The sequence below is a fragment of the Enterococcus sp. AZ050 genome, assembly GCF_051715085.1.
Classification (GTDB): domain Bacteria; phylum Bacillota; class Bacilli; order Lactobacillales; family Enterococcaceae; genus Enterococcus; species Enterococcus faecalis.
Genome location: NZ_JBIOTC010000001.1, coordinates 1,370,001 through 1,485,343, shown reverse-complemented (window position 1 = coordinate 1,485,343; position 115,343 = coordinate 1,370,001). Strand labels below are relative to the sequence as shown.

Annotated in this window: 117 protein-coding genes, 1 rRNA gene, 1 pseudogene and 1 other annotated feature (2 of these 120 cut by a window edge); of the genes and pseudogenes, 102 read left to right on the top strand and 17 right to left on the bottom strand. The window is 37.6% G+C overall.

Features of this window, described 5'->3' with window-relative positions:
- A protein-coding gene (locus tag IGJ04_RS07260) for a helix-turn-helix domain-containing protein (RefSeq protein ID WP_010713754.1) crosses the window boundary here: on the bottom strand, nucleotides 1–587 show its 5' portion. 166 nt of this gene lie to the left of the window's left edge; the window shows 587 of its 753 coding nt (coding positions 1–587); the start codon lies at nucleotides 585–587; its stop codon lies off the left edge, out of view.
- 111 nt (nucleotides 588–698) lie between these two features.
- On the opposite strand from IGJ04_RS07260, the gene IGJ04_RS07255 reads away from it, so the two are divergent.
- Both IGJ04_RS07255 and IGJ04_RS07250 read left to right on the top strand, forming a co-directional pair.
- Nucleotides 699–2,000, top strand: a complete 1,302-nt coding sequence (locus IGJ04_RS07255) for a PTS sugar transporter subunit IIC (protein ID WP_002397595.1) — start codon at nucleotides 699–701, stop codon at nucleotides 1,998–2,000.
- A complete protein-coding gene (locus IGJ04_RS07250; protein WP_010713756.1) occupies nucleotides 1,993–3,405 on the top strand; it encodes a glycoside hydrolase family 1 protein in 1,413 nt (470 codons plus the stop codon). The genes IGJ04_RS07255 and IGJ04_RS07250 overlap by 8 nt, the downstream gene beginning before the upstream one ends.
- A 103-nt stretch (nucleotides 3,406–3,508) precedes the next feature.
- Here the strand turns inward: IGJ04_RS07250 and IGJ04_RS07245 are convergent, their stop codons facing one another.
- Complete coding sequence (locus IGJ04_RS07245; RefSeq protein ID WP_002367364.1) at nucleotides 3,509–4,576, bottom strand: choloylglycine hydrolase family protein; 1,068 nt, start codon at nucleotides 4,574–4,576, stop codon at nucleotides 3,509–3,511.
- Between the two features lie 176 nt (nucleotides 4,577–4,752).
- On the opposite strand from IGJ04_RS07245, the gene IGJ04_RS07240 reads away from it, so the two are divergent.
- Nucleotides 4,753–6,414: a SulP family inorganic anion transporter gene (locus IGJ04_RS07240; protein WP_002396652.1), complete on the top strand. Its 1,662-nt coding sequence runs from the start codon at nucleotides 4,753–4,755 to the stop codon at nucleotides 6,412–6,414.
- Nucleotides 6,415–6,581: 167 nt separating this feature from the next.
- On the opposite strand, the gene IGJ04_RS07235 is transcribed toward IGJ04_RS07240, so the two are convergent.
- Nucleotides 6,582–7,274 (bottom strand): hypothetical protein, encoded by a 693-nt coding sequence (locus IGJ04_RS07235; protein WP_438840083.1) that lies wholly within the window; start codon nucleotides 7,272–7,274, stop codon nucleotides 6,582–6,584.
- A gap of 192 nt (nucleotides 7,275–7,466) precedes the next feature.
- On the opposite strand from IGJ04_RS07235, the gene sylA reads away from it, so the two are divergent.
- From sylA to allE, 13 genes are all read left to right on the top strand, one after another.
- Nucleotides 7,467–7,919: a transcriptional regulator SylA gene (sylA, locus tag IGJ04_RS07230; protein WP_002383314.1), complete on the top strand. Its 453-nt coding sequence runs from the start codon at nucleotides 7,467–7,469 to the stop codon at nucleotides 7,917–7,919.
- Nucleotides 7,920–7,937: 18 nt separating this feature from the next.
- Nucleotides 7,938–8,450, top strand: coding sequence for a GNAT family N-acetyltransferase (locus tag IGJ04_RS07225; RefSeq protein WP_071646813.1), 513 nt, complete (start codon nucleotides 7,938–7,940; stop codon nucleotides 8,448–8,450).
- A gap of 288 nt (nucleotides 8,451–8,738) precedes the next feature.
- Nucleotides 8,739–8,993 (top strand): hypothetical protein, encoded by a 255-nt coding sequence (locus IGJ04_RS07220; protein WP_071646812.1) that lies wholly within the window; start codon nucleotides 8,739–8,741, stop codon nucleotides 8,991–8,993.
- A 9-nt stretch (nucleotides 8,994–9,002) separates the two neighbouring features.
- The gene (locus IGJ04_RS07215) at nucleotides 9,003–9,365 is read left to right on the top strand and encodes a hypothetical protein (RefSeq protein WP_010707060.1); all 363 of its coding nucleotides are present in this window, start codon (nucleotides 9,003–9,005) and stop codon (nucleotides 9,363–9,365) included.
- Nucleotides 9,356–10,711 (top strand): T7SS effector LXG polymorphic toxin, encoded by a 1,356-nt coding sequence (locus tag IGJ04_RS07210; RefSeq protein WP_240214240.1) that lies wholly within the window; start codon nucleotides 9,356–9,358, stop codon nucleotides 10,709–10,711. The genes IGJ04_RS07215 and IGJ04_RS07210 overlap by 10 nt, the downstream gene beginning before the upstream one ends.
- A 13-nt stretch (nucleotides 10,712–10,724) precedes the next feature.
- The gene (locus tag IGJ04_RS07205; protein WP_010707062.1) at nucleotides 10,725–11,087 is read left to right on the top strand and encodes a hypothetical protein; all 363 of its coding nucleotides are present in this window, start codon (nucleotides 10,725–10,727) and stop codon (nucleotides 11,085–11,087) included.
- A gap of 254 nt (nucleotides 11,088–11,341) precedes the next feature.
- Nucleotides 11,342–12,118 carry a hypothetical protein gene (locus IGJ04_RS07200; RefSeq protein ID WP_010829091.1) on the top strand — a complete coding sequence of 259 codons (777 nt, stop codon included), beginning with the start codon at nucleotides 11,342–11,344 and terminating at the stop codon, nucleotides 12,116–12,118.
- A gap of 1 nt (nucleotide 12,119) precedes the next feature.
- The gene (locus IGJ04_RS07195) at nucleotides 12,120–12,719 is read left to right on the top strand and encodes a hypothetical protein (RefSeq protein ID WP_010829090.1); all 600 of its coding nucleotides are present in this window, start codon (nucleotides 12,120–12,122) and stop codon (nucleotides 12,717–12,719) included.
- 94 nt (nucleotides 12,720–12,813) lie between these two features.
- Nucleotides 12,814–13,107 (top strand): hypothetical protein, encoded by a 294-nt coding sequence (locus IGJ04_RS07190; RefSeq protein WP_224785157.1) that lies wholly within the window; start codon nucleotides 12,814–12,816, stop codon nucleotides 13,105–13,107.
- A gap of 580 nt (nucleotides 13,108–13,687) precedes the next feature.
- On the top strand, nucleotides 13,688–15,184 hold the full coding sequence (allW, locus tag IGJ04_RS07185; protein ID WP_049095617.1) for an allantoin permease: 1,497 nt from the start codon (nucleotides 13,688–13,690) through the stop codon (nucleotides 15,182–15,184).
- Nucleotides 15,185–16,549, top strand: a complete 1,365-nt coding sequence (gene allB / locus IGJ04_RS07180; protein ID WP_010776143.1) for an allantoinase AllB — start codon at nucleotides 15,185–15,187, stop codon at nucleotides 16,547–16,549.
- 181 nt (nucleotides 16,550–16,730) lie between these two features.
- Entirely contained in the window at nucleotides 16,731–17,954 is a 1,224-nt protein-coding gene (allC, locus tag IGJ04_RS07175) for an allantoate deiminase (protein ID WP_438840082.1), read from the top strand.
- Nucleotides 17,955–17,975: 21 nt separating this feature from the next.
- Nucleotides 17,976–18,761: a (S)-ureidoglycine aminohydrolase gene (gene allE, locus IGJ04_RS07170; RefSeq protein WP_438840081.1), complete on the top strand. Its 786-nt coding sequence runs from the start codon at nucleotides 17,976–17,978 to the stop codon at nucleotides 18,759–18,761.
- A gap of 117 nt (nucleotides 18,762–18,878) precedes the next feature.
- Here the strand turns inward: allE and IGJ04_RS07165 are convergent, their stop codons facing one another.
- On the bottom strand, nucleotides 18,879–20,504 hold the full coding sequence (locus IGJ04_RS07165; protein WP_071646811.1) for a PucR family transcriptional regulator: 1,626 nt from the start codon (nucleotides 20,502–20,504) through the stop codon (nucleotides 18,879–18,881).
- 171 nt (nucleotides 20,505–20,675) lie between these two features.
- Here IGJ04_RS07165 and IGJ04_RS07160 point away from each other — a divergent pair.
- A pseudogene (locus IGJ04_RS07160) lies at nucleotides 20,676–21,884 on the top strand (pyridoxal-phosphate-dependent aminotransferase family protein).
- Between the two features lie 97 nt (nucleotides 21,885–21,981).
- A complete protein-coding gene (locus IGJ04_RS07155) occupies nucleotides 21,982–23,241 on the top strand; it encodes an MFS transporter (RefSeq protein WP_002368361.1) in 1,260 nt (419 codons plus the stop codon).
- Nucleotides 23,242–23,289: 48 nt separating this feature from the next.
- Here IGJ04_RS07155 and IGJ04_RS07150 read toward each other — a convergent pair whose 3' ends face one another.
- Nucleotides 23,290–23,550, bottom strand: coding sequence for a metal-sensitive transcriptional regulator (locus IGJ04_RS07150; protein ID WP_002355063.1), 261 nt, complete (start codon nucleotides 23,548–23,550; stop codon nucleotides 23,290–23,292).
- Between the two features lie 168 nt (nucleotides 23,551–23,718).
- On the opposite strand from IGJ04_RS07150, the gene IGJ04_RS07145 reads away from it, so the two are divergent.
- From IGJ04_RS07145 to IGJ04_RS07020, 26 genes are all read left to right on the top strand, one after another.
- Complete coding sequence (locus IGJ04_RS07145) at nucleotides 23,719–24,033, top strand: rhodanese-like domain-containing protein (protein ID WP_010776140.1); 315 nt, start codon at nucleotides 23,719–23,721, stop codon at nucleotides 24,031–24,033.
- Nucleotides 24,034–25,683: an FAD-dependent oxidoreductase gene (locus tag IGJ04_RS07140; protein ID WP_016616573.1), complete on the top strand. Its 1,650-nt coding sequence runs from the start codon at nucleotides 24,034–24,036 to the stop codon at nucleotides 25,681–25,683. It abuts the gene before it with no gap.
- Nucleotides 25,676–25,975 carry a rhodanese-like domain-containing protein gene (locus tag IGJ04_RS07135; RefSeq protein WP_002355066.1) on the top strand — a complete coding sequence of 100 codons (300 nt, stop codon included), beginning with the start codon at nucleotides 25,676–25,678 and terminating at the stop codon, nucleotides 25,973–25,975. Before IGJ04_RS07140 ends, IGJ04_RS07135 begins: the two co-directional genes overlap by 8 nt.
- A gap of 171 nt (nucleotides 25,976–26,146) precedes the next feature.
- Nucleotides 26,147–27,313 carry an efflux RND transporter periplasmic adaptor subunit gene (locus tag IGJ04_RS07130; RefSeq protein ID WP_002361088.1) on the top strand — a complete coding sequence of 389 codons (1,167 nt, stop codon included), beginning with the start codon at nucleotides 26,147–26,149 and terminating at the stop codon, nucleotides 27,311–27,313.
- A complete protein-coding gene (locus IGJ04_RS07125) occupies nucleotides 27,306–27,980 on the top strand; it encodes an ABC transporter ATP-binding protein (RefSeq protein ID WP_438840080.1) in 675 nt (224 codons plus the stop codon). Before IGJ04_RS07130 ends, IGJ04_RS07125 begins: the two co-directional genes overlap by 8 nt.
- Nucleotides 27,977–29,185: an ABC transporter permease gene (locus IGJ04_RS07120; RefSeq protein ID WP_010820273.1), complete on the top strand. Its 1,209-nt coding sequence runs from the start codon at nucleotides 27,977–27,979 to the stop codon at nucleotides 29,183–29,185. The genes IGJ04_RS07125 and IGJ04_RS07120 overlap by 4 nt, the downstream gene beginning before the upstream one ends.
- A gap of 380 nt (nucleotides 29,186–29,565) precedes the next feature.
- On the top strand, nucleotides 29,566–30,231 hold the full coding sequence (locus IGJ04_RS07115; protein ID WP_010713768.1) for a helix-turn-helix domain-containing protein: 666 nt from the start codon (nucleotides 29,566–29,568) through the stop codon (nucleotides 30,229–30,231).
- Nucleotides 30,232–30,327: 96 nt separating this feature from the next.
- Nucleotides 30,328–31,776, top strand: a complete 1,449-nt coding sequence (locus IGJ04_RS07110; protein WP_085443308.1) for an amidase — start codon at nucleotides 30,328–30,330, stop codon at nucleotides 31,774–31,776.
- Between the two features lie 65 nt (nucleotides 31,777–31,841).
- Nucleotides 31,842–32,369: a histidine phosphatase family protein gene (locus IGJ04_RS07105; RefSeq protein ID WP_002359138.1), complete on the top strand. Its 528-nt coding sequence runs from the start codon at nucleotides 31,842–31,844 to the stop codon at nucleotides 32,367–32,369.
- A 120-nt stretch (nucleotides 32,370–32,489) separates the two neighbouring features.
- Nucleotides 32,490–35,303: a sigma 54-interacting transcriptional regulator gene (locus tag IGJ04_RS07100; protein ID WP_438840079.1), complete on the top strand. Its 2,814-nt coding sequence runs from the start codon at nucleotides 32,490–32,492 to the stop codon at nucleotides 35,301–35,303.
- A gap of 71 nt (nucleotides 35,304–35,374) precedes the next feature.
- Nucleotides 35,375–35,776 carry a PTS sugar transporter subunit IIA gene (locus IGJ04_RS07095; protein ID WP_002370041.1) on the top strand — a complete coding sequence of 134 codons (402 nt, stop codon included), beginning with the start codon at nucleotides 35,375–35,377 and terminating at the stop codon, nucleotides 35,774–35,776.
- 19 nt (nucleotides 35,777–35,795) lie between these two features.
- On the top strand, nucleotides 35,796–36,290 hold the full coding sequence (locus IGJ04_RS07090; RefSeq protein WP_002355078.1) for a PTS system mannose/fructose/N-acetylgalactosamine-transporter subunit IIB: 495 nt from the start codon (nucleotides 35,796–35,798) through the stop codon (nucleotides 36,288–36,290).
- A gap of 23 nt (nucleotides 36,291–36,313) precedes the next feature.
- Nucleotides 36,314–37,063: a PTS mannose/fructose/sorbose/N-acetylgalactosamine transporter subunit IIC gene (locus IGJ04_RS07085; protein WP_002355079.1), complete on the top strand. Its 750-nt coding sequence runs from the start codon at nucleotides 36,314–36,316 to the stop codon at nucleotides 37,061–37,063.
- Complete coding sequence (locus tag IGJ04_RS07080; protein ID WP_002359140.1) at nucleotides 37,063–37,914, top strand: PTS system mannose/fructose/sorbose family transporter subunit IID; 852 nt, start codon at nucleotides 37,063–37,065, stop codon at nucleotides 37,912–37,914. The genes IGJ04_RS07085 and IGJ04_RS07080 overlap by 1 nt, the downstream gene beginning before the upstream one ends.
- Before the next feature lie 11 nt (nucleotides 37,915–37,925).
- Nucleotides 37,926–39,029: a DgaE family pyridoxal phosphate-dependent ammonia lyase gene (locus IGJ04_RS07075; protein WP_438840078.1), complete on the top strand. Its 1,104-nt coding sequence runs from the start codon at nucleotides 37,926–37,928 to the stop codon at nucleotides 39,027–39,029.
- A gap of 3 nt (nucleotides 39,030–39,032) precedes the next feature.
- Nucleotides 39,033–39,776 (top strand): 2-dehydro-3-deoxy-phosphogluconate aldolase, encoded by a 744-nt coding sequence (gene dagF / locus IGJ04_RS07070; protein ID WP_002361094.1) that lies wholly within the window; start codon nucleotides 39,033–39,035, stop codon nucleotides 39,774–39,776.
- 346 nt (nucleotides 39,777–40,122) lie between these two features.
- Nucleotides 40,123–42,036: an endonuclease MutS2 gene (locus IGJ04_RS07065; protein WP_407080526.1), complete on the top strand. Its 1,914-nt coding sequence runs from the start codon at nucleotides 40,123–40,125 to the stop codon at nucleotides 42,034–42,036.
- An 87-nt stretch (nucleotides 42,037–42,123) separates the two neighbouring features.
- Nucleotides 42,124–43,569, top strand: coding sequence for an alkaline phosphatase (locus tag IGJ04_RS07060; protein ID WP_025188776.1), 1,446 nt, complete (start codon nucleotides 42,124–42,126; stop codon nucleotides 43,567–43,569).
- A gap of 111 nt (nucleotides 43,570–43,680) precedes the next feature.
- On the top strand, nucleotides 43,681–44,652 hold the full coding sequence (locus tag IGJ04_RS07055; protein ID WP_010707081.1) for a dimethylarginine dimethylaminohydrolase family protein: 972 nt from the start codon (nucleotides 43,681–43,683) through the stop codon (nucleotides 44,650–44,652).
- A 426-nt stretch (nucleotides 44,653–45,078) separates the two neighbouring features.
- Nucleotides 45,079–45,768, top strand: coding sequence for a WxL domain-containing protein (locus IGJ04_RS07050; RefSeq protein ID WP_438840077.1), 690 nt, complete (start codon nucleotides 45,079–45,081; stop codon nucleotides 45,766–45,768).
- Nucleotides 45,769–45,855: 87 nt separating this feature from the next.
- Nucleotides 45,856–46,989, top strand: a complete 1,134-nt coding sequence (locus tag IGJ04_RS07045) for a DUF916 and DUF3324 domain-containing protein (protein WP_010707083.1) — start codon at nucleotides 45,856–45,858, stop codon at nucleotides 46,987–46,989.
- A complete protein-coding gene (locus IGJ04_RS07040; protein WP_016616802.1) occupies nucleotides 46,970–47,371 on the top strand; it encodes an LPXTG cell wall anchor domain-containing protein in 402 nt (133 codons plus the stop codon). Before IGJ04_RS07045 ends, IGJ04_RS07040 begins: the two co-directional genes overlap by 20 nt.
- 46 nt (nucleotides 47,372–47,417) lie before the next feature.
- A complete protein-coding gene (locus IGJ04_RS07035; protein ID WP_010827787.1) occupies nucleotides 47,418–47,642 on the top strand; it encodes a hypothetical protein in 225 nt (74 codons plus the stop codon).
- A gap of 165 nt (nucleotides 47,643–47,807) precedes the next feature.
- On the top strand, nucleotides 47,808–49,817 hold the full coding sequence (locus IGJ04_RS07030; protein ID WP_438840076.1) for a BglG family transcription antiterminator: 2,010 nt from the start codon (nucleotides 47,808–47,810) through the stop codon (nucleotides 49,815–49,817).
- Nucleotide 49,818: 1 nt separating this feature from the next.
- Nucleotides 49,819–50,118 carry a PTS sugar transporter subunit IIB gene (locus IGJ04_RS07025; protein ID WP_002367331.1) on the top strand — a complete coding sequence of 100 codons (300 nt, stop codon included), beginning with the start codon at nucleotides 49,819–49,821 and terminating at the stop codon, nucleotides 50,116–50,118.
- Between the two features lie 14 nt (nucleotides 50,119–50,132).
- A complete protein-coding gene (locus IGJ04_RS07020) occupies nucleotides 50,133–51,500 on the top strand; it encodes a PTS ascorbate transporter subunit IIC (RefSeq protein ID WP_438840075.1) in 1,368 nt (455 codons plus the stop codon).
- Between the two features lie 62 nt (nucleotides 51,501–51,562).
- On the opposite strand, the gene IGJ04_RS07015 is transcribed toward IGJ04_RS07020, so the two are convergent.
- A complete protein-coding gene (locus IGJ04_RS07015; RefSeq protein WP_438840074.1) occupies nucleotides 51,563–52,537 on the bottom strand; it encodes an alpha/beta hydrolase in 975 nt (324 codons plus the stop codon).
- Nucleotides 52,538–52,748: 211 nt separating this feature from the next.
- Here IGJ04_RS07015 and rbsR point away from each other — a divergent pair, with 211 nt between their 5' ends.
- The 4 genes from rbsR to rbsU all read left to right on the top strand — a co-directional run bounded on the left by rbsR (nucleotide 52,749) and on the right by rbsU (nucleotide 56,072).
- The gene (gene rbsR, locus IGJ04_RS07010; protein WP_002359151.1) at nucleotides 52,749–53,744 is read left to right on the top strand and encodes a ribose utilization transcriptional repressor RbsR; all 996 of its coding nucleotides are present in this window, start codon (nucleotides 52,749–52,751) and stop codon (nucleotides 53,742–53,744) included.
- A gap of 91 nt (nucleotides 53,745–53,835) precedes the next feature.
- Nucleotides 53,836–54,753: a ribokinase gene (rbsK, locus tag IGJ04_RS07005; protein WP_438840073.1), complete on the top strand. Its 918-nt coding sequence runs from the start codon at nucleotides 53,836–53,838 to the stop codon at nucleotides 54,751–54,753.
- A 15-nt stretch (nucleotides 54,754–54,768) separates the two neighbouring features.
- Nucleotides 54,769–55,164: a D-ribose pyranase gene (gene rbsD / locus IGJ04_RS07000; RefSeq protein WP_002355102.1), complete on the top strand. Its 396-nt coding sequence runs from the start codon at nucleotides 54,769–54,771 to the stop codon at nucleotides 55,162–55,164.
- Between the two features lie 20 nt (nucleotides 55,165–55,184).
- The gene (rbsU, locus tag IGJ04_RS06995) at nucleotides 55,185–56,072 is read left to right on the top strand and encodes a ribose/proton symporter RbsU (protein ID WP_025194038.1); all 888 of its coding nucleotides are present in this window, start codon (nucleotides 55,185–55,187) and stop codon (nucleotides 56,070–56,072) included.
- A gap of 19 nt (nucleotides 56,073–56,091) precedes the next feature.
- Here the strand turns inward: rbsU and IGJ04_RS06990 are convergent, their stop codons facing one another.
- Nucleotides 56,092–56,976 carry a LysR family transcriptional regulator gene (locus IGJ04_RS06990; protein ID WP_002365269.1) on the bottom strand — a complete coding sequence of 295 codons (885 nt, stop codon included), beginning with the start codon at nucleotides 56,974–56,976 and terminating at the stop codon, nucleotides 56,092–56,094.
- A 107-nt stretch (nucleotides 56,977–57,083) separates the two neighbouring features.
- Here IGJ04_RS06990 and IGJ04_RS06985 point away from each other — a divergent pair, with 107 nt between their 5' ends.
- Both IGJ04_RS06985 and IGJ04_RS06980 read left to right on the top strand, forming a co-directional pair.
- Complete coding sequence (locus tag IGJ04_RS06985; RefSeq protein ID WP_002355105.1) at nucleotides 57,084–57,665, top strand: DapH/DapD/GlmU-related protein; 582 nt, start codon at nucleotides 57,084–57,086, stop codon at nucleotides 57,663–57,665.
- Nucleotides 57,665–58,402: an SDR family oxidoreductase gene (locus IGJ04_RS06980; RefSeq protein WP_002359155.1), complete on the top strand. Its 738-nt coding sequence runs from the start codon at nucleotides 57,665–57,667 to the stop codon at nucleotides 58,400–58,402. Before IGJ04_RS06985 ends, IGJ04_RS06980 begins: the two co-directional genes overlap by 1 nt.
- A gap of 224 nt (nucleotides 58,403–58,626) precedes the next feature.
- Here the strand turns inward: IGJ04_RS06980 and IGJ04_RS06975 are convergent, their stop codons facing one another.
- Nucleotides 58,627–59,772: a tyrosine-type recombinase/integrase gene (locus IGJ04_RS06975; protein WP_438840072.1), complete on the bottom strand. Its 1,146-nt coding sequence runs from the start codon at nucleotides 59,770–59,772 to the stop codon at nucleotides 58,627–58,629.
- Between the two features lie 58 nt (nucleotides 59,773–59,830).
- Complete coding sequence (locus IGJ04_RS06970; RefSeq protein WP_115354576.1) at nucleotides 59,831–60,406, bottom strand: helix-turn-helix domain-containing protein; 576 nt, start codon at nucleotides 60,404–60,406, stop codon at nucleotides 59,831–59,833.
- Nucleotides 60,407–60,561: 155 nt separating this feature from the next.
- Between IGJ04_RS06970 and IGJ04_RS06965 the strand changes: the two genes are divergently transcribed.
- From IGJ04_RS06965 to IGJ04_RS06855, 23 genes are all read left to right on the top strand, one after another.
- Nucleotides 60,562–60,771 carry a helix-turn-helix domain-containing protein gene (locus IGJ04_RS06965; protein WP_101731979.1) on the top strand — a complete coding sequence of 70 codons (210 nt, stop codon included), beginning with the start codon at nucleotides 60,562–60,564 and terminating at the stop codon, nucleotides 60,769–60,771.
- Between the two features lie 3 nt (nucleotides 60,772–60,774).
- Nucleotides 60,775–61,086, top strand: a complete 312-nt coding sequence (locus IGJ04_RS06960; RefSeq protein ID WP_438840071.1) for a hypothetical protein — start codon at nucleotides 60,775–60,777, stop codon at nucleotides 61,084–61,086.
- A gap of 100 nt (nucleotides 61,087–61,186) precedes the next feature.
- A complete protein-coding gene (locus IGJ04_RS06955) occupies nucleotides 61,187–61,465 on the top strand; it encodes a hypothetical protein (protein WP_438840070.1) in 279 nt (92 codons plus the stop codon).
- A 3-nt stretch (nucleotides 61,466–61,468) separates the two neighbouring features.
- Nucleotides 61,469–62,140 carry a Rha family transcriptional regulator gene (locus tag IGJ04_RS06950; protein ID WP_438840069.1) on the top strand — a complete coding sequence of 224 codons (672 nt, stop codon included), beginning with the start codon at nucleotides 61,469–61,471 and terminating at the stop codon, nucleotides 62,138–62,140.
- Nucleotides 62,141–62,280: 140 nt separating this feature from the next.
- A complete protein-coding gene (locus IGJ04_RS06945; protein ID WP_438840068.1) occupies nucleotides 62,281–62,547 on the top strand; it encodes a hypothetical protein in 267 nt (88 codons plus the stop codon).
- Complete coding sequence (locus IGJ04_RS06940; protein WP_438840067.1) at nucleotides 62,537–62,704, top strand: hypothetical protein; 168 nt, start codon at nucleotides 62,537–62,539, stop codon at nucleotides 62,702–62,704. Before IGJ04_RS06945 ends, IGJ04_RS06940 begins: the two co-directional genes overlap by 11 nt.
- The gene (locus IGJ04_RS06935) at nucleotides 62,704–62,931 is read left to right on the top strand and encodes a hypothetical protein (RefSeq protein ID WP_438840066.1); all 228 of its coding nucleotides are present in this window, start codon (nucleotides 62,704–62,706) and stop codon (nucleotides 62,929–62,931) included. Before IGJ04_RS06940 ends, IGJ04_RS06935 begins: the two co-directional genes overlap by 1 nt.
- A gap of 22 nt (nucleotides 62,932–62,953) precedes the next feature.
- Entirely contained in the window at nucleotides 62,954–65,338 is a 2,385-nt protein-coding gene (locus tag IGJ04_RS06930) for a phage/plasmid primase, P4 family (RefSeq protein WP_438840065.1), read from the top strand.
- A gap of 221 nt (nucleotides 65,339–65,559) precedes the next feature.
- On the top strand, nucleotides 65,560–66,087 hold the full coding sequence (locus IGJ04_RS06925; RefSeq protein ID WP_438840064.1) for a DUF3206 domain-containing protein: 528 nt from the start codon (nucleotides 65,560–65,562) through the stop codon (nucleotides 66,085–66,087).
- A 52-nt stretch (nucleotides 66,088–66,139) separates the two neighbouring features.
- Complete coding sequence (locus IGJ04_RS06920) at nucleotides 66,140–66,319, top strand: hypothetical protein (protein WP_192411269.1); 180 nt, start codon at nucleotides 66,140–66,142, stop codon at nucleotides 66,317–66,319.
- A 5-nt stretch (nucleotides 66,320–66,324) separates the two neighbouring features.
- Nucleotides 66,325–66,468 (top strand): hypothetical protein, encoded by a 144-nt coding sequence (locus IGJ04_RS06915; RefSeq protein WP_372372922.1) that lies wholly within the window; start codon nucleotides 66,325–66,327, stop codon nucleotides 66,466–66,468.
- A gap of 205 nt (nucleotides 66,469–66,673) precedes the next feature.
- Entirely contained in the window at nucleotides 66,674–66,814 is a 141-nt protein-coding gene (locus IGJ04_RS06910) for a hypothetical protein (protein WP_192411271.1), read from the top strand.
- Between the two features lie 224 nt (nucleotides 66,815–67,038).
- Nucleotides 67,039–67,524, top strand: a complete 486-nt coding sequence (locus tag IGJ04_RS06905; RefSeq protein WP_438840063.1) for a hypothetical protein — start codon at nucleotides 67,039–67,041, stop codon at nucleotides 67,522–67,524.
- Complete coding sequence (locus IGJ04_RS06900) at nucleotides 67,505–68,038, top strand: hypothetical protein (protein WP_438840062.1); 534 nt, start codon at nucleotides 67,505–67,507, stop codon at nucleotides 68,036–68,038. Before IGJ04_RS06905 ends, IGJ04_RS06900 begins: the two co-directional genes overlap by 20 nt.
- Nucleotides 68,039–68,060: 22 nt before the next feature.
- Nucleotides 68,061–68,963, top strand: coding sequence for a hypothetical protein (locus IGJ04_RS06895; protein ID WP_372372915.1), 903 nt, complete (start codon nucleotides 68,061–68,063; stop codon nucleotides 68,961–68,963).
- A 22-nt stretch (nucleotides 68,964–68,985) separates the two neighbouring features.
- Nucleotides 68,986–69,189: a cold-shock protein gene (locus tag IGJ04_RS06890; RefSeq protein WP_192411274.1), complete on the top strand. Its 204-nt coding sequence runs from the start codon at nucleotides 68,986–68,988 to the stop codon at nucleotides 69,187–69,189.
- Nucleotides 69,190–69,497: 308 nt separating this feature from the next.
- The gene (locus IGJ04_RS06885) at nucleotides 69,498–69,554 is read left to right on the top strand and encodes a hypothetical protein (protein ID WP_229065712.1); all 57 of its coding nucleotides are present in this window, start codon (nucleotides 69,498–69,500) and stop codon (nucleotides 69,552–69,554) included.
- A 398-nt stretch (nucleotides 69,555–69,952) separates the two neighbouring features.
- Entirely contained in the window at nucleotides 69,953–70,648 is a 696-nt protein-coding gene (locus IGJ04_RS06880) for a DUF3800 domain-containing protein (protein ID WP_438840061.1), read from the top strand.
- A gap of 396 nt (nucleotides 70,649–71,044) precedes the next feature.
- On the top strand, nucleotides 71,045–72,358 hold the full coding sequence (locus tag IGJ04_RS06875; RefSeq protein WP_002355107.1) for an NCS2 family permease: 1,314 nt from the start codon (nucleotides 71,045–71,047) through the stop codon (nucleotides 72,356–72,358).
- Between the two features lie 158 nt (nucleotides 72,359–72,516).
- Nucleotides 72,517–73,731, top strand: coding sequence for a tRNA uracil 4-sulfurtransferase ThiI (thiI, locus tag IGJ04_RS06870; protein WP_010707108.1), 1,215 nt, complete (start codon nucleotides 72,517–72,519; stop codon nucleotides 73,729–73,731).
- A gap of 129 nt (nucleotides 73,732–73,860) precedes the next feature.
- Nucleotides 73,861–74,508 carry a redox-sensing transcriptional repressor Rex gene (locus tag IGJ04_RS06865; RefSeq protein ID WP_002365189.1) on the top strand — a complete coding sequence of 216 codons (648 nt, stop codon included), beginning with the start codon at nucleotides 73,861–73,863 and terminating at the stop codon, nucleotides 74,506–74,508.
- Nucleotides 74,509–74,571: 63 nt separating this feature from the next.
- A complete protein-coding gene (gene tpx / locus IGJ04_RS06860) occupies nucleotides 74,572–75,060 on the top strand; it encodes a thiol peroxidase (protein ID WP_438840060.1) in 489 nt (162 codons plus the stop codon).
- 49 nt (nucleotides 75,061–75,109) lie between these two features.
- Nucleotides 75,110–75,349, top strand: a binding site (T-box leader).
- A 102-nt stretch (nucleotides 75,350–75,451) separates the two neighbouring features.
- The gene (locus IGJ04_RS06855; RefSeq protein ID WP_078122470.1) at nucleotides 75,452–78,094 is read left to right on the top strand and encodes a valine--tRNA ligase; all 2,643 of its coding nucleotides are present in this window, start codon (nucleotides 75,452–75,454) and stop codon (nucleotides 78,092–78,094) included.
- 46 nt (nucleotides 78,095–78,140) lie between these two features.
- On the opposite strand, the gene IGJ04_RS06850 is transcribed toward IGJ04_RS06855, so the two are convergent.
- Together IGJ04_RS06850 and IGJ04_RS06845 are read right to left on the bottom strand one after the other, a co-directional pair.
- Nucleotides 78,141–78,740, bottom strand: coding sequence for a TVP38/TMEM64 family protein (locus IGJ04_RS06850; RefSeq protein ID WP_430598468.1), 600 nt, complete (start codon nucleotides 78,738–78,740; stop codon nucleotides 78,141–78,143).
- Entirely contained in the window at nucleotides 78,733–81,297 is a 2,565-nt protein-coding gene (locus IGJ04_RS06845) for a YfhO family protein (protein WP_016618038.1), read from the bottom strand. Before IGJ04_RS06845 ends, IGJ04_RS06850 begins: the two co-directional genes overlap by 8 nt.
- 248 nt (nucleotides 81,298–81,545) lie before the next feature.
- On the opposite strand from IGJ04_RS06845, the gene IGJ04_RS06840 reads away from it, so the two are divergent.
- From IGJ04_RS06840 to IGJ04_RS06825, 4 genes are all read left to right on the top strand, one after another.
- On the top strand, nucleotides 81,546–82,868 hold the full coding sequence (locus tag IGJ04_RS06840; RefSeq protein ID WP_002355117.1) for a bifunctional folylpolyglutamate synthase/dihydrofolate synthase: 1,323 nt from the start codon (nucleotides 81,546–81,548) through the stop codon (nucleotides 82,866–82,868).
- Complete coding sequence (locus IGJ04_RS06835; RefSeq protein ID WP_016626772.1) at nucleotides 82,852–83,511, top strand: HAD family hydrolase; 660 nt, start codon at nucleotides 82,852–82,854, stop codon at nucleotides 83,509–83,511. Before IGJ04_RS06840 ends, IGJ04_RS06835 begins: the two co-directional genes overlap by 17 nt.
- Nucleotides 83,512–83,565: 54 nt before the next feature.
- Nucleotides 83,566–84,264 carry a RadC family protein gene (radC, locus tag IGJ04_RS06830; protein ID WP_010713780.1) on the top strand — a complete coding sequence of 233 codons (699 nt, stop codon included), beginning with the start codon at nucleotides 83,566–83,568 and terminating at the stop codon, nucleotides 84,262–84,264.
- Nucleotides 84,265–84,417: 153 nt separating this feature from the next.
- Nucleotides 84,418–84,618, top strand: coding sequence for a cold-shock protein (locus tag IGJ04_RS06825; RefSeq protein WP_002355121.1), 201 nt, complete (start codon nucleotides 84,418–84,420; stop codon nucleotides 84,616–84,618).
- A gap of 105 nt (nucleotides 84,619–84,723) precedes the next feature.
- Here the strand turns inward: IGJ04_RS06825 and rnjA are convergent, their stop codons facing one another.
- From rnjA to IGJ04_RS06810, 3 genes are all read right to left on the bottom strand, one after another.
- Complete coding sequence (gene rnjA, locus IGJ04_RS06820) at nucleotides 84,724–86,409, bottom strand: ribonuclease J1 (RefSeq protein WP_002355122.1); 1,686 nt, start codon at nucleotides 86,407–86,409, stop codon at nucleotides 84,724–84,726.
- Between the two features lies 1 nt (nucleotide 86,410).
- Nucleotides 86,411–86,623, bottom strand: coding sequence for a DNA-directed RNA polymerase subunit epsilon (locus IGJ04_RS06815; RefSeq protein ID WP_002355123.1), 213 nt, complete (start codon nucleotides 86,621–86,623; stop codon nucleotides 86,411–86,413).
- Nucleotides 86,624–86,927: 304 nt separating this feature from the next.
- Nucleotides 86,928–87,314, bottom strand: coding sequence for a YbaN family protein (locus IGJ04_RS06810; RefSeq protein WP_002355126.1), 387 nt, complete (start codon nucleotides 87,312–87,314; stop codon nucleotides 86,928–86,930).
- A 228-nt stretch (nucleotides 87,315–87,542) separates the two neighbouring features.
- On the opposite strand from IGJ04_RS06810, the gene efrA reads away from it, so the two are divergent.
- From efrA to IGJ04_RS06715, 19 genes are all read left to right on the top strand, one after another.
- Entirely contained in the window at nucleotides 87,543–89,270 is a 1,728-nt protein-coding gene (gene efrA / locus IGJ04_RS06805) for a multidrug efflux ABC transporter subunit EfrA (protein WP_010707113.1), read from the top strand.
- Nucleotides 89,267–91,036 carry a multidrug efflux ABC transporter subunit EfrB gene (gene efrB / locus IGJ04_RS06800; protein WP_002373098.1) on the top strand — a complete coding sequence of 590 codons (1,770 nt, stop codon included), beginning with the start codon at nucleotides 89,267–89,269 and terminating at the stop codon, nucleotides 91,034–91,036. The genes efrA and efrB overlap by 4 nt, the downstream gene beginning before the upstream one ends.
- Nucleotides 91,037–91,279: 243 nt before the next feature.
- Nucleotides 91,280–91,771 carry a gamma carbonic anhydrase family protein gene (locus tag IGJ04_RS06795; RefSeq protein ID WP_002355129.1) on the top strand — a complete coding sequence of 164 codons (492 nt, stop codon included), beginning with the start codon at nucleotides 91,280–91,282 and terminating at the stop codon, nucleotides 91,769–91,771.
- A gap of 13 nt (nucleotides 91,772–91,784) precedes the next feature.
- Complete coding sequence (wecB, locus tag IGJ04_RS06790) at nucleotides 91,785–92,936, top strand: non-hydrolyzing UDP-N-acetylglucosamine 2-epimerase (RefSeq protein WP_025188780.1); 1,152 nt, start codon at nucleotides 91,785–91,787, stop codon at nucleotides 92,934–92,936.
- Nucleotides 92,937–93,008: 72 nt separating this feature from the next.
- Nucleotides 93,009–93,686: an HAD family hydrolase gene (locus IGJ04_RS06785; protein ID WP_025188781.1), complete on the top strand. Its 678-nt coding sequence runs from the start codon at nucleotides 93,009–93,011 to the stop codon at nucleotides 93,684–93,686.
- A gap of 207 nt (nucleotides 93,687–93,893) precedes the next feature.
- Nucleotides 93,894–95,279, top strand: a complete 1,386-nt coding sequence (gene mltG / locus IGJ04_RS06780; RefSeq protein WP_438840059.1) for an endolytic transglycosylase MltG — start codon at nucleotides 93,894–93,896, stop codon at nucleotides 95,277–95,279.
- A 260-nt stretch (nucleotides 95,280–95,539) separates the two neighbouring features.
- A complete protein-coding gene (greA, locus tag IGJ04_RS06775) occupies nucleotides 95,540–96,019 on the top strand; it encodes a transcription elongation factor GreA (RefSeq protein WP_002355133.1) in 480 nt (159 codons plus the stop codon).
- Nucleotides 96,020–96,169: 150 nt separating this feature from the next.
- Entirely contained in the window at nucleotides 96,170–96,901 is a 732-nt protein-coding gene (liaF, locus tag IGJ04_RS06770) for a cell wall-active antibiotics response protein LiaF (protein ID WP_002381168.1), read from the top strand.
- On the top strand, nucleotides 96,898–98,001 hold the full coding sequence (locus IGJ04_RS06765; protein WP_002365182.1) for a sensor histidine kinase: 1,104 nt from the start codon (nucleotides 96,898–96,900) through the stop codon (nucleotides 97,999–98,001). Before liaF ends, IGJ04_RS06765 begins: the two co-directional genes overlap by 4 nt.
- Nucleotides 97,976–98,608, top strand: a complete 633-nt coding sequence (locus IGJ04_RS06760; RefSeq protein ID WP_002355137.1) for a response regulator — start codon at nucleotides 97,976–97,978, stop codon at nucleotides 98,606–98,608. The genes IGJ04_RS06765 and IGJ04_RS06760 overlap by 26 nt, the downstream gene beginning before the upstream one ends.
- 103 nt (nucleotides 98,609–98,711) lie before the next feature.
- Nucleotides 98,712–99,377, top strand: a complete 666-nt coding sequence (locus tag IGJ04_RS06755) for a potassium channel family protein (protein ID WP_002355139.1) — start codon at nucleotides 98,712–98,714, stop codon at nucleotides 99,375–99,377.
- A 54-nt stretch (nucleotides 99,378–99,431) separates the two neighbouring features.
- Entirely contained in the window at nucleotides 99,432–99,761 is a 330-nt protein-coding gene (locus IGJ04_RS06750; protein WP_016616794.1) for a HesB/YadR/YfhF family protein, read from the top strand.
- Nucleotides 99,762–99,968: 207 nt separating this feature from the next.
- Nucleotides 99,969–100,907: a glycosyltransferase family 2 protein gene (locus tag IGJ04_RS06745; RefSeq protein WP_010707118.1), complete on the top strand. Its 939-nt coding sequence runs from the start codon at nucleotides 99,969–99,971 to the stop codon at nucleotides 100,905–100,907.
- Nucleotides 100,908–101,053: 146 nt separating this feature from the next.
- Entirely contained in the window at nucleotides 101,054–102,187 is a 1,134-nt protein-coding gene (locus tag IGJ04_RS06740; RefSeq protein ID WP_002385276.1) for an ABC transporter ATP-binding protein, read from the top strand.
- Complete coding sequence (locus IGJ04_RS06735; protein ID WP_002355143.1) at nucleotides 102,187–103,062, top strand: carbohydrate ABC transporter permease; 876 nt, start codon at nucleotides 102,187–102,189, stop codon at nucleotides 103,060–103,062. Before IGJ04_RS06740 ends, IGJ04_RS06735 begins: the two co-directional genes overlap by 1 nt.
- Before the next feature lie 4 nt (nucleotides 103,063–103,066).
- Nucleotides 103,067–103,885 (top strand): carbohydrate ABC transporter permease, encoded by an 819-nt coding sequence (locus IGJ04_RS06730; protein ID WP_002355144.1) that lies wholly within the window; start codon nucleotides 103,067–103,069, stop codon nucleotides 103,883–103,885.
- Nucleotides 103,869–105,158 carry an MBL fold metallo-hydrolase gene (locus IGJ04_RS06725; protein WP_002359171.1) on the top strand — a complete coding sequence of 430 codons (1,290 nt, stop codon included), beginning with the start codon at nucleotides 103,869–103,871 and terminating at the stop codon, nucleotides 105,156–105,158. The genes IGJ04_RS06730 and IGJ04_RS06725 overlap by 17 nt, the downstream gene beginning before the upstream one ends.
- Nucleotides 105,159–105,181: 23 nt before the next feature.
- Nucleotides 105,182–106,462, top strand: coding sequence for an extracellular solute-binding protein (locus IGJ04_RS06720; protein WP_002359172.1), 1,281 nt, complete (start codon nucleotides 105,182–105,184; stop codon nucleotides 106,460–106,462).
- Nucleotides 106,463–106,559: 97 nt separating this feature from the next.
- The gene (locus tag IGJ04_RS06715) at nucleotides 106,560–108,113 is read left to right on the top strand and encodes a bifunctional metallophosphatase/5'-nucleotidase (protein WP_085443184.1); all 1,554 of its coding nucleotides are present in this window, start codon (nucleotides 106,560–106,562) and stop codon (nucleotides 108,111–108,113) included.
- A gap of 64 nt (nucleotides 108,114–108,177) precedes the next feature.
- Here IGJ04_RS06715 and IGJ04_RS06710 read toward each other — a convergent pair whose 3' ends face one another.
- Both IGJ04_RS06710 and IGJ04_RS06705 read right to left on the bottom strand, forming a co-directional pair.
- Nucleotides 108,178–109,140, bottom strand: a complete 963-nt coding sequence (locus IGJ04_RS06710; RefSeq protein WP_438840058.1) for a phosphoglycerate dehydrogenase — start codon at nucleotides 109,138–109,140, stop codon at nucleotides 108,178–108,180.
- A gap of 148 nt (nucleotides 109,141–109,288) precedes the next feature.
- Nucleotides 109,289–110,299 carry an NAD(P)/FAD-dependent oxidoreductase gene (locus IGJ04_RS06705; RefSeq protein ID WP_002368301.1) on the bottom strand — a complete coding sequence of 337 codons (1,011 nt, stop codon included), beginning with the start codon at nucleotides 110,297–110,299 and terminating at the stop codon, nucleotides 109,289–109,291.
- A gap of 204 nt (nucleotides 110,300–110,503) precedes the next feature.
- Between IGJ04_RS06705 and IGJ04_RS06700 the strand changes: the two genes are divergently transcribed.
- A complete protein-coding gene (locus IGJ04_RS06700) occupies nucleotides 110,504–111,094 on the top strand; it encodes a peptidylprolyl isomerase (protein WP_002361120.1) in 591 nt (196 codons plus the stop codon).
- Nucleotides 111,095–111,258: 164 nt separating this feature from the next.
- Nucleotides 111,259–111,465: a DUF3955 domain-containing protein gene (locus IGJ04_RS06695; protein ID WP_002361121.1), complete on the top strand. Its 207-nt coding sequence runs from the start codon at nucleotides 111,259–111,261 to the stop codon at nucleotides 111,463–111,465.
- Nucleotides 111,466–111,498: 33 nt separating this feature from the next.
- Here the strand turns inward: IGJ04_RS06695 and IGJ04_RS06690 are convergent, their stop codons facing one another.
- On the bottom strand, nucleotides 111,499–112,665 hold the full coding sequence (locus IGJ04_RS06690; RefSeq protein WP_002355155.1) for a MalY/PatB family protein: 1,167 nt from the start codon (nucleotides 112,663–112,665) through the stop codon (nucleotides 111,499–111,501).
- Nucleotides 112,666–112,848: 183 nt separating this feature from the next.
- On the opposite strand from IGJ04_RS06690, the gene IGJ04_RS06685 reads away from it, so the two are divergent.
- The 4 genes from IGJ04_RS06685 to IGJ04_RS06670 form a co-directional block, all read left to right on the top strand.
- Nucleotides 112,849–113,217, top strand: coding sequence for a CvfD/Ygs/GSP13 family RNA-binding post-transcriptional regulator (locus IGJ04_RS06685; RefSeq protein WP_002365178.1), 369 nt, complete (start codon nucleotides 112,849–112,851; stop codon nucleotides 113,215–113,217).
- 64 nt (nucleotides 113,218–113,281) lie between these two features.
- Nucleotides 113,282–113,653: a hypothetical protein gene (locus IGJ04_RS06680; protein WP_002385270.1), complete on the top strand. Its 372-nt coding sequence runs from the start codon at nucleotides 113,282–113,284 to the stop codon at nucleotides 113,651–113,653.
- Complete coding sequence (locus tag IGJ04_RS06675) at nucleotides 113,637–113,885, top strand: hypothetical protein (RefSeq protein ID WP_002392518.1); 249 nt, start codon at nucleotides 113,637–113,639, stop codon at nucleotides 113,883–113,885. Before IGJ04_RS06680 ends, IGJ04_RS06675 begins: the two co-directional genes overlap by 17 nt.
- Before the next feature lie 434 nt (nucleotides 113,886–114,319).
- Nucleotides 114,320–115,343: ribosomal RNA gene (locus IGJ04_RS06670) — 16S ribosomal RNA — on the top strand; it runs 537 nt beyond the window's last position.

Sequence of the window (115,343 nt, the reverse complement as noted above, 5' to 3'; positions counted from 1 at the left end):
AGTTGACTATAGTAGCTTTTAGAAGCATCGAATTCCCAGTGTAAGACTAAAGGGAAAGCGGCGCTGTCTTTATTAGTCGTTGAAAAATGTTCAATAGTTTGTTCATCTGGTGATAAAACAAAGCCTAAAATACTTGGATCATTTAAGTAAAGCAAAAGATTTTCTGCTTTAGCAGGGTGGAAATAGTAAAGAGTTTTAAACGGCGGTATTTCTTCTTTCAAGACTTCCTCTTGTAGTTGGCTGACTTCTTCATATTTTTGTTGATAAGTGATTAAGTTTCTGTGGATTTGCTTTAACTGTGTAATGCGTTCTTCTAAATCTTGACGTGCATTTTCTAGTAATTTCTGGGTATCTGATAATGGGTTGGTATATAAGTTTTTAATTTCTTTAATGGAAAAATTTAAGTCGCGATAAAACTTGATTTCACAGATAGCAATCAGCTGTTCTGTTGTGTATTGTCGATAATCATTTGTATCGCCTCGAACAGAATGAATCAACCGTTCTTTTTCCCAATAGCGCAATGTGGACTTAGGAATTTTCAACAAGGAAGCAATCGTTTCTAGCGAGTAAAGATGGTCTTGGTTCATCAGCATTCACCTCAATTTTAGTATAACACAAAATTAGTTTATAAAACCGCTTTACCTTGAAGTAACTTTAAGGTGTATACTCAACGTAAATTAGAAAGAGGAGAGAATTGTATGTTTGATAAGTTTCAACGTTTTTTAGAAAAGTTTATTGGTCCAATCGCTGAAAGAATGCAAAAAAGTAAGGTCATTCAAGCACTAACTAATGGGATGATGGCTGTTTTACCCGTTTCTTTAGGGGTTGCTTTTATCGCAATTGTAGGGAATTTTCCTATTCCAATTTGGCAAGAATTTTTAACATCCATTGGGTTAGCTCCAATCATTCAAGAAGTCATTGCTATGACCAGCGGCTTGTACGCTGTTTACATTGTTTGTACCATTGCGTATGAAACTGCGAAGATGGAAAAACAAAATCCCATCACTAGTGTTATATTATCTTTGGCATTTTTCTTGATCTTGGTACCACAGTTTGCCGTTAAATTAGGTGGAGAAGAAACAATTGTCATTAAAACAGCATCAATTGGGACTGACGGGATTTTTGTAGCTATTCTAGTCGGTTTAGGTGTAACTATGTTATATAGTTATTTAATGAAAAAAGAATTTTTACGAATTAAATTACCTGATTCCGTTCCTACGATGGTGACAGATTCGTTAAGTCCAACCTTTGTAGCCATGATAATTTTTGTGGTAGCTTTATTAGTCAAAGCTATTTTCACATATACTGGTTCGGGGGATGCGATGAGCTTTTTAACCGAGCTAGTGAGTAAACCAATTGCATCATTAGGTCAATCACCAATGACGGTTATTGTAGTCTTTACACTAGCAAATCTATTATGGTTTTTTGGTATTCATCCAAGTCCAATTATTAATATTTTCTTTGCTGTGATGGCGCCAGTCTTTTTAGCTAATATTAATGCATTTATTGCTGGTCAAGCGTTGCCTTATCCAGAAATTATGTTTTTCTCTAGTATTATTATGGTTGGCGGAACTGGGAATACGATTGGTTTAGCCTTTTGTATGTTAAGAGCAAAATCAGAACGATACAAATCCCTTGGTAAATTAGGTGTTGTACCAAGTATTTTCAATATTAATGAGCCATTGATTTTCGGTGTTCCGATTATGCTGAACCCTATTTTCTTTATTCCGTTGGTAAGTTCAACAGCTGTCGGTGGTTTGGTGTTACATTTATTCTATAAAGTTGGTTTCTTAAATTACTATAATCCAACGGTTGAATTACCTTGGGTGACACCACCAGTTGTTGCAGAAACTTTCTATGGCGGCATTCGCTTTGGGTTGGCAATGATTGCTGTGGTAATTGCTCTGACGTTGTTATATTATCCGTTTTTCCGTATGGCTGATGAACGAGCAGTGAAAGAAGAGCAGACCTTAGCGACAGGAGAACAAGAAAATGAGTAGCAGTGAAAAAAAACAATTGAGCAGTATGCCAAATGATTTTTTGTGGGGTGGTGCAATTTCTGCTACTCAAGTAGAAGGTGCCTATAACCGTGACGGAAAAGGCTTGAGTAATTTAGATTTAGCTTTGCGTTGTAAAAAAGGGGAGAAACGTCAAATAACTCAACAAGTGGATGTAAATCAATACTATCCTTCTCATCGAGCGATTGGCTTTTATGAAAGTTATCAAAAAGATATCCAACTGTTCGCTGATATGGGATTTAAAAGTCTTCGATTTTCAATCCAATGGTCACGCATTTTTCCAACTGGAGAAGAGGAACGGCCTAATGAAGCAGGTTTATTATTTTATGAAAAAATTTTGGACGAGCTAGAGCGTCATCGAATCGAACCAATTATAACGATTTCACATTTTGATTTACCAGAAAATTTAGTGACAAAATATGGTTCGTGGAAAAATCGCCAAGTCATTACGTTCTATTTACGCTTTTGTGAAGCGCTATTTCAACGATTCAGTGATCGTGTCCGCTATTGGATTCCGTTTAATGAGATTAATGTTATTACGTATATGCCTTATTTTTCTACTGGGATTCATACGGAAAATTATCAAGAAATTTTCCAAATGGCGCATCATCAGTTAGTAGCAAGTGCAAAAGCGGTTCAATTAGGTCGGAAATATTCAAGTAACTATCGTTTTGCAACAATGCTTATGTATGGCCCGACTTATCCGCACAATTGTCACCCTGAATCTGTTTTTCAAGCAATGATGGATGATGAGGAAACCTATTATTTTGGTGATATTCAGATTCGAGGATATTATTCTCCGTGGGCTAAAAAAATGTTGGAGCAACTGGGTGTCCAACTAGTTATTACAGAAGAAGATGAACAAGACTTACGAGAAGGTGTGGTGGACTTTGTTAGTATAAGTTATTATATGAGTTGGACTACTGCACCAGAAACAGCAGCAGGAAATATGGCAACAGGAGGGAAAAATCCATTTTTAGAGCAATCTGAATGGGGCTGGCAAGTGGATCCACTGGGACTGCGGATTAGTTTAAATCGTTTGTATCAACGATATGAGAAAGAAATTATGATTGTTGAAAATGGCTTAGGAGCAGTTGATCATTGTTCAGAAAATGGTGAAATTTATGATGATTATCGCATTGATTATTTACAACAACATTTGCTGGCAGTGAAACAAGCGATTGTCTTAGATGGTGTGCCAGTAATTGGTTTTACCGTCTGGAGTGCCATCGACTCAATTAGTGCTTCAACTGGAGAAATTGGTAAAAGGTATGGTTTGATTTATGTAGATTTAGATGATGAAGGTCAGGGGACGCTGGCTCGAAAAAAGAAAGCCTCTTTTTATTGGTATCAAAAGATCATTGAGTCCAATGGTGCAGAGTTGTAAGCTCTATTTTCCGGAGTGGTATGATAAAATAACTGAACAACTAAACGCATGAACGAAACAACGTCTCTGACCAATTACCTGGTCAGAGACGTTGTTTGTGTTTTTATTGATTTAAATCTGTTAGTAGTAGCTCGTTAGAAACAGCAAAAGTAGTAACTTCTGTTAAAGCTGGATCCAAAGTGTATTTTGTAAATGAGGTAGTACTTTCTGGTTGGACATACATGGTTAAATTAGTCACATCATATCCTGACCAATAATGTGTGAAATCAGACAGAGAATTACTTTGACCTAAATGGCCAATCCCCCGAGGAATCATCACTGTTTGGAAGGCGCGATAGAGTTGCATAATCCCTTCAGAGCTATCAAATTCTTGGAGATTGTCAGAATAGTATAACGCACGAATGAAGCGTGACGGCGAAGTGAAGTCTCCTGGGATTCCTAATAGTCCGTAAGAAGTCCCACCTTCAATTGGGTCAAGTGTTGCGCCTGATTTTAAAGTGTAAGGTTCCTTAATAGCATAGTTGCGCATCCCAATATAGTTTCGTGCATTGGTTAAATGATAATTGTATTCTGGGCTGTTTGTGACTACGCCAATCGAATCATAAATGACGAACGCTCCGTTATCTGTTGGTTGCAAAACGATACTATTATTATTTTTATCATTAATGGTCCAGTGTAAGGTGAAATGAACTTCCCCCAATGAATCAAGTTGGAATTTTTGATCTAACAGGCCGATTTTTTCAAAAGCTACTTTTACTTCGTCAACGCTTTCAAAATTACTCAAAATATAAGCAAGTACTTCTTCTGCAATATGAGGTGTTAAACCACGATCTGCTAAACTTTCAGCAGGTGCTGTTGAAGATTCCATTAAATATTGAATATCACCAGATAAGCCGGCTTCGTTGATACCATCTGTGATAGCAAGGCTGACGGTTTTACCATCGTTCGCTGGTTGATCTGTGCCTGACATTGCTAGTCCCATAAAGGCATATTTTGCCGTCCAAGGATTTAGTTGGCTGTTTAGAACTGTACCTTTTGGAAATTGAGCAATTAGAGTAGGGATTTTTGGTGCAATTGGATCTTCGTTGCCGAAAAAGTCAAACGTAAAATCCATCGTACGTCCATAAAAAATATCATTTGTTTTGGAAATAATCTTGATGCCTGTACACATAATAGTTTCCCCCAATTAATGTAAGTTTGTGAAGCCTGTTTACTAGTTAAGCATATCATACTCTAGGAAACAGCGGTGGCTAAATTCCTAAAATATTAGACAATTTTGTCTAAATGAGGTGAAAAAAATTTTTTAGCGATTTCCTTCACAAAACACCTTATTATCTTTCCGAAAATATGATATCTTTAGAATGGAAATTTCATGAAAAGAGGATGCGAATGTTTAAAAAGTACACACAAATGATAAGGGATGAATTTAAAGGGTATAATCAAAAAAAATTGAAAAAAGATTTCTTGGCAGGTTTGACTGTCGCAGCCGTCGCGTTGCCATTAGCGTTAGCGTTTGGGGTCTCTAGCGGCGCCACTGCAGCAGCTGGCATGATCACGGCGATTATCGCTGGAATTGTGATTGGGAGCCTTTCAGGTGGGTTTTATCAAATTTCAGGACCAACAGGTGCGATGGCAGCTATTTTAATGTCAATTGCGGCAGTGCATGGCATGCAAGGGATTTTGTTGGCCACCTTTTTGGCGGGAATTTTCTTGCTTTTGGCAGGGATTTTGCGTTTAGGGAGCTTGACTTCTTTTATTCCGTCACCGGTCATTACCGGGTTTACTTCAGGAATTGCTATTATTATTGCGTTGGGGCAGCTTGATAATTTCTTTGGGGTTCGTTCAGAAGGACACAATTTAATTGAGAAAATCAGCAGTTATCGTTCATTGGGCTTTGATTTAAGTATACCAACGACGGTTATGTCGATTTTAGTGGTGCTTGGATTAGTATTCTTTCCGAAAAAGTGGAATGCGATGATACCAGCTTCATTGGTGATGATTATTTTAGCTACGTTAGCAACAGTGGTTTTTCAACTGCCAGTGGCCACTGTAGGGAAAATTCCGACAAGTATTTTTAGTGATACACGTTTGGAACTTGGTTCACTTCAATTAAGTGCGTTTCAGGATATTTTGGTGCCTTCGATTAGCATTGCTATGTTAGGTATGATTGAAAGTTTGCTTTGTGGCGCTTCGGCTGGTCGCATGACAGGGAAACCATTAGACAGTAATCAGGAACTAGTGGCACAAGGAATTGGCAACTTAATTTTGCCATTTTTCGGTGGCGTACCTGCAACGGCAGCGATTGCCCGCACGAGCGTAGTGATTAAATCTGGTGCGCAAACACGTTTAGCGGGTATTTTTCATGCAGTCTTTTTATTGTTATCGATGTTGCTTTTATCGCCAGTCATGTCTAAAATTCCCATGCCTGCGTTAGCTGGTGTTTTAGTGGTGACAGCGTGGCGAATGAATGAATGGTCGGTGATTAAAGAATTCTTCCAGAAACGTTTCCACACAGCCTTATGTTTATTCTTTTTAACGATGGTAGCGACCGTTATTTTTGACTTGAGTTTAGCGATTGTTTTAGGGGTCTTAGCGGGTTGCCTGTTTTTCATTGCGAAAAGTGCCGTGATTACGATTAATGTCGAGGAAGTTGATTGGTCAAGAATGGGGCTAGTACCGACCGATTGTACGGAAAATTGGGTGGTAGTTTATTTGAGTGGCCCGTTATTTTTCATGTCTTCTGAACGATTGAAACAAACGTTACTGCAATTGGAAACAAAAAGTGGTGTAGTATTTTCAATGCGAGGAGTTCCTAGCATTGATAGTACGGCGCTAGATATTTTAGAAGAATTTTGTCTCGCAGCAGAAGGTCGTGGACAACAAGTTCAATTTGCCGCTCTGCAACCAGAAGTTGAAAAAATGATTCGAACCATTCAAGGAAATCAAGAGAAAGAATACCATTTCTCAGTCGCAGAATTTTTACAAACGGTGCATGTTGCAGAACAATAATTCATTTTCAAATGAAATGTTCTATTTTCTATTGCGTGCTTAATGGGTGAAGAAATAAGAAAAATAAGTGGGGACTAAAACGAGTTTCTAGAGGAGTTCCTAAAAAATAATAAAGAGAAAACTTCTCAGTATGAAGTTTTCTCTTTATTATTTTTTTGGTTATTTATTTATTGAATTACTTCTAGCATAACGTCTTTTTGATCATCCGTAACATTGCCAGCGTAGTTAGGAGTGATTAAAGATATCGAACCATTTTTATTGTTGAATAAGTATAAAGTACCCGATCTATTTTGTTCATCGTTTGGAGAAATATTAGTTCCTAAAATTAACTCTGTATTTACTTTAACGGTGCGAATACTGTTATCGGCCGCTGAAAATATTCTAATCTCTTTTGTAGGAATTGTATTTATAGATAGCTCATATTTATTAATGGCTTCTTTCACTTGACCATTTTCAGCCCCAAACAATTTAGTTCGGAAGGTAGCAGTTGGTGTTGAATTTAAGTTCTCTAACGTAATTGAAGTTGGCACATTCATTCCTTTAAAATTAAATACGAGTGGATTGTTTAAACTACTAAGATCGACAGCATAAGGTGTTGCTTCTAAAGAATTTGTTTCTTCGACATTTGTGGATACTTTATTTTTAGACTTTGACGAAGCCTGAGTGGTACTGGCACTTTCTGAAGCTTCTTTTAGTTTATTACTAGAGCTTGTTTCTGTGCTAGAACTGTAATGATTAGTACTGCTTTTTATTGATGTTGTATGATTGGTAGAATTTTCTTGTTTTTTAGGTTCATTCGCTTTTTGAGAACTACAACCTGTTAAAAAAATAACTAAAATAACACAAAATAATTTTTTCATACTATTCCTCCTATAGACGCTATAACTAATTTTATCTTACTTGTTAATATAACAAAAGAAATAATTATTTTATTTTCACGAATGCTCAATTTGTTTAAATCTATAGTTTTTATACTTATTTTTGTTGCATTTGCAACAAAAATAAGTTAAAGTAATGACAATCATAAAATATTAGCGAAAGGAAGTGTCCTAGTGACAGATATTTTAAGAGAAATTGGCATGATTGCGCGGGCCTTAGATTCAATCAGTAATATTGAATTTAAGGAATTATCTTTAACACGAGGACAATATCTTTATTTGGTCAGGGTCTGTGAAAATCCTGGAATTATCCAAGAAAAGATCGCCGAACTGATTAAAGTTGATCGAACCACAGCGGCGCGGGCGATTAAGCGTTTGGAAGAACAAGGCTTTATTTATCGTCAAGAAGATGCAAGCAACAAAAAAATTAAGCGGATTTATGCCACAGAAAAAGGGAAAAACGTTTATCCAATCATTGTGCGCGAAAATCAACACTCGAATCAAGTTGCTTTGCAAGGCTTGTCAGAAGTGGAAATTTCACAATTGGCAGAGTACTTAGTCCGGATGCGTAAAAATGTCAGCGAAGATTGGGAATTTGTCAAAAAAGGGAACACTCGAAATTATTAAGGAAAGGACGACTGATTGATGGGAGAAATAAAACAATTAACAATAGAAGATGCACCAGCGTTACAAGAAATCAGCATTGAAACTTATACAGATACTTTCGGACCATATAATACCCCAGAAAATATGCAAGCCTATTTAGTAGAAGCCTACAATTTAGAAAAATTACAAAAGGAATTGGCTAATCCCCACTCTGACTTTTATTTTATCTTTGTCGATAATCAATTAGCTGGCTACATGAAATTAAATCGTGAGACGGCACAAACGGAACCGATGGGGCCAGAAAAGCTCGAGGTTGAGCGATTGTATATTTTACCTGCGTTTAAAGGAAAGAAGCTGGGAACACAATTGTTAGAACTGGCGGAAGAGAAAGCTCATGAATTTGGTAAAAACGCACTGTGGTTAGGTGTCTGGGAACACAATGATGCGGCGCGGGCATTTTATAAAACGATTGGCTACCGCTATTACAGTCAACATTCGTTTTTTATGGGAGACGATGAACAGACGGATTTTATTTTGTTAAAGGAATTGTAGTAGAGAAAAGTTAAAAAAGTGAAAATAATCAAAAGGTGATTATTTTCACTTTTTTTATTTTTATATAAAAAATTATATTATTTTTTTGTTTTTTAGGTTTCGTTTATCTTTAAAAGGCTCTTTAGTTAAGTTTTTTGTTTATATAACATTTATTTGTTTTTTAAAACATAATTTTAAAACTTATTAAATTCATTGTTAGTGAAAAACATTTTGATTTTAGTTATCATTTTATTTATAATTGATTTAGTTTGATGTGGGTAAAAAAATGAAAAGGAGTGATGAGGAAATATGGTAAAAATCGCATCCAATCAAGGCACTGCCCAAAAGGCAATTGCCGGGATCAAGAGTGTATCTGTGAATAAAAATCAAACATGTCATTTAGGAGAAAGCAATATTTCAAGCATGAAAAAAGGGGTTAAAGTCAGTAATCAACTGCTCAATCAATTAGCAAAAGTAGTCAATGGTGTCAACGCACAAGCCAATAAATTCCCCAAATTAGCGGCAACGATGGCGGCTAGAGATAGCCAAACAACGTTTAAATAAGGAGAAACGATGGAAAAGGATACGAATGAAAAATTAAGAAGGAACTATGCGGAACAGATTGTCGAAAAAGAACGAGCGATGGATCAATTGTCGAAGGAAAAGAAGCAAATCCAAACCATTTTTGGTACACTAGAGTATGAACTAACCAGAAATTTCCGCGAACTTGAGCAACTCAATGCAGAAGTGATTCATAAAGGCGGTAAGTCGACGCGTTGGGAGCAAGAGGAGCTCTCTGGAAAACAACGCTATTTAAGGGGCTTTTTACAACAACAGACACATGAATTAAGTCAAAGATACACAAAAGCAACCGCACAATCGAATGAAGAACGACTACAGCTCCAAAGAGAAAGGAGTCGGTTGTCATGGGATTAATCTACTCCAGTAGCGATTCTTCAGCAATGATGCGTGCGCTGTCCAGCAACCTAGCAGTTGCCCGAACAACCACCAGTGAGCTAACAGCTGGTTGTCAGCAACTAATCGCAGCTATCGACGGTCATACATTGTCTGGCGCTGCCTATAATGCGGGAAAAGGGCTATTTTCAGAATTAGTGATTCCGACGATTCATCGAATGACTGCCGTCGTTGATAATGTCCAAAGTGATTTGGCCAAATACAGCGCTGCGGATGCGTTTATTGCCAGTGAAGGTTTTTTAGATGAAGACAAACTCAAATTGAAAATAAAAATCATGAAAGCCAACCAACAATTATTGCACGATTCTGCTAGGGCAGTCGCCACGCTAGCCCATAGTCAGCCGATTCCAGGAATTTATGAACTCTTACAAAATGCCCAACGGACCTTTATTAAGATGGCTGATAGTATGCAACAAGACATTGATAAGCTCCACAAGCAAATACAAAAGCTCAATGAGTTTGATCGACAAACTAAAAACCTGTTCGCCACTAGCTTAGAGGAAATGCAGTTGGCGATGCAAGGCATCTTAGTCCTGAATGAAACAGCTGTCAAAAGCAACGGTCTCTACACCTTGCCAAGTGGTGTGGATAAAAGTTACTTTACGGAAATTAAAAAAGAAGCTTCTACGGTTCTTGAAACAGCCAAACCAAAAATAGAGCTAATCAAGAAAACCGACAGTCTAGAAGAAATCAGCAGAAAAACCATTGCTTGTGCAAATATAGGCATTAATCCTTATACAGGAAAGAAAATTAGTCAAAAAGAAGCAAATAAATTCAAGTATGCGGCGTGGGCAGGCACACTAACAGAAGTTGGTAATGTGGTGCTAGGTGCACGTGCTGGGAAAAAAGCTGCTTCAAGATTGGATGGACTGGATGATGTTGGTAGTATAAAGAAAGGAAGCAGTTATACTAAGAATATCTTAAAAGGAAACAAAGTTGGAAAGAATTATACGTTAGATAAAAATAAAAATGTTGGGAATGTGACGTATAAGAAAGCCAGTGGTTTTGAATTTGGTAACGTAAAAAAATTAGAAATTCATTTTTCAAAACATGGTTCAGAAATGAGGCAAGCTTTAAACAAAAAAGACTATTCAGTAGCTGATTATCTAAGAGATGCAAATCACGTTATTAAAAAAGGTCAATTTGTTCCAGAAATGAATGGATATATAAAACTTGTTGGTGGTGAAGGTAGCGCTAAGTATGCATTTGTAGGGATAGATAGAGCAACAGGTAATATAACAACTTTACATTTGAAGTCTGTAAAAGAACTTGCTAAAAAGGCGCCTAGTTTAGGCGTAAAACCATAGGAGAGTATATAAGATGATTATTGTAAAAAAAGTGAATTGGATAGATGAAAATTATGGAGAAGCAGACATTTTACTTTCAGATGGTACTTATTCTGTAAATTGTTTTTGTAGTGACTGTAATTTTTCAGAAGGTGATACATTTTCAGGTATTCTTTATGGATTTGATGTTAAAAATATTGTGAAAAGTTTCAACGAAGGATATGCAATAGATGAAAAAAAAGATAACTACTATATTCAAGGTAAGGTTGTAGATAGGAAAAGTGAGATTTTACAAATTGGGGAGTTCTTAATAGATTTATCTGATGGTAATATCCCTAAAGACATTAAACAAAGTGACTATGTAGAAGCTAATATTTCAAGAATAGATATCTATTGAATGATAATAAATTGGTACTTTATCGTAAGATTGGGGATTAATAGAAAAACATAACCTAGCGTAGACAAGTTAGTTGTAATTTCAGCATAAGCACTTTAGTTAGAAAATATAAAATTTATAAAAAGGGATTCTAAAAGTGGTTCTGACTTTATCAATAAACAGTTAGAACCACAATGTCTTAAAAATACATGTATTTATCATAAGAAATTGATAAAACTTACTCTACGGAAATTAAAAAAGATACTAAAAATGAAGTGACTGACAAACAATTATTAGAAGGCTGTACGATTATTCGTGTCCATGATAAATCACGCGACTTTGAGTATTGCATGTTAGAAAAAGACGGCTATTCCTACCGAATAGACGAGAAAAAACTATCAGGAAACTTAGCTTCTCTAGTAAAAAAATATGACTTAGATGTAGTAGAACTGACGTCAAAGGAACTGACTACCCGAGTCAATAATCAGCAGAAAAAAGGCTATAATTACTTTGAAAAAGATGACAGAGTTTTTGGATTAGGTCTCCTGTCAAAAGGCCAAGGAGTTATGGATGAAATCCAAGAATCAGGTGTGTGGGATTCCTTGTGGATGTTAGGAATGGGCGTTGCTTCGGCAAGAAATGCGCAGACTTTTTCTAAGAAAGTCAGTGTGGCTAGTGTTCCAAAGAACTCAAGAAATAGTACCCAATATCAACAATATAAAAATGAATTAATGAAAGGTGATATAATCGAAAACTCAAAACCTATTATATCTAGTTCTGATTTAAAAGACACTAAGGTAATTTCTGAACTTACTAAGAACGGGAGTTCCATGTCAGACTGGGCAAAAATGGAATCAACATATAGTTATGAAACGTCAATGGGGAAAGGAAAGGTTCACTATTATCAGAATTTAAAAACTAGTGAAACTAGTTTTTATGATGTGAAAATGAAAGTACCAATTCCTAAAGACCTTAAAATTAGGAATGGACTTATTGATGATTTTTGGATCATAGACTTGGATAATAATTTTATACCGAAGGGGGTTAGATAATATGATTGTAAAAGTAATTTCTAACAAAGAAAATAGGGATATTACTCTTAATAAACTCTATCCAGTTCTTATAAAAAAAGAAAATGAAATTAGAATAGTGGATGATTTTGGAGGGTTATCAATATATGGACTTACAGACTTTCAAGTTTACAAAGAAAATGTTGGTTCGTATATTAAAGATATGAATTTATTAGTTTATGAGCTAGTCGATTATCCCACTTTTTTAGAAAATTATTATAATGATGACAAAAAAGCTAGAGATAATGTAAATAAGAGTCGATTAAACATCTTTGAAGAGGATTTAAATGAAGATGAGCTTGTTGAACTAATTACATCAGAAGCTTATTCAAGTGATGAAAAAATTATATTTATTGAAGCGATGGAAAATAAAATAAATGATACATCAGCCAAAGTATTAGCTAAATATTTTCAAAATAATCACAATATAGAACCAGAAATGTTGTTGCCTATTTGTAAACTTTTATATAAGTATCAGAACCAAGAAGTTTATGATTTATTTTTAAATTTTATTAGCGATGATACAATTAATAATGATTCTATGCAAAATATAATTATTGAGTATTTCAACAATTATAATTAAAAAAGGCGCTTTACTATTAAGCAATAACTCACTAATCAAGTTTCAAATAACTACCAAAAGCTAACTGTATATTCATTAAAAATAACTAGAGTGGTTGTGGTTTGAATTAACTGTAATCACTCTATTTAAAGTAAATATAAAATCTAAAATCATGAAAGCCAACCAACAATTATTGCACGATTCTGCTAGGGCAGTCGCCACATTAGCCCATAGTCAGCCAATTCCAGGAATTTATGAACTCTTACAAAATGCCCAACGGACCTTTATTAAGATGGCTGATAGTATGCAAAAAGACATTGACAAGCTCCACAAGCAAATACAAAAGCTCAATGAGTTTGACCGACAAACCAAAAACCTGTTCGCCACTAGCTTAGAGGAAATGCATTAGAAACAAAGATTTCTGATAAAATCAGAAATCTTTGTTTATTTTTTTGATTAAAATTAAGCGATTTTTTATTTTCAAAATGTTATTTTTTAAAACGTGAAAATTGAAAAAGAAGATTTTGAATCTGTGAAAAGTTGTCGATCTTGTGAGAAAACTCTTTTGTCAGTGTCTTTTTTCAGGATGGGTCTCTTCCTGAAAATCCACTTCAGTTTATCTGTTTTGTGTGTTTTTGATTAAAAAACGTTGTGTTGGATTTCATTTAACTGTATAATTTATTTATGTCATTTTTAATAATAAGCGTATTTTAGCATTTGAAAAGAGAAGTTGTACATAATATGTGAATAAAAAGATTTGTTTCTTACTTTCTAGAGTGAGAAGACGATATAAAAAAGGTTGCTATTTTTTCGTTCAAAGTGAACAAAGAATCATTTGTTATTTAGTTGGGGTAACTAATGATTGTTGTTATAAAAAGCGCTTACAATTCGTGTGATGAGAGTAGTACGCATGTTTGTGCAAAAGTGACAAAAAAGAGAAGGCAGGGTGTTTTAATAGAAAAAAATTTTAATAAAAAGGAGAGTTTGTCGTGGAGAAAAATGTGTCTCAAGTAACAGCTCAAGAAGAAACAGCGCTGAAAGCACGTGGCTACAATGAGGATTTGTTGCCAAGTAGCCCGAAACAACGGACAATGGGCGCGCGCAATTTTTTTACATTATGGATGGGTTCGATTCATAATATCCCGAATTATGCAGCAGTGGGCGGCTTTATTTTCTTAGGTTTATCGCCGCTGCAAGTTATGCTGGCAGTTGTGCTAAGCTCATTCATTGTAGCAGCCTTCATGAATTTGAATGGCGTGGCTGGCTCTAAATATGGCATTCCTTTTGCGATGCACTTACAGTCTACTTACGGCAGTCTCGGGGCAAAACTGCCAGGGTTCTTAAGAGGTTGTGTGGCCGCAATTGCTTGGTTTGGTCTGCAAACATTTACAGGATCACTCGCTTTATTAATTATTCTCGGGAAATTTTGGCCGAACTTTTTAGAAATTGGTGGGTCATTCCAGTTTTTTGGTCTCAGGCTACCTGAATTAATGGCGTTTACTCTTTTCTGGCTCTTAAATGTGGCAATAGGTTTCGGTGGTAGCAAAATTTTGAACCGGTTTACCGCCATTTTAAGTCCGTTGATTTATGTCGTTATTATTGGATTAACGATTTGGGCCATTCGAGCTGGGGGCGGTTTAACACCGATTTTGTCCTATCAAGTTTCTGGTGCGATTCGTTCAGTCAATCCACTGGTGGCGTATCTGATTATTTTTAACTCGGTTGTGGCCGTTTGGTCAGCGCCTGGTGCGAGTGTAGCGGATTTTACTAAGAATGCGCGCTCGACACGTGCTCAGGTTGTGGGGCAAACAGCAGGTTTAGTTGTTGGTTATGGGATTTTCGCTTTTTCCAGTGTGGTTATTCTGTTAGGTGGTTCGCTGTATTTTGGGATTCAAGAATGGAATATTTTAAACATTATTGATCGTTTAGATAATGTGGCAGTGGTGGTCTTAGCCATGTCGGTTTTCTTATTAACGACTATTTCAACGAATGCAACAGGGAACATCATTCCGGCAGGTTATCAATTGGCGGCGCTGTTTCCTAAAAAAATGACGTATAAAAAAGGCGTCATGATTGCCAGTGTTATTAGCTTTCTTATTATGCCTTGGAAACTGATGGAAAACGCCGATAGTATTTTTATTTTTCTGAACGCAATTGGGGCTGTTTTAGGACCAGTCGCTGGTGTGATGATTGCGAATTATTATTTTGTTCAAAAGCAACAAATTGATTTAAATGCTTTATACGTAGATAAACACAAAAAAGAGGAAGCCAATCCCTTTTACGGATTAAACAAGCCAGCGTATGTCGCTACTATTCTGGCGTTGGTTCTTTCCTTAAGTGGTCAATTTATTCCACAGGTTAAAATCATTGCTGATATTTCGTGGTTTGTGGGCTTTGCCACAGGTTTTGTGCTGTACTTAGTGTTAAAAAAATGGACTTGGGATTCAAAAAAAGTGAAAGAAACAGCTTATCAGGAGGGAAAATAAATGCAAGCAGAGTTAGTGATTAAAAACGGGTTAGTTATTTTAGAAACTGGAGAAGTCATTACGGATGTCGCCGTTCAAGAAGGAAAAATCGTAGCGATTGGGCAAGACTTGTCAGGAGAACGTGTGATTGATGCGACGGGTTTAGTCGTTAGTCCTGGGATGGTGGATGCTCATGTTCATATTACCGATCCTGGTGGTGGTTACCGCGATGAATGGGAAGGGTATGTCACAGGAACGGCCGCTTGTGCCAAAGGGGGCGTGACGACTTTTATGGAAATGCCTTTAAATCAGATTCCAGCAACTGTGGATAAGACCTCTCTTGAGATCAAATACAAGGCAGGAGAAAATAAACTAAAAGTAGATGTAGGGTCATTTGGCGGCGTGGTCCCGACCAATTTGGCTGGTGGGATTCAGGAACTTGATGAAGGAGGCGTTTCCGGCTATAAATGCTTTTTAGGAACGTGCGGCGATCGTTCAATTGAAGGAGATTTTCAAAATGTCGACGATTATTCACTATATGAAGGAATGAAACAAGTTGCTAAGACTGGCAAAGTGCTAGCAATCCATGCAGAAAATGCGCCAATTACGGATAAATTAGGCGCGTTAGCTTATCAAAATGGCGAAACGACTTTAGCGGCATATGTAGCTACACGTCCTGTGTTTACCGAAGTTGAAGCGATTCAAAAAGCCATTTTATTTGCCAAAGAAACAGGTTGTCGGATTCATATTTGCCATGTGGCTTGTCAAGAAGGCGTGGAAGAAGTTTTGAAAGCCCAAGCAGAAGGGGTAGATGTGACTTGTGAAACATGTACGCATTATTTATATTTTACCACGGATGAACTTGATGCCATTGGTCCAGTTGTCAAATGTTCGCCGCCGATTCGTGACGCGGACCAACAAGCCGCCTTATGGAACCACGTGCAAACAGGCGGCATCGCGTTTGTAACCTCTGACCATTCTCCTTGTACGCCAGACTTAAAAGATACAACCAATGCTTTTGAAGCTTGGGGCGGCATTTCTGGTGTTCAAAATAACGTCGATGTGTTATTCGATGAAGCCGTCCAAAAACGTGGTTTATCCTTGAAACAATTCGCGGATATGATTGCAGCAAACCCAGCTGACCGTTATCACTTAGCGCAAAAAGGCCGCATCAGCATTGGTAAGGATGCCGATTTTGTACTAATTAAACCTAATGCGCCGTATATCTTAAAAGCAGAAGATTTAGAATACCGAAATAAAATTAGTCCTTACATTGGTCGTGAAATTGGGGCCCAAGTGATTCAAACAATTTTAAGAGGCGAAACAATTTACGCACAAGAAACTGGAGTAACTGAGGCATTTAACGGCGTATTTATCAAAAATTAAACACCTATTTTAGAAATGGAAAGGGACAGAAGCGTGATTGAATTAGCGCCTCTGTCCACGAGTTAGAGGATGTTCGTTGGCTGTTTTGCACAAAAAAAGGCTTAATTTTGTTTGATAAGTACAATGAAGATAGCTAGGGAAACGTTTACAATCAGAGTGTAATCAGTCAGGAGGTTTTGTGATGGACTTGGAAAAAGTTTTAAAACAAAGAATCGAAGAGTTGTCAGCAATTGGGAGTGATCCTGCAGGAGGGATGACACGCTTACTTTATACAGATTCGTGGTTGGCAGCACAAAAGTATGTGCAAAGCCAAACTGAGGCGTTTGGACTGGAAACGCAATTTGACGAAGTCGGGAATCTGTTTTGTCGAGTGGCAGGAACGGAATTTCCTCAGGAAACGATTTTAACTGGGTCACATATCGACACAGTAGTTAATGGTGGGACCTTAGATGGTCAATATGGTGTTATTGCTTTCATGACGGCTGTTCAATATTTATTAGACAAATATGGGAAACCACGGCGTTCTCTAGAAGTGCTTTCCATGGCTGAAGAAGAAGGGAGTCGTTTTCCAACGGTTTTCTGGGGAAGCAAAAATGTCGTTGGTGAAGCCAAACGTGAAGAAGTAGTCGACATCTCTGACAACGAAGGCAAAAAGTTTGTTGATGAGATGCATCGCCAAGGCTTTGATTTTCGGCAGGAGCAAACAAGACGTGAGGACATTGAAGCATTTGTCGAAATTCATATTGAACAAGGCAATATTTTAGAGAACGAAAAGCTCCAAGTCGGTGTTGTTCATAGTATTGTAGGGCAACGTCGCTACACGGTTACCTTAAAAGGGCAAGCCAATCATGCAGGCACTACGCCAATGAGTTACCGTCATGATGCGGTATATGGCTTTGCTAAAATTTGTGCAGAAGCCATTGATCATGCAAACGAAATTGGGGATCCGTTAGTTTTAACATTCGGCAAAGTCATTCCGAAACCCAATACAGTCAACGTGGTGCCTGGAGAAGTGGAATTTACAATTGACTGCCGTCATACCGACGCTGCTTTTTTACGACATTTTACAGGTGAATTAGAAGAACGGATGAAGACAATTGCTCAAGAATTAGGCTTGACGATTGCAATTGACCGCTGGATGGATGAAGCCCCTGTACCGATGAATCAAGCAATTGTAGAAGTTATTGAACAAAAAGCCAAAGAAGGCAAGTATCAGTATCGTATGATGCATAGTGGTGCTGGGCATGATTCGCAAATTATTGCGCCCCATTACCCGACAGCGATGATATTTGTGCCAAGTATTGGTGGGATTAGTCATAATCCAGCAGAAGCAACGGCATTTCCAGATTTGGTTGAAGGCGTCAAGCTTTTAGCAGATACCTTATATGAATTAGTGTATAAATAAGATAGAAAAGGAAGAATTGTGATGGGTTATAAAAATAATCGAGTTGGTTACCAAAAAGAATTGTTAACATCAAGAGCTGTGATAAAAAAAGACAATTACGCCATTATTCCCCATGATGGTTTGGTGCAAAATGCAGTACCTGGTTTTGAAAATGTCGATATTTCCATTTTGGGATCACCTAAATTAGGTGCGACATTTGTGGATTACATTGCTACGTTTCATAAAAATGGTCAACAAACAACTGGTTTTGGTGGCGACGGGATTCAAACGTTGGTTTATGTCATTGACGGTCGTTTGCGCGTTTCAGATGGTCAAGAAACCCATGAGCTTGAAGCCGGGGGCTACGCCTACTTTACGCCTGAAATGAAAATGTATTTAGCGAACGCACAGGAAGCGGACACAGAAGTTTTCTTATATAAAAAACGCTATCAGCCGTTGGCGGGCCATCAACCTTATAAAGTGGTTGGGTCAATTCATGACCAACACCCCGAAGAATATGAAGGAATGACAGACGTTTTACTTTGGAGTTTATTGCCGAAAGAGTTTGACTTTGATATGAATATGCATATCTTATCTTTTGAACCAGGCGCTAGTCATGCCTATATTGAAACGCATGTCCAAGAGCATGGTGCGTATTTAATTAGTGGCCAAGGGATGTACAATTTGGACAATGAATGGTATCCAGTGGAAAAAGGGGACTATATTTTCATGAGTGCCTATGTGCCACAAGCAGTCTATGCGGTTGGCCGTAAAGAACCGCTAATGTACGTTTATTCCAAAGATGCCAATCGTGAACCAGAATTATAACGAAAAGCCGAATGTAAAGTAATGACCTCGGAACAATAGGATTTGAACACGCAGTGGTGAACGGTAGAGTCCTTTTTCTTGGTAGACGTTACTTTTATTCGGCTATTTTCCTGTTAATTATTTTTCTGAAAGCTCTAGCGCTACCCGTAAGAGTAAACTCGTCTCAGGCTCTTGAATAGAGGTGTCTAATAATTTTTCACATTGATTCATGCGATATTTAATGGTGTTTCTGTGAAGGTAAAGAGCGTTGGCCGTTTTAGTAATTTCGCAATTGAAATCTAAAAAAACTTTCAAGGTTTTTCGTAATTCTTGTAACGTCGGTTCCGTCGGATAGGCCAACTCTTTCAATTGTTGCTGGCAAAAGTATTCAACATCTTCAGTGCCAATCTTTTCAAAAAGTCCAGCTAGGCCTTTGGGATGGAACAATTGCACAGTCGCTGGTTTTTGAGCGTGTAAAGAAGCCTCTAATGTCGAGGAAGCTTCAATATAAGAATTAGGCAAATCTTCTAGGTTTTCATAAGCATTGCCTAAAGCAAAGCGAATGGTAATAGGCAAAGCCTGTTGCAAACGTTCAGCGAGGTTTTGCAAAATCATCAAATGGTCATTTTTCTTAGATTGAAAAATCAAGATACTTTTATTTTGATTTTTTAATTTAAACAAGGCGACATCTGGCAGGATTTCCGGCAATTGTTCTTTGAGCCATTGGAAAATTAGTTGCCCTTCCGCTTGCTGATAACGAATATGGGTTTCATTTTCTGGTTTAGTCACGCCGTAGACAATCGCTAATTGATAATAATCACTGTTGATTAAACGATAATTTTTCCAAAGTTCCAACCAATTTTGATGTTTACTCAGCGCTTTTTGATGTGTATCAAGCAAGCGGTCCAAAAAGTCTGTTTTGAGATGTTCAAAAGATTCAGCAATTTTCTGGTTTTTAAATAACATAAAAGTCAAAACTAAAATGGCCTGATCAATGGCAAATTCAGAAATAGGATAAGGAATCTGTTCAGGAGATAAGACCAATAAATAATAGGGAAAATAATCGTTCACACGAATTGGAAAGCCAGCTACTTGAATGTTTTCTTGTCGCTCATCCTGTAAACGAAAGATTTTCTTTTCTTGTGCCAATTGTTGAAAGTGGTCTTTTGATAATTGTTCGATGAAAAACTCCGCCGATTTTTGATTGCCATAAAAATAATTTGAGTGGGCAATCACCTGTTGCCAAGGACTTAATAAAATAATTGGCGCATTTAAAATTTTCGCAAATTCAGCGATGAAGCGCGTAGCATCAACATCTTGCATTAATAATGTTGAAAAACGCTTTTGTATGTCAAATGCTACAGACATCTGTTCGGTTTTGCTATCACGAAGATAGCCTACAATTTCATGCAACAACCCGCCTAGTGGCTGTGTGCTAGGAATTTTAATCAGGGGCAAATCAACGGCACTGGCATAGGCAACAATTTCGGGTGAAATTTCGTCAAGGAACCGCCCAACTTTGATTCCTAAAGCCGTACATTCTGCTTGTTTTAACGAGTCAATAAAAGGTTTCAATTTTTCTTGATCATCTTTATAAATCATTGCCGTTGTTAAAATCATGACATTTTTAGGGATAAAATCAGCCACATCAGGTGTTTCCGTGATTTCTACACTTTCCAAGGGCTGTGTTAAGTTTGAGTGAGACGATAATAATTGTAAGTCAGAAAATCTTGGTAAAGCCAAGACCTCAGCTAATATTTTCATCACAACAACCTCCTTTTTTTATAGTATAGCGAAGAATAAAAAGGAGTACAAAAGATAGTTATTGAATATGTCTAAAAAACAAAGTCAAAATAGTGCAAATTGAACAATGAATTTCTGGGTTTTTCCAAAGATAATAAAAGAGAAGAATTAAAAATGAAGTGAGGGATTACTATGTATCAACAACCAAATTTTGTACGGCGAACAATCATGACGCCGGGACCAGTCGAAGCCCATCCATCGGTACTTCGTCAAATGGGTCAACCAATTTTAGGGCAATTCGATCCAGAATTTCTACAAATTATGGATGAAGTTCGGGAAATGATTAAAGTACCTTTTGCCACAAAGAATCAACAAGCCTTTGCCATTGATGGCACGTCACGTTCAGGCTTGGAAGCGGGGTTATTTGCATTGATTGAGCCAGGTGACAAAGTGCTTGTGCCTGCGTATGGCCGGTTTGCTTATTTATTAGGTGAAATTTGCGAACGCGCCCGGGCCGAAGTCATTTATTTAGAAAAGGACTGGCTCGCACCGTTTGAACAAACAATGGTGATTGAAGCGATTAAAGAACATCAACCAAAAATTGTTGCGATGGTCCACGGCGAAACGGCGAATGCACAAATGCAACCGCTGGATCAAATTGGCGCCTTTTGTCGGGAAAATTAAATTTTCTTCGTAGTAGATATGGTGGCGACTTACGGCGGTGTCGAAACAAAGGTCGATGATTGGAAGATTGATATTGCGGTAGCAGGCACTCAAAAATGTGTCAGCGTACCTTCAGGTCTTTCTTTGATTACTTACAACCAACGTGTGGCCGACTATCTGGCGGGCCGTTACCAAAAAGAGTTAGGGCTTGGCGCGGATGCGCGGAATGAACGGTTCATTCAAAGTAACTACTTGGATTTATCGCAATTAGAAAAATATTGGGGGCCAGAGCGCTTAAATCACCATACAGAAGCGACTACAATGATTTATGGTCTACATGAAGGGTTGCGCTTGTTACTTCAAGAAGGCATGGAAAATGTCTACGCACGTCATCGGAAAAACGATCGTATTTTAGTTGAAAGTCTGCAAAAAATGGGCTTAGAAATTTTCGGGAAGTTAGACACAAAAACACCAACAGTCATTCCTGTGGTCATTCCAGAAGGAATTGATGGTGAAAAAGTGCGGAGCTTATTACTGGATCATTTTAAAGTTGAAATTGCATCTTCCTTCGGTGATTTAAAAGGAAAAATTTGGCGGGTCGGTAATATGGGTTACAGCAGTCGCGAAGACAATGTGTTGCATTTTTTAAGTGCCTTTGAGACTGTATTGAAACACCAAGGCTATCAATTTGAAGGCGGTAGCGGTAGTACTCATGCATTGGCTGAGTATTTAAACTAAAAAAGAAGGTAGGACAAAGGTCACTACGTAAAAAAGCGTAGTGCTTTTGTTCCTTGTGAAACGTTAACCAAAAAAATGATTGGTGGAGGAAAAGAAAATGACAGACAAGACAAAAAGTTCGTTGGCTTATTGGAAAAAAATCGTTATTTTACTATGTATGGGCTGGGTAACAATCTGGATTTATCGTTCCGCGCTTTCTCCCGTTTATCCACAAATTCGTGCGTCTCTAAATGGTAACGCTTCCGATACGGCCCTAGGGTCCATTTCTAGCTTTTATTTTCTCGGTTACGTAGTCATGCAGATTCCTGCAGGCTTCTTGGTAGACAAGATTGGGAAAAAACGTGTATTAATTCCAGGCTTTATCTTGTTTGCGCTGGCAGCATTACTGATTGCCCAAGCCCAAACGATTGGAACAATTTACTTAGGTAGCTTATTGGCAGGCTTAGGATGTGGTTCTTTCTATGGCTCGGCTTACTCGTTGACGTCGCAAAACATTCCTCAAGCAAAAAAAAGTTTTGCAACAGCTATTGTCAACAGTGGTTCAGCCGTTGGTTCAGGTTTAGGGATGATTTTATCTAGTTATTTAGTTGCCCAAAAAGGATTGCCTTGGCAAGTGATGATGTACATTTCCGCCTTTATGATTATTTGTATGTTAGTGGCTTTTCAAGTGATTATTCGCAATCATAAAGAAGACATGGCCTTGATTCAGCCAACCGTTGTTGATGAAAAAGATAACGGAGCGGTAAAAGAAAAAGTGCCCTTTAAAAAACTGTTTGCGCCACATATGCTATTTGCGTATATTTTATATTTTGGCACTTGTTATGCATATTATATGATTGTGACTTGGTTACCTAATTTTTTAAGTACCGAACGTGGTTTCCAAGGAGCGGCAATTGGATTGTCCTCTTCGCTGGTCGCATTTGCCTCTATTCCAGGAGCGTTATTTTTTAGTCGGTTGGCGGATAAGTACATGCATAAAAAAGTTCAATTCATCGTTGTTTTAGAATTTTTAGCAACAGCCATGCTTTTGTTAACTGTACAAGTAAGTAATGCGACGTTGTTATTAATTGCTTTAATTATGTATGGGTTCTTAGGAAAATTAGCTGTAGAACCGATTATTATTTCTTGGCTAGGTGAAAATGCACCAAAAATTGGAATTGGCACTACTTTGGGCGTGTTTAACTTTTTCGGCATGATGTCATCTGTGATCGCCCCAGCTTTGACTGGGAAAATTTCTGACACAACTGGTTCGAAAGTCATGGGCTTTTATATCGCCGTCGTGATTTTACTAATTGGCACGATTCTTTTTATGCTTGTCAATTTAAAAAAACGCGGGGCAGATTCGTCTAATAAATAAAAATAAAACAACGCAAACTTATCTTTCGCTGAATAAGTTTGCGTTGTTTTACTTTTTGACAATCATATTGATTGCTTGTGCTAATCGCTCTTCTTGTTCTTTAGGGTCTTTTTCAGGATTTTCAAAGCAATGCTTTAAATTCTCCGCAACAATCATCCCCATCACGCGATCAATACTAGAACGGACCGCACTCAACTGAGTGATAACATCGATACATTCTTTTTCTTCATCAATCATTTTTTGAATCCCGCGAATTTGACCTTCTGTGCGGCGTAAACGATTCAGCACTTTCTTTTTTTCTTCAGTCATTTTGCCCCTCCTTAAGAGTAGTGATTGGTTTAAAATATACCTACACGAGGTATTTTTGTCAACTATCTTTTCTTTGAATCTAAAAATGGCAGAAATCTCTTCAGTTGACAAGTCTAACTTTTTCATGTTAAATATACCCCATAAGGTATATAAGAGAAGGAGAAAAAGATGTTATTTCAATTGTTTAAAAAAACGCCAAGTATTTCAACAAAGGAATTGCAGTCACGTTTATCTAAAGAGATAACGTTATTAGATGTCCGAACACCTAGCGAATACCGAGCAGGGCATATTCCACAAGCGATTAATGTCCCACTTAACAAAATTCCCGCCTACAACAAACCCGCTAACGAGGTCTATGTGATTTGCCAGTCCGGCATGCGCAGTAAAAATGCGGCCAAAATTTTAGCGAGAAAAAACTATCACGTGATTAACGTTCGTGGCGGGATGTCCCAATGGTCTGGTCAAATTAAAGGAGGAAAATAAATGAAAATTGTAATTATCGGAGGCGTGGCTGGTGGTATGTCAGCAGCGACACGTTTACGTCGCTTAATGGAAGATGCTGAAATTGTTGTCATGGAAAAAGGCCCTTTTGTTTCATTTGCAAACTGTGGTTTGCCTTACTACGTTTCTGGCGAAATCGCAGAAAGAGAGCAACTGCTTGTTCAAACACCCGAAGCGTTAAAGGCACGGTTTAATTTAGATGTTCGTCCTCACCATGAAGTGGTGGCGATTGATCCAATAGAAAAAGTGATCACAGTGAAACATGAAACAGAAATTTTAACAGAACACTATGACAAATTAATTTTATCACCAGGGGCGAAACCTTTTGTGCCACCAATTACAGGATTGGCAGAAGCCAAAAATGTTTTTTCATTAAGAAATGTTCCTGATTTAGATCAAATTATGACAGCCTTGACACCAGAAACAAAACGAGCCGTCGTGATTGGCGCAGGCTTCATTGGCTTGGAAATGGCAGAAAACTTGCAAAAACGCGGATTAGAAGTCACTCTCGTGGAAAAGGCACCCCATGTTTTACCGCCATTAGACGAAGAAATGGCCGCTTTTGTCAAAACTGAATTAAGCAAAAACAATGTTCAAGTAATTACGGGACAATCTGCGGTTGCTTTTGAAGAAGAAGGGCAAGTGATTCGCTTAGAAGACGGTCAAACATTAGCTTCTGATTTAACCATTTTGTCGGTGGGTGTCCAACCAGAAAATACCTTAGCAGTTGAAGCAGGTGTAGCAACTGGTTTACGTGGCGGTATTGTTGTTGATGAACACTATCAAACGAATCAACCCGATATTTATGCGGTTGGGGATGCTATTGTAGTGAAACAACAAATCACTCAAGAAGATGCGCTGATTTCTTTAGCTTCTCCTGCCAATCGCCAAGGACGTCAAGTAGCGGATGTGATTGCTGGGTTAGAGAGAAAAAATCAAGGGAGCATTGGGACTGCCATTGTGCGAGTCTTTGATTTAACCGCCGCTTCAACTGGTTTAAGCGAACGAGCTGCTAAAGCTGCTGGACTAACAACAGCTGTTGTGCATATCAGTGGAAAAGACCATGCGGGGTATTATCCTGGTGCAACAGATCTTCAGTTAAAATTAGTTTTCCATCCTACGACAGGGGAAATTTATGGCGCACAAGGAATTGGGGCAAAGGGCGTAGATAAGCGGATTGATATTCTTGCGACCGCTATTAAAGGACAGTTAACTATTTTTGATTTGCCTGAATTAGAGTTTACCTATGCGCCGCCGTTTGGTTCAGCGAAAGATCCCGTGAACATGTTAGGTTATGCAGCGATGAACCTTGTAGAAGGATTGAGTGAAAACGTTCAATGGCATGAGTTATCCAATGAATTAGCTAAGGGGGCTGTTTTATTAGATGTCCGTAATCCCGCCGAACGAGCCAATGGTCAATTTAAAAATGCTGTCTCTATTCCTTTAAATGAGTTAAGAGAACGTTTGGAGGAATTAGACAAGTCAACGGAGTACATTGTTAGTTGTCACAGCGGTTTGCGTAGTTATATTGCAGAACGGATGCTAAAACAAGCAGGCATCTCAGCCAAAAATTTAGATGGTGCTTTTGCGCTATATCGAATGGTAAAACCGGAGGAACTAGAAAATGTATAACACGATTGGCATGCCTGAATTTTATCAGGAAGCAAAACGAAAAAAATTACCGATTATTGATGTACGAGAAGAAATGGAATACCAACTGGGGCATGTCCCCCAGGCCATCAACTTACCTTTAAGTACTTTAACCGAAAATTATCAGCAATTAGATAAAAACCAACCCTATTATCTGATTTGTCAAATGGGATCGCGCTCCGCACAAGCGTGTGCGTTTCTCAGTCAACAAGGGTATCAAGTAACCAATGTTCTAGGTGGTACATCTGGCTGGTTGGGTCAATTAGAACAATAAAATAACAAAAAACGTTTATCCTTTTACACAGGATAAACGTTTTTTTGTTAGATAAAGATGTGTCAAAACTGTAAGAGGAATGATAGGAAGATGAAGGGACCAGTTTTTTTATTCATTATATACTAAATAAAATGACAAACTCGTCAACAGAAATCAAGGAGGAACAAATAAATGAAAAAGTCAGGCCAGAAGAAGCGAAATAAAAAAGTGTGGTTCGGTATTGGTGCCGCAGTGGTCGTCGTCGGATTTATCGGAGCAAAAACAGTTTTTTCTTCAAAAGAAGTTGAACCTGAATACACAACGTATACCATTACAGAAATGGCCTCATTAAAATTAGATGGTCAAGTGAGTTTTCTAGATACTCGGGATATTTTCTTTGATCCTTCTTTAGGAAAAATTGCCGAAATAAATGTTGAAAATGGTAAAGAAGTCAAGAAAGATAGCCCATTGTTAACGTACAATAACTCAGACATCCAAGCCACAGAAACAGAACAAGCGAATGCTGTTAATCGAAACAATCTTCAAGTCCAACAAGCACAAGAGAACGTTAACTTAGCAACTCAAAAATACAATGAAGCCTTAAACAAAGTTGCTGCAGCCAAGCAAAAATTAAACACCGCAAAAGAGGCTGAAGAGAAAGAAACACTAAATGCGGAAATTCAGCAATTGAATGAAGCTGTTAGTGCTGCGAATAGTGAAGTCGCCCAAGCTAACCAAGCCCTTCAATTAGCCAACAGTGATGCCGTCGGAGCAGCAAACACGCTTGAACAAACACGTGGCAAAGTCAACACAGTTGTTACAGCACCAATTGATGGCCAAGTCACTGTCGATGCTAGTGCCATGAGTAGTACCGACAAACCAGTCATTAAAATTGCAACACAAAAGAAAAATATTCAAGGAAAAGTAACCGAATATGATTACGATAAATTACAGACAGGGGAAGAAGTAACAGTGACGACCGTTGGTTCAGGCAAATCAGCGCCAGGCAAAATTGTTTCCATTGCGCAAACCCCAATAGCTAAAAATGAAGGTAATCCAGTAGTGAGTTATCAATTTACAGTAGAAGGTGATTTTCCTTGGGCAGAAGGCTTGTCTACTAGTATCGCTGTGCCACAAAAGCAAATGATTATACCGACAGCAGCAATCCAAAAAGAAGGCGAAAAAGAATTTGTCTATGTTTACAAAGCGGGCAAAGCGAAAAAAACACCGATTGAAACAGAAACAAATTTAGGTCGTAAAGTTGTCAAAAGTGGCTTGAATTGGAAAGACCAAGTGATTGCCAATCCCAATAAAGAATTAAAAGATAATCAAGATGTTCAGGTAGCTGCCAATGATTAAGCTAGCCCATATTCATAAATATTATTATTCCGAAGAAGAAACACTGCATGTGTTAGATGATATTAACCTCCAAGTAGACGCTGGAGAATTTTTAGCGATTATGGGTCCTTCTGGTTCTGGGAAATCGACTTTGATTAATTTGCTAGGCTTTATTGATAAAAAGTTTGAAGGAACGTATTTATTTGAAAACCGTGAAATTGGCGACTTTTCTGATAAGGAACTATCCCGAATTAGAAATGAAGCAGTCGGCTTTGTCTTTCAGAATTTTAGTTTAATTGAAACACTAACAGTTGAAGAAAACATTGAATTACCTCTTTTATATAGTGGGTTAACCCCAAAAGAAGCCAAAGATCGTGTCCACGAAGTTCTGACAAAAGTCGGCTTGCCAGATAAAGGCAAGAAGCATCCAAAACAGCTTTCGGGCGGACAACAACAACGTGTGGCTATTGCGCGTGCGATTGTCAATCGGCCAAGTTTTATTATTGCAGATGAACCAACTGGGGCTTTAGATAGTAAAACATCGGAAGAAATTTTAACGCTCTTTCAGCAATTAAACAATGAAGGTGTCACCATTATTTTAGTGACACATGATGAAGAAACAATTGAATACTGCAATCGTTTGATTAAAGTTCGTGATGGAAAGATTTTAGAGGAGGTGCTGACATGAAACGTTCAATTATTTGGAAAACCGCCTTCCGTTCCATTTTGAAAAATAAGCGACGCAGCTTGTTAACGATGCTAGGGATTGTCATCGGGATCGCTTCGGTGATTACCATCGTGGCTATCGGTAACGGCTTTAAAGAAGACATGGTCGATAAATTATCTGCTGAAAAACAAAAAGAAAATGTGAAAAAGATTTCTTTTTCGGCCTACAACACTTCGGATATGTTTAGTGACCAAGCGATGTTTACCGACAATGATTTAGGGGTCGTGCGCATGGTTCCTGGCGTAGAAAAAATTGATTTTGATCAAAGAGAAGTTGATGGCGCCCAAAAAGGTACACTGAATTTTCAAGCAGGACCGAAAAATCTTTCTGTAACCTATGAACTTGCCGACAAAACCACCAAAGAATTGTTGGCGGGACGCCAACTGAATGATGGAGACAATGCAAAACTGGATAAAACAGTGGTGGTGGATGAACTGGTTGCCAAAGAACTCTACCAAGACCCAACTGCAGCAGTTAATCGAACTTTTCCGTATAAAGATCAACTTTTTACCATTGTTGGCGTGACAACCAATACCAGCGGTGCCATTGGTCCAGGTAATGATGACTCATTGCTTTATTTTCCCAAAAAGACCTATGAACATTATTTCGGCAAGCTAAAAGATACATCTACGTTGAAGCTAACAGTAGCACCTGGCTATCAACCAGATCAAGTATTGAAAGAAACAATAAAAACTCTCTCTCAACAAGGAACCATGAAAAACAGCGGGACGTATCAAGAATATAATGTTAAAGATACCATCAAAGAAATGGGCTCTTTATTAAATAATTTAACCTTGTTTATTTCCGCAATTGCGGCCATTTCACTGGTAATTGCTGGGGTCGGCGTTATGAATATGATGTACATTTCGGTTTCAGAACGGATTAAGGAAATTGGTATCCGACGTGCATTGGGCGGGACAGCCAGTGATATTAAAAAGCAATTCTTAACAGAAGGAATTGCCTTGACCTTAATCGGCGGAATTACTGGTTATCTTTTAGGAATGATTATTGCCTACTTAGCATCAATGGCACTACCGTTTTCTGTTCGTCCAGATTTAATGACCGTTTCATTAGCCATTGGGATTTCTGTCTTTATCGGGGTTGTATTTAGCTATTTCCCTGCCTCGGCAGCTTCGAAAAAAGACTTGATCGATATTATGAAATAAATACAAACAGCAAAAAAACAGCCACTTTTGGCTGTTTTTTTTAGTGAAAGTAGAAAAAAATCCAAAGATTTCAAGAGAAAATAGCTGACAAACGTCAAAAGGTTGATATTAGCTACCAACCTTTTGACGTTTGTCAGCTAAATAAAAAAGAAAAAAATTGAAAAAATAGCACGTTGAGGATTAAATAACAAATATTTTTTAAATAAGACTATTAGAAAGCCTTTATAAATCAGGGATTATAGGAATGACTGTTAATGACTGATTTGCTTGTAAATTTCTAAATTTTAATTCGAAAAATTTCCAGTATACTAAATATATCAAAACAAAACACGAAAATTGAGAAAATTTTGAACTAAAAAAGAATTAAGGAGGAATCAAGAATGAAAATAATGGTCATCACAAAAAATATTTTATCAGAAACTGCTTTTCAAAACCGCTTACAGCATTTAGATCACCAAGTTTTTTGTACGACGTGTTTGATTGGTGAAATTAAGGAAAGTCATTTGTTTTATCGAAAATTTGATGCCATCATTCTCAGCGAAACGATTCCTCGCAAAGAACAATATTTATATCTAAAGGAATTAGCCAGAGTTAAAACGCCGTTGTTTCTTCGCTCGGAAGACATTCCTACCTCGGAAGAATTGAGCATTAGCTATCAATATGGCATTCTCAATTGGTTACGATTGGATGCGACTTTGGATACATTAAGAGAAAATCTCCTTTTGGCAGAATTAAATAAACCCATCCAACGAGAAGATGAAAAGTTAGATGTAGAGGGAATAAAGCTAACAGCCACAGAACGTGCACTACTGGCTGTCTTGTATAGTACGCCAAAAGAACACTTACCAATGGAACGCCTTTGTAAATTAATATATGACACAGAAGAAACAGCCAATAATCGAAAAAAAATGACCAAACAGCTGACAAAATTAAATAAAAAAATTCAAGTAGGGGGCTTTAAAAAACAAGGTATCCAAAATACACGGTATAAAGGCTACAAACTGCATCCGCAGTTGCTTCCTTACATTGGCGAATTATTTACTTAAAATAAAGAAACTCTTGACGAATGAAAATCACCATCACAGGATGACCCCTAAAAACCATGCTATACTAATAAGGAATAGTATAGGAGGTGGGTCTGTATGAAAGACGGACTATATTGGGTACAACAATTAAAAGAACAGAAAGTAAGTCACACAGAACTCTTAAAGGATATTGAGAAAAAAGTCCAAAAGTTAAATCCAAAGATCAATGGCTTTGTAACCTTTGACAGCCAAGAAGCAGAAGCAACTTATCAAAAAAATAAACAGCAGGACACACTATTTGCTGGTTTGCCATTTCCTTTGAAAATGTTAGGCCAAGAAAAAGCGGGGTGGTCGGCAACGGCCGGCTCGCAACTTTTTAAAAATAGTACTGCAACAACGACCTCTAACTTTGTCAAACAAGCAGAAACGATTGGTTTGATGCCCTTAGGACAAACCAACGCCCCAGAGTTTGGCTTTAAAAATATTACGGATCCTGCGCTTTACGGGCCAGCCCGCAATCCTTGGAACCTGGAACATTCGCCAGGCGGTTCCAGTGGCGGCGCTGCCGCAGTTGTCGCTAGCGGGATTGTACCTATCGTCGGCGCTAGTGATGGCGGTGGCTCCATCCGAATTCCCGCCTCTTTTAGTGGCTTAATTGGCTTAAAACCTAGCCGTGGCTCCATGCCTGTCGGCCCAGAAGGCTGGCGGGGCTGGCAAGGTGCCTCGATTGACTTTGCGTTGACTATTTCTATGAGAGACACCAAAGCATTATTTTATGGCCTACGTGGTAGCCACAGTGGCGCCCCCTACCAAGCGCCCTTGGCAGAATGGCAAACACACCCTAAAAAACAACGGCTAAAAATTGCTCTGTGTACCGCTTCGCCTATCGGCTCACTGATTTCGCCAGAAGCAACACAAGCGGCGAAACAAGCGGCTGATTTTCTGGCAGCAGCTGGTCATGAAATCATTGAGATTCCTTATCCAGTCGATGGTGCAGCGCTGATTCGCTCCTATTATCAAATGAACGGCGCAGAAACTACAGCGATGATGAATAGCATTCAACAGGGGCTCGGGCGCCCAATTCGTAAAGAAGAAATCGAACCTTTTTCATGGACCATGCATCAATTTGGCCAAAAGATTCCAGCAGCCACCTATGTTCATTCATTACAGTTGTGGGATCAAGCAGCAGTAACGATGGAAGAACTTTTTCAAAAATTTGATCTGTTTTTATCCCCAACAACGGCTTTTTCAGCACCAAAAATTAACGAAGATTTGCAAAGTGAGCACATTCGTCAACGAATGGCGCAAGCAGCAGAATTAACAGAAGCAGAGCTAGCTGAATTAATCTATGATTATTTTGATAAAAGTTTACAGCTAACACCGTATACTCAACTAGCTAACTTGACAGGACAACCAGCCATCAGCTTGCCCACACATGTGACAGCAACGGGGTTACCCTTAGGTATTCAATTGTTGGCTGCTCGTGGACGTGAAGATCTCTTGTTCCAAGTAGGTGAACAGTTTGAGCAAGAAGGCAAATTTAAATTACCAAAAAGTTACCGCTAAATAGGGTGTTATTGTGACCAAATTTCAGATAAAATAGACACAAGACAAAAAACTGAGGTGGAAAAATGCTGTACGTAGTGAGACATGGTGAAACAGATTATAATGTGGCCCGTAGAATTTGTGGTCATGCGGAAGCGCAATTGACCGAAAAAGGCTATCAACAAGCGGAATTGGTAGCTGAAAAAATTGCCAAACAAGGAATTCAAATCGACCGTTTACTGGCGTCCCCTTTAAAACGGGCGCAAGAAACAGCCCGTAAAATTGCGGAACGAAATCAATTGACGATTGAAACAGAACCTCGTTTAATTGAGATGAATTTTGGCATTTATGATGGTGAACCGATTGAAACAACGGCTTTCCAAGAAAATCGTTCTGAGATTTCCTTGCCGTTTCCAGAAGGGGAATCAGTCCTAGATGTCGCGGGTCGAATTTATCCCCTGATTGAGGAAGCCTTGGCTTCAGAGGAAACTTACCTATTTGTTTGCCACAATGCGGTCATGCGAGTCATTGATAACTACTTCAATGGTAAAAAAATCCAAGATTTCTTGGACTTTCATTGTGAAAATACACAACTTGTACAATACGGAGAATAAAAATCAAGTCTTTAATCTTTTGGTTAAAGACTTGATTTTTTTATGGTAAATAAGAAACCGCTTCCGTTTTAATGTATAATAAATTAACTTTTGGATCAAAAAAGAAATGGGGAAAAGACTATGAGAATTGATAATATTCATCAAGCGTTAAAACAGTTTCACGTACAAAATCCAAGTAGCAAAGCAACCTTGTTGCCCGCAACGGCTTCGCAATTAAGTCAGACCTCTGGCTATACCCGAACCGCTGTTAGTGAAGAGCTTTCAGAATTAGTGAGAAAAGACCAAGTCGTTAAAGTTAAATCTAGACCAGTGTTATTTTTTGATAAAGACTACTTAGAGGAACAGTTTCCTTTTTTTAAAAGTAGCACGTGCTACGATTCCCTCGCTTCGCTGCAAGAGGACATTTATCAACAGGCAGAACAGATACATAAGAAAAAGCAGCTACTGAAAATGAATCCATTTGCGAACGTAATTGGTTTTGATGGGAGCTTAGCAGACGCCATCAAGAAGTTGAAAGCCGCTATTTTATATCCGCCTAATGGCTTGAATATTTTACTTACTGGAGAATCTGGGGTGGGGAAAACCTTAATTGCAGAACAATTACACCAATTTTATCAAGTTAAAATGAACCAAGAAGTCCCGTTTATTTATTTTAATTGTGCAGAATATTTCAACAATCCAGAATTATTAACTTCGCATCTGTTTGGCTATAAAAAAGGCAGTTTTACTGGTGCCGTCAATGACCAAAAAGGCTTAGTGGAGTTGGCAGATGGCGGTTTTTTATTTTTAGATGAAGTCCATCGATTAACGAGCGAAGGCCAAGAAAAATTGTTTACAGTTTTGGATAAAGGGTATTTTACACGGATGGGCGAAGCCGAAAAACAAAGAAATGTATCGATAAAATTTATTTTTGCAACAACCGAAGCCGTCAATCAACATTTTTTGAAAACGTTTTTAAGAAGGATCCCTGTGACATTAGCCATTCCAGCTTTAGCCGAGCGCTCTATGAAAGAAAAAATTCAATTGATTTTGTCCTTTTTCTTAGAAGAAAGTCAACGGATTCAAAAGAATATCCATATTCGTTATGAGGCGTTGAAACAATTAACGTTTACTCATTTTGAAGCCAACGTTGGCGAATTGAAAGCGGCGATTCAATTTATGAGCGCACAAGCCTATTTAGAAGTGTTCGATCAATTAACGGAAACTATTTGCATTGAAGCAAACGAGGGGACAGTCAAAGAGCAACCTGATGTAGAAAGTCTGCTGGCTTTTAATGAGTGGATACCTAACGATGGCCTCACGATTCAATACAACCATTTTTATTTAAGCAGTCAAGAGTTACTCAAATCGGAAAGTCTGAAAAATGATCGTTTTTATAATTTTCTATTGAAAGAATATGCGGATTTGAAAAAATTAACTCTTTCGACAGAGGATGCGCTAGCAATCATGCAAAACAAAGTCGAGCAACTTTATGATATGGACATTTTTGCTCAAGAACCGCTAGCCTTAGAGGCCATTGACGAAACATTGCAGCCAAAAATTCAAGAAGCCATTGTCTTTTTTGAACAATTAATCCAAGAAAAATTGACAGAGGATTTCCAGAATATTTTAATTGTCCACCTTTATTCTGCTGTTTTTTATTCTGCACAAATGAATGAAACATTTTATTCAGATACCAAAAATATCTATTCTGGCAAAGTCACCCAGTATCAAGCTGCTAAGACCATGGTGGACTTTCTACAAACATTGTTTGGGATTTCTTTTGCTGATACGGAAATCCTCTTTTTTGATCTATTTATTCGTAAAGTCACAGCTAAAAAAAGAGCGCACTCAGTTGAAGAAAACTGTGGCGTTATCGTCGTTGCACATGGTGCGGCGACGGCCAGCAGTATGGTTGAGTACACCAACCTTCTGTTCTCAACAACGGTCATGCGTGCAGTTGATATGCCGATTAATCAATCAGTGGAAGAAACATTAGAAAAAGTCCGTGCAATTGTAAAGCAAAATCAGTATAAAAAAATTATTTTAATGGTGGACATCGGTTCCCTGGTTTACTTTGGTAATGCTATCAGTCAAACGTTTCAAATGGAAGTGCTGCTAATTAGCAATATCAATCTCTTAACATTGCTAGAAGTGGCCCGAGAAGTCATTTATGAATCGACGGCATTTGAGTATCTATTACCAGTCTTAAAAGAAAAAAATCATCGCGCCTTGATCTGCAGTAAAGGTCGCTTCAACGAGGCAAAAGTTCTCATTATTTCCTGTCTAACTGGCATGGGGACTGCTATTAAAATTGAACAGTTGTTACTAAAAACTTTTCCTAATGAATTACTAACGAATGTACGCATCATTACTTTAGAGAAAAGAGAAGTGGAAGACATTGATCGTTTGCATTCTTTTGTTCGAAAAGAAGAGAAAATCGTTGGTATCATTGGCACCGTAAAGACAGAAGTGCCAGATATTCCGTTTATTTCTTTACAAGATTTACTATCGAAGCGGGGCATTCAGCTAGTTTTCGAATTATTAGGCCATCATTTAGAAGAAAAACAAAACCAAGAGTTACTAAAAAAAGTTTCAGCTAAATACATTCAAGGATTATCAATCGAAGCTATCACAGACTTACTAACGGTTTTGAATCCTACAACCATTTCAATCGAATTAGCTAAGATTTATTCAGACATTTGCTTGCAAACTAAAATAAAAAGTGACGAAAAGGTTTTACTTCGTTTTATCATTCATTGTGCTTGTATGTTAGAACGGCAATTGTTGAATCCAGAATATGACCCGACAGCTTATGAAGTGTCATATCGAGAGTTGCCAGAAGCTGTATCTGTCATAAAAATGGCGTTTCGACCGCTTGAAGTGTCCTATAATTTGTTGATTCCACCTTTGGAAGTGCGCTATATTTATGAATTGCTCTTTGAAAAGGCTTAATTCAAACGGAAATGAAAGTTGGCACACTTATTGCTTTTAATAAAATGATTAATTAGCAAAGGAGTTTGTTTATGGAAAATGAACCAATTTTACTTTTAACACACAATGGTTGGGGCTTGGAATTAGTCAAAAGCGTCCAGATGATTGTTGGAGAAGTCACAAATGTACATGAAGTTGCATTACAAGCAGAGGATTCACTGGGGGATTATTTAGAACGAGTCACAGAAAAAATTGACCAATTAACGTGGCACAACCAGTTGCTAATTTTAACAGATGTTAAAGGTGGCACACCTAGTAATGTTGCATTGCGTTTATCAAAAGATTATGACCTCCTGATTGTGTCCGGATTATGCACATCGTTATTATTAGAATCCGTCATGAAACAAAATGGTCCTGGATTTCGTTTACAAGATGCAGAGATGATTCAACAAGCAGCAGTAGACAGTTGTCAAATTTTAGAAATTCCAAAATAAGAAAGTATAGGTGAACAGAATGTCAAAAATCGTATTAACAAGAGTCGATAGTCGTTTAATCCATGGACAAGTAGTGACTAAATGGTTACAACAATCAGGTGCAAATGAAATTTTGGTAGTGAGTGATGAACTAGAGCAAGATGAATTTTTACAAAGTATTTATTTAATGGCGGCGCCTCCAGGGGTTTCTGTAGTAATTAAAGGGATTGAAAGTGCCAAAGAATATTGGGAATCGCAAGAAAAGGAAGAGAAAAAGGTGTTATTTTTAGTGCCAGATTTAACGACCTTAAAAGCGATGGTGGACCAAGAAATTATTAAAGAGGAGATTCAAGTTGGTGGCTTAGGTGGCGGACCAAATCGGAAAAATGTTTTAAAAAATATCAATTTATCTGAAGAAGATGTTGCAATTTTGACTGAACTTTTAACGAAGGGCATCCATGTTTTCTTCCAAGCGATTCCCGAAGAAAATCCCCTACCAATTCAAAAATTAATTGAAAAATATCAATCACTATAATCAGAGAAAAAGGAGAGAATCATATGGGCGTTTTAGGTGTTTCAATTATTATGGGACTTTATTATTGGTTTGCACGTTTGCGTTTTGGGTACACATTTTCAGGCATGCTGTCTCAGCCATTAGGTGCAGCGTTGGTGGCTGGTTTAGCAACAGGAAAACTTAGTGAAGCAATGGTTGTGGGTGCGGGGATCCAACTTGTTTATCTCGGAGTCACCTCCACACCGGGCGGCAATGTGCCTAGTGATCCGGCTTTAGCTTCAGCAATTGCGATTCCAATTGCTTTAGGTGTGGGAATGAATGCCGAGGCGGCTGTTGCACTAGCTGTTCCTTTTGGTGTGTTAGGCGTCTTTATGGATCAATTACGGCGCACCATCAATGCGACGTGGGTGCATATGGCTGATAAATATGCGGAAGAGTTAAATTATGGGGGGATTTACCGAGCTGCGTTTGTTTATCCAGCTTTAGCGGGATTTTTAATTCGCTTTCCGTTGGTTTTTGCGGCGAACTTTTTTGGTCAATCTGTGGTGAATAAAGTCTTAGAAGTTATCCCAGCATGGTTGATGCACGGCTTTGAAGTAATGGGTGGTATTTTACCAGCGTTAGGCTTCGCCTTAACAATTATGGTAATTGGCAAGAAAAATTTGATTCCTTATTTTTTAATTGGTTTTGTTGCAGTAGTATATTTTGGCGCAGAAGTTATGGCCGTCGCTATTTTAGGAATCTGTATTGCCTTTTTAGTTAGAAACAAGGCATTGAGTGAGGAGGCAGCATAATGGAACAAATGACACAAGCAAATGAACAACAATTGGAACAGAAAAAAATTACTAAAAAAGAATTATCCAAAGCCTTTTGGATTTATCAACTAGGCTGTGAATTATCAAATTCTTATGAACGTCTTCAAAGTTTAGTTTTTTGTGCATCGATGATTCCTGCAATTAAAAAACTTTACGCAGACGATGAAGAACAACAAAGAGAAGCTCTGAAACGTCATTTGAATTTTTTTAATACTGAAGGAACAGTAGGGGCTTCAATTCAAGGGATTGCAATTGCTATGGAGGAAGAAAAATCCAATGGCGCAGCGATCTCTGATACGGCGATCACATCGATTAAAACTGGGTTGATGGGTCCGCTGGCTGGGATTGGCGATTCGATTATTTGGGCAGCATTAATGCCGTTAATCATTTCCATTTTTATTCCAATGGCTAAAGGAGGTAACGTGATTGGAAGTATCGGTCCGTTGGTTCTGTACACAGCCATTACGTTATACATCAGTTGGACATTAGTGAATAAGTCCTATACATTAGGGCGTAATTCAATCTTAAGTTTGTTAAAAGACGGCAAAATTAAGCAAGTCATTTATTCAGCAAATGTTTTAGGAATGATGATGATGGGCGCTTTAAGTGCGAGTTATGTTAAAATTGCTAGCCCGATGACGTTTAAAGTTACTGGCGGTGCCACGATTGTTTTACAAGATATCCTAGATCAAATTATGAAAGGGTTACTTCCTTTAGCAGCAGTCATGGCTATTTATTTTTTCATGGTAAAAAAAGGCCCACGTTACGGTATCATTATCGGCACGATTGTCTTAGTTAGTTTGGTCACTTCATTCTTTGGTTTGTTATAAAGGAGAAAATAATGAATAGTTACGAAAAATTCCACTTAAAAGAAGTCATCAATGCTTCTGGGAAAATGACCATTCTAGGTGTCTCCAAAGTTTCGGAGGCAGTCCTAGCGGCTCAACGATTCGGCGGCGAACATTTCTTTGAAATGAGTGAACTTAGTCTGCAAACAGGGGCCTTTTTAGCCAACTTGTTGAAGGTAGAAGATGCCCAAATCGTTTCCTCGGCTTCGGCGGGGATTGCCCAATCGGTGGCTGCCTTGATTGGAAAAGGCAGCTTGTACCACGCATATCATCCCTATACAGAAAAAATCGAACAGCGAGAGATTGTTTTACCTAAAGGGCACAACGTGGACTACGGCACGCCTGTAGAAGTCATGGTAGCGCAAGGCGGCGGCCAAGTGGTGGAAGCTGGCTACGCCAACATGTGCAGTCCAGAACACGTGGAAATGATGATTTCCGAAAAAACAGCGGCCATTCTATACATCAAAAGCCATCATACCGTGCAAAAAAGTATGCTGACGGTGGCCGAAGCGGCCAAAGTGGCGCAACGCCACAAGGTGCCGCTAATTGTTGACGCGGCAGCAGAAGAAGATATTTTCAAATACACTGAAGCAGGCGCTGATTTGGTGATTTACAGCGGCGCCAAAGCCATCGAAGGGCCAAGTGCCGGTTTAGTGGTCGGGAAAAAAGAATACATTGACTGGGTGCGCCTACAAGGCAAAGGCATTGGTCGAGCAATGAAAATTGGCAAAGACAATATCCTAGGCTTTACGCAAGCAGTGGAAGAATACTTGGCACATGGCAGTGAATCAGGGGCTTCGATGCAAGAGCGCTTAAAACCGTTTGTTGAAGCCATCAACAACCTGTCAGATTTAACCGCTAAAATCGTCCAAGATGGCGCCGGACGAGACATTTATCGCGCCAGTGTCAAAGTGGACGGCAGAAAAACCGCCAAGGAAGTCATCCAAGCGTTAAAAGCAGAAAGTCCAGCCATTTATACGCGAGAATATCAAGCAAACAATGGCATCATTGAGTTTGACATTCGTTCTGTCAATCAAGAAGAAATGAACAAAATCGTGCAACGATTACAAGAAATTATGGACACAAAGGAGAAATAAGCCATGTCATTAAAACCTAATTATTTAGAAGAACGCATTTGTTTAAACGTTTTAGCCAATTCAGTAGAAAATGCCCAAGCCTGTTATGAAGCAGCAGAAGGGCATGTTGTGTTAGGCGTCCTTTCAAAAAACTATGAAACCGATGAAGCAGCCATTGACGATATGAAAAAATACCAAGCAGCAACCAACAACGCTTTATCTGTCGGTTTAGGAGCTGGTGATCCAAATCAAAGTCAAATGGTGGCTCGCTTATCAGAAGTTTTACAACCGCAACACGTGAACCAAGTTTTCACAGGTGTCGGCGCTTCGCGGGCCTTACTTCGTCAAGACGAAACAGTGATTAATGGCTTGGTTTCACCCACAGGCAAAGTTGGCTATGTCAACATTGCGACAGGTCCGTTAAGCTCTGGTGCGCCAGCGGCGGAAGTGCCTATCGAAACCGCCATCAAATTGTTGAAAGACATGGGGGGCAGTTCCATTAAATATTTCCCGATGAAAGGCTTGGCTCACAAAGAAGAATACCAAGCAGTAGCAGCAGCTTGTGCCAAGTATGACTTTTATTTAGAGCCAACAGGGGGCATTGATTTAGAAAACTTTGAAGAAATTGTTCAAATTGCGGTGGATGCCGGCGTTAAAAAAATCATTCCTCATGTCTACAGCTCAATTATTGATCAAGAAACAGGGGACACTAGAACAGAAGACGTGAAAACGTTACTAACCATGATGAAAAACACATTGAATAAGTAAAGGGCCAATCTTTAGTTGACTTTCTCCACCAGATTTGCTACTCTCAAGTGGAGAATAAATAAAAACCAACAAATGAATGTGGGGTATTTTGGTGAGTGTCGTAGGTATCTAATTGATAAGTTGAATAACCAGTGAACCAAGCAAGGTTTATTTGGTGTGCTTAGAAAGTGATACCTGTCAGTCATCTCATTTACTAAATACCTCCTTTAGAAGAGGTTTCTTTAGTAACCTTTATCCAATGATAAAGAGGACAGCGGTAGAACGCTGTCCTCTTTTTTCTATAGAAACTGGTTTTTATTTAAAGGCGCCAGGTATTCTTTTCGTGATAGAAAGGAAGAAAAAACAAATGAATCATGAAACCATTCAAAAATTACAATTTACAACAATTCTTAAAGAAGTTCAAGCACGTGCGATTGGCGAGTATAGTAAAGAACGGTTGGCGAAAATGGTCCCTGCAACACGTTTAGAAACAGTGCAGTCCCGCTTAACGGAAACAACCGAGGCCCGCTTAATTATTGATAGCGGACAACACGTCCCTTTCATGGGCTTGAGCCAAATTACCCGCTTGCTTCAACAAGTGAAAAAAGGCTTAATCCTTACACCAAACGAATTGATTGAGGTGGCTGACTTTTTAAGAAGTAGTCAGCGAATCCAGAAGTTTTTTGAAAAAAATCAATACCAAACACCACGCCTATTTAGTTACAGTCAGCACTTAGCTGATTTCAGAGCAATCGAAGAACAAATTTATACGAAAATCCATAACCAAAAAGTTGCCACCGATGCTTCTCGACAACTTCGGAAAATCCGGCGTCAAATCAATGAATGCCAACAAGAAATTGAAACAAAAGTCACCAAATTTTTACGCAATAAAAATAATCAACTGTATATTCAAGAAAATATGATGGTGAAAAAAGGGGAACATTACACGGTACCAATCAAAGCTAGCTATAAAAATAAGGTTTCAGGCACAGTCATTGAGCAATCCAATAAAGGACAAACGGTCTTTATTGAACCTGTAGCAATTAGTAAATTAAATGAACAACTGACACTCTTAAAAGCGGAAGAAACAGCGGAAGAATATCAAATTTTGGCAGAACTAACTGGGTTAATTAATGAGCAAGAACGACTTGTCGATCAAGCCGTCGATACAATGACCACCTTAGATATTATTTTTGCACGAGGAAAGTATAGTCGCGAAATTGGTGGGATTACGCCAAAAGTAAACAAAGAAGAACGCTTGCGCATTGTTCAAGGAAAACACCCTCTTTTATTAGAGCACGCAGTACCATTGACGTTTTCTTTAGGAGCAGAGTATCGAGGACTTGTCATTACAGGTGCCAATGCTGGTGGTAAAACGGTTGTCTTGAAAACAGTTGGCTTATTGACTGTCATGACACAATTTGGGTTGCAAATTCCAGCACAAGCGGGCACAGAGATTCCAGTATTAGATGAAATTTTTGTCGATATTGGTGATCAACAAAATCTGGAAAATGCGTTAAGCACTTTTTCTGGGCACATGAAAAATATTGCGGAAATGTTGCGTAACGTTAAGCGACACACACTTGTTTTATTAGATGAAATTGGCAGTGGCACCGAGCCAAACGAAGGAGCTGGCTTAGCGATTGCGATCATGGAAACGATGTATCAAAAGGGTGCCTTGGCAGTTGCGACGACCCATTATGGTGAAATTAAACGTTTTGCCCAAGAACATGATGATTTTGTGCCCGCCGCAATGGCCTTCGATCGTGAAACATTAACGCCCAAATATCAATTGAAAATTGGTGAAGTTGGCGATAGTCAGGCGCTTTGGATTGCACGTAAAATGAAGATGGAGCCACAGCTCATTGAAAAGGCGGCTCATTATATTCAGCGGAAAGAATACCCTACTAATCGAAGTTTATTTAAACCCCTGAAAGCAAAAGAAACGACCTTTGCCACGTTTGTAGAAGAAACACACCGTTATCAAAAAGGTGATCGTGTCCTATTGACAGAAACACAACAAATTGGGTTGGTTTTTACAGATGAGGGTGAACAAGAAATCCAAGTATTTGTGAATGATAAAATTGAAAATGTACCACGAAGACGATTGAAATTACAAGCGAAAGCACAAGATCTATATCCGCAAGACTATGATTTAGAAAGTTTATTTACAGATTTCCATGAACGAAAGAAACTCAAAGATATTGAACGCGGCTCAAAAAAAGCGCAGAAACAATTACGCAAAGAGGCCGAAAAAAGAGCAGCAAGACGCGACAAATAAGGAACTTAACAGAAGCAACACAACAACTTAACACTTTGTTTACTTGTTATTTATCAGAAATCAACTAAGACTTGTTATAGTCAATGTATGGGTAGATATGAAGGAGGAAACAAGGAAATGAAGAAAAGAGCTTTGCTAGGGGTTACCTTATTAACATTCACAACATTAGCGGGTTGTACAAATTTATCTGAACAAAAAAGCGGCGAAAAACAAACAGAGGTTGCTGAAGCGAAGGCAACTGAATCCGAAAAAGCACCAGTAAAAAATGTTATTTTTATGATTGGAGATGGCATGGGGAATCCGTATACAACGGGCTATCGCTATTTCAAAGCCAATCACTCAGACAAGCGTGTTCCCCAAACAGCTTTTGATACCTATTTAGTCGGACAGCAAGCCACTTATCCAGAAGATGAAGAAGAGAATGTCACCGATTCAGCATCCGCAGCGACAGCGATGGCTGCCGGAGTAAAAACCTATAATAATGCTATAGCACTCGATAATGACAAGTCCAAAACAGAAACAGTGCTGGAACGTGCGAAAAAAGTGGGGAAATCAACGGGGCTTGTAGCAACATCTGAAATAACACATGCAACCCCTGCTGCATATGGCGCACATAATGTTTCACGCAAAAATATGGCAGAAATCGCCGATGACTATTTTGATGATCAAATCGACGGACAACACAAAGTCGATGTGTTACTTGGCGGCGGCTCCGAATTATTTGCGCGGAAAGATCGTGATTTAGTCAAAGAATTTTCCCAAGCGGGTTATGGTCATGTCACAGACAAAAAGTCGTTAAATGAGAACCAAGACGACAAAATTTTAGGCTTGTTTGCACCAGGCGGGCTACCTAAAATGATTGACCGAACGGAAGAAGTTCCTTCATTAGCTGATATGACAGAAGCGGCTCTTCAACGTTTAGATAAAAATGAAAAAGGCTTCTTTTTAATGGTTGAAGGTAGCCAAATTGATTGGGCCGGGCATAGCAATGATATTGTTGGCGCGATGAGCGAAATGCAAGATTTCGAAGCGGCGTTTGAAAAGGCTATCGATTTTGCCAAAAAAGATGGTGAAACATTGGTGGTTACAACTGCAGATCATTCAACAGGTGGCTTGTCTTTAGGCAAAGGAGATCAATACAACTGGTTGACGGAGCCTTTACATGCGGCAAAACGCACGCCTGATTTCATGGCAGAAGAAATTATTAAAAATGGTAATGTGGAAAAAACAGTGACTGAGTATATTGATTTTCAATTAAGTGAGGCTGAATTGAAAGCAGTGAAAACAGCGGCGGAGTCAAAAGATGTTGAAAAAATCGCTCAGGCATTAAGAAAGATTTTTGATGAACGTTCGAATACTGGTTGGACTACTGGCGGACACACAGGAGAAGATGTAAATGTCTATGCTTATGGCCCACAAGCAGAAGCTTTTTCAGGACAAATTGATAATACAGACCAAGCGAAGATTATTTTTGGCTTAGTAGATGGCACCGGGCAAAAAGCTGATATTAAAGATAAAGGTATTGGCAAATAACAAAATGAAGAAAAAGCAGAACGTATAGAAGTTCTGCTTTTTCTTCATTGAAGGCATAAAAATTTTATCTCTGTTATAATGAAGGTAACCAGATAAAAGTGAGGTCAAATAATGAAAAAAATGCATGTTGAAAGTGAATTTGCACCGTTGCGTTCAGTTGTTTTAGCACAATCGCAATTTTGTTTACCAGATAAATTTGATGAAGCGGATACGACTTTTTTAACAGAGGAAAATGCCCGTTTAACACAGAATAATGAAGGGCGTGATTTAGCAGACTTTGCACCAGAACAACAAGTGCGTTGGGAAAAAGAAAAAGAAGTCATGCAAGGAGTATTAGAATCTTATGGCGTAGAAGTATTTCGTCCACGTTTATTGACAACCTATGAAAAAGAACATGGCAAGGAATTGGGTGTAGGATATAGTAACTTCTTTTCACGAGACCCTTTTTTTACAATTGGCAATCTCTTAATAGAAGGAAACTTAAGATTTCAACACCGTCGACAAGAAATTTTACCAATTCGTCCGATTATTCAGCAGTGGACACAAGAAGCAGAAGGCTATTATTTTGCTGCGCCACAACCTGACACTTCTGAAGGCATTTTAAGTGAAGCAGGTCCCTTTATTGAAGGCGGCGATGTTTTAGTTCTAGGAAAAACAATTTTTGTGGGATACTCCGGCTTGGCAAGTAACCTAGCAGGAATTCAGTGGTTAGCCAATATGATTGGTCATTTTGGTTATGAAGTGGTGCCGGTTCGGTTACATCCGCATATTCTCCACTTAGATTGTGCGTTAAGCTTGTTGAGAGATGGCTTGATGATTGTTTGTGAAGAGGCCTTTTTGGATGGACTTCCTGCGCAATTAGCAAACTGGGGAAAAATTCACGTTACTTTGGAAGAAGCAGCGTATTTAGTGACAAATGGTCTACCGCTTAACGAAGAAACGTATATAACGGACCAATCGTTTACAACCTTAATTCCTCAAATAGAAGCAAAAGGTATCAAAGTTGAGGCAATTGATTACCATGTTTCTAGAATGTTAGGTGGTTCTTTCCGTTGTACAACGCAAGCGTTGATTAGAGAATAGTCAGCGAGTGATTATCAATTTTCGTAAGAAAAAATGTACGTTTTGTCTATGAAAACGATATAATTTTAGTTTTCACTATTTTTTTTTAAAATATTGAGGAAATTTTGATTTAATAAATGCGAGAAAACGTCAAAATGTTAGTGTTCATTACTAATGTTTTGACGTTTTCTCGCTGTTTTTTTATAAAATTACCACTTTATAAATGGGGAAAAACAATATCTCTTTTGAAAATTACGTTTTCAAAGACACGAAAAGTCGTTGGAACCGTGATGTTATAGTAAATTCATTTTTTTTGCATGAGGTGTTTAAAATTTGAAATCACAAGTAGTCTTTTTTTCGCTATACTTAGTTTACGTTCTACTGAGATAGAAAAGTTTTTCACTTTTTTATTCATTAATCAACCAAGATAATAAAGGAGAGAGTAAAATGAAGAAAAAAACATTGGTAACTTTATTTGCAGGAACGGCAATTTTAGGGGCAAGCATCGCTCCTGCAGCAGCACATGCAACAACGACTGGTACAACACCAGCAAACGTAGAGATGACAAGTGGTTCATTGCCAGGTGGTAATGGTGATGGAGATGACGGAAGCACACAAGAACCAGAACCAGGCTCGAATACAAATTTTGATTTGTTATATGTTCCAACAGAGTTCAAATTTGCTTCGACAGAAGTTAGTTCTGATTTATCAGCGATTTCATTAGATGCAAATGGTACACAAACAAAACGTTATGCGGTCGGGGATGTTCGTGGAACACAAGCTGGTTGGTTAGTTACTGCAGGCGTTGCTGAAATGAAAAATGGTACTGCTACTTTAGAAGGTTCAATTACCTTTGCGCAAACAGGTGCGGTAGCTAAATACGATGAAACAGCAAAAACATACTCACGTGATGTGGCTGCCTTTGCAGCAGACCCAGGAAGCCCTGAATTTGCTGGAACAACTATTCCAGTAGGTGGAGCAGCTGTATCAATTGCTACAGCAGCAGTTGGTAAAGGTCAAGGTACATGGGATTCTGAATTATCAAATGTAAAATTAAACATTACAACACCTAGTTCAAAAATTACAAATGGTGCGTATACAGGTAACGTAACTTGGACATTAGTGGCTGCGCCATAAACAGTTACTAACGAGAATACTGCATTACTAGAAAAGGAGCTGCGCACTGGTGCACGGCTCCTTTTCGATACATAGGAGGAACAAATAATGAAGACAATGCGCTGGCTAATCGTCACAGTTTTTATTTGTGTGATGGCATTAAGCATCCCTTCTGCTGTACAAGCAGAAGAAGCGGATGACAACATGAATACAAAATTTACAGTTAAACCCAATATTCCAGAGAATCAAGCGAAAAATACGCAATCCTACTACGATCTCATTGTGAAACCAGGACAGAAACAAGAAGTAGAACTGTCATTAATTAATAAAACAAATGAAGAATTAACGATTGATTTAAATTTGGCGAATGCTGTGACGAATGACAATGGTTTAATTGTGTACAATGATTTTGAGAAAAAACCAGATTCAAGTTTAAAAGTACCCTTGACAACATTAATTAAATTACCTGAGGAACATGTAAAAGTTCCCGCTAAGAAAACCGTAACAGCCAAAATGACTGTCGAAATTCCAGCGAATGGTTTCCAAGGATTAGTTTTGGGTGGTGTTTATGCTTCGCTTGCAGAAGATGAAAAGGAAGAAAAAGGAAAATCAACGGGTTTAACCAGTCGATATGGATTTAATGTAGCAATTGCTTTACGAATGTCAGAAGATACACCGATGTATCTAGCAGAGACTCTTCAATTAGTTAAATTAGTTCCGACCATTGCTTTAGGAAATAAATCGGTCCAAGCGGTTATTCAGAATCCGACATCCGCTATTTTTCCTGAAGTACGTTTAGAAGGAAAAGTAACGAAAAAAGGCGAAACGAAAGAATATGCCAAACGGATTTTACCAAGTGTTCGTTTTGCACCGAATTCAACGATGAACTTCCACTTAGATTTTGGAAAAGAAGATGTACGTCCAGGAACCTATATTTTTGAAGGAGAAGCGGTCTTGAAAGAAGATGAACAACAAGTGTGGCCGTTTAAGCAAGAATTTACCATCAGTAGTCAAGAAGCCAAGAAATTAAACAAAGAAGCAGTAGTGAAATTGGTCCTACCGACTTGGTGGAATCAAGCTTTTTATGGATTGTTAGCTGCAACAATTGTGAGTCTAATTCTAGCTATTTGGCGTTTTACACAACAGAAAGCGATACTAAAACAACAAGCCTATTTACAACAAGAAAAACAGGCAGCCTTGAAAAATAGACAAGGAGTGCGCGATGATGACAGCGAAAAGTAAAGGATCACTTCTGGTGACATTGGGAATACTTTTAACCGTCAGCATTGCGATTCTGACCGCTTCTTCTGAGAGCTTTGCAGAAGAAGCGGGACAAACGAATATCGGTGTGACGTTTTATGGAGGGAAGGCACCTCTAAAAACGAAAGGTGGCACTAAGTCAACAGAACAACCAGTCACTAATAAAGGTAAAAAAACGTCACAACAACAAGACAAAGTGAGCAGAAAAACCACTGCTAAGACGAATCCCACAGCTGCACAGACGTCCTTACCAAGGACAGGTGAACGAAATAGCACGTGGCTTTACAGCCTTGGTATTGCATGTTTACTCGTAGTACTAATAAGTTTCTATTATTTGAATAAAAAAAGGAAAAAGGAAAAATAATGTGCTGTTTTTATAAACAGAGTCAATTGTAGAAGGAGGAATATAGATGGAGATTACGATGTGGATTTGGATTTGTGCTGGCTTGGCCGTCCTTTGTTTTGCTTTATTTTTACTATTCTTAGTAAGTAGCATGAATTTTGTTCATCAAGCAAAGCCTAAGCAGTCTTTAATAAAACAATCAATGTTTAGTTGGCTGCTTCTGGTGATGTGTGGCGGCTGGGTAGCGATAGCCATCTTACTGAATATCGCATTACAAACACAATTAACATAATGACAACCCGTTGTAAGTTTTTAAGAAACTTGCAACGGGTTTTTGTTAACTTTAAAATAAAGAACGGTACAATTTATCAAAAAAGTACAATAGACATTTGTACCCAACTTAGATAGAAATTAAAGCGCTATCATTATATGATGATTACAGGAGGAGGACACAGCTGTGAATTATAAAATAAGTTATCTCCTTGACGAGTATGCAGGGCAAAAAATTACGCTCTCTTTGGCTCAACAAATAACCGATCTTTCACAACGAGAATTAGTGACGCAACTTTCGACAATAGGCGGAGAAGTTCAACAGAATACCGTCAGTATTCCAAACCTTTCCGCAAATGAATGGGGAAAACAACTTTTTCAACAACGTCAAGTGATTTATAGCGAAACAGAAAGACAAGCACTTATTTTTTTGCTCACTTATTCAGAAATCGAAGAACTATCGGTGTATCATTACCAAAATTTTTTAGACGTTTCGAAAGGTACTATTTTAGCGGACATCAAAAAAGTACGACACCAACTAGCAACTGAAAACATTGCTTTATCCTACGAACGAAAACGAGGATTTTACCTAGAAGGAGATGAATTTCGGATTCGTCGTTTCGGGAAAAATTGGCTTGCCCGCCTCTTACAACAAAAGTCGGGCACCTTTGCTTTATTTTGCTGGCTCAGTCAGCATCAAATGAGCCAATACGCAAAAATGCGTGACGGCATTCAATTAGCCGTCCAGGAAGCGCAGCTTCAACTGGTACCCAGCAGATTGGATGAAATTAGTTACTTTCTTGCTTTTTCTCAAAAAAGATTAGGCAAATATAAAACAGTCGTCTGGCCTGAGAACCAGTTAATTCAGTCCTTACGCGCTTATCCCGTCAGTCGTCGTATTTTAAGTGATTTAGTTGGGCCAGTGGCGAATGTAGAAACTGAGAGTCTTTTTTTCACGATTTGTTTAATGACAGCCTTGCAAGGAGAATTGCGAGATACGAAGTTAGAGTTTTTATTAGATATTTCTGGTGAAATTATTCGGAAAATGGAATTATTGGCCGTCGTTCAATTTGAGCAGCCTCGTGAATTGCTCATGAATGTGTATTATCATCTGGTTCCTGCCTATTTTCGGATTAACTATGGCTTTTACTTGCCGAATGTTTTAATCAAGGATATTCGACAATCATATCGGTCGCTTTATCATCTTTGTGAACAAGCGTTAGCTCCTTTAGAAAAATTAACGAAACGGTCAATCCCGTCAGAGGAAATTGGTTTTTTTACCATATTATTTGGTGGAGAAATTTTCGGCCAAAAAAATGAACAGCGGCAAGAAAAGCTAAAAGCGCTAATTGTTTGTCCCAGTGGTATCAGTTCTTCGTTGATTTTGCAATCGGAATTGCGTCGGCTATTTCCAATGATTGAATTTAAAGAAACGAATGCGGTGAGGGAAATAGAGAATGTGTCTGAAAAAAGCTATGACATCATTTTCTCAACGGTCCCTATTGAAACAGCCAAAAAGGTTTATCTTACCAAACCCATTATGAGCTCTTTGGAGAAAAATCAATTGATGCACCAAGTTCAATCAGATTGGCTATTGCCAGGTATTTCCATGCCAGATGTTAAAGATATTTTAGATGCCTTAAAACCTTACATTTCCTTAAAAAAAGGAGTCACAGAAGCGCAGTTATATCGTGTCTTGCATCGTAAAATGAACAAAATTTTAGAAAAAGAGGAGGATCTGCGTCCAATGTTATCGGAATTATTAACAACAGAAACAGTCCAAGTCCTGCCTGAAGTTGCAGACTGGCGAGCGGGAATTACAGAAGCTGCCAAGCCGTTATTAAAAAATGGCAGTATTACGGAAAAGTACATTGATGCAATGATTCAAAAAGTCGAATCGTTTGGGCCATTTATCCATATCTGTCCAGACGTAGCATTGCCTCATGCGCGACCAGAAGATGGCGTTAATCAGTTAGGCATGTCATTACTAAAAATCCAAAAAAGTGTCGATTTATTAGAAGATCCTAAGCATGAAATTCACCTTTTTATTTGTTTAGCTGCTTCAGATAACGAAACACATTTACGGGCCTTATCTAGTCTGACAAAAATTCTATCAAAAAAAGAATCATTACGTCGCTTAGTGGCGGCTGAAACCGTCCCAGAAATACTATCAATTATCCAAGAAGGAGAGAAATAAGATGAAGATTTTTACAGTTTGTCAAAGTGGTTTAGGAACAAGTTTTATGGTGCAAATGAATATCCAACAAATTTTAGAGGAAGTCGGTGTTGATACAGATAATTTTCAAATTGATCACACAGATGTCGGGAGTGCCAGTGGCGATATGGCTGATTACTTCTTTGTCGAAAAAACATTGCAAGATGCTTTAGGGTCAATTCCTGCTGAAAAAATCATTCCTTTAAATGCGATTATTGATTACGATGAAACGAAGGAGAAAGTCTTGAAAGTTTTAGATGACAATGGCATTGCACATCAATAAGAAGGAGGAAAAACATGGAAACTTTATTGAATTTATTTGTTTCAATTGTTAGCCAGCCAGCGATTCTGGTTTCATTAATTGCTTTGTTGGGATTAGTTTTACAGAAAAAGAAATTTTCTGATGTTGTTCAAGGAACGTTGAAAACATTCGTCGGCTTCTTAGTTTTAATTGGTGGCGCAGGGCTATTAGCGAACTCGTTAACGCCCTTTGCGGAGATGTTCCAAACCGCGTTAAATACACAAGGCGTGGTGCCTAGTAATGAAGCGGTTGTAGCGATTGCCTTGCAACAATATGGGACACCAACTGCTCTGATTATGTTGGTAGGCATGGTTGTTAATATTCTGTTGGCGCGTTTTACACGTTTTAAATATATCTTTTTGACAGGTCAAGCGATGATGTACGTTTCGTGTTTGACAGCCGTTATTTTAGTGGGGGCCGGTTTTAGCGTTAGTTTGCCAATGATTCTTTTAGGTGGTTTATTTGAAGGAACTTTATTAACAGTGACACCTGCTCTTTGTCAGCCCTTTATGAAACAAATTACTGGAAATGATAAAGTAGCAATGGGGCATACAGGGAATATTGGTTATGCGGCAAGTGGCTTTATTGGAAAAGTCTTTGGGAATAAAGAAAAGTCAACGGAAGATATTAAAATTCCTAAAAGTTTTGGTTTTTTAAGAGACTCAACCATCTCAATTATGATTTTGATGTCGATTGTCTATGTGATTTTGGCTTTGCTGGCTGGGACAGGTTATGTCGAGCATGAGTTAAGCAATGGCGAAAATGCGATTATCTTTTCATTAATTCAAGCAGGAACCTTTACGGCTGGTTTCGTTGTGGTTTTACAGGGTGTGCGGATGGCTTTAGGAGAAATTGTGCCAGCTTTCCAAGGAATTGCTAAAAAATTAGTGCCTAATTCTAAACCAGCACTTGATGTTCCCATTATCTTTCCTTATGCGCCAAATGCTGTCTTGATTGGGTTCTTTGTGAGCTTTATTGTGGGAACTATTTCAATGTTAGCGATGGTTGGTCTGAATACCACTGTGATTATACCAGGCGTTGTCGGGCACTTTTTCTGTGGTGCCGCGGCAGGTGTTTTTGGAAATTCCACAGGGGGACGTCGGGGAGCGATTTTAGGGGCTGCGTTTAATGGCTTATTAATTAGTTGGTTACCGTTATTCATTTTACCAGTCTTGGGTGATCTACAGTTAGCATCCTCAACGTTTGCGGATACAGATTATTTAATCCCAGGCCTATTTTTAGGCAAATTAGGTGAGGCAGGTCCGAGTCTTTTAGTAGGAGGAATCATTGGTTTTGTAGTGGTTGTCCTTTTGGCTAGCGCTGTTTTGACTATGCGGGAGAAAAAAGTCGCCGAAGAAAACTAAGTGTTTTGTTCTAAAAAGGCAAGTGGGACAGAAGTCGTTTTGACTTCTGTCCCACTTGCCTTTTACCATTGTTCTTGGATAAACTGTGCAATTTGTTTCCGCGCTTGTCGTCCTTCTGGCAAGTATTGTTTCATTGCGAAAACGTGTTGCATGCCAGGCACCAATCGGCAAGTATCTTGTGGTCGTGGCCCTAATTGTTTTAAAAATTGGTGATAGGAAGGACAAAAAACTTCATGTGTGCCGCCCACGAAAAAAAGTGGCGGAAATTTTTGATAATCAAAGGACAAGCAATTTAAAGAAAGCGTGTCGTGATTGGCCGTGTCGTCAATCTCTTGGGCAATTAATTGTAAATAGTTCATGCCAATCATTTTGTCCTTTTTTTGATAACTTTTGGCAACGGGAATGTCTAAATGTCCATCTAACCAAGGAGAAATTAAAACAGCAGCTTTTGGTAATCGTTCAGGGAAATCGATGGCTAAATTCTGCAATACGTTTAAAACCAATGTACCACCAGCAGAATCACCTAATAAAATAACATCTTCGGGATCATAATGCTGTAAAATTTCTTGATAAGCAGCATAGCAATGATTATAAATATCAGCAAAAGACTTATTTGGTGCTAATGGATACACAGGGATAAAATAATCTGTTGCAAAAGGGAGATCTTCAATTAGTTTATAACTAAAGTCTAATTGGCTATAGGCAAGATTCAATGTAAAGCCCCCACCATGCAGGTACAGTACAGCTTTCTTGGTAGGCGCAATAACGGAGTTTGACATGCGATACATCGTAGGAAATTGAGTCATTTCTTGAAGAGGAAAAAGATGACGTAAATGTTTTGGCAAAGTTACTTGTTCATTTAATGATCGTTGCCAATGATAAAAAGCCTTGGTGACTTTCGGATTTCGTTCAAGTCGAGCAATTTGGGAAAGACGTAAAGAATCTTCAAAAAGACAGGCTTTTAAGGATTTTTGACGAGAACGTGCGTGAAACAAATATGCGCTAGCTAACAACAAACCAATCGATTTCTTTTTCAATTAAGGCCCTCCATTCAGCAAAAAGTAAATCATTTTTTCTACAGTATAACATTTTAAAAGTAGAACAACGAAATTTGTTGAAGGGATGAAAGGACGGTTTAAACGAATGTACGTATTTATTTGTGGTTGCGTAAAGTAAATGATTGTAGTAAATTAAATGAGATTAAGAGGTCCGGTGAATGGGCGCGTTCACGGCAAGGAGAGAAGTAGGATGACAAATAAAAAGGTTACAATTAAAGATGTTGCCAATGACTCAGGTGTCTCCATTACTACCGTTTCACAAATTTTAAACGGGAATGGGGCACGGTTTAGTGGGAAAACGGTCGAAAAAGTATTGGCTGCAAAAGAGCGATTAAACTATCAGCCCGACTATTTTGCGCAACGTATGGTGATGAAAAAAAGTAAGACAATTGGCGTAATCGTACCTGATATTACCAACCCATTTTTCGCGCAATTGATTCGAGGAATTGAAAGTGTTTTATACAAAGAAAATTTTATACTGATGTTATGCAATGCGGACCAAGATGTTACAAGAGAACATGAATATTTAACAGAGTTGATTCGTCGCAGTGTCGATGGTTTTGTGATTGCAAGTTCTGAAATTTCCAATCAAACGATTAATGAAACGCTACGTGCGAAAAAGATTCCGTTTATTGTACTTGACCAAAAAAAAGCAGAAGGCTTTAGCGACGCTGTTTTGACAGACGATTATAGAGGTGGGCAACTAGCAGCAAAGCATTTACAAGAGCAACGACATGAACAGGTCGTCGTGGTAATGCCACCACATGCGCCAGTCAATATTCAGCAACGGTTAAAAGGTTTTTGTTCTGTTTATACGGAAAAGGTCCAGTTGATCGAAACAGAATTATCAAAAACCGGCGGCTACCAAGCTGTCCCCGAAATTTTAAAAACAGAGAGCACCGGAATTTTTGCTATCAATGATGAAATTGCTTTTGGTTTATATCGAGGATTAGCAGAAGCGGGCAAAAAAATTCCTGAGGATTATAGTATTATTGGTTATGACAATGTTGATATGTGCGAGTATGTTTCGCCGCCGCTAACAACAATTGCTCAACCTGTTTTTCAATTGGGGCAAACTACGGCGACTTTATTATTGGAAAGAATCCATCAGCCTGCAAAAGATTGGGAGGAGCAAACCTTGCCGGTTCAACTGATTGAACGATTTTCGACAGCACCCTTGAAATAGCTTTCAAGGTGTGCTATATTTTTGTTGTGGAATTAAAACGTTTTACTAAAACGTTTTAATTAGAATGAAAAAATAAATTTTATTGAGGTGGATGAAAATGAACGCGGTTACAATTATCGGAAGTATCAATTTAGACACAACATTAAGAGTCAAAGAAATGCCAAAACCAGGCGAAACAATTCACGCCATTGAACATTTTACAGCAGGTGGTGGTAAAGGAGCAAACCAAGCAGTTGCAGCGAAACGTTCAGGCGCAAAAACATATTTTATTGGTGCTGTGGGAAATGATGGCGCTGGAGCTATGATGACTGATTTAATGAGTCAAGATGAAATTAATTTAACTGGGGTCACCACTTTAGAGAAAACAGCTACTGGCCAAGCCTTTATTATGGTAGATAACGCTGGTGAAAATAGCATTATGATTTACGCGGGAGCCAATAACGCCTTTACGCCAAAACAAGTCCAGGAACATCAAGAAATTATTGAAAAAAGTGATTTTGTGATTGCCCAATTTGAAAGTGCGATTGATAGTACGATTGCAGCGTTTAAAATTGCTAAAAAAGCAGGCGTCAAAACGATTTTAAATCCCGCACCTGCGTTAGAACAAGTTCCTGAAGAATTACTAAACGTTACAGATATGATTGTACCAAATGAAACAGAAACTGAAATTTTAACAGGCATTAAAATCACAGATGAAGCGAGTATGCGTAAAGCCGCAGAAGCACTTCATCAATTAGGGATTGAAGCAGTAATTATTACAGTAGGTAGTAAAGGCGCCTTTTATGACGTCAATGGACGAAGTGGTATTGTGCCTGCTTTTAAAGTGAAAGCGGTTGATACAACGGCTGCTGGCGATACTTTTATTGGCGCATTAAGTAGTATATTAGAAAAAGATTTTAGCAATTTGGAAGAAGCTATTCGTTATGGAAACAAGGCGTCCTCGTTGACTGTTCAACGTTTTGGAGCCCAACCTTCGATTCCTTATCAACACGAATTGGCAGACAAATAAAAAGGAGCGAGCGACATGAAAAAAACAAAAGTTATTAATTCAGATATTTCCCGCGTCATCGCACAAATGGGTCATTTTGATAAATTAAGTATTGGTGATGCAGGCATGCCAGTGCCTCGGACTACAGAAAAAATTGATTTAGCAGTTACCAATGGCGTCCCTAGTTTTATGGAAGTTTTAAACAATGTCCTTGAGGAATTGGCAGTTCAACGAATTTATTTAGCAGAAGAAATTAAAACAGAAAATCCTGACATGTTGACAGCAATTAAAACTCGTTTACCAGAAACTCCCATCAGTTTTATTCCTCATACAGAAATGAAACAAGAATTAAACAACTGCCATGCCTTTATTCGGACGGGGGAAATGACTCCTTACGCAAATATTTTATTAGAAAGTAACGTTGTCTTTTAAACGAGAGAGGGGAAATAGAGATGAATGCGACTGCATTGTTAATCGGTTTAGGACCGCTTCTAGGTTGGGGGCTTTTCCCAACAATCGCTTCCAAAATTGGTGGTCGTCCAGTGAATCAAATTCTCGGTACCAGTTTAGGAACATTGATTTTTGCCGCTATTTTTTCAATGATTAATGGTTTGGCTTTTCCAGCGGGCATGGATTTATTCTTTTCAATTTTATCTGGTGTCGGTTGGGCCTGTGCGCAAATCATTACGTTTAAATGCTTCACGATGATTGGTTCATCACGTGCCATGCCAGTAACGACCGCGTTCCAACTTTTAGGTGCTTCTCTCTGGGGTGTCTTTTTCTTAGGAAACTGGCCAGGTGCGACAGCCAAATTGTTAGGCGCATTTGCCTTAGTGTTAATCATGATTGGTGCCAAAATGACGGTCTGGTCGGAAACGGAGTCCGCTGAGAGTGCTGGGATTATGAAAAAAGCAGTTCTTCTATTAGCCGTTGGTGAAATCGGCTATTGGGCGTACTCTGCAGCACCCCAAGCGACGGCAATTGATGGCATGCATGCCTTTTTACCACAAGCAATAGGCATGGTAATTGTGGCAGTTATTTACTCAGCAGTTGTCACTATTAAGGGTGGGGAAACATCCCCATTTATAGAAGCTGTTTCTTACAAACAAATTTTTTCAGGCTTTTTCTTCGCCTTTGCAGCGTTAACTTATTTAATTTCAGCGCAGCCAGATATGAACGGCTTGGCAACTGGCTTTATTCTATCCCAAACATCAGTTGTGCTTGCAACGTTGACAGGTATTTGGTTCTTAGGTCAAAAGAAAACAGCCAAGGAAATGACCATAACGATTATCGGCTTAGTTTTGATTTTGGCAGCAGCTACGATCACAGTGATGATTTAAAAAAGTATTCAACGACCTATTATTCAGGGCGTTGAATACTTTTTTTTATTTGTTCTAAAAATAATGCAGCAGCTGTGGAAAGAACCGTATTTTTGCGCCAAATTAAACTAATTTTGGCTGTTAAAGCAGGATATAGCGGGATAAAACGTAAATTTGTTTGCTTTGTTTCTAGAATACCATCAATGCTTAGGGCGCTACCTAGCCCAGCTTCTACCATCAGTGAAGCGTTGTAAAGTAAGTTGTAGGTCCCAACGATTCGGAACTGATCTAGACTTGCTTCGAGCCAATCAGAGAGTTGGCTCGGAACTTGTGCTTGTCGAGAAATAAATAAAGGTTCTTCTTTTAAATCGGCTGCAGTAATAACATTTTTAGTGGCTAAGGGATGGTCCTTTACAGTAATTAAGCCCCATGTATCTACAATTGGTAATGTTAAATAGCTATATTTTTGTTTAGGTGCAGGCTCAATAATTAAACCAAAATCTAATAATCCTTTGTCTAGCCGTTCTATTACATCATCTGCATTCCCACTGTATAAATGAAGGTGAATATCAGCTGAGTGCTGGCTTGTTATTTGTTGTAGTGCATTCGCTAAAAAAGACATAGCTTTTGTTTCGCCGCCACCAATCGTGATTTCGCCATTAATGAATTCATTTTGCGACAAGTTGGTGACTGTTTTATTCGCTAAGCTTAAAATATCTTGCCCTTGTTTAGCTAAATATTCTCCTTCAGGTGTTAGTTGTATTTGTCGATTTCCTCGTATAAATAATGTCACGCCTAATTCTTCCTCTAATTCTTTTAATTGCTTAGATAATGTTGGCTGTGATACATGCAATTGTTTGGCTGCGCCACTAATCGTTTTTTCTTGGACCACTGCTAAGAAATAGTGAATCACTCGTAATTCCATTACTTTCCCTCCTATAACTAAAACGCATACTTATCTATTTATTATAAGTATTAGACAGAGGAGTTGTCACGTATTACGATAAATTTAGCAAAAGGAGGCGATTAGGAATGCTTACAAAAAATCTCCAAGAACTAATTGCAACAGGTAGCATTGATAAAGATGAACCACTATTTCAACTTATTCATCAGATTCAAGAGGAAAATAGTCGCTATTTAATAGAATTAAATCAACAAGCCTATACACATAATGAAGTAAGGAATCTTCTTGCCACGATTATCCAAGACAAAATTGACGAAACCGTTACGATTTTATTGCCTTTTTATACAGATTTCGGACGCAATATACATTTTGGTAAAAATATTTTTATTAATCGGGCAGCTATGTTTGTTGATTTAGGGGGCATTATAATTGAAGACAATGTTTTAATTGGTCCGCGCGTTAATCTCTTAAGTGTCAATCATCCGGAACTGCCAATGAAACGGCGAGGTGTATTGCTAGCACCGATTACCATTAAAAAATTTGCGTGGTTAGGCGCGGGTGTCACTGTTTTACCAGGTATTACGATTGGTGAAAATGCTATCGTAGCAGCTAATGCGACTGTAACTAAAGATGTGCCAGCTAACGCTATTGTTGCAGGAACACCAGCTAAAATTATTCGTTGGATTCAGGAAGATAAGGAGGAAATATAATGAAATCATTATCAGAAAAAGTTATTGTTATCATGGGCGCTTCCAGTGGCATTGGTGAGGCAACAGCCCGTTTACTTGCCAGAAAAGGAGCGAAGTTAGTCATTGCAGCACGTCGACAAGAACGTTTAATTGCTATAAAAAAAGAACTTCCTGAAGCAACGATTCTCGTGCAACAAGCAGATGTAACGAAAGAAGAAGAAGTTCAGCGTGTAATCAAGCTTACAATGGAAAAATATGGACGAATTGATGTTCTTTTTAACAATGCAGGAGTTATGCCAACGGCGCCTCTTATTGAAGCACCAAAAGGAGAATGGCGTCAAATGCTAGATATTAATATTATGGGTGTTTTAAATGGCATTGCGGCAGTTCTTCCAATTATGGTTGAACAAAAATCAGGGCAGATTATTGCTACTGATTCTGTGGCAGGACATGTCGTTTATCCAGATTCGGCTGTCTACTGTGGAACAAAGTTTGCTGTTCGAGCAATTATGGAAGGATTGCGACAAGAACAAAGAGAGAATAACATTAAATCAACGATTATTTCACCAGGTGCTGTACAAACAGAACTTTATCAAACAATTTCTAATCGAGTAGTAGCTGAAACGTTACATCTAGAACAGTTAAGTTGGGGCTTAAAGGCGGAAGACATTGCGCAAGCAGTGGTCTTTGCCATAGACACGCCAGATCGTATGTCAATCAGTGAAATGGTTGTTCGCCCGACCACACAAACGATTTAATTTAAAAAGTATTCCTAGAAAGGAATACTTTTTTTAATCGTGATTGTTCGTTTTTTACAGAATTTAGAATTTGATATTTACTTATTTGTTGGTTTATTATATGATTAAACACGTTGTTTCATTAATAGTGTTGCTAATTCCAGTTAGAAACCTTTATTTATAAGGATTCTAACTTTTTTATTTCCTCTGAATTAGTAAAGGTCTGTGCTTTTGTCTGTGCATTGTTAAAATCCGACAAATTGAGCAAATTTATCCGCAGTTTTTTCTTTTTCTTCTGGCATAACATGCGAGTAGATACGATCAGTAATTGAAGTGCTAGTATGTCCTAATCGTTCTGCAACTTCTTTAATTGGTACGCCTGATTGAAGAAGTAAACTTGCGTGTGTATGTCTAAAATGATGTGGTGTGATTTTAGGTAAATCATATTTTTTTATTAAACAGTTTAGCCATATATTAACTACGTTTGGAGCAAGCAATTCGTTATGTTTACTCGTGAAAATGTATTGTTCCTTGCTAGATGTATTAAAACCCATTTGAAAATAGTCGCTCTTTTGGATTGTACGCCATTTAGCCATGATTTTAAGTGTTTCATTGTCTAAGCTGATAGAACGTGTACTAGAAGCTGTTTTAGGCGTTTGAATGAGTATATTATTAAATTCATCTTTCGCTACGGTCTTGCCTATATACACGGTCTTATTTGTAGTATCTAGGTCTTTCCATTGCAAAGCTAAAATTTCACTTTTACGGCAACCAGTAAAGGCTAACAGTCTAAAAAAGGCTAGCTGTTTAAAATTACCATATTGTTTTAGACAATCAAAAAAATGATTCAATTCGTCTTTAGTATAATATTCCAATTTTGTTTCTTCCTCTTTTCGCTTAGGAAGGATTGTTTTTCGCATAGGATTGCTGTTCATTAGCTCCATGGATTCACCATAGCGCATAATTTGAGCAGTGAGTTTTCTATAGAATGAGTATTGCTTGTGTCCTTGATTAAACCATTTATTAACCAAGTCCTGGCATTGTATAACTGTTATCTCATCAAGTTTACAGTCGCCGAGATAAGGCAATATGTGCTTTTCAGCAAAACGCTTATTCACAGCGACTGATGAGGGTTTAATAGTTAATCGTTGCTGTGCTAACCATTTCTCGTAAAGTTGCTTAAACGTCAAAACAGAAGGCTTGTTATTCAACCCATTTTCTTCTATATCTTTCAGAATTTCAGCAAGCGCAATTTGTGCTTGTTTTTTTGTTTTAAATCCTTGTCGCTTACGATAAACGTTTTTACCAGTTTTGGGATGACGTCCTACATAAGCATTAAACATATAGGCGGTTGTACCGTCTTTTTTTGTATATTTGTTAATTTGTGTCATTGTTTTCCTCCTATCTACCACCACGCCAATAGTATGTAGATGTTAGGGGAGAGGGATGTTATAACGAATCTAATTTTTTTATAAAAAACTGATTAAGTTGTTTGTTAATTTCTAAGCTAGTTTCAAGATATTTATTTGTAATTTCACTTTGACTTAGTTTAGCGCCGTCATTATCTTTGAAAAAGTCTGTATAATTTATATTTTTTAATACTTCACTAATACTAGTTAGAATAATAATAGAGCTATAGTCGCCATCGTTAAACCTTGAAAACCAAAAAAGTTGATTCAGATTATCCGTAAGTTGATTAACTTGACTGGCATACCACTCATTGTTTTCTGTCAATAGCTGAGAAACAAATTCATTTATATTTTCAATAGATTGTCTATGCTGCTCAGATATATCATCTTTATTTACTTTAATATATCTAGATTTAGACTTTTCGGTACTAAGACCCATTAAATAAGTAACTGGCACATTGAAATAGTCTGCTAGCTTCTCCCATATCTCTATTCTGGGTGAGCGTTCTCCTCGTTCGTAATTACTCAAGGATGTTTTAGGAATATCTACAGCTTTGCTCAAATCTCCCAAAGATAGGCCGAAAGTTTCTCTTAAAAATTTTAACCTGTTTTGCAATTATAGCGCCTCCTTCATTTATAGTGCATTATACACGAATTGGGTACTTTTTTCAATTTCTTTCTCGAAAACGGAACAAAAGTGTTGACTTCCTTTTTCGGGTACGGTATATTTTAGTTGTTCTCGAAAACGGAACGTAAGAGAGAGGTGAGAATATGTTTGAACTAGATTTAGAGATGATAGCCAAGCTACGAGAACGCCGAGCAAGAAAAAATATCACTTTAGAAAAGGCATCTCAAGAAATTGGTATCTCAAGAAGAACGCTAGGACAGATTGAAAATGAAAAAATCTTGTCTGTGCGAAAAACAGTCTATAAAAAATTAGTTGACTGGCTGGTAAATGAAAAAATTTATAAGGAGGGTTAACCAATGGAACAAGTCGAAACATCTCCAGTAGTCATTAAAGTTTCCCACACGCTTGATAAAAATCAATTGAATGAAATCAGTAAGCAGGTGTACGAGACAACATTAGAGGCGATAGAACGAGCTAGAAAAGATAGCGAGTTAGACAATGACCTCATCTATACGAGAGTAGGTGTAAGGCGGTTTTTAAACAACTGTTCCGAAGCTTATTTAGATGAATTGATAGCAAAAGGACTACCAACAGGGAAAACACTGTCAGAGCGTAAACAGGTTTTTTCAAAAAAAGCAATAACTGCTTGGCTTCTCGAAAATGAATAATAAAAAACCATCACGCCAATAGAAGAGAAGCCGAGATAAGCACATATTTTAGCCAATTGTCAGTCGCAAATGTTTTTTAATTTATAGGAGGCAAATTATTATGAACGAAAATGCAAAAGAGTTAGTAAATAAATTATTAGAGTTTGAACCTGATACATCTTTAGGCTCAATTAAACAAGAGATTGGTCAGTTAGCGGATGCAGTATTATTTCAAGAGCAACCGACAGTAAAATCTGTGTTACAAGAATTGTATAAATTGAATCAAGCGGAAGAAATCATGACAGAAGGTAAGCCAATCGCTTTGGGAGATTATCAGAATTTAATTTATCAGTATATTGAGCAATTGAGTGATCTATTAGGCATTGAATTGGAGGATTAGAAAATGGAAGAGTTAGTATTTTTACATTCGCAATACATTGAGGAAGAACCATATACCACCAGTAAGATTATTGCCGAATATGCAGAAATCGAACACAGAGCAGTGCGACAATTAATTAGAACTTATGAAAAGGATCTAAATGAATTTGGAAAAACGACATTTGAAATGTCGAAAATAAATAAAGGTCGAGGAAGAAAGCAGGAAATTTATCACCTAAATGAGGAACAAGCGACCTTACTTATCACCTATCTAGATAATACCGAACCAGTTCGACGATTTAAGAAAGCGCTAGTGCGACAGTTCTATGACATGAAGAACGAGCTTTATGCTAGACGTATGGAACGGCAAAAAGAAAAAAGTGTGCGTAAGTCAATGACAGATGTCATCAAGGAGTTGGAGCTTTCCCCGCATTACTACAAACACTATACAGATTTGGTTTATAAAACAGCATTAGGATTTAACGCTAAGCAATTAAGAGAAGCTCGTGAGGTAAGTAAAAAGTCAACGATATTATATTTTTTAACGTCAGAAGAAATAGAAGCGGTGTACAAACGAGAGCAACAAGTAGCTACATTGCTTACTCTCAAAATGGATTATGACACGATTAAGAGCATTTTAAGTGGTCAAGGTGTTTTATATCAAACAACACTTAAAATGCCAGCCAAAACAAATTAAGGAGCAAATACAATGAATAGAGAAAAGAAAAAAGCCTTTACTCGAAATAGTCTTGGCGGACAGAGTAAAAGGCAGTAACGTAGGGAACTTCCCTATAATTCTTTTCTCTAATTATAACAAATATTGGAGGAAAACACAAAATGAAAAATTTGAATGAGATTGCTTTTAAAATGAATGATTTACAAGCACCGATGAAAGTGATGGTTAATTATCTAGATTGTATCATGCTCCAAGTAGGCGAAGCTAAAAATAATCGAGACAGGGAGTTAGCATTGTATAGTTTAGTCAATACTCACGGAATCGAAAATCTGATGCAAACTTTAGGAATGCTTAGTGATCAAGTGGAAGAGTTAGCTAGCCTTATTTTAGATTACGCTAATGAGGAAGAAGGAACAGATGATGAATAAATATAAAAATTTAATGATTTTATGCCTTTTAATAGGCGGATTTTTCGGCTTATTACCATTAATCGCAAAATTGACTATTTTTACAGGTTTAGCGGTGTATTTATATATGGCTTATGACGAACATGCTTATCAAATGGAAAACGGAGGGCGCAAATAATGAGTAAAGCGATAGAAAAACAAATGATGACGTTAGAAGAACAACTTGGCGAGAGATGTGCACAAGTCATACAAAAAACATTCCAATATGCGATATTAGCAACGGTAGAAGAACGACTAATATTGGTTAAGCAGTTGCGTAGACATGCAAAGTATCAGCCAAGCGATGCTGTGCGATCTATTCTGCTAGAAATATCAGAACTTATTGAAAAAATGGAAAGTAATTAGGTATAGAGGATGTGAGTAAAAATTGAGTATCTATGTAAGTAAGGGATTTGGTAAAAAAATGAAGGTGGTAGAAGGAGTTTCCTCTTTTGACTATCTTATGGAATACGTACCCGAAAGAGTAACTCTAGGAGAACACGCTACAAAAGAATCAATAGAACCATTTAAGCGAAAAGCGAGTTATTTTCTTGCGGGTGATCTGATAGGGAAGCGCTCAAACGATAATCTATTAAGAAAAGAGTTAGTCGCTATTGACTATGACGAACTAGAGGATAGAGATTTAGAAAATTTTATAAAAAAGATTGCTGAATCCCTAAAAGGAATTAGTTATATTCTCTATCCTACGATAAAAAATAACGTTTCAGATTTTGGCCTAAGGTATCGGTTAGTAATAGATACTGACAGAAGCTATACAAAAGAGGAAAACGATTGCCTTTGGCAAAATATCGTAAATCAAATTGGTATGAAAGCTGATTTAGCGAGTAAAACATATTCACAAATAGCAGGGCTACCTATATTAAATGAATTTTCATCAGAAACACTTATTGTTCGTCAACAAGCGAATCCTTTGAAGGTAGATGAGTATTTAGATGTATCAGAAGAACAACAAACCTACAAAGAAGAAAAGACTGTTCGCAAGGAGTTAACCAAGGAAGTAGCAATTAAAATGGTAGAGGCTTATGTCGAAAATGTAGGAGAAAAATTACTGGACCGTGCTTATTATTTGAACCCTTATATGAATATTAAATACGCTTTTGAAACAGGAGAGATAGATTTTGATACTGTTCAAGAATGTCTAACTCGTTTAGCTTTAGGTAATAGCGATTGGGCAACGCATAATATTGAACATTTTAAGCATGATACCTCGCCCGTCAAGAACGGAACGCCATTTGTGGATTTTTTCGGTTGGGCATATAGCGATCCTTATGAAGAATTTGAGGGAATAGAATTAGGAGAGACACAAGTCCTTTATTCTGGAAAAGAGTTAAAGTTTGCATTGGCTGAAAGAAGGAAAAAAGAACTGAAAAAGCTTAAAAGAAGCTGGGAAAAAAGTGGAGGAAGAGGTAAACCACCAACTTCTCTATCTACGCTACAGTGTGGTCAAATACTTCAAGAATATATTGAGTTTTGCTTATTTGATATGGAAGAAAATACTCGTCTAGCTATGTATCAGCCAAAAGAAGGTATTTATACACAAAATGAAACACAAATAAAACGAGTGATTGGGTGGCTTGAACCGAAACACAATGCTAGAGCGGTAAATGATGTTATTTTTCATATTTGGAAAGAAGCTAAAATAAAGCCTAAAACGGTCTCAAGATATCTTATACCAGTGAAAAACGGGGTATTTAATCTTAAAACGAAACAACTAGAACCGTTTACGCCTAATTATGTATTTACATCAAAAATTGCAACAGCATATGTAGAAAATCCGCCATTACCTAAATTTAATGAGTGGGATGTAGAGAGCTGGTTGAACGAAATTGCTTGCGGAGATGCACAAATAACTACTTTGTTATGGCAGGTAATAAGTGATGCGATTAACGGGAACTATTCAAGGAAAAAATCAATCTGGCTTATGGGTGATGGATCAAACGGAAAAGGAACGTATCAACAGTTATTATATAACCTAATTGGTCCACAGAATATCGCAACGTTAAAAATAAATCAGTTTAGTGAGCGTTTTAAACTCGCTTTATTAGTAGAAAAAGTGGCAGTTATTGGGGATGATGTAGGAGCAGGGATTTACATTGATGATAGTTCGGAATTTAATAGTGTAGTGACTAATGAGACTATACTAATTGAAGTTAAAAACAGAATGCCCTATAGCGCTCGAATGTATGTGACTGTTATTCAGTCTACCAATGAGATGCCTAAAATTCGTAATAAATCTAACGGAACGTATCGTCGTTTGCTTATTGTACCTTTTAACGCTTCATTTGAAGGTGCTAAAGATGATTGGAGAATAAAAGAAGAGTATATCAACCGAAAAGAAGTGCTCGAATACGTTTTGCATAAAGCGGTAAATATGGATTTTGAACGTTTTATAGTACCTGATGTTTCTAAAAAACTTTTAGAAGAATATAAACAAGAAAATGACCCTCTAGTTGATTTTAGAGAAACAGTGTTCAAGCCTTTAGGAATAAACAAAATCCCTTTTTATATGGTTTACTCTCAATATAAAGAGTTTTGCAATGAAAATAATTTTAAACCGTTGAGTAAAATTAAATTTTCTAAACAGTTCACATATTTATTAGGGAATAGTTGGATAAATAAAAATACAAAATATAGCGTGAATGAGATAGAAAAAATAAAAGCATTGGGGGATTTTTTCAACTATGAAGAACCACCAGAAAATGGAATAGTCTACAAATCTTTAGTAAGAAACGATTTAAAGCTGATAAGTTAAATTACCGATTTAAAAATAAATTGGTAACCGAGCAAATCCCTTGGGAGAGTAAGAGAGAAGAGAAATTCATAAAAAAATGGTTATCAATTCAAAATAAATTGGTAACCACTTCTACCCCTTGGGAGAGTAAGAGTTTAGCGTTTTGGTTATCAGTTACTAATTTTATCTATTGAAATTCGTAAATAAAGTTTTAATAAAAGTTTGAGGAATAGTAAAAAGAATTGATAACCAATAACCAAATAGTTCTATCCTTACTCCCCCAATGCTTTGAGCGGTTATCAATTTTTTGTGGAATTGATAACCAAACAAAAAAAAAGATAAAGAAAAGAGGAAATTTTATGCTTATATTATCTACAGAAAAAGAACCAAATTTTGAATATGAAGAAATTACAAGAAGTTTTTTATCCAATATGCTGGCTTTTACACGAGGACATTTTACTGGAGATATTTCACATTTTTCCCCTATCGTTTTAGCGGAAATGGAAAAAGACCCTAATTGGTTAGAAGAAGCTGCAGGAGGCATGCAAGGAGTGATTGTACAGTCTTTATTAGAAGATGAAAATTTTTCGAGTGTCGAACAGCTTAAAGGAGAATTAGCGCGATTGATTCGGCTTTATTTTGCCTTAGCAAAAGATAATCTTACTGAGAATCAGGAGAGCTTGTACGTAGATCTTTTTGATAAATTTACCTTTCTTTTGTTATGTTCGGATGAGTTTATAACGTATCTTGATAGTCAACCCAAATTTTAAATACTACAAAATACTACAAATTGTACATTATAAGACAAGGAGAGTAGCGATTATGAAAGTTAAAATTTTTCAAAGAGGAAATATCAACAAGTTAGAGCGTGAATTAAACGATTTTTTAGAGGAGAACCCGTATATTGAAATCAAACACATTAAACAGACTGGAGAAAGCTACGGAGATTCTGAGGAGATTACGTCAGTTACAACTATTTCTATTTGGTATGAGGAGGAATAATAGTCATGATTAGAGAGAAAAAACCAGCAGGCACAAAACATGCATTAAATGTGCAGTCTAAAGACCGTAGATCTTCCAAAGGGAACAATGCTAAAGAGTTTGAAAAACGACGATTATCGAAGAAACTTAGAAAGTTGAAGAAGAAATAACAGAAAAAAGCTTCTATTTCTTCCGCCCTAAAAAAGAACCTGACTAAACTTGACTTTTTTCTTATATAGATATTGAGAACCTCACAAAACCAGACATTAAATCTTATATAGATATTGAGAACCTTATAAAACCTAATTTAAAATCTTATATAGGGAATTAAAGTATTTGAGAAAAATGTGTTAAATTACAGGAGGCTAAGCTACTATGGATAAAGTATACATTGATAATAATAAAAAAACGGAAGTGGTAGAATTGCCACAATATGGAGAAGTTAAACTCATTGTGAAAGATGGTAAAGTAGTAAAGTATGATACAATTACTTCTCATGTTTTACCTAAAAAATAGCAGTCTACAACTACCCACACAGATAAAAAAATGGTATAATAACGATAGTTAAATATCTGTATCTTACTAGGAAGAACCAGAGGATATGAGACAGCTTACTCTTAATTGAGTAGCGGTCTTGTGTCCTCTTTTTGTTTGTACATCAGACACCTAAAAAGTCGGCACTTTCGGCATTCTAAAAAAGAAATTTCTATTAAGTTTTAAGAAAGAGAGGCACGTTATCAATGGATCCATTTGATGAAATTGTTATAAAAAACTACCTCTCATTTCCGTTGGTATTGCAAAAGTTGCTTTCAATAAAAAAGTTAAGGCGTATTGAATTTTTTAGTCAGAATATGACAACGCACATTGTGTTCGATGGGTCGGAAATGATTACAAAAGGCTTCCGACCAGATAAAGAAGTGGAAAAACTTTTGTTAAAGCTAGAGCTAATAGATAAACGAATTAAACGAACAACCTTTCGTCAAAAACATTTTAAGCGCTTTTGGGTTACTCTTAAGCCTTTAGAGCAACAATTGCTCATTAGGCGATTCAAGTATAAAGAAGAGGTTGATTGCCCTCAAAGGCTTATAGAGAGCGTACTAGATGAGATTGAAGAGATAGAAACAGCTATTTGTTTTATGGAAAATATAGAATTAGAAGAAGAGAGCGAACTTTCCGATGACGTAGAGGAAAACCTAGAGAGGATGTGTGACTTTTTTGCTTTATGATTATGTTAGCCCGTCGTATCATCTTACACGCTGGCAATACTACGAAAAAGCACGATATGAGTTAAAAGGGGTAGAACTTGAAAGTGCAAAAATATTTTTCAACGGGCTAAAGAACCTTTCCGAATCAGATAAAAAGATATTAATTGATGTTTATTATCGCTCAAAAGACTATTATAAATTTAACCGACAAACAGGACTATATCAGTCTGTCAGACCAATTTCTGACGATGCAATAGCAGAACAATACGGAATTACCAAAAAAGAAGTAACGAAAGTAAGACGGCAAGCGATAGAGCATTTAGCGGAAGAAATGCGGAAAATTATATTAGCCATAAGTACAGCCTTTCATTTGAAGATAGGTAAAGACTTATATCTAGTTAGGCTTATAAATGAAGGAACATACAAAGAACAGTTTGTTTTAGGGAATAAAAGCGAAGCCAAAGTGTTTAGTGCAGAGAAGGAAGATACAATTAGAAAATTTATACAGCTAGGTTTTGAGAGAGAACCAGCATAGAAAAAGAAAGAGGGTTTATGAAATGACTAAAAGAAAAAAAGAATCAGCATCCTTAAGTAATCAGGAAAAAAATGAACGTGATCAGGCGTTGACTAAATGGTGGGAGAGATATATGGGGCTAACGGAAAGTAAAGAAAAAACAGAAGAGCAGAAAAAAATTGTGCATGAAGCGAAAAAAAGAAAAGATATGAAAGTAGAAGATTTAGCGATTCGTTTAGTTAAAGTTGCAAAAGAGGCACCAAAAATTCATGAAGAGTATAAAGAAAAAATGGCTGATTTAGAAAATAGCTATATTAATGAAGCGCTAAACGAAAAAATTATTGAGGTACAAAAAGAGGAAAATGCTAAATTTACTCAACTTTTAGAGGGATGGGAAGAAGAAGTACGATATATGGCAGAAGTTTTACGATCTCGTGTAGAAGAAGCGTACACAGTACCAATTACTTCTGAAATCATGATTCAGCTAGAAGCGTTAAGTCAAGTTAAATTAAGTGAATCAGAATTTAGATTATATTTTGAACGTTATCAAGGGATTCCTTTAGCTATGAAAATGTTAGCAGAAATTGCAAACAAACAAGGAATTAAAACAAAAGTATTCACGCTAGACGATTATATGAAGCAAGTGAAGCTTTTAGTACGTGAATTTGATGGAATCATTCAAAATATTAGAAATCGTAATTTTATCGGCGTGGCTATTGGTAAAAATCTTATTTTAGAGAAGTGTGTAAGCTTTAATCGTTACATGGATAGTTTAGTCACACCAAAATGTTCAGAAATTAAAGTCGGCAACTTAAGAAGTGATTATTTTGAAAATAACTATAAAGGAGATCCCGATTTTGAGAAAAAAGTAAAAGATTTAAGCGATTTAATTGATCAAGAAGCGCTCGCAGATACAATTATGAATAAACTTTATAGCAATAAATAAATGAAAGTGAGAGATATAAAACATGAAAACAGGTACGGTAAAATGGTTTGATACTAAAAAAGGATTTGGCTTTATTATTGACGAGAACGCGACGGATATTTTTGTCCATTACACAGCAATTCAAACCGAAGGATATAAAACGCTAGAAGAAGGGCAAACAGTTCAGTTTGAAGTAGCAGAGGAAAAAAGAGGACCACAAGCCTATAATGTGGTAGTGGTTAAATAATAACTGATGTATGAGCTCATCTAACCAGATGGGCTTTTTTTTGTATATCTTGTTAAATATAATTGTTTATAATAAGTCAGATAACTAAAAAAGCTCAAGCCAAAAATGACTTGAGCTGACACAGAAAAGAATAGGATTGACACTATAAAAATAGTATAGCACAAACGCTTAGTTCTTAGTATAATATCCATGTAGAAAAGTAAAAAGGTGGTGGCAATCCAAAGTCTAGGAGGTGGTGCTTATGAAGGTAAGTATCAAATCTAGAGAAAGGAGAGCCTGATTTGTCAACTTATGAAGCTTTAAGTCTGATGATTGCATTTGCAATGTTAGTCTTAGCTATCAAAGATGACAATAACAAAAAATAAACCATCTTTTACTTTGGCGAGTAAGATGGTTTAAAAAATAAATTATCCAAAAGCCACCGTCTTTTTAACGGTTCTACATTGGGGCGTGTTCGTAGCACGTCCTTTTTCTAAATTCATTATATCATGAAACCAAATAAATTCAATTGGGAAGAGTTAAAGTATTTCATTAGGTTTAGAAAAGAATTGGTGAATATTGCTAAGAATTGCTAAGATTAAATCTTATAATAGGATATGATGGGGTATAAAATTTTTATAATACCTTTATGCGTTAGCGTTAGTAGAATTTGCTGAGTTGTGTCGTTATGAAAATTTGTTAACATAAATCGTAACGCAACTTAAACTTGTTTTTATCTTAAAAAAGATATAAAATTATTTATCATAATTAATTGGAGTGCGATATGCAAAAAGTATATTTTTATTTTGATGATTCAGGAGTATTACATAAGAACGCTCCTAATCGCTATTTTGTTTATGCAGGCTTATTTTTTTTAGATAATAATTCAAAAGATCAATTTAAAAGAAAATATTTTAGTATCAATAAGAAAATTAAAAAGCATTTAGAGTTTAAAGGGGAATTAAAAGCATGTTTTATTGAAAATCCTAAGCATAAAGCCTCTTTATTCAGAACTATGAAATATGAAAATACTATGGGATTAACAGTTGATGTACAAAGAGTTTATTCTAGTATTCTTAGTAGTAAGAAGTCCATTCATAGATACAAAGATTATGTGTTAAAAAGGTTGGTTAAAGAAGAATTAAAATATCATATTCGTCTCGGAAATTTGGATCCATCAGAAGATATACAGATTAATATATGTGTGGATGAACAAGCTACTGCAACAGATGGTTTTTATAGCTTAAAAGATTCTATTTTTGAGGAACTTAAAAAGGGTATTGTTAATTTTGATTATGGGAAATTTCATGAGCCACTTTTTACTGGTAAAGTTAAAGTAAATGTAAGTTACTGTAATTCTGCGAATAACTATTTGATTCAAGCTAGTGATATTTTAGCTAATAGATTATGGACTTCATTTATCAAAGAAAACAAAGAATTAAGGGAAATTCCTAATCATAGATGTTTAAGATTGCCGTAAGAAAGTAGAATTGTAATTTTACTGTTGACACTAGAGAAATAAAACAATATACTTAAGTTACAGATAGGTATCATACCTAGACTGATTACATGATGAAACTGATACTAAGTATTAAGCGTAGTCTAAATACGCCAGCCGTCATGGGACCTGCTACAGGTCTTTTTTTTATGTAAAAAACATCTATCAGCGTGGTGGTTTTGTCTGTGCAAAGGTCTGTGCCTGTAGTCAAAACTATGTGTATTTAATAGAATAGGCTAGTTTGCAAAGTCCCATTATATCAAGTAAAATGGAACTATTCGTGCTTAATAATATTCGCTCAACTAAGCACGTTGTTTCATTAATAAATTGAATATTTTACGAACATTGTAAAATATTTAGATTTTAGGAGGACGGAACATGAAAGAAAAAATAAGTTCATATTTTGAACTTGAACAATTGAATACGAATATGAAACGAGAAATGTTAGCTGGTTTCACCACATTTATCTCAATGGCGTATATTTTGTTCGTTAATCCAACCGTACTTGGTGCTTCTGGCATGGACGAAGGCGCTGTTTTTACTGCCACCGCTTTAGCGAGTGCCTTAGGTTGTATTTTAATGGGTGTGTTGGCGAAATATCCGATTGCGACAGCACCAGCTTTAGGAATTAATGCATTCTTTGCTTATTCAGTCTCTGTTGGTATGGGGATTCCTTGGCAAACGACATTAGCAGGCGTTTTTGTGGCTTCATTGATATTTATTTTAATTACAATTTTTAAATTACGCGAGCTAATTATTGATGCAATTCCTGCAGACTTGAAATTTGCCATTTCAGGTGGGATCGGGTTGTTTATTGCTTTTCTTGGTTTAAGCCAAGGTGGCTTAATTGTGGCTAATGATGCGACACTCGTTGGCTTAGGACCTTTGAATGTTGGTTCAACGTGGGTTACCATTGTCGGCTTAGTCGTAACTGCAATTTTGTTAGTTCGTCGAGTACCGGGTGGTATTTTTATTGGGATGGCGATTTCAACGATTGTTGGTTTAGCGACAGGCGTTATTCCAATGCCTGATAAGATTATTTCAAGCGCGCCAAGTTTAGAACCAACATTTTTAGTGGCGTTAGGACATGTGAAAGATATCAATACGATTCAAATGTGGGTCGTGGTTTTAACGTTCCTATTAGTAACATTCTTTGATACCGCTGGTACGTTGGTGGGCTTAGCCAATCAAGCAGGTTTTATGAAGGACAATAAAATGCCGCGTGTGGGGAAAGCTTTAGCCGCTGATTCAACAGCGATGTTAGCTGGTTCTCTATTAGGGACATCGCCAGTTGGCGCATATGTCGAATCATCTGCGGGGATTGCTGTGGGTGGTCGTTCAGGAATCACAGCTATTACAACTGGGATTTTATTTATTTTCAGTTTGCTATTTTCTCCTTTGTTAGCAGTTGTCACTTCGCAAGTTACAGCACCAGCGTTGATTATTGTTGGTGTTTTGATGGCACAATCCTTAAGCAAAATTAAATGGAACGAGATGGAAATTGCGATTCCTTCCTTCTTAATCTTGTTAGGAATGCCATTGACATACAGCATTTCAGATGGGATTGCCTTAGGCTTTATCTTCTATCCAATTACAATGATTGCGGCAAAACGTGGGAAAGAAGTTTCGCCAATTATGTATGGCTTGTTCTTTGTTTTTGTCGGATTCATGTGGATCCTGAATGCGCAATAAGCAAGAGAGAAAGTTATCAAATAGTTGATTCATAAGACAATGAACTTATGAATCAACTATTTTTTTCGACTAAGCACTAGAAAAACGCCCCTTATTTGATGTATAATTTGCAAAGACATTGACCTGTGAAGATACAGGAACAGAGAGGAATTAATTGAGTGAAGTATACAGAAATTATGGTTCGCTATGGCGAATTATCAACTAAAGGAAAAAATCGTAAAACGTTTATCATGCAGTTAGCACAAAATGTGAAACGTGCGTTAGCTGATTTTCCAGCATTGAAAATCCATGCAGATCGAGACAGAATGCATATTTTATTAAATGGGGAAGATAGTGAAGAAGTGATTCCGAAACTAAGTAAAGTGTTTGGGATTCAAAATTTTTCGCCAAGTATTCGTATTGAAAAAGAAATGCCAGCGATTCGTGCAATGGTTCAAGAGGTTGTTCGGGAAGTTTATACGCCAGGTAAGACGTTCAAAATTACTGCTAAACGCTCGGACCATTCATTTGAACTTGATTCAAATGGCTTGAATCAAGAATTAGGTGGGGCTGTTATTGAAGCCATTCCGGAAATTCGAGTACAAATGAAAAAGCCTGATATTAACTTAAGAATTGAAATTCGTAAAGATGCGGCGTATTTATCTTATGAAACGATTCGTGGTGCGGGTGGATTGCCAGTGGGCACCAGTGGTCGTGGTATGTTGATGTTGTCAGGAGGCATTGATTCACCAGTTGCAGGTTATTTAGCTATGAAACGTGGCGTGGAAGTGGAAGCTGTCCATTTTGCTAGTCCACCTTATACAAGTGAACAAGCGTTACAAAAGGCTAAAGATTTAGCTGAAAAATTAGTCCCTTATGTAGGAACTATTCAATTTATTGAAGTGCCCTTTACAGAAATTCAAGAAGAAATAAAACGAGTTGTTCCCCAAGGCTACTTAATGACCATAACACGACGTTTAATGTTACGCTTAACAGATGCAATTCGTGAAATGCGGAAAGGTTTAGTCATTATTAATGGTGAATCGTTAGGACAAGTGGCTTCGCAAACACTTCAAAGTATGGTAGCAATTAATGAGGTTACCTCAACACCGATAATTCGACCCGTTGTTTCAATGGATAAGACAGAAATTATCGAAATTGCCGAAAAAATTGACACGTTTGAATTAGCCATCCAACCCTTCGAAGATTGTTGTACAATTTTTGCGCCACCGCAACCGAAAACACGACCTCGCTTGGATAAAGCGCAAGATTATGAAGCGCGCTTAGACTTGGAAGGTTTAATGGCTCGGGCCTTAGAAGGACTCAAAATTACAGAGATTTCAGCAGAAACAGCGAAAGATAAACAAGAAGACGAATTTGCAGATTTCCTATAAGAAATAAATACAGTGACGGTCGCTTAGACGTCACTGTATTTATTTTGTACTTATTTCACAAACAAGTTGCTCGGAGAGGGGAACCGTGATAAACTGAATATGTGAAGTAGGTAACAAGGAGGACAGAGGATGGAGAAAAAAATGCCTAAAGCAACGGCAAAACGTTTGCCGGTTTATTTACGTTATTTAAAAATGTTAGGGGATTCTGGTGTTAAACGCATTAAATCACGAGAGTTTAGTGAAATGATCCAGATTCCTTCTGCAACGATTCGGCGTGATTTTTCCCACGTTGGTGAACTGGGCCGAAGCGGTTATGGTTACGATGTGCCGTATTTAATTGAGGTATTTAGTAATATTTTAAATACGCAAGAAGAAAAAAGAATTGCTCTGATTGGTTGTGGCAATTTAGGCAAGGCATTATTAAAAAATAATTTTAGACGCAACGAGAATTTGAATATTGTCTGTGCTTTTGATAATGATTCAGCTTTAGTTGGCACCACGATTAATGGGTTATTAGTTCATGATATGTCTGAGTTAGAAGCATTCGTTCGACAAGAAGGGGTCACGGTAGCTATTTCTACAGTACCAAGTCACCATGCCCAAAAAGCCATCGACAAAATTGTACAAGCTGGTGTGACTGCGATTTTAAATTTTGCGCCAGACCGTGTCAGTGTGCCAGCCAACGTTAGTGTGCAATATATTGATTTAACAACGGAACTGCAAACACTGATTTATTTTAATGAAACTTTTTCACTAGCAAATAGCCCAAAGCAATAAAATTGTCTTCATAAAAATCCTCTACTATACTTATTATTGAAAGTGGAAAAGGAGGATTTCAGAATGAATGTTACAAGAAAAGGGCACGTATTAGAATTGACAGGTGAACAGCCCGAAGTTGGCACAAAAGCCCCCGTCTTTTCTTTGAAAAATTTAAACAACCAAGAAATCAACTTGGCAGATTATAAAGGTAAAACGGTTTTAATTAGTGTGGTTCCTGATATCGACACACGTGTTTGTTCACTGCAAACGAAACGTTTCAATCAAGAAGCGGCGAAATTAGACGGTGTTCAGATTATCACGATTTCTAATAATACAGTCGAAGAACAAGCAAATTGGTGTGCCGCTGAGGGTGTCGAAATGGAAATGCTTCATGATACTGAAGACTCATTTGGTGGAGCTTATGGTTTGTATATTCCAGAAATGGGCCGTTTAGCACGTGCTATTTTTGTGATTGACCCAGAAGGAACGTTAGTTTATGAAGAAATCGTCTCAGAAGTTTCGTCGGAACCCGATTATCAACAAGCGTTAGAAGCTGCAAAAAAAGTGTAATCCCTCTAGATTACAAATTGACTTTGCTTGCGCTTCATTGTAGAATGAAGCAAAGACAGCGAACAAGAGGAGTATCATTGGCGTCGTTTTAGAGAAAAAGTCGTTCAGGTGCAAGACTTTTACACAACCAGTGAGAAGGTAGCTTGTGAGTCAATGGTTTGAACACAGTACGTTAGTAGAACGATTCGTTTCGTGAACGTTATCTCACGAATGAGTGGCATTTGAATGAATTCAATTCAAATGCAATTTAGGTGGTACCGCGTAAATAAGATGAATCTACGCCCTAAAATACGAAAGTATTTTAGGGCGTATTTTAGTGTTTAGCCCAAAAAACTCATTTGTAAAATAATTACCGCTCCAAATCGCGTATTTTAAGAAAGAAGGGGAAAAAATGTCAGAAGAAAAAAACTTACCAACGAAATATCAACCGACAGAAATCGAAGCTGGCCGTTATCAAAAATGGCTAGATCAAGATTTATTTAAACCAAGTGGCGACAAAAAAGCGAAGCCCTATTCAATTGTTATTCCACCACCTAATGTAACAGGGAAGCTACACTTAGGGCATGCTTGGGATACAACATTACAAGATATGATTATCCGCCAAAAAAGAATGCAAGGCTTTGATACGTTATGGCTGCCAGGAATGGACCATGCCGGAATTGCCACGCAAGCAAAAGTAGAAGAGAAACTAGCACAACAAGGAATTTCACGTTACGACTTAGGTCGTGAAAAATTTGTTGATCAAGTGTGGGAATGGAAAGAAGAATATGCTTCTCACATTCGTGAACAGTGGGCAAAAATGGGCCTTTCTTTAGATTACAGCCGTGAACGTTTTACTTTAGATGAAGGGCTATCTGAGGCCGTTCGTAAAGTGTTTGTCTCTCTTTACGAGAAAGATTTGATTTACCGTGGTGAATATATCATTAACTGGGATCCGAAAGCGAAAACAGCATTGTCTGATATCGAAGTAATCCATAAAGATATTGAAGGAGCTTTTTACCATATGAGCTACCCATTATCAGATGGTTCTGGCGTTGTTGAAATTGCGACAACGCGTCCTGAAACAATGTTGGGAGATACGGCGATTGCGGTCCATCCAGAAGATGAACGGTATCAAGAACTTATTGGTAAGACAGTTGTCTTGCCATTAGTGGATAAAGAAATTCCAATTATTGCAGATGACTATGTAGATATGGAATTTGGAACAGGGGTTGTAAAAATCACACCTGCCCATGATCCAAATGACTTTGAAGTCGGTAATCGTCATGACTTACCTCGAGTAAATGTTATGAACGAAGACGGCACGATGAATGAACTGGCTGGAAAATACGAAGGAATGGATCGTTTTGCCGCACGTAAAGCGATTGTCTCTGACTTGAAAGAACTAGGTCGCTTAATTAAGATCGAAACAATGAATCACAGCGTGGGTCATTCAGAACGAACAGGTGTTGTCGTGGAACCACGTTTATCGACCCAATGGTTTGTAAAAATGGGCCCATTAGCTGAAAAAGCAATGAAAAATCAAGAAACAGAAGACGCTGTTGAATTTTATCCACCACGCTTCAATCAAACATTTTTACGTTGGATGGAAAATGTACATGATTGGGTTATTTCGCGACAATTATGGTGGGGCCATCAAATTCCTGCTTGGTATCACAAAGAAACGGGCGAGATGTATGTTGGGATGGAAGAGCCAGCCGACAGTGAAAACTGGGTTCAAGATAGTGACGTCTTAGATACATGGTTTAGTTCTGCATTATGGCCATTTTCAACGATGGGTTGGCCAGATGAAGCAAGCGAAGATTATCAACGTTACTTCCCAACAAGCACATTAGTTACTGGCTATGACATCATCTTCTTCTGGGTAAGTCGTATGATTTTCCAAAGCTTAGAGTTTACAGGTGAACGTCCCTTCCAAAATGTCTTAATTCACGGCTTAATTCGTGATGAGCAAGGACGCAAAATGAGTAAATCATTGGGGAATGGGATTGATCCAATGGATGTCATCGAAAAATATGGCGCAGATGCATTGCGTTGGTTCTTATCAAATGGTTCAGCTCCAGGTCAAGATGTTCGTTTTAGTTATGAAAAAATGGATGCTTCTTGGAACTTTATCAATAAGATCTGGAATGCAAGTCGCTTCGTTATCATGAATGTAGAAGGTATGACTGCTGCAGATATTGACTTTAGTGGTGAAAAGACTGTCGCTGATCGTTGGATTTTAACGCGCTTAAACGAAACGGTCGCCCGTGTGACAGAATTATTTGATCGTTTTGAATTCGGTGAAGCAGGTCGCCAATTATACAACTTCATCTGGGATGATTTCTGTGATTGGTATATTGAAATGAGTAAAGAGATTCTTTACGGAGACAATGAAGTAGCTAAACAAACAACACGGAGCATCTTGGTGTACACATTGGATCAAATCTTACGTTTATTGCATCCAATTATGCCGTTTGTAACAGAAGAAATTTGGGAAAAAATTCCGCATCAAGGTGAGTCATTGGTTGTGGCAGAGTACCCAGTTGTTCATGAAGAATTTAACGATGAAGCAGCAGCTCGAGGAATGGAAGTTCTGAAAGAAGTTATTCGTTCGGTTCGGAATATTCGAGCAGAAGTGAATACACCACTTTCTAAACCAATTACCTTGTTAATTAAAACAAACGATACAGAAGTAGAAGAATTTTTAACAGCTAATACTAGCTATTTAGAACGCTTCTGTAACCCAGAGGAATTAGTCATCAGTCGTGAAATAGAAGCGCCAGAATTAGCCATGTCCGCTGTTTTAACAGGCGCAGAACTATTCCTACCATTAGCTGGTTTGATTAATATTGAAGAAGAAATTGCTCGCTTAGAAAAAGAATTAGACAAATGGACAAAAGAAGTCAAACGTGTGCAAGGCAAACTTTCAAATGAACGTTTTGTGTCAAACGCACCAGATGAGGTCGTGGAAGCAGAACGTGCAAAAGAAAAGGACTACCTTGAAAAACAAGAGGCTGTCAAAGAACGGATTGCCCAATTACGTTCAATCTAAAATAGAAAAGACAACAAAACCAAACGTTGGTTTTGTTGTCTTTTTGTTATAATTTGCCAAATAATTGAAACAAATACAACATTAAATAGCTGTAAGTAGCCACAGACCAGAATTTCAATAAAAGAACAATTTTCATGAATTCCTTTAAAGAAATATCTGTAATTCCCGCCACTAAACAAACAATATCATCTGGAGCGAAGGGGACTAACATAGTAAAGATTAAGAGCTTTTTGACATTGTGTTCATTTTTGTCCAAAATCTCTTCAAATTTTTTGTATTTATTGGGTGAAAGGATTATTTTTACAAAGCTACGTCCATAGTAACGAACCAGTAAAAAGCCAACAAACTCACCAATAATCAATCCAAGATAGCTATACAAAAGGCCTTGCAAATTGCCAAACATCAACATTCCTGCAACAGAAGAGATTCCTCCAGGTAGAATAGGGATAATCACTTGGACGATTTGTAAAAGAATGAAACACAGAACCGCATAGTTACCAAACTGTTTAATAAAAGCTTGCAAGGAAGCAACAGAATGAAAAATTCCTCTGGAATATCCCCATAAAATTAAGCCGAAGAAAAGCACCAGTCCCACTAGGGGTAACCACCGAATGAGTCCATTTAAAAATTTTTTCTGATTAGTCATGAGTGGCCTCCTGACGTTTTCGACGGTATTTTTTAAAGCCAAGATAACCAGCCGTTCCCAGTAAAATCGTTCCGCTGACGGCAGTGCCGAGATAAATCATTCTTGGATGATAGGCAAAGGTTAACTGCTGTTTGCCAGCTGGGACTTCAACAGCTAAAAAGCCACCTAGAATGCGTTGTGTTTTTAAGGGTTCTTTTTGTACCGACGATTTGACTTGCCAATCTTGGTCATAAGGAATGGATGTATACAGTAACTGAGTGTCATTTCCAGGTACATTCAGTGCGCCATTTAAATGGCCTTTTTTAGTTGCATTCACGTGAAGAGCTTGTTGACGTAATTTGTCAACCGCACGATTAAAGGCTGTTTGGTCTAAAGTTTGAAGTTGCCAATTGGTTAAATCAACCACTTGTTCAGCAGTTAGTGACAGGGTCACGGTAGTTCCTTTTTCAAAATGCCCTAAATTGAACAGTTGATTGGTTGCAATATAAATCGGCGTCGAGATAACTTGTTGGTTTACCTTCAATTGTGTAACCTTTTTCCATTTTAAATTCGGAATATAAAGATGCAAGTCACCAGTGCTATTCACTTTAAAGGTTGCTTCAATTGTTTCGTTGGTATGATGAGGTTCATTTATCAACGAAGCTGTTTTAAAGTAAGGTTTATCCGTCGGCACGAGCGTTTGCAGGAGTTCTTCTTGGGCATCTAAAGGATTATTTTTTGCTAATTTTAACTTGGTTAATGCGGTTGGCGCCAAAAAGCCCATACCGATCGCTTCATCATTTTCCATGATTTTCGTGGAACCAACTGTTTTTAGCAATTTTTCACTCGTAGGTTTTTCAATTGGTAAAAAGTCATATTTCACATTTAAAAGTAAATTGGTTAGTTGTGAATTATCCACATAGGCAATCCGGCGATCATTTTTTCGATATAAACCTAGCGCACTTAATGTGTCTTGGGTAGTGGCAGTTAAAGTCGAAGTATAGCTAGAAACGCCAGCATAGCCATAAAGTAAAGGATTATTGTAGCCGTTATTGATTTCACGGAACCCTGTTTCTTTGGAAGGAATGACTTGTTTCATGCGATAAAGTTCTGGTGCTGAGGCCATTTTTTCATCGATTAATTGGCTGTGTTTTCGGTAATCTTGGGCAAATGTCGCTTGGCTACCAAAGGGCATGTGTTTAAAAGAAATCCAGAAATTCGTTGTTAATTCTGTGCTGACCAGTAAGAATAAAGCCACGACTACATAGTTTCTTAAGGCCTTTTTGTGTGCTAAACGCAAGCAAACGAAAATCAACCAAATAAAAAGTAAACTTAGCCATAAATAATTGATCGAAATTAAGAGATTCTTTTGTGGACCATAATACAAAGATCCGTAGCCAATGACTAACAGCAGACTAAAAATAATAGGTGCGGTCCAAGGAATGGTCACTTTTTTAAGCCAAACTTCATAGGCAAAGACAATCAATAAAAAGCTAAAGATAAAGACATTTCGGTAAGGGAACCCAGCTGGGCTTTGAAACATGTGCCACACAGTGTTAAAGGCTTCTAACCAAAAGCTTAAAAAGAGAATGAATAAAAGAATTGCTGAAGCTATTCTTTCTTTTAACGCAATTTGTTTCGTTTGAAAATAGGCAACACAGAGGAGTGTCACAAATAATCCAGCAAAAACGGTTGGTAAATGGTCTAAACGCAACTCATAATTAATAGAACCTAAGCCTAATTGCGAGAAAAACGAAGTGTTGAACTTAGGCGTTAAAAAGAACGTCGAGACATCAAAATCTGCTTTTTTTGTATAAAGCATCCCTTCTGCTGCAGGTAATAATAAAAAGCTAGTTGCGGTTCCTGTTAAAAAAGAAACGAGGATGAATAACGGACTTTGTTTAAAAAATTGCCGAATAGCATGGGCTTGGGTATTCTTTTTAAAGAACCAATAGATACTGTACAAAACAGCAAAGAGACAAATCATATAACCCATGTAGTAATTCGTCACAATCGCTAAAAACAGGGTTATACTGTATAAGCCCCATTTACGTTGATCCCATAAACGTTGGAGTCCCAATAAGATAAGCGGGAATAGAATCAGTGCATCTAACCACATAAAGTTTTGGCTATAGACGGTGACAAAGCCACAGAAACTATAGGACGTTGAAAAAAGTAACGTGGTGCCATCAACTTTTTGATAAGTGTATTTTAAATAGCTAAACATCGTAGTGCCCATCAAGGCAAGTTTTAAGGTAATAATCCATAAAATTGCTATAGGTAATTGTTCATAAGGAAAAAAGAAAGCCAATACATTAAAAGGGCTCAGTAAGTAATAGGCTGCCAAAGGAACAATCGATTCACCAATCTCATTGGAAAAAGAGTAGAATGTAGTTATTCCCTCGTGAAAAGAGCGTTTTAAAAAACTCAAGAAAGGCATGTATTGTGTGCCTAAATCACTAACTAATAAGTTGTTGTCACCAAAAGGCGCAAGTTGTAATGTCATCCATACAAGCAACAGAAGTAAAAACGGCAAGAAAAAACTTCCTAACCATAAAAGCTTCGATTTGTTTTTCATCAAAATAAGTCCACCTTTATAAAAAAATCATGAATAAGCGTGTTGAACGCTCTAAAAATAGTTTTTAATTGGCTGGCTGGAATGAACCATCCAGAATGTTAGTTTACCATAAGTTCATTAATGTATCCGCTAATAACGCAAAATTATGAAAAATGCAAAAAGTTTTCAAGAAAAAGTTTCAATTGGTTATTAGTGAAAAAGTCACCTAACTTAGTTATAATGTAGAAGAAGACAAGGAGTTGGACAAGATGCAATTAACAATAGAAGAAGCCATTGAATGGATTCATAGCCGGTTACCCTTTGGTTCAAGACCTGGTTTGGATCGGATCAATGCGTTATTAGAAAAAATTGATCATCCAGAAAACAAAGTGCCAACGATTCATATCGCAGGAACCAATGGTAAAGGCTCAACCGTGACATATTTACGCTGTCTATTAGAAGAAATGGGCTTGAAAGTCGGAACCTTTACCTCTCCTTATATTGAATCATTTAATGAAAGAATTGCGATAAATGGTCAACCAATTTCAGACGAACAATTGATTACCTATGTGGAAAAGTATCAACCAATCATTAAAGAATTAGACCAGATCACTGAAGTGGCTGGAATTACAGAATTCGAAACATTGACAGGAATGGCCTTGGACTATTTCGTGAATGAACAAGTGGATATCGCAGTTGTTGAAGTTGGCTTAGGTGGATTACTTGATAGCACCAATGTCGTGAAGCCATTATTGACGGGAATTACGACAATTGGGAAGGATCACACAGAAATTTTAGGTGAAACAATTGCTGAAATTGCCTATCAAAAAGCGGGTATTATTAAAGAAAAAGTCCCAGTAGTAACAGGCAATATTTGTGCTGATGCGCTAGCAGTCATTGAAAAAGTCGCACAAGAAAAACAGAGTCCAATTTTTCGTTTTGGCAAAGAGTATCAAGTGGAATATCTACACCCTGACACACAATGGGGGGAAGTATTTAATTTCTATGGAGAAATGGGCAAACTGACAAAAATTAAAGTTCCCTTGTTGGGGCGTCACCAAGTAGAAAACGCGGCGGTAGCTATTCAATTATTTGACAAGTATTGCCAACTACAACATTTGCCGTTTAAAGAACGAGACATTACTCAAGGGTTAGCTAAAGCGCAATGGCCAGCTCGAATGGAACGTCTTAGTGATGAACCGTTGATTGTTTTAGATGGTGCCCACAATGATCATGCAGTAAAACGCTTAGTTGAAAACTTGCGCAAAGAGTTTCCGCAACACACGATTCATATTTTATTTTCAGCTTTAGCAACTAAAGATGTGGATGAGATGATTCAGGACTTAAAGCAAGTACCGAATGCGCATCTTTACTTAACTAGCTTTGATTACCCTAAAGCTATTGCACTTACAGAAATGGAAAAATATGAAGACGATTTAACAGAAATTGTGTCTTTATGGCAATTTGGTTTAGGCGAAATTTTAGAAAAAATGTCGACAGATGATTTATTATTAGTAACAGGTTCATTATATTTTGTTTCTCAAGTAAGAGAATTACTTTTAACTATAGGAGGAAATGATGAAGAAATTTGATGGCGTAATTTTTGATATGGATGGGTTGCTTTTTGATACGGAGTTGATTTACTATACATCTACTCAAAAAGTAGCAGATGCAATGGGATTACCATATAGTAAAGAAGTCTATTTAGACTATGTTGGGATTTCCGATGAAGAAGTACAAGAGAATTACCGACGTATTTATGCATCCTATGGTCACGACACAGTGGAAGAATTTATCCGCCGTTCTTATGAGGATACCCTGCAAGAGTTTCAATCTGGTAATGTACCTTTAAAACCAGGGGTGGTGGAATTCCTCGACTTTTTAGATGATCAAAAAATTCCTCGATTAGTTGCTTCAAGTAACGTCCGTCCAGCAATTGAAATGTTATTAAGCCATGCTGGGATTCAGGATCGTTTTGTAGGGATCGTTTCAGCAGAGGATGTTAAACGAGCAAAACCGGACCCAGAAATTTTTCAAAAAGCTCGTCAACTTTTAGGAACAGAAGCCCCGAAAACCTTGATTTTCGAAGACTCATTTCATGGGGTAAGTGCGGCTCATAGTGCGGGCATTCCAGTGATCATGGTACCTGATTTATTGCAACCAACTGAAGTTATCCAAGAGAAAACATTACATGTCTTGGAGAGTTTACATCAAGCGCCACATTATTTAAAATAATAAAAACAACACTCTTTTGCGTAGTTTATTAATGACTAGCAAAGGAGGTTTTTTATGCAAGTATCGGATCTATTTATTCGCGAGATGCCGAGTGATTGTTTACCACGAGAACGGCTCTTAGCGATAGGAGAAAAAGCATTATCGAATCAAGAGTTGTTGGCGATTCTGATACGAACTGGCTCAAAAGAAGCAGACGTGATGACTGTTGCCGCAACGCTATTAAAACAGTTTAAGCAACTTTCTTATTTCCAGCAAGCCACGTTGAACGAGTTAATGGCTATTAAAGGCATTGGCCAAGTGAAAGCCATTGAATTACGTGCGGCCATTGAATTGGGGTGTCGAATTTATCAAAGTAGTCAAATCAAATTTGGCAAAGTTACGTCTAGTCAACAAGTCGCTCAACGATTACTCCAAGAGATGAAGGGGCTGCAACAAGAACATTTAATTTGTATTTACTTGAATACCAAGAATGACATTATCCAACAGAAAACGATTTTCAAAGGATCACTGAATCAAAGTATTGCTCATCCACGCGAAATTTTTCGGGAAGCGGTTAAATATTCTTCTGCTCGCATACTATTAGCTCATAATCATCCATCTGGCAATCCGACACCGTCTCCACAAGATATTCAATTTACCAAACGAATGGAAGAATGTGGCGAAATGATGGGGATTCAATTGTTGGATCATATTATTGTTGGTGATAGCGGATACATTAGTTTGAGAGAAGAGAATTTTTTTGCTTCAGAATGAGGACAATTCTTGCAAAAATATTTTATCACGTGTAAAATGAAAGGGTAATCTTGTTTGGAATTATGTAGACTTTTTAAATTTTTTTAAATATTCTATTGGAAGCGAGCAAAGTTACGACTATTTATGTGCAAATGCACGAGGAGGAACAAAAGAATGGAACAAGGAACAGTAAAATGGTTTAACGCAGAAAAAGGTTTTGGGTTTATCTCACGCGAAGACGGAAGCGACGTATTCGTACACTTCTCAGCTATCCAAGGTGATGGTTTCAAAACTTTAGAAGAAGGTCAAGCAGTGACTTTTGATGTTGAAGATTCAGACCGTGGCCCTCAAGCAGTTAACGTAGAAAAAAACTAATAAAAAATAATCCAAAAACACCTAACGCATGTTAGGTGTTTTTTTGTTAGAAAAAATAGAGAAGAAAAATGTTTGTCCATTTTTCTTCTCTATTAAATGAGAGCTTTATTGATCACTAACTGTGGCAGTCATAATCATTGGCAGAATCATTGGATGACGTTCTGTTTGTTCAAACAAGAAAGGCTGTAAAGCGGTCGTCATGGCTTCGCCTAATTTTGCTTCGGTACAGTTTTTATCTTTCATTGCTTCACGTAGAGCATTGAATAAAAGACGTTGGCCTTCATGAATCATATCACCAGACTCACGCATGTAGACAAAACCACGGGAAAGAATGTCTGGACCAGCCATAATTTCTTTATTTTTAATATCAACCGTTGCTACCGCTAAAACTAAACCTTCTTCAGATAAGATACGACGATCCCGTAAAACAACATTCCCGATATCGCCGACACCATTTCCATCAACGTACACGTCATTAGCGTTGAAGTGACCAGCAGGACGTGCGCTATCAGCCGTTAAAGCTAAGACATCGCCGTTGCCCATGATAAAGCAATTTTCTTCAGGAACCCCTGTATCTTGAGCGAGCGAAGCATGGATTTTTAACATTCTAAATTCACCATGAACAGGCATGAAATATTTAGGCTTCATCAAGCGAAGCATTAATTTTTGCTCTTCTTGTCCACCGTGACCAGAAGTATGGATATTATTGATTTTTCCGTGGATAACTTCTGCACCGGCTTCAGATAATAAGTTGATTAAACGGTTAACGCTTGTCGTATTCCCAGGAATTGGTGAACTTGAGAAAACAACCGTATCGCCTGGTTGAATACTAATTTGGCGGTGTGTACCGTTAGCAATCCGACTAAGCGCGGCCATAGGTTCTCCTTGAGAGCCAGTACATAAAATCATTGTTTCATTTGCTGGCAATTGATTCAGTTCCGCCGCATCGACAAACGTTCCTTTTGGCACTTTGATGTAGCCTAAGCGTTCGCCATTGACAATGGCATTTTCCATGCTACGACCAAAAACAGCAATTTTGCGACCGGTTTTCACGGCTGCATCAGCAGCTTGTTGTAAACGGAAAATGTTTGAAGCAAAACTGGCAAAGATAATCCGACCATCAATTTTTTCAAAGATTTTTAAAATAGAGGTCCCAATTGTTTTTTCGGATTTTGTAAAGGTGGGTATTTCAGCATTGGTACTGTCTGAAAGAAGACAAAGGACGCCTTCTTCACCTAATTTCGCCATTCTGTGTAAGTTGGCTGGCTCACCAACGGGTGTAAAGTCAAACTTAAAGTCACCTGTTGCGACAATGTTACCAGAAGGCGTTTTAACCACAACGCCCAAGGCATCAGGAATACTGTGAGTCGTTCGGAAAAAACTAATCGCTGTTTTTCTAAAACGAATCACCGTATCTTCATTAATTTCGTGTAATTCCGCTTCTCGCAATAAACCATGTTCATCTAGTTTGTTGGTAATTAAAGCCAAGGCTAGTGGTCCCGCATAGATTGGGATATTCGCTTGACGTAAAAGATAAGGAACGCCACCAATATGGTCTTCATGACCGTGGGTAATAACGAGTGCTTTGACTTTATGCAAATTTTGAACGATGTAGCTATAATCTGGAATCACGTAGTCAATCCCAAGTAAATCATCTTCTGGGAATTTGATCCCAGCATCAATAATGATAATTTCATCTTGGAATTGTACCCCATATGTGTTTTTTCCAATTTCGCCTAAACCACCGATTGCAAAAACGCCAGTTTCGTTATTTTTTATGTTTACTTTCATGTTAAAACTCCGTTAGAGTGAAGTCCGCATGTTCTTGCTCGTAAGCAAGATGTTTTTCGTCTAATAATTGAACGTATTCAATATTGTATGGGGTATTTTCTTCAACTAATTGACGCACGATTACATCGCTATCGGCTTCCATGTAAAGAGATTTTGTGTCTTCTCTTTTTGGGTTTCTGATTTTTGTTTCTTGATAGTATACTTTGTAAATCATCGATTCATTTCTCCTTCAGCTACTAATAGTAGCAATTTATAGTTTTTTTCATTTTAAGACAGAAAATTAAACACAACAAAACGAGGTGCTGATCACCTAAAAAAGAATGCTCATCAAAAACATCTGTTAATGATGAAATGAAGCCTCGACTTTGCTTCATTCTGGGTATTTGATTTTATGTGTTCTTTTTCAACCGTCCCGTGTGTTGTGAATAACAACAATTAAGCTTATTTTATCATAGAATGATAAGGAAGTATAGAAACACTCACTGGACTTTTAAAAAAAACAAACTTCTTGTTTCGCCTTATTCTTGATCAAGTTCGAGTGCCTTTTTTTTAGGACGCCAATACCAACTTAAGCCAATCACGTGAGCTAAATAAACAATCGCTAAAGTCGTAGTCATCAACGTATTTCGGACAATTAAACACGGAATGGCAAATAAAAGAAACATGGAAATAAATAGTTTCCATTTGCCTTTACGAGTAATTTTTTTCTCAAAGAAGGCTTCTTGGATATATTTTTGATAATAAGAAGAAGCTAAAAATTTGTTATAAAGTTTATCTGAACTACGCATCCAAAAAAAGGCCGTTAATAAATAAAAACCAGTGGTGGGTAAAAGCGGCAAAAAGATTCCTAACGTGCCTAAAGCAAACGTACAGGAACCGAGAAAAATGAAGAATAATTTTTTCATTCAAAGGGTCCTTTCAGTTTTTCCAAATTATGGCACAATCAAAAGGAAGTAGCAATTTTAATCGTATAAGTAAATCATTAAAATTATCTATTTTTTAGAAAATCTAAAAGAGAAAGGATAGAAAGAGAAAGGCTGTTTTTTCTAGCCAGACAGCTTGTATTACCGATTTCTTTTTGATACAGTGGGAGTACTAGAAAATTTAAAGTAAGATAAGAAGGAGATGATTAATTGAAGTTAATGTGGCGTTACACAATGCGTTATAAGAAATTACTTTTCGCTGATTTTATTTGTGTGTTTGGTTTTATTTTAATTGAATTAGGCTTGCCGACCATTTTAGCACGAATGATTGACAAAGGAATTATTCCTAAAGATATGGACTATATTTATCAGCAAGGGATTTGGATGGTTGTAATTACGATTATTGGTGTCGCAATGAATATTTTGCTGGGGTACTTTGGTGCCAGAATTACAACAAACATTGTTCGTGATATTCGTGATGATTTATTTGAAAAGATTCAAACTTTCTCACATAGTGAATATGAAAGTATTGGGGTTTCTTCCTTAATTACGCGAACGACCAATGATGCATACCAAATTATGCTCTTCATGGGAAATATTTTACGTCTTGGCTTTATGACGCCAGTGATGTTTATTGCCAGTCTTTACATGGTGATGCGAACGAGTCCGTCGTTAGGAATGTACGTTTTAGGTGCCTTGCCTTTTCTGCTGCTAGCAGTTGTCGGAATTGCTCGTTTGTCAGAACCGTTATCTAAAAAGCAACAAAAGAACTTAGATGGAATCAATGGGATTTTAAGAGAAAATCTTTCTGGATTGCGGGTAATACGCGCATTTGTTAATGAAAAATTTGAAGAATCTCGTTTTAATAAAGTCAATGAAACTTACACTAAAAGTTCAAAAAGTCTGTTTCGTTTAATGGCAGCAGCCCAACCAGGCTTCTTTTTCTTATTTAATATTGTGATGGTCTTAATCATTTGGAGCGGGACTGTTCAAATCAGCCACGGGGATTTAGAAGTTGGGAATTTAATAGCTTTTATTGAATATATTTTCCATGCGCTGTTCTCGTTTATGTTATTTGCCAGTGTCTTTATGATGTATCCTCGGGCTGCGGTTTCGGCTTCGCGGATTCAAGAAGCCTTAGACATGGAACCAGCTATTCGTGAAGAAGAAGGCGTAACAGAAACAGCTACTAAAGGCTATCTAGAGTTTAAAAATGTAACCTTTGCCTATCCTGGACATGCGGAAAGCCCAGTTATCCGCAATGTAAGTTTTAAGGCGTCACCTGGTGAAACAGTGGCCTTTATTGGGAGCACAGGTAGTGGGAAATCAACATTAATTCAATTGATTCCACGGTTTTATGATGTATCAGAAGGTGAAATTTTAATCGATGGAGTGAACGTAAAAGATTACCAACTTAGTGCATTACGCAATAAGATTGGCTATATTCCACAAAAAGCGTTACTTTTTACTGGTACAATTGCTGATAATCTTCGCTACGGTAAGGAAGATGCGACGTTAGAAGAAATGGAACGAGCAATTGACATTGCTCAAGCTACAGAATTTGTTTCACAAAAACCGCAAGGCTATGATGAACCTCTTTCAGAAGGTGGCACGAACTTTTCTGGTGGTCAAAAACAACGTTTAGCTATCGCACGGGCGATTATTCGCAATCCGGAAATTTATATATTTGATGATAGTTTTTCTGCGTTAGATTATCAAACAGATGCAAATTTACGAGCGCGTCTGAAAAAAGAAACAACAGAATCCACTGTTTTAATTGTGGCACAACGTGTTGGAACAATTATGCATGCGGACCGCATTGTTGTTTTAAACGAAGGCGACGTGGTCGGAATTGGCACACATCGTGAATTACTTGAGACTTGTCCAATTTACTATGATATTGCGGCTTCTCAATTGTCAGAGGAGGAATTAGCATGAAACACGCCTTTTCTTCTATGAAACGAATCGGTCGCTATATTAAACCGTACCGACTGACGTTTTATTTAGTTATTTTATTTACCATATTAACCGTTGCCTTTAATGCAGCGTTGCCTTATTTGACTGGATTACCAACGACAGAAATTAGCCGTAATATTGCTGCTGGCGAATCCATTAATTTTGATTATGTAATCCAATGTTTAATTTGGATTTTAGTTGTGGGAACAGGTTATTGTGTGGCACAATTTTTGTCAGGCTTTTTAATGACGAATGTCGTTCAACAATCCATGCGCGATTTACGTCGCGATATTGAAGAAAAAATCAATCGTTTGCCCGTTTCTTATTTTGATAAGAACCAACAAGGAAATATTTTGTCACGGGTGACGAACGATGTGGATGCTGTCAGCAATGCGATGCAACAAAGTTTTATTAATATTGTTTCGGCAGTCCTAGGGATTGTGATGGCGGTAGTGATGATGTTCTTAATCAATCCGCTGATGGCGATTTTTTCAGTGATTATGATTCCGTTGTCTCTGATTATTTCCAGAACAATTGTTAAAATCTCCCAGAAATATTTCCAAGGAATGCAAAATTCTTTAGGAGACTTAAATGGTTATGTCCAAGAAAATATGACTGGGTTCAGTGTTTTAAAACTATATGGTCGGGAAAAAGAAACCCTTGAAGGCTTTAAACAAGTCAATCATCGTTTAAATGGTTTTGGTTTCAAAGCATCCTTTATCTCAGGATTAATGTTGCCATTGGTTCAAATGACCGCTTATGGGACCTATATCGGGGTAGCTGTCCTTGGTAGTTACTATGTGGTTGCTGGTGTGATCGTAGTGGGGCAGTTACAAGCGTTTATTCAATATATTTGGCAAATTAGCCAACCAATGGGGAATATTACGCAGTTGTCTGCAGCTTTACAAAGCGCTTCAGCTTCGACCATGCGGATTTTTGAAATCCTAGATGAACCAGAAGAAGAACTTAACGAACAAGATGTTCCTTTACCAGAACCTATTTTAGGCTCTGTTGAATTTGAAAATGTCAGCTTTAGTTATGACCCAGAAAAACCGTTAATTCGTAATTTGAACTTTAAAGTTGATGCGGGCCAAATGGTTGCGATTGTGGGACCAACTGGCGCTGGGAAAACAACCTTAATCAACTTACTGATGCGTTTTTATGATGTAACAGAAGGCGCCATTAAAATTGATGGTATTGACACAAAAAAAATGAACCGTAGTGATGTCCGATCTGTATTTGGAATGGTATTGCAAGATGCTTGGTTGTATAAAGGTACCATTGCCGATAACATTCGTTTTGGGAAATTGGATGCCACGGATTATGAAGTTGTGGATGCAGCGAAAACGGCCAATGTGGATCACTTCATTCGGACAATGCCAGACGGGTATGAAATGGAAATCAATTCTGAGGGAGATAACGTTTCCCTTGGTCAAAAACAATTGTTGACCATTGCCCGAGCGGTAATTTCTGATCCAAAAATTTTGATTTTAGATGAGGCGACTAGTTCAGTCGATACACGCTTGGAAGCCTTAATTCAAAAAGCAATGGATCGTGTTATGGAAGGACGAACGAGTTTCGTTATTGCCCACCGCCTATCAACTATTCGTGAAGCTGATTTAATTCTTGTTATGAAACAAGGAGAAATCATTGAAAAAGGAACGCATCATGAGTTGCTGGAACAAGGTGGCTTCTATGAAAAACTATACAATAGTCAATTTGCTGAAGAAGGCGACTATGAGGAATAAAAATGAGGTCGGGACAGAAGCGTTTAACTCCGAGAAATAAGAAGGAATCTCCGAAAATTGTTCTGTAATTTTTGGAGAATTCCGGCTTATTTCCGAAGGAGTTGCTTTTGTTCCCGCCGTTTATCAGTTTTTGAGCGTGGAGCAAAAATCCAAAGTGATTTTTGTCCCACGCTCTTTTCTTGTCTTTTTTACTATGAAAGTGAGGGATTCTTGTCTATACTTAATGAAAAGAGGTGACAGAGTTTGAAAAAAGAGTATTTTATTGCTGCTAGTGCAGATGTCTATGGAAACGTACAACTAGCGAAGGATAGTAATATTTGGTTTCAGTCGGTCTTAAGAGGTGACAGTAACACAATTACCATTGGTGAAGGTAGTAATATTCAAGATGGCACGATTATTCATGTTGATGAAGATGCCCCGACAATTGTAGGCAAGTATGTAACGGTGGGCCATCAATGCATGTTACACGGTTGTAAAATCGGTGATGGTGCTTTGATTGGCATGGGTTCAACGATTCTAAATAATGCTATTATTGGAGAAAACAGCCTGATTGGTGCGGGTTCTTTAGTGACAGAAGGCAAAATTATCCCGCCAAATGTTTTAGCATTTGGTCGACCCGCGAAGGTTATCCGTCCGTTAACGGCAGCAGAAATAGCCAGTAATCATACGAACGCCTTACATTATATTCAACGAGCAGAAGAATTTCGCCAACAAAAATACCCGAAACTAACATAGAATTAGGAGGAAAATGATGAAGAAAATTAAAGTAATGACGGTTTTTGGAACACGGCCAGAAGCAATCAAAATGGCGCCCTTAATCAAAGTTTTAGAAGAGCAAAGTCAAGGATTTGACTCTGTAGTAGTCGTAACAGCGCAACATCGCCAAATGTTGGATCAAGTGTTAGAAGATTTTCAAATTACACCGAATCATGATTTAAATATCATGAAAGATGGGCAAACCTTAACAGATATTACAAGTCGTGTTTTGAATTTATTAACTGAGGTTCTTGTGACAGAACAGCCGGATATTGTCTTGGTTCATGGCGATACAACCACGTCATTTGCGGCTGCATTGGCTGCTTTTTATCAACAGATTCCGGTGGGACATGTGGAAGCAGGATTGCGGACCTGGCAAAAATATTCTCCGTTTCCGGAAGAAATGAATCGTCAACTGGTAGATGTGTTAACTGATATTTATTTTGCCCCAACTACTCAAAGTAAGGACAATTTAATCAAAGAAAATCATCCAGAAGAACATATTTATGTGACTGGCAATACAGCGATTGACGCGATGGCGTACACCGTTGATGCCCACTATCAAAATGATTTATTGGAAAAAATCCCTACAGACCAGCGCATCGTGCTAATTACAATGCATCGTCGTGAAAATTTAGGCCTGCCAATGGCAAATGTTTTTAAAGCTGTTCGTCGACTTGTAATGGAACATCCAGAAATTGAAGTCATTTTCCCTATGCACAAAAATCCCAAAGTCCGTGAAATAGTAGCGGAACACTTAGGTGAATTAGCTCGTGTGCATTTAATTGAACCATTGGATGTCAAAGATTTTCAAAATTTTGCAGCGAAAAGTGCTTTAATTTTAACTGATTCTGGCGGTGTGCAAGAAGAAGCTCCTTCCTTGGGTGTGCCAGTTTTAGTTTTACGAGATACAACGGAACGTCCAGAAGGCGTAGCGGCAGGAACATTGAAATTGGTTGGTACAGACGAACAAGTAGTCTATCAAGAGGCGAAAACATTATTGACTAATTCTGATGCTTACCACGCGATGGCGCATGCACAAAATCCGTATGGGGATGGTCAAGCTAGCCGTCGAATCGTTGAAGCCATTGCCTATGAAATGCAGCAATCAGATAAAAAACCAGATACGTTTACAGCAAAATAAATAAAAAGGCAGAGAAGCGCTGAAAAGGTGCTTCTTTTGCGTATCTTATTTTGAAGAATCAATTAGACAAAAATGCTAGAAAGTAGTGAAGTGAAGATGTATCAAACGATTTTATTTGATTTAGATGGCACAATTACGGATTCTGGTAGCGGCATTATGCGTTCTATTTTGTACGCAACAGAACAATTAGGCTGGCCAGCTCCTAGCGAGGAGACATTACGTTCTTTCATAGGGCCGCCTTTATATGAGTCGTTTTTGCACATGGCGCCTTCAGCTGAAGCAGCGCAACAAGCCGTGAGTCATTATCGAGCGTATTATCAGAGAAAAGGTATGTTTGAAAATCATGTGTATCCAGGGATCCCAGAGGTACTAACAAGGTTAAAGGAAGCGGGAGCAAAGTTATACATTGCGACTTCCAAGCCAGAAGAATTTGCAAAAAAGATTATTACTCATTTTGATTTAGATCGTTATTTTACAGGCATCTATGGAGCGAGTATGGACGGTCATCGTTCTAAAAAAGCAGATGTGATTCAGTATGCATTAACGGAAGCTCAATTAGACCCAACCAAAGAAGCAATTATCATGGTTGGTGATCGCAACCATGACATTTTTGGTGCCCAACAAAATGGCTTAGATAGTATAGGTGTCTTGTATGGATTTGGTGAAGAAACAGAATTACAAGAGGCGGGAGCAACATTCCTAGTACAATCGCCTAAAGACTTAGGTGCTATTTTGCTACAAAATTCTTAATAGAAAATGGATTTTCGATAAATTTAGGAGGATTTTAAGATTTATTATCGTTTCAATAGAAAAGCGCCATCATAGGCTTTAAACGTTGTCAATGATGAATTTTTTATCGGGGAATGACGGTCTTTTTATTAAAAACATTTAATTTTAAAGAGGTTTCATGTATAATAGTTTCAGTCATAAACGATAGAATAGTAAGGAGGGTTAGTTTTGGCTAATGATAACCAAAATAACCAAGATCCCAAATCTTCGCTTAGAGATCAAGTAACTGGGTCTTTAAAAGGTAGAAATGATGGCGATCAACCTGATTCCTCTGAAAAAAATGATAGGTCTCCCCAACCTTCATCTGATGAATCACAAGAAACAGCGAACCGCACAACACAAACACGTGCAGGTTCTAGAGCTGCTCGAAGACGTGGGAAAGACAAGACAACACAGACAGTCGAAGAGCCAACCCCGATTGAAACAGACGAAAAGCCAACAAATACAAAAAAACAAACACGTAAAAAAGAAGATCGTTTAGTCGGTCGTATCGTGTTAATTGTAGTTTCTGTATTGGTTTTAATGATGGCAATCTTTGGGTTTACTTTTTATAAATATGTAGACGCTGGGCTACAACCACTAGACAAGAACAATAAGAAGCTTGTTCAAGTGCATATCCCAGAAGGATCTTCTAATAAGCAAATTGCTGCGGTTTTAGAAGAAAGCAACGTCATTAAAAGCGGAATGGTTTTTAACTACTACGTAAAATTTAAAAACTTAACAGATTTTCAAGCGGGCTATTATCAAATGTCTCCAAGCATGACACTCGATGAAATTGGTGAAATGCTAAAAGAAGGGGGCACGCCAGAACCAACTAAAATCGCAGATGGCAAAGTAACGATTCCTGAAGGCTACGATATAGATAAAATTGGCGAAGCTATTGAAAAAAATACGGATTTCAAGAAAGCAGATTTCATTGCATTAATGAAAAATGAAGACTTCTTCAATCAAATGAAGGCTAAGTATCCTGATTTACTTGAAAGTGCTGCAACCGCAGAAGGTGTTCGTTATCGCTTAGAAGGCTATTTATTCCCGGCGACTTATGATTACTACAAAAAAGCAACACTTCCTGAATTTGTCGAACAGATGGTTGCTAAAATGAACACAGTAATGGAACAATATACGCCGACAATTCATGCAAAGAATTTAACCAATCAGCAAGTCTTAACGTTAGCTTCATTGGTTGAAAAAGAAGGAGTCAAAGAAGCAGACCGCAAACAAATTGCGCAAGTATTCTTTAACCGCTTGGCTGCCGATATGCCGATCCAATCAGATATTTCTATTTTGTATGCTCTAGGAGAACACAAAGAAACTGTAACGTATGCTGACTTGGAAGTGGACTCGTCTTATAACTTGTATAAAAATACTGGTTATGGACCAGGACCATTAGATAGCCCAAGTGAGGAGTCAATTAAAGCAGTCTTGAATCCGACACCAAGTGACTATTTATACTTTGTAGCAGATATTTCTACAGGAAAAGTATACTTCTCAAAAACATATGAAGAACATCAAGTATTAGTAGATCAGTATGTCAATAATTCAAGTAGTGAATAAAATGAAAACATAAAAGAGCTTGGTGAATCAATTTTGTATGATTCACCAAGCTTTTAGATACTCAAAAAGTAATCTGTTTAACAGAGGGAAAGAGTAGCAACTAGAAATTTATATAAATAAAATTTAGCAAAATCACAAAAATTCAATAATTATATTTACAATTTAGAAAAAGCGTGGTACTCTTTTGTGGATTGAAAGCGGAATTTTTTTCAATAACCAACCAAGAACTACGTATCGTTAAGCGAAAAAGGAGAATTAACATGGTAGAAAAAGTATATCCAATGACTCTTGAAGGAAAAGAAAAATTAGAACAAGAGCTAGAAGAATTAAAAACAATTAAACGTAAAGAAATCGTAGAGCGTATTAAAATCGCTCGTAGCTTTGGGGATCTTTCAGAGAACTCAGAGTATGAATCAGCTAAAGATGAACAAGCTTTCGTTGAAGGACGTATTACAACGTTAGAAAATATGATTCGTTTTGCAGAAATCATCGATAATGATGGCGTGGACCAAGACGAAGTTTCCATCGGTAAAACAGTTACTTTCCAAGAGTTACCTGACGGAGAAGAAGAGGAATACACAATCGTAGGAAGTGCCGAAGCCGATCCATTTTCTGGTAAAATTTCTAACGATTCACCGATTGCGCAAGCCTTAATTGGTAAACAATTAGGCGACCAAGTGATTATTGCAACCCCTGGTGGCGACATGACAGTTAAAATTACAAAAGTTGAAGCAAACTAAATAATTGAGTAGGGCAGGCAGCTTCCAAGGCCTGTCCTTTCGCAATCTATGACATTTAGGGCTAAAGTCCTATGGTAACCTGAGGCGCAAACCACTATGATTAAATAAAATAAACGAGTAAAATAAATGACAGAGGGAGGAGGCAAATCTATGAATAACCCTTGGCGCTTTTTTATCGTCGCAGAAGCATTACTTTTTATTCTGGCGTTATGGCAAATTGTACATAATCCTGGATTAGCTGTTTTATTAACAATTGGCGTTTTACTTGTGGCCTATGTTTCCAGGAAAGCATCTAAAACACATTTTAACAACTTTCAATTCGTCCTCGGCGTTGTTTTTATTGTCATTGGTGCAATGAACAGCACGGCTGTTTGGTTTATGTTGATTTTTGGCGTACTCTTTATCGGCTTAAAAGGCTTTGAGATTTCAGGCGTGGATATAGCTGAGCGAGCACCTTGGCGAAAAAAACAAATGATTATGGTGGAGACGGCGGCAAAAGAACCTAAAAATGGCAAACGATTTAAACGCCGTTGGTTTGCCAACGAACGCATTGGTAACAATATCTATGAATGGGATGATATCAATATTGATTTAATCTCTGGGGACACCATTATTGATTTAGGTAATACGCTACTACCGAAAGAAGACAATATTATTATTATTCGTAAAGGTTTTGGCCGCACGCGAATTCTAGTACCGTTAGGTGTAGCAATTTTGTTAGAACATTCAACTTTTTACGGAACGGTACGTTTTGAAGAAGAAAAATATCAATTGAAAAACGAATCATTAAAAATTTACAGCAATGATTACGATACCAATCTTCGTCGTTTGAAAATTATGACGAACACTTTAGTAGGAGATGTTGAGGTGATCCGTGTATGACCGATCGGATTTCAAGACGCATGATTTCATTATATGCGTCCCTTAGCACCTTTATTGTTATCTTAATTACATTGTTTTCATATTTTCATTCGATTAAACAAAACCGGTGGCTATTAGAGCTTCTTCAGAGAAAAGTCTTTTATTTACCACTAATTGTGCACATTGTTCTCATATCCTTACTAATAGGCTTATTGACCTTTTTACTGATTTCATTGGTTCAAAAAGGGCAATATGGACGGATTGAAGAAAAACTTCGGTTATTGGCCAATGGTAATTATGAAAGTCCAGTCTTAAACAAACCAACGACCAGTGAAAATCAAGATCATTATCTAACCGAAGTCGAACAAGATATTTGGTCGATTAAAAATAAATTATTAGAGATGTCTAAAGAATTGCAATTATTAAACAGTCGGCCGCAATTAATGGATGGGCAAACAAAAGAAGAAATTTTAGAGAACGAGCGGCATCGTTTGGCGCGGGAGTTGCATGATTCAGTCAGTCAACAACTTTTTGCAGCCATGATGATGTTGTCTGCCTTAAATGAACAAGCACAACGAACAGAAACCCCGGAACCATATCGTAAACAACTAGCCATGGTGGCAGAAATCATTAATGCCTCCCAATCGGAAATGCGCGCGTTACTATTGCACTTGCGTCCTATCAGTCTAGAAGGAAAAAGTTTGCGTAAAGGTATTGAACAATTACTGAAAGAACTACAAACAAAAATTAAAATTGAATTGATTTGGGATGTTGAAGATGTTCATTTAAATAGCAGCATTGAGGATCATCTTTTCCGAATTGTGCAGGAATTACTTTCCAATACCTTAAGACATGCCAAAGCAAAGGAATTAGAGGTATACTTACACCAAGTCGATAAAAACGTGTTATTGCGTATTGTTGATGATGGTGTCGGCTTTGATATGAAGGAACAAAGTAATAAAGCTGGTAGTTATGGCTTAAATAATATTCGAGAACGTGTTGTCGGCATGGGCGGTACAGTTAAAATTATTAGTTTTAAAGGGCAGGGAACCAGCGTTGAAATTAAAGTTCCTGTCATAAAGGAGGAAACTGCAAGTGATCAAAGTAATGTTAGTGGATGACCATGAAATGGTCCGTTTAGGCGTTTCATCATATTTATCTATTCAAGAGGATATAGAAGTCGTAGGCGAAGCAGAAAACGGTAAGATTGGCTATGAAAAAGCATTGGAACTACGTCCAGATGTTATTTTGATGGATTTGGTAATGGAAGAAATGGATGGCATTGATTCAACCAAAGCGATCTTGAAAGATTGGCCAGAAGCCAAGATTATTATTGTGACGAGTTTTATTGATGATGAAAAAGTGTATCCGGCGATTGAAGCTGGTGCAGCGGGCTACCTATTAAAAACATCAACAGCACATGAGATTGCTGATGCAATTCGGGCGACTTATCGCGGAGAGCGTGTGTTGGAGCCTGAAGTGACGCATAAGATGATGGAACGGTTAACAAAAAAACAAGAGCCGGTGTTGCACGAAGATTTGACAAACCGGGAACACGAAATTTTAATGTTGATTGCACAAGGTAAAAGTAATCAGGAAATAGCTGATGAACTCTTTATCACTTTGAAAACAGTTAAAACACATGTTTCAAACATTTTAGCAAAACTAGATGTGGATGATCGGACCCAAGCGGCGATTTATGCTTTTCAACATGGTTTAGCCAAATAAATATCAGATAAATCCATAAATAAATTCTAGGAAATCCTTCTAGGAATTTATTTATGGATTTGTTATACTAATTTTAACGAACAGACAGGAGCGGTCAGAAGAAATGAAACAAAATTTTGCAATTATTGGTTTAGGACGTTTTGGCGGCAGCATATGCCAAACTTTGGTGGAAGCTGGTCAAGAAGTTTTGGCCATTGACAGCAGTGAAGACCGTGTCAATGAATATATGAATATTGCAACGCATGCAGTGGTGGCTAACGCCCAAGATGAAATGACGTTGCGTTCTTTAGGAATTCGGAATTTTGATCACGTAGTGGTGGCAATTGGTGAAGATATTCAAGCGAGTATTTTAGTGACACTAATGGTTAAAGAGATGGGGGTTCCCAATGTCTTGGCCAAAGCAGTCAATGAATATCATGCCCGTGTCTTAGATAAAATTGGGGCAGACATGGTCGTTCACCCAGAGCGGGATATGGGTATTCGAATTGCTCACAAACTTGTTTCACGCAATATTTTAGATTATATTGAATTATCTAGCGAATTTTCATTAGCTGAGGTTCGGGTCACCAATCCTAAATTTTACAATAAAACCTTAGCAGAATTAAATTTCCGTCAACGATTTGGTTTAACTGTGGTAGCGATTCGCCGCTCGAAAACAGAAGTAATTGCTTCGCCAGATGCTTCTGAAATTGTTCGAGAAAACGACAATTTATTAGTTATCGGTGATACCGCAGACGTTGATTTATTAGATGAAAAAATGAATGGCTAAGCACTTTATTCTCTAAAAGCACTGCGCTGTGCTACAATAAATGGCGACAGAGATGTGAAGGAGGAACAAAGAATGAAATTAGAAGTGACACCGAAAGCCCAACAATGGTTTAAAGAAGAAACCGGGGTTCAGCCTGAGACAGGCATTCGTTTTTTCGGAAAAATTTATGGAAAAACACCTGTTCATGATGGTTTTTCCATTGCGATGTCTGTAGAAGCGCCAGATGAGCCAATGATTAAAGAGAACCTAGATGGGATTACCTATTTTATTGAAGAAACAGATGATTGGTTCTTTAAAGGGTATGATTTGCTTGTTGATTATGATGAAAAGAATGATGAACCGCGTTATCAATTTGAAGCAAACCAAGAAGATTTAACAAAATAATTTTAGTGCTAAACAAAAGAGGCTGAAGTAGTGCGTAGGACTATTTCTGTTGCTTTCGTTTAACCGCTAGTCAACCTGAGAAAAAATCGTTTTGGATTTTTTCTCAGGTTCTTTCTATTTAATTAAGCTATTCTTAATTGGATATCGTTATTTAATAAGGCTATCATATGGTATAATGATAATTAACTGAAGTGTGGAGGAAATAAAATGCTATCAATTGTTGTCCCTTGTTATAATGAGGAAGCAGCGATTCCGCTGTTTTTTGAAGAAGTAGAAAAAATTAGCCAGCAACTATCTCATTCAGTAGAATATATATTTGTGAATGATGGCTCAAAAGATAATACGTTAGCTGTTTTAAGACAGCTTTATCGCGAACATCCAGAGAAGGTCCGTTATCTTTCTTTTTCACGAAATTTTGGGAAAGAAGCGGGCTTATACGCTGGTTTAAAAGAAGCAACAGGTGACTTAGTGACAGTCATGGACGTTGATTTACAAGACCCGCCTGAGTTATTACCTCAAATGATTGAGATGATTGAAACCAGTACAGATTTAGATTGTGTTGGCACACGACGCATAACAAGAGACGGCGAACCGCCCATTCGTAGCTTTTTTGCACGGATGTTCTATAAACTCATTAATCGAATTGCTGAGACGGAAATGGTGGATGGTGCCCGTGACTTTCGTGTCATGACCCGACAAATGGTCGATGCGATTTTAGAGTTATCTGAGTATAATCGTTTTTCAAAAGGGATTTTTAGTTGGGTCGGCTTTAAAACAGAATATATTGAATTTAAAAATCGAGAACGAATTGCTGGAGAAACCTCTTGGTCTTTCTGGAGTCTATTAAGTTATTCAATTGACGGGATTGTCAATTTTTCAGAAACACCATTGAATATTGCTTCATACGTTGGCGCCTTTTCGTGTGTTGGTTCTGCACTAGCAATGTTAGTGATTATCTTTCGAACATTAGTTAATGGTGATCCAACAAGCGGCTGGCCTTCAATGGTTTGTATTGTACTTTTTGTAGGTGGTTTGCAACTATTATGTTTAGGAATTATTGGCAAATATATCGGCAAAATTTTCTTAGAAACGAAAAAACGACCAATTTATATTGTAAAGGAATCAGAAAAAGATTCTAAAAAATAACCAAAAAAGCAGAGAAAAATTCTCTGTTTTTTTGTTGCGCATTAAAAAAAGTGTGAATAGACTTTTCAGAAAAACAACATTTTTTACATAAAAAATACATTAACTTTACCTATTTTTATCTTAATGAAACAGCTTTGCTCTCGCGGTTGCAAGAAATAAATGTTAAAATCAAAAGGTATGCTATTAAATGTTTTTTTGGAGGTTGGGTCATGATAGAAGTTATCGACTTGAAAAAAGTATTCGATAATGGGTTTGAAGCGTTAAAATCGGTCAATTTTACGATTGAGCAAGGGGACTTGGTTTGTTTGTTAGGACCAAGTGGGTGTGGGAAATCCACAATTTTAAACTTAATTGCAGGTTTATTACATCCAAGTGATGGAGATATTCAGTTTCGACAGCAGTCGGTTGTCAAAACAGCACCAAAAGATCGGAACATCGGGTTCGTTTTTCAAAACTATGCCTTATATCCACATATGACTGTTCTAGAAAACGTAATGTTTCCTTTGACGGTAGGAAGTAAGAAAGTTCCCAAGGCAGAGGCACAAGCTATTGCCGAAGAATATATGAAACTAACGAATATTGAAGAGTTAAGCCATAAAAAGCCAGGCACACTTTCTGGTGGTCAACAACAGCGTGTTGCGATTACCCGGGCGTTAGTTCAAAAACCAGATGTTTTATTATTAGATGAGCCTTTAAGTAACTTGGATGCACGTTTGCGTTTGAAAATTCGTGAAGAAATCCGCCGCTTGGTGAAAGAAGTAGGCATTACAACAATCTTTGTAACGCACGACCAAGAGGAAGCGCTATCAATCAGTGATAAAATTATTTTATTAAACGAAGGGGTTATTCAACAAAATGATGAACCTCAAAACCTTTACTTAGAACCAAATAACTTATTTGTTGCTCAGTTCATAGGTAACCCAATTATTAATTTATTGTCTGTTGAAGTGAAAGACGGCAAAATGTACCACGAAAGTTTTGAAATTCCGCTTGAGCGTTTTGAGCAAGCACGCTTTAAAATGCCAATGACTGACGGGAAATATACGTTTGCTTCTCGTCCAGAAGATGTGGTACCAACTGAAACAGGTCTCTTTACCACAACGACAGATTTAGTGGAATTGATTGGTCGAGAACGTATTTTACGATTTACATTAGGAAATGAACAAGTGAAATCAATTGTAAGTGTAGAAGAAGCGATTGAAGAAGGAGACACTTTATCTTTTGATTTTTCATATAAAAAAGTATTTATCTTTAACGAAGCGGGAGACCGGGTTTACTAATGAAAAAATACAATCCAGAAAATCAACCAAAAGCATGGCTCTTCCTTCTGCCATCATTAGGAATCATTTTACTGTTTAGCGTTTATCCGCTGTTTCGTTCTTTGTGGATGAGCTTCCAAAAAGGTTCCTTAATTAACCAACGCTACGCTGGTTTAGAAAATTATCAACGTGTATTGAATGATCCAATCTTCTATAAAGCGTTAAAAAATACAGCGCTCTATGCATTTGCTGTGGTACCGATTGCCTTGATAATTTCCCTAGCAATTGCTTGGATTATCTTTGAAAAAGTTAAACATAAGAGTTTCTTTGAAACGATTTTCTTTATGCCTTATGTAACGAGTACGATTGCCATTGGGATTGTCTTCCGTTACTTCTTTAATGGCGATTATGGAATTGTCAATTACGTCTTAGGCTTTTTCGGCATTCCTTCTGTCAACTGGCTAGATAATGTTCAAATGAGTATGCCGACATTGATTATTTTTGGGGTTTGGACGAGTTTAGCATTTAATATTATTATTTTGTTGGCGGGCTTGAGAAATATTGATGAAGAACATTTTAAAATTGCAAAAATGTTTGGCGCCTCAGACGGCGAAATTTTCCGACGTATTACGTTTCCGCAGCTAGTCCCGACCATTGCCTTTTTATTAACGGTCAATTTAATTGGCGCCTTTAAAGTTTATACACAAGTTTATGCTTTATTCGGTGGTCGTGCGGGGATTGCCAACAGTGCCACAACCGCAGTGTACTATATTTATGACAAATTCCACATTGCAGGGCGTCCCGGAATTGCGATGGCCGCCACAGTGATTTTATTTGTGATTATTTTAGTGGTCACTTTCTTACAAAATAAACTCTTAAAGAAAGTGGGGCAATAAGCCAATGAAAAAAGTTTTAACGATTATCGCATTTGTTTTCTTAGGCATTTTAGCCGTTATTACGTTATTTCCATTTGTCTATATGATTTTAGCTGGTTTAATGAGTTACTCTGAAGCGACCAGCATGCCGCCAACCATGTTTCCGAAACAACCACAATGGCAAAACTACACAGAGGTCTTTCAAAAAGCACCCTTTCTTCGGTATTTCTTGAACACAGTCTTTGTTTCAGGTGTTACAACGATTGCTACGGTAGTCACCGCCGTGTTAGCTTCATTCGCGTTAACGAGTTTGAAGTTCCGTTTTAAAAATGTGGTCATTGCTTTGATGATTTCGTTGTTAATGGTTCCATATGAATCTATTATCTTTACCAATTATCAAACGATTGCGCAATTAGGTTTGTTAAATACTTACAGCGCCTTAATTATTCCATTTTTAACTAGTATTTTTTATATTTACTATTTAAACGGTTATTTAAAAGGTATTCCTGATACTTTTTACAAGGCTGCCAAGATTGATGGCGCTAGTGATTTAGAATACATTTGGCGTATTTTAGTACCAATGTCAAAACCAGCGTTGGTAACAGTAGGGATTTTAACATTTATTTCTAGTTGGAATTCTTTCTTGTGGCCATTGTTGGTGACGAACGAGAAAAAATACCGTCTATTGAATAATGGACTATCGGCCTTTGCGACAGAGAGTGGTAGTGACGTACATTTACAAATGGCTGCTGCAACATTAACCGTTATTCCAATTTTAATTATTTACTTGATTTTCAGAAAAGAAATTATCAGAGGAGTTGCAAAAAATGGAATCAAAGGCTAAAACAACTGTGACTTTTCACAGTGGCATTTTAACAATTGGAGGAACCGTGATTGAAGTGGCGTATAAAGATGCCCACATCTTCTTTGATTTTGGTACAGAATTTCGACCAGAATTAGATTTGCCCGATGATCACATTGAAACCTTAATTAATAATCGTTTAGTGCCAGAATTAAAAGACTTATATGATCCACGTTTAGGTTATGAATATCATGGTGCAGAAGACAAAGAGTATCAACACACCGCTGTTTTCTTATCTCATGCCCATTTAGATCATTCGCGCATGATTAATTATTTAGACCCAGCTGTTCCGTTGTACACATTAAAAGAAACGAAAATGATTCTAAATAGTTTAAATCGCAAAGGTGATTTTTTGATTCCATCACCGTTTGAAGAAAAGAATTTTACCCGAGAAATGATTGGTCTTAATAAAAACGATGTGATTAAAGTTGGCGAAATTTCAGTGGAAATCGTACCTGTTGATCATGATGCGTACGGTGCTTCGGCATTACTGATTCGCACGCCTGACCATTTCATCACATACACAGGTGATTTGCGCTTACATGGCCATAATCGTGAAGAAACTTTAGCTTTTTGTGAAAAAGCCAAACATACTGAATTATTAATGATGGAAGGCGTAAGCATTAGCTTCCCAGAACGTGAACCAGATCCAGCCCAAATAGCGGTTGTCAGTGAAGAAGATCTTGTTCAGCACTTGGTTCGTTTAGAACTAGAAAACCCGAATCGACAAATTACCTTTAATGGTTATCCAGCAAACGTAGAACGTTTTGCTAAGATTATTGAAAAGTCACCACGTACAGTCGTTTTAGAAGCAAATATGGCTGCGTTGTTACTTGAAGTATTTGGAATAGAAGTTCGTTATTATTATGCTGAATCTGGTAAAATACCAGAATTGAATCCAGCGTTAGAAATCCCGTATGACACGTTACTAAAGGACAAAACAGACTATTTGTGGCAAGTTGTGAACCAGTTTGACAACCTCCAAGAAGGTAGTTTATACATTCACAGTGATGCGCAACCGTTAGGGGACTTTGATCCACAGTATCGCGTGTTTTTAGATTTGTTGGCTAAAAAAGACATTACTTTTGTCCGTTTAGCTTGTTCAGGACATGCAATTCCAGAAGATCTGGATAAAATTATTGCATTGATTGAACCTCAAGTATTGGTTCCAATCCATACGTTAAAACCAGAAAAACTGGAAAACCCGTATGGTGAAAGAATATTGCCAGAACGTGGCGAGCAAATTGTTTTATAAATTTTTTTAAGGGAGAGAAAAAAATGAAGTTCAAAACTCTAGCAACAACAGTGTTAGCAACCGCAGCTATTTTCGCATTGGGGGCTTGTGGTAACGGTAATGGGGCCAAAGAATCAAACGATATTGTGAAAGAAGTGAAGGAAGATACGACAATCACTTTCTGGCATGCAATGAATGGGGTTCAAGAAGAAGCGTTAACAAAATTAACGAAAGACTTCATGAAAGAAAATCCAAAAATTAAAGTGGAATTACAAAATCAATCTGCTTACCCTGATTTACAAGCCAAAATCAATTCGACTTTAACTTCACCAAAAGATTTACCAACAATTACGCAAGCGTACCCAGGCTGGTTATGGAATGCTGCACAAGATGAAATGTTAGTGGACTTAAAACCATATATGGATGATGACACAATCGGCTGGAAAGATGCAGAACCAATTCGTGAAGTATTGTTAGACGGCGCCAAAATCGACGGCAAACAATACGGCATTCCATTTAATAAATCGACAGAAATGTTATTCTATAATGCTGATTTGTTGAAAGAATATGGTGTTGAAGTACCGAAAACATTAGAGGAATTAAAAGAAGCTTCTAAAACAATTTACGAAAAATCCAACAAAGAAGTCGTTGGTGCTGGTTTTGACTCGTTAAATAACTATTACGCAATTGGAATGAAAAACAAAGGCGTTGATTTTAATAAAGATTTAGATTTAACAAGCAAAGATTCACAAGAAGTCGTGGACTATTACCGTGATGGTATCGAAGCAGGTTACTTCCGCACAGCTGGTTCAGATAAATATTTATCTGGCCCATTTGCAAACAAAAAGGTAGCAATGTTTGTCGGTAGTATTGCTGGTGCTGGTTTTGTTCAAAAAGATGCTGAAGCTGGTGGCTATGAATACGGTGTTGCACCACGTCCTGAAAAAATCAACTTACAACAAGGAACAGATATTTATATGTTCGATAGTGCTACGCCAGAACAACGGACAGCGGCATTTGAATTCATGAAATTCTTAGCTACTCCTGATTCACAATTGTACTGGGCACAACAAACAGGTTATATGCCAATTTTAGAATCTGTTTTACACAGTGATGAGTACAAAAACTCTAAGACAACCAAAGTACCTGCACAACTTGAAAACGCAGTAAAAGATTTATTCGCTATCCCAGTAGAAGAAAATGCTGATTCAGCCTATAATGAAATGCGGACAATTATGGAAAGTATTTTTGCTTCATCAAATAAAGACACGAAAAAATTATTGAAAGATGCAACATCACAATTTGAACAAGCATGGAACCAATAATCAATAAATAAACAGACGTGGGAGGTTGGGATCTGAGTCGTTATGGCTCGTGTTCTAACCTTCCTGTTCTTTTGGGCGGAAGAAGGAGAGAAACAAAATGCAAATAAAAATTTTAGCAACAAGTGATATGCATGGGTATATTATGCCGACAAGTTATAGTGAAAAAAAGATGGATTTGCCTTTTGGAACCGCAAAAGCAGCAACCATGCTGAAAAAGTTACGTGCGTCTGCCGAAGGACCAGTTTTTCAAATTGAAAATGGGGATTTTATTCAAGGTTCGTCGCTTAGTTACTACGTAAGAAAAGCAGAAACACATTCAGTGGAAGCCATCACTAAAATCATTAATCAAATGAATTATGATGTTAGCATTTTAGGTAACCACGAATTTAATTACGGATTAGATTATTTAAAGGAAACAATTGCCAGTTATCAACAGCCAGTTTTAGCTGCCAATATTCTTGGTAAAGATGGACAACCTTATTTCGGTCAGCCGTATGTCATCATAGAAAAACAAGGGGTTAAAGTAGCCATTCTTGGCGTGACGACCCAATATATTCCTCATTGGGAACAGCCGGCAACAGTCAAAGATTTAACGTTTAAAAGTGTCGTTGAAACAGCGGCGGAATACGTGCCAAAACTGCGGGAAGAAGCAGACCTAGTTGTTGTCGCTTACCATGGCGGTTTTGAAAAAGATTTAGAAACAGGGGAACCCACGGAATTACTAACAGGAGAAAATGAAGGCTACGATTTATTGGAAAAAGTTCCTGGGATTGATGCCTTAGTCACGGGTCACCAACATCGAGAAATTGCTACAAAACTGAATGGAATACCTGTGATTCAACCAGGTTTTCGAGGAGCTTTTGTTGGAGAAATTACTTTAGAAATTGAACCTATGGCTAAAGGCTATCGCGTTATTGAAAGTGACGCAGCTATTCATCCTGTTGGAAACGAACAACCAGATGCAGAAGTTTTAGCTTTGACAACAGCGTTACATGACGAGGTAGAAGAGTGGCTTGATCAACCAGTGGGAAATGTGGAAGGGGATATGACGATTCAAAATCCGAATGCCGTACGCCTCAAAGAACATCCATATATAGAATTTATTAATAACGTCCAAATGGCTTCAAGCGGAACGGATATTTCAGGGACTGCACTTTTTAACAATGAAGGCAAAGGGTTTAATAATCAAATTACGATGCGCGATATCATTACCAACTATATTTATCCAAATACCTTGGCTGTATTGCGTGTCACTGGACAAGACCTCCGTGAAGCGTTAGAACAAAGCGCTACTTATTTTGTGTTAGAAAAAGGCCAACCAATTTTCAACCCGAAATATGTCGATCCAAAACCACAATACTATAATTATGATATGTATGAAGGTATTGAGTATACGCTTGATTTAAGACAACCGTTTGGTGAAAGAGTGACGAAACTTAATTATCATGGTAAAGCAGTGCAAGCAGAAGATGTTTTGGAAATCGTGACAAATCAATACCGAGCAGTCGGTGGCGGAAACTATCAAATGTTCCAACCTGAAAAAATTATTCGAGAAATCCAAATTGATATGACGGAACTGATTGCAGAATATTTAAAAAAACATCCAATCATTCAAGCGTCGACAAATGATAACTTCAAGGTTATCTGGTAAAAAATAGCAAAAAAAGCCTTCAACCATGCAATTACTTGAAAGATGGTTGAAGGCCTTTTTTGAGTTAATAGCCTTTTTTTAAGGAAACTTGGTTTTTGACGAGGGTCTGATCCGTCACAAATTGATTTAAGTTTGGAATAAAAATCGCCAGTAATTTTGATTTGAACTTCGGTGTCATGCCAGAAATATGAGGTGTTAATAAAACATTCTTCATCTCCCATAAAGGGCTATCTTCGGGAAGAGGTTCTTCTTCAAAGACATCTAAGGCAGCAAAAGCAATGGTTTTATTGTTTAAGGCAGTTATCAAATCGTTCGTTGCTACTGAGGCGCCGCGACCAACATTTACGAAAATTGTTTCAGGAGCCATTTTTTCAAAAAGTGCCTGATTGTATAAATGTTTTGTTGTTTCAGTCAAAGGAAGAATGTTCACAACAATGGACATTTCATGGATAATTTTACTCATATTCTTCTGTGAATAGCATTCAATGAAGCCTTCCGTCACATGTCCAGAGGTATTCACGCCATAAACTTGAAGATTTAAACCTTTAGCAAATTTAGCTAATTGTTGTCCGATTTGCCCGGTGCCTACGATTAACATTTTTTGCCCAGAAAGTTGTTGATAGGAAGGGGCTGTTTGATTCCATGTGTGTTGCATTTGTTGTTGGATACTTTCTTGCAGTCCGCGGGTATGTGCTAATAAAACGCCTAAAACATGTTCTGAGATAGAAACACTATGGATTCCGCTACCATTAGACAACAGAATGCCCTTTTCTCTTAATTTATCAAAATCCATATAATCAGCACCAGCAGAAATGAGATGAATCCATTTTAGGTGACTAGTATCAGAGGCTAATAAACGCGGACCAATTTCTTTATGCCAGCCTAACATAATTTCGATTGCCTCTTCTTCAGCAGAGGATAAATAATCGGTAGATGTTTTAACTAGATAATTGGGTGCCACAGCTTTCACTTGTTCCAGTTGTTCTTCGTTGAATACTTCATTTAAATAAATAATTGGTTGGTTCATCTTTCTTCCTCCTAGCACTTTTTATTGTATCAAAAATAAATTTAAAAGAGAAAAAGAAAGGCTTTTCAGTAAAGCAGAAAACCAAGGACAAAAATCCGATTTAGATTTTTGTCCTTGGCTTAAAAACTGCTAAAGTCCAGTGCTAACCTTATTTAGGTACGCCGTTTTCAAATAAACTTGTACTATGAACTGGTTGACGTCGAGCATCGGGCCGTAAGTAATGTAAAGCATTATTTACGGCAGTAGGTGCCTCACCAAAGCCTGTAGCGATTAATTTCACTTTTCCCTCATAGGAACAGATATCCCCTACAGCGTATACACCAGGAATGTTAGTTGACATATCGGAATGAACATTAATAGCATTTCTAGAAACGTCTAATCCCCATTCTTTGAGGTGTGTTAAAGAAGAAGTGAAGCCATAATTGATAATTAAATCATCCAGAGGGAGATCCAATGTTTGGTCACCTTTTGTCTCCGTTAATTGGATGCCTGTGAACGTTTCATTTTCCTTTAAAATATCACTAATGATATAAGGAGTTCTGATAGAAACGCTAGATTTTTCCAGTTGTTCCACGCTATGTTCGTGGCCGCGAAATTGTGGGCGACGATGGATAATAGATACTTCTTCTGCAACGTTTTCTAGCATTAAAGCCCAATCAATTGCGGAATCGCCGCCACCAGCAATCGCAACTTTTTTGCCAGCGAATTTTTTCATGTCAGTCACATAATAATGGATTGACTCACCTTCAAAGGCTTCAACATTTTCGATAGCTAAACGTCGAGGTTGGAAAGCGCCGTTACCAATCGCAAAGATAACCGTTTTAGAATAATGTGTGCCTTTAGTTGTGTCTAAGCGCAGAAGTCCATCTGCTTCCTGTGCAAGGTGTGTGACCTCTTCTTCCAAACAAACATCGTGCTGAAATGGCTGCATCTGTTTTTCCAAATTGGCAATTAACTCACCGGCTTTAATAGCAGGGAATCCAGGAATATCATAAATATATTTTTCGGGATACAGCATTGTTAGCTGACCACCTAATTGTGGCAGGCTATCAATGATTTTCGTTTTCGCTTTACGAATTCCCGCATAAAAAGCGGCAAATAATCCAACAGGACCGCCGCCGATAATCGTTAAATCATAAATATCTTTTTCATCAGACATTTGAAAATTCCTCCTAATTCATTTAGGGTTGAGACAACTATTGATCGTTTTGCGAACACTTCACAAAATAGCACGGCTTTTCGAAAAAAGCAAGTTTGGCTAACGAATCAAAGCATTCTTTAATCATTGGAAAAAGATCATAGCAATTTTTAGCATTTTTCGATATGATGGAACTATAAAATAATTATCTAGGAGGACATTCTCATGTCACAATTTCCACAATTAGATTTAGAAAATGCTAAAGGCCCAAAAGCGGTCATTAAAACAAACCGAGGCGACATCACTGTTCAATTATTCCCAGAACAAGCGCCTAAAACGGTTGAAAATTTTGTTGAATTAGCGAAAAAGGGCTACTATGATGGCGTTATTTTCCATCGTGTGATTCCTGATTTTATGATTCAAGGCGGTGACCCAACCGGAACAGGAATGGGCGGCGAAAGTATTTATGGAGAAGCATTTGAGGATGAATTTTCTCGGGATGTTTTCAATTTGCGTGGCGCATTATCAATGGCAAATGCTGGTCCTAACACAAATGGTAGCCAATTCTTTGTTGTTACTAATCAAAATGTTCCAGCTCAAATGATGAGTCAGTTAGAAGATGCTGGTTTTCCAGAAGAAATTATTGAAGCTTACAAACAAGGCGGAACACCTTGGTTAGACTTCCGTCATACTGTTTTTGGTCATGTTGTTGATGGTATGGATGTAGTGGATGAAATTGGTGGAGTCCAACGGGATGCCCAAGACCGTCCAACATTTGACGTCGTGATGGACACAGTTGAAATCATTGGTGAATAAGTTTAACCAATTGAAAAAGAGAGTACCAACGAGGGACAAATTCGTTGGTACTCTTTATTTTTTTCTTAAAACGACTAACTTTTTTTTAAAAGCATCCAAATCGCTTCTTTTAATGAAGTCTTTATAGGATACTGAGTGAAAGAATAGAAGGAGAGGAAGCAAATTTGTTAGAAAAATACAGATATCCAATGGCCTTGGCTTTGTTTGCAGTAATACTCCCATTTATAGGAACATTTTTTACGTATGTAGATCAGCAAGGAATCGTTCATGAACCAGGATTTTATACAATCATAATTGGAGAAATTTTACTTATATTTTCAGGTATCTGGTTCGTCAGAGTTTATTTAGCTAAACGCAAAAGAAAGAATTAAAAACAGCTGTCCTAAAAACTAGGACAGCTGTTTTTAATTAAAGGCTTTTTTGATACGTAAAAGGCCTTCTTCGAGAGTTTCTTTTGAACAAGCTAAGTTTAAACGCATGTGTTGAGAACCTTGGGGACCAAAACTAATTCCTGGATTTAGAACCACTTTCCCCTTATGAATTAAGGTATCGCGAAGTTCTCGATCCGTTAGTGAATAAGAACTAAAGTCTAACCATAAAAGATAGGTTCCTTCAGGCTCCATTACACGAACGCTAGGCAGCTCTTCACGGAAAAAGGAAAGGGCAAAATCAATATTTTCTTTTAAATAATCAAGTAATGCCGTTAGCCATTCCTCCCCTGTTTGATAGGCAGCTGCCGTTCCAACGTAGCCAAAAGTATTGATGCCGCCTTGATGATTTTTGTCTTGTAAAGATACGAAAGATTGCCGTAGTTTTTCATTAGGAATGAACAGCATTGAATTTTTAATCCCCGCTAAATTAAAGGTTTTCGTTGCCGCTGTTAAGGTAACAGTGAATTCCTTAAATGCTTCATCAGCGACAGTGAAGGAAGTGAAGGTATGCGGTTTGAAAATCAAATCCTGATGAATTTCATCGCTAACCACAGTTACTTGGTGTTTTTGGCATAAACGGCCAATTGCTAGCAATTCTTCTTTTGTCCAAACACGTCCACCAGGATTATGGGGATTACAAAAAAGTAACAGTTTCACCTTTTCTTCGATTATCTGTTGTTCCATTTTAACCAAATCAACTTCATAATGTCCGTTAACTTCTAGTAAAGAATGGCGCACAAGTCTACGCTCATTTTGTTTTACCACATCTGCAAAAGGGGGGTAGACTGGATCACAAATCATGACAGAATCAGCAGGTGCTGTATACGCTTGAACGGCTGTGGCCAAACTGGGTACCACGCCACTATTAAACAAAATTTCTTCTTTTTCAACAATCAATTGATGGTGTTGCCGTTGCCAATCTTGAATTGCTTGATACAGTTCATTAGGTGCAACTGCATATCCTAGAATGCCTTGTTCAATAACTTGTGACAAGGCATCAAGAATAGGCTGATGTACTTTGAAATCCATATCAGCAACCCATAAAGGTAGTAAATCTTTTTCGTGGTAACTCGTTTCAACGGTGTCCCATTTAACACAATTCGTGTGGCGACGATCAATGGTTTCATTAAAATTAAACATAAGATAACTCCTTTTCTTCTATATAAAGTCTTACTTCCTATAGTATAGTAGATTTTGCTTAAAAGATGAAACAATAGTTTTAACAACTAGGGAAGAAATAATGCACAAACGTTGAAAAAATGCTATTATTTTAAATGAGTAGAAACGGAAAAAGAAATTTATCGTATGAAAAGAGGAAATTTGATGAAGTACAAAATTGGTATGGTACTTTCTGGCACAATTACCGGACTTCAACCATATGGCGCATTTGTTTCTTTAGACGAAGAAACACAAGGACTGATTCATGTTTCGGAAGTACAAGCTGGCTTTACTAAAAATATCCATGGACTCTTAACCGTTGGACAAAAAGTAACCGTTCAAGTTATTGATGTTGATGAATATTCTCAAAAGATTAGCTTATCTTTACGAACCCTTGAAGACAAAGTTCATTCAGTGAACCATCGACGCAAAAAATATTTTACGGATAAGAATAAAAAAATTGGCTTTGCAACCTTAGACAAAGAACTTCCAGAATGGATTGATGAAGCCATGGATAAATTGCTTGAAAAATAATTCTGTATTTTTTCAGAAAGTGTGTTACAATTTCTTTTGTTAGTGAATCTAAAAATTAATTGAGGTGGATGTCGTGTCTAACAAAAAAGTCGCTGGAACAATCATACTGAACTTAAACGATGGTAGTAAAAAATTTTTGATGCATCCAATAGGTGAAGCGATTGAGTTTGCGATGGCAAAAGTTTCTGATGAGATGACGGGTTTAGCTAGTATGCTACAATGGTTCAAAGAAGAGGTTCAATTGGACGTTACTTCAATTAGCTTAGTAGAATTAACTAACGCGCATATCAATAAAGAAAATGTTCCGCTGTTTGTCTTCGAGATGGATGAACAAGCACTTAAAAATGAAATGGATAAAGACTATACATGGGTAGCACCTGCAGAATTAAAAACGATTTGGTCAAAATATCATATTGAAGGTGTCCCAATGTTTTAAACAAAAAAGAAAGAATCTGTCGATAATCGAACAGATTCTTTCTTTTTTTATGTTGTACGTAAAAAAGTTAATCGAACTATTTCAAATATATGATTCAAATTGTTCGATTTTTAGCAAGGAATTAAACTGTTTTGATAGACAATTAGGATTTAAAAAGTTTAAAAACGAAATAATTGAAAAGAATGAAAACAGATTGAAAACTTCTTTTAATTTTTTTGAAAAAAAGTGTTGACCAAACATCAAAATCTTGATATATTATTACATGTCGCAAGGCGAGTCACACAGCTGAGCGATTCAGAAATCAATAATTAAATAACAATTCTTGATTTCAAATCTCTCGAAAAAAGTTTGAAAAAACAACAAAAAAGTTGTTGACAAATAACAAACGAGATGATAAGATATAGAAGTTGTCACAACAGACAACAACAACCGAGCAAAACAACTTAAAAAAACTTTTTTTAAAAAGTTCTTGACATTCAAACGAAAGTTTGTTATGATATAAAAGTTGCTGCGAGGTAACGTAGACCTTTGAAAACTGAACAAAGAATAGACGAACCAAATGTGTAGGGCGTCTTGATTCAATTCAAGACAACAAACATTTTTAACAAGCAAGCAATATGCTAGCAAACAAATTGAGCTTAACAATCGCAAGATTGTTCTAACTTTTATTATGAGAGTTTGATCCTGGCTCAGGACGAACGCTGGCGGCGTGCCTAATACATGCAAGTCGAACGCTTCTTTCCTCCCGAGTGCTTGCACTCAATTGGAAAGAGGAGTGGCGGACGGGTGAGTAACACGTGGGTAACCTACCCATCAGAGGGGGATAACACTTGGAAACAGGTGCTAATACCGCATAACAGTTTATGCCGCATGGTATAAGAGTGAAAGGCGCTTTCGGGTGTCGCTGATGGATGGACCCGCGGTGCATTAGCTAGTTGGTGAGGTAACGGCTCACCAAGGCCACGATGCATAGCCGACCTGAGAGGGTGATCGGCCACACTGGGACTGAGACACGGCCCAGACTCCTACGGGAGGCAGCAGTAGGGAATCTTCGGCAATGGACGAAAGTCTGACCGAGCAACGCCGCGTGAGTGAAGAAGGTTTTCGGATCGTAAAACTCTGTTGTTAGAGAAGAACAAGGACGTTAGTAACTGAACGTCCCCTGACAGTATCTAACCAGAAAGCCACGGCTAACTACGTGCCAGCAGCCGCGGTAATACGTAGGTGGCAAGCGTTGTCCGGATTTATTGGGCGTAAAGCGAGCGCAGGCGGTTTCTTAAGTCTGATGTGAAAGCCCCCGGCTCAACCGGGGAGGGTCATTGGAAACTGGGAGACTTGAGTGCAGAAGAGGAGAGTGGAATTCCATGTGTAGCGGTGAAATGCGTAGATATATGGAGGAACACCAGTGGCGAAGGCGGCTCTCTGGTCTGTAACTGACGCTGAGGCTCGAAAGCGTGGGGAGCAAACAGGATTAGATACCCTGGTAGTCCACGCCGTAAACGATGAGTGCTAAGTGTTGGAGGGTTTCCGCCCTTCAGTGCTGCAGCAAACGCATTAAGCACTCCGCCTGGGGAGTACGACCGCAAGGTTGAAACTCAAAGGAATTGACGGGGGCCCGCACAAGCGGTGGAGCATGTGGTTTAATTCGAAGCAACGCGAAGAACCTTACCAGGTCTTGACATCCTTTGAC

What these genes read in the sequence shown, in the direction of transcription:
- efrB (WP_002373098.1), top strand. Translation starts at nt 89,267, where the DNA reads ATGAAACACGCCTTTTCTTCTATGAAACGAATCGGTCGCTATATTAAA.
- IGJ04_RS06910 (WP_192411271.1), top strand. Translation starts at nt 66,674, where the DNA reads ATGGATAAAGTATACATTGATAATAATAAAAAAACGGAAGTGGTAGAA.
- IGJ04_RS06840 (WP_002355117.1), top strand. Translation starts at nt 81,546, where the DNA reads ATGCAATTAACAATAGAAGAAGCCATTGAATGGATTCATAGCCGGTTA.
- IGJ04_RS06685 (WP_002365178.1), top strand. Translation starts at nt 112,849, where the DNA reads ATGAAGTACAAAATTGGTATGGTACTTTCTGGCACAATTACCGGACTT.
- IGJ04_RS07205 (WP_010707062.1), top strand. Translation starts at nt 10,725, where the DNA reads ATGATTATTGTAAAAAAAGTGAATTGGATAGATGAAAATTATGGAGAA.
- IGJ04_RS06720 (WP_002359172.1), top strand. Translation starts at nt 105,182, where the DNA reads ATGAAGTTCAAAACTCTAGCAACAACAGTGTTAGCAACCGCAGCTATT.
- IGJ04_RS07215 (WP_010707060.1), top strand. Translation starts at nt 9,003, where the DNA reads ATGGAAAAGGATACGAATGAAAAATTAAGAAGGAACTATGCGGAACAG.
- allE (WP_438840081.1), top strand. Translation starts at nt 17,976, where the DNA reads ATGGGTTATAAAAATAATCGAGTTGGTTACCAAAAAGAATTGTTAACA.
- IGJ04_RS06845 (WP_016618038.1), bottom strand. Translation starts at nt 81,297, where the DNA reads ATGAAAAACAAATCGAAGCTTTTATGGTTAGGAAGTTTTTTCTTGCCG.
- IGJ04_RS07035 (WP_010827787.1), top strand. Translation starts at nt 47,418, where the DNA reads ATGGAGATTACGATGTGGATTTGGATTTGTGCTGGCTTGGCCGTCCTT.
- IGJ04_RS07245 (WP_002367364.1), bottom strand. Translation starts at nt 4,576, where the DNA reads ATGTGTACAGGCATCAAGATTATTTCCAAAACAAATGATATTTTTTAT.
- IGJ04_RS07090 (WP_002355078.1), top strand. Translation starts at nt 35,796, where the DNA reads ATGTCAAAAATCGTATTAACAAGAGTCGATAGTCGTTTAATCCATGGA.
- IGJ04_RS06920 (WP_192411269.1), top strand. Translation starts at nt 66,140, where the DNA reads ATGAAAGTTAAAATTTTTCAAAGAGGAAATATCAACAAGTTAGAGCGT.
- IGJ04_RS07085 (WP_002355079.1), top strand. Translation starts at nt 36,314, where the DNA reads ATGGGCGTTTTAGGTGTTTCAATTATTATGGGACTTTATTATTGGTTT.
- liaF (WP_002381168.1), top strand. Translation starts at nt 96,170, where the DNA reads ATGAATAACCCTTGGCGCTTTTTTATCGTCGCAGAAGCATTACTTTTT.
- IGJ04_RS07020 (WP_438840075.1), top strand. Translation starts at nt 50,133, where the DNA reads ATGGAAACTTTATTGAATTTATTTGTTTCAATTGTTAGCCAGCCAGCG.
- rbsD (WP_002355102.1), top strand. Translation starts at nt 54,769, where the DNA reads ATGAAAAAAACAAAAGTTATTAATTCAGATATTTCCCGCGTCATCGCA.
- IGJ04_RS06835 (WP_016626772.1), top strand. Translation starts at nt 82,852, where the DNA reads ATGATGAAGAAATTTGATGGCGTAATTTTTGATATGGATGGGTTGCTT.
- IGJ04_RS06960 (WP_438840071.1), top strand. Translation starts at nt 60,775, where the DNA reads ATGGAACAAGTCGAAACATCTCCAGTAGTCATTAAAGTTTCCCACACG.
- IGJ04_RS06965 (WP_101731979.1), top strand. Translation starts at nt 60,562, where the DNA reads ATGTTTGAACTAGATTTAGAGATGATAGCCAAGCTACGAGAACGCCGA.
- IGJ04_RS07150 (WP_002355063.1), bottom strand. Translation starts at nt 23,550, where the DNA reads ATGACTGAAGAAAAAAAGAAAGTGCTGAATCGTTTACGCCGCACAGAA.
- IGJ04_RS06735 (WP_002355143.1), top strand. Translation starts at nt 102,187, where the DNA reads ATGAAAAAATACAATCCAGAAAATCAACCAAAAGCATGGCTCTTCCTT.
- IGJ04_RS07135 (WP_002355066.1), top strand. Translation starts at nt 25,676, where the DNA reads ATGTATAACACGATTGGCATGCCTGAATTTTATCAGGAAGCAAAACGA.
- IGJ04_RS06990 (WP_002365269.1), bottom strand. Translation starts at nt 56,976, where the DNA reads ATGGAATTACGAGTGATTCACTATTTCTTAGCAGTGGTCCAAGAAAAA.
- IGJ04_RS06955 (WP_438840070.1), top strand. Translation starts at nt 61,187, where the DNA reads ATGAACGAAAATGCAAAAGAGTTAGTAAATAAATTATTAGAGTTTGAA.
- IGJ04_RS06850 (WP_430598468.1), bottom strand. Translation starts at nt 78,740, where the DNA reads ATGACTAATCAGAAAAAATTTTTAAATGGACTCATTCGGTGGTTACCC.
- tpx (WP_438840060.1), top strand. Translation starts at nt 74,572, where the DNA reads ATGAATGTTACAAGAAAAGGGCACGTATTAGAATTGACAGGTGAACAG.
- IGJ04_RS06865 (WP_002365189.1), top strand. Translation starts at nt 73,861, where the DNA reads ATGGAGAAAAAAATGCCTAAAGCAACGGCAAAACGTTTGCCGGTTTAT.
- IGJ04_RS07095 (WP_002370041.1), top strand. Translation starts at nt 35,375, where the DNA reads ATGGAAAATGAACCAATTTTACTTTTAACACACAATGGTTGGGGCTTG.
- rnjA (WP_002355122.1), bottom strand. Translation starts at nt 86,409, where the DNA reads ATGAAAGTAAACATAAAAAATAACGAAACTGGCGTTTTTGCAATCGGT.
- IGJ04_RS07165 (WP_071646811.1), bottom strand. Translation starts at nt 20,504, where the DNA reads ATGAAAATATTAGCTGAGGTCTTGGCTTTACCAAGATTTTCTGACTTA.
- IGJ04_RS06765 (WP_002365182.1), top strand. Translation starts at nt 96,898, where the DNA reads ATGACCGATCGGATTTCAAGACGCATGATTTCATTATATGCGTCCCTT.
- IGJ04_RS06730 (WP_002355144.1), top strand. Translation starts at nt 103,067, where the DNA reads ATGAAAAAAGTTTTAACGATTATCGCATTTGTTTTCTTAGGCATTTTA.
- IGJ04_RS07025 (WP_002367331.1), top strand. Translation starts at nt 49,819, where the DNA reads ATGAAGATTTTTACAGTTTGTCAAAGTGGTTTAGGAACAAGTTTTATG.
- IGJ04_RS07220 (WP_071646812.1), top strand. Translation starts at nt 8,739, where the DNA reads ATGGTAAAAATCGCATCCAATCAAGGCACTGCCCAAAAGGCAATTGCC.
- IGJ04_RS06895 (WP_372372915.1), top strand. Translation starts at nt 68,061, where the DNA reads ATGACTAAAAGAAAAAAAGAATCAGCATCCTTAAGTAATCAGGAAAAA.
- IGJ04_RS06940 (WP_438840067.1), top strand. Translation starts at nt 62,537, where the DNA reads ATGATGAATAAATATAAAAATTTAATGATTTTATGCCTTTTAATAGGC.
- wecB (WP_025188780.1), top strand. Translation starts at nt 91,785, where the DNA reads ATGATGAAGAAAATTAAAGTAATGACGGTTTTTGGAACACGGCCAGAA.
- rbsK (WP_438840073.1), top strand. Translation starts at nt 53,836, where the DNA reads ATGAAAATGAACGCGGTTACAATTATCGGAAGTATCAATTTAGACACA.
- IGJ04_RS07120 (WP_010820273.1), top strand. Translation starts at nt 27,977, where the DNA reads ATGAAACGTTCAATTATTTGGAAAACCGCCTTCCGTTCCATTTTGAAA.
- IGJ04_RS07235 (WP_438840083.1), bottom strand. Translation starts at nt 7,274, where the DNA reads ATGAAAAAATTATTTTGTGTTATTTTAGTTATTTTTTTAACAGGTTGT.
- IGJ04_RS06705 (WP_002368301.1), bottom strand. Translation starts at nt 110,299, where the DNA reads ATGTCTGATGAAAAAGATATTTATGATTTAACGATTATCGGCGGCGGT.
- IGJ04_RS06725 (WP_002359171.1), top strand. Translation starts at nt 103,869, where the DNA reads ATGGAATCAAAGGCTAAAACAACTGTGACTTTTCACAGTGGCATTTTA.
- IGJ04_RS07045 (WP_010707083.1), top strand. Translation starts at nt 45,856, where the DNA reads ATGAAGACAATGCGCTGGCTAATCGTCACAGTTTTTATTTGTGTGATG.
- IGJ04_RS07055 (WP_010707081.1), top strand. Translation starts at nt 43,681, where the DNA reads ATGAAAAAAATGCATGTTGAAAGTGAATTTGCACCGTTGCGTTCAGTT.
- IGJ04_RS07255 (WP_002397595.1), top strand. Translation starts at nt 699, where the DNA reads ATGTTTGATAAGTTTCAACGTTTTTTAGAAAAGTTTATTGGTCCAATC.
- IGJ04_RS06915 (WP_372372922.1), top strand. Translation starts at nt 66,325, where the DNA reads ATGATTAGAGAGAAAAAACCAGCAGGCACAAAACATGCATTAAATGTG.
- IGJ04_RS07250 (WP_010713756.1), top strand. Translation starts at nt 1,993, where the DNA reads ATGAGTAGCAGTGAAAAAAAACAATTGAGCAGTATGCCAAATGATTTT.
- IGJ04_RS07240 (WP_002396652.1), top strand. Translation starts at nt 4,753, where the DNA reads ATGATATCTTTAGAATGGAAATTTCATGAAAAGAGGATGCGAATGTTT.
- IGJ04_RS07140 (WP_016616573.1), top strand. Translation starts at nt 24,034, where the DNA reads ATGAAAATTGTAATTATCGGAGGCGTGGCTGGTGGTATGTCAGCAGCG.
- IGJ04_RS06980 (WP_002359155.1), top strand. Translation starts at nt 57,665, where the DNA reads ATGAAATCATTATCAGAAAAAGTTATTGTTATCATGGGCGCTTCCAGT.
- IGJ04_RS06745 (WP_010707118.1), top strand. Translation starts at nt 99,969, where the DNA reads ATGCTATCAATTGTTGTCCCTTGTTATAATGAGGAAGCAGCGATTCCG.
- IGJ04_RS07130 (WP_002361088.1), top strand. Translation starts at nt 26,147, where the DNA reads ATGAAAAAGTCAGGCCAGAAGAAGCGAAATAAAAAAGTGTGGTTCGGT.
- IGJ04_RS07050 (WP_438840077.1), top strand. Translation starts at nt 45,079, where the DNA reads ATGAAGAAAAAAACATTGGTAACTTTATTTGCAGGAACGGCAATTTTA.
- radC (WP_010713780.1), top strand. Translation starts at nt 83,566, where the DNA reads ATGCAAGTATCGGATCTATTTATTCGCGAGATGCCGAGTGATTGTTTA.
- IGJ04_RS06785 (WP_025188781.1), top strand. Translation starts at nt 93,009, where the DNA reads ATGCTAGAAAGTAGTGAAGTGAAGATGTATCAAACGATTTTATTTGAT.
- IGJ04_RS06875 (WP_002355107.1), top strand. Translation starts at nt 71,045, where the DNA reads ATGAAAGAAAAAATAAGTTCATATTTTGAACTTGAACAATTGAATACG.
- IGJ04_RS07125 (WP_438840080.1), top strand. Translation starts at nt 27,306, where the DNA reads ATGATTAAGCTAGCCCATATTCATAAATATTATTATTCCGAAGAAGAA.
- IGJ04_RS06815 (WP_002355123.1), bottom strand. Translation starts at nt 86,623, where the DNA reads ATGATTTACAAAGTATACTATCAAGAAACAAAAATCAGAAACCCAAAA.
- IGJ04_RS07080 (WP_002359140.1), top strand. Translation starts at nt 37,063, where the DNA reads ATGGAACAAATGACACAAGCAAATGAACAACAATTGGAACAGAAAAAA.
- IGJ04_RS06880 (WP_438840061.1), top strand. Translation starts at nt 69,953, where the DNA reads ATGCAAAAAGTATATTTTTATTTTGATGATTCAGGAGTATTACATAAG.
- IGJ04_RS07155 (WP_002368361.1), top strand. Translation starts at nt 21,982, where the DNA reads ATGACAGACAAGACAAAAAGTTCGTTGGCTTATTGGAAAAAAATCGTT.
- IGJ04_RS06690 (WP_002355155.1), bottom strand. Translation starts at nt 112,665, where the DNA reads ATGTTTAATTTTAATGAAACCATTGATCGTCGCCACACGAATTGTGTT.
- IGJ04_RS06715 (WP_085443184.1), top strand. Translation starts at nt 106,560, where the DNA reads ATGCAAATAAAAATTTTAGCAACAAGTGATATGCATGGGTATATTATG.
- rbsR (WP_002359151.1), top strand. Translation starts at nt 52,749, where the DNA reads ATGACAAATAAAAAGGTTACAATTAAAGATGTTGCCAATGACTCAGGT.
- IGJ04_RS06975 (WP_438840072.1), bottom strand. Translation starts at nt 59,772, where the DNA reads ATGACACAAATTAACAAATATACAAAAAAAGACGGTACAACCGCCTAT.
- IGJ04_RS06950 (WP_438840069.1), top strand. Translation starts at nt 61,469, where the DNA reads ATGGAAGAGTTAGTATTTTTACATTCGCAATACATTGAGGAAGAACCA.
- IGJ04_RS07145 (WP_010776140.1), top strand. Translation starts at nt 23,719, where the DNA reads ATGTTATTTCAATTGTTTAAAAAAACGCCAAGTATTTCAACAAAGGAA.
- IGJ04_RS06855 (WP_078122470.1), top strand. Translation starts at nt 75,452, where the DNA reads ATGTCAGAAGAAAAAAACTTACCAACGAAATATCAACCGACAGAAATC.
- IGJ04_RS06810 (WP_002355126.1), bottom strand. Translation starts at nt 87,314, where the DNA reads ATGAAAAAATTATTCTTCATTTTTCTCGGTTCCTGTACGTTTGCTTTA.
- IGJ04_RS07065 (WP_407080526.1), top strand. Translation starts at nt 40,123, where the DNA reads ATGAATCATGAAACCATTCAAAAATTACAATTTACAACAATTCTTAAA.
- IGJ04_RS07105 (WP_002359138.1), top strand. Translation starts at nt 31,842, where the DNA reads ATGCTGTACGTAGTGAGACATGGTGAAACAGATTATAATGTGGCCCGT.
- IGJ04_RS06710 (WP_438840058.1), bottom strand. Translation starts at nt 109,140, where the DNA reads ATGAACCAACCAATTATTTATTTAAATGAAGTATTCAACGAAGAACAA.
- IGJ04_RS06700 (WP_002361120.1), top strand. Translation starts at nt 110,504, where the DNA reads ATGTCACAATTTCCACAATTAGATTTAGAAAATGCTAAAGGCCCAAAA.
- IGJ04_RS07195 (WP_010829090.1), top strand. Translation starts at nt 12,120, where the DNA reads ATGATTGTAAAAGTAATTTCTAACAAAGAAAATAGGGATATTACTCTT.
- dagF (WP_002361094.1), top strand. Translation starts at nt 39,033, where the DNA reads ATGTCATTAAAACCTAATTATTTAGAAGAACGCATTTGTTTAAACGTT.
- IGJ04_RS07225 (WP_071646813.1), top strand. Translation starts at nt 7,938, where the DNA reads ATGGGAGAAATAAAACAATTAACAATAGAAGATGCACCAGCGTTACAA.
- IGJ04_RS07075 (WP_438840078.1), top strand. Translation starts at nt 37,926, where the DNA reads ATGAATAGTTACGAAAAATTCCACTTAAAAGAAGTCATCAATGCTTCT.
- IGJ04_RS07110 (WP_085443308.1), top strand. Translation starts at nt 30,328, where the DNA reads ATGAAAGACGGACTATATTGGGTACAACAATTAAAAGAACAGAAAGTA.
- allB (WP_010776143.1), top strand. Translation starts at nt 15,185, where the DNA reads ATGCAAGCAGAGTTAGTGATTAAAAACGGGTTAGTTATTTTAGAAACT.
- greA (WP_002355133.1), top strand. Translation starts at nt 95,540, where the DNA reads ATGGTAGAAAAAGTATATCCAATGACTCTTGAAGGAAAAGAAAAATTA.
- IGJ04_RS06825 (WP_002355121.1), top strand. Translation starts at nt 84,418, where the DNA reads ATGGAACAAGGAACAGTAAAATGGTTTAACGCAGAAAAAGGTTTTGGG.
- IGJ04_RS06945 (WP_438840068.1), top strand. Translation starts at nt 62,281, where the DNA reads ATGAAAAATTTGAATGAGATTGCTTTTAAAATGAATGATTTACAAGCA.
- IGJ04_RS07060 (WP_025188776.1), top strand. Translation starts at nt 42,124, where the DNA reads ATGGGTAGATATGAAGGAGGAAACAAGGAAATGAAGAAAAGAGCTTTG.
- rbsU (WP_025194038.1), top strand. Translation starts at nt 55,185, where the DNA reads ATGAATGCGACTGCATTGTTAATCGGTTTAGGACCGCTTCTAGGTTGG.
- IGJ04_RS07210 (WP_240214240.1), top strand. Translation starts at nt 9,356, where the DNA reads ATGGGATTAATCTACTCCAGTAGCGATTCTTCAGCAATGATGCGTGCG.
- IGJ04_RS07100 (WP_438840079.1), top strand. Translation starts at nt 32,490, where the DNA reads ATGAGAATTGATAATATTCATCAAGCGTTAAAACAGTTTCACGTACAA.
- IGJ04_RS06905 (WP_438840063.1), top strand. Translation starts at nt 67,039, where the DNA reads ATGGATCCATTTGATGAAATTGTTATAAAAAACTACCTCTCATTTCCG.
- IGJ04_RS07115 (WP_010713768.1), top strand. Translation starts at nt 29,566, where the DNA reads ATGAAAATAATGGTCATCACAAAAAATATTTTATCAGAAACTGCTTTT.
- IGJ04_RS07040 (WP_016616802.1), top strand. Translation starts at nt 46,970, where the DNA reads ATGATGACAGCGAAAAGTAAAGGATCACTTCTGGTGACATTGGGAATA.
- IGJ04_RS06935 (WP_438840066.1), top strand. Translation starts at nt 62,704, where the DNA reads ATGAGTAAAGCGATAGAAAAACAAATGATGACGTTAGAAGAACAACTT.
- IGJ04_RS06985 (WP_002355105.1), top strand. Translation starts at nt 57,084, where the DNA reads ATGCTTACAAAAAATCTCCAAGAACTAATTGCAACAGGTAGCATTGAT.
- IGJ04_RS06890 (WP_192411274.1), top strand. Translation starts at nt 68,986, where the DNA reads ATGAAAACAGGTACGGTAAAATGGTTTGATACTAAAAAAGGATTTGGC.
- allC (WP_438840082.1), top strand. Translation starts at nt 16,731, where the DNA reads ATGGACTTGGAAAAAGTTTTAAAACAAAGAATCGAAGAGTTGTCAGCA.
- IGJ04_RS06755 (WP_002355139.1), top strand. Translation starts at nt 98,712, where the DNA reads ATGAAACAAAATTTTGCAATTATTGGTTTAGGACGTTTTGGCGGCAGC.